Origin of the sequence: Acetobacterium bakii, assembly GCF_001263355.1 — a bacterium.
GTDB lineage: Bacteria > Bacillota > Clostridia > Eubacteriales > Eubacteriaceae > Acetobacterium > Acetobacterium bakii.
The window spans coordinates 1-115,343 of the sequence record NZ_LGYO01000004.1 but is presented as its reverse complement, the minus strand read 5'-3'; the positions used below and the strand labels follow the sequence as shown (position 1 = coordinate 115,343).

The following is a 115,343-nucleotide window of genomic DNA, read 5'->3' as shown; positions in this document are numbered from 1 at the left end:
ATTTTGGACTTTGATGCGGAGCTTACTTCAGCGGAGGATGGGTTATTGACATTGGAACCCAAAGAGAAAGAATGTTTAATCATTTCCATTAACACAAAGGACGCTCTAAAGAACAGCATAGCAAAGATTCAATTAAAAATAGCGGCATCATTCCTAAAAAGTTTGGTTATATCAGACAAACTGAAAATAATAATAAAGCAGCAAGGTTATAAAGAACCTGATATTAAAGCCATCAGAAAACGCAATCTTCTGGATAGCAGAAATAGAACAGGAGACAGAAAAGAATGAATGAAAAAACAAAAAGTATTTGTCCGGTTTGTCACAAAACAATTTCGGCGCTGCGAATACAAAAGGGAAATAAAATTTATTTGCACAAAGAATGTGATTTGCATGGAAAATTTGAAGCCTTGCTATGGGATGCCTCAACGCAAGGCGGCGGAGGTTATCAACAGAATAGTAAAAACGACATCAATTCGGAAGAGTGTTTAGAATGGCAGAATTGGACAACGGAAGCTGTCAATACAATTCCTGCTGTTTTTGATACGAAAAGCAATCATAACTGTCCCCATGACTGCGGTCTCTGTGAAAGTCACCAGCAGCAGGCCTGTTGTGTTCTCATTGAAATTACCCAGAATTGCGATCAGAATTGCAACTATTGTTTTGCATCGGCGCACTCTTCCAAAGGAAAAAGCGAAGATCTTTCCCTTGGGGAAATCAGAGAAATGTATGCGTCCTTATTGGCCAGAAATACCGGCCGGTCGTTTAACATTCAGCTTTCCGGCGGGGAGCCAACCATGCGGGAGGATTTGCCGGAGATCATCAGAATGGGAAAAGAAATGGGATTTCCATATATTCAACTCAATACCAATGGCAGGCGGCTGGCAACAGATCCGGCCTATGCAAGGAAATTACATGAAGCCGGACTTTCATCGGTATTTCTGCAGTTTGATGGCACCGAAGAAGCCATCTATGAGAACATAAGAGGGAAGCCGCTGCTGGAGTTAAAAGAAAAAGCCATAGAAAACTGTGCAGCGGCAGAATTGGGAACGGTATTGGTGGTTACGGTGGTGCCCGGGGTAAATGATCACAATCTGGGAGATATTCTCAGATATGGGATTAAGCGACTTCCTTTTGTCCGGGGGATTCATTTTCAGCCGGTGAGTTATTTTGGGCGATTCCCGCACCAGCCATTGGATACTGACCGGATCACGATTCCGCAGCTCATTGGGAAGCTTGTAATTCAGTCTGAGGATAAACTGAAGACAAATCAGTTTGTTCCCTTACAGACCGGACATCCCGTGTGTTCCTTTCATGGGAATTTCCTCATTATGGAGGATGGCGGTCTGATTTCCCTGGATTCAGATCCTAACAAATGCGGTTGTGGGTATAATGAAGATTCCATCGAGAGAGCCCGGAATTACATTGCCAAGAAATGGACCTATAAATTTCAGCGCATCGCTGAGAAGGTGAGCAAAGACTATGATTATTCATCATGGGATCGCTTGCTGGCAAAAATAAATTCCCATGGCTTCAGTATTACCGCCATGGCCTTTCAGGATGCCTGGAACCTGGATTTGGAACGCCTTCAGAAATGTCGGGTACAGGTTGCGGTCAAAGGCAATAAACTAATCCCGTTTTGTGCTTATAACATTTTGCACCGACCAAACAGCAAATAAAAGACGGTGATGCAGAACGTTATGGTGGATGAGGGCGCAATTTCTACACTGCGGTAAGTTTTGCTGTCTACATCGATGAAAATTTTTGCTTAACCTTGGAAGTTCGATGAACAGTTCGTTTGCATGTTACAAAATTGTTTATTAAAAATGAAGATAAACAATAATTGTTCGATGCTGATGAGTTTCACTAACCTAGCAATATATGAAAGAAGGAGAAACAAGATGAAAGAAATCATTAGAATTGGCAGAGATCTCATCGAAGCAGGAGAAGATTTTGTGGTGGCCAAAGTCATTGATACGGTGGGTTCCGCCCCAAGGAAAAAAGGGGCGTGGTTGATCATGACCCGTGAAGGAAAACCTTATGGCACAGTAGGCGGGGGCAAGCTTGAAGCCATTGTTGAAGATCTTTGTCGGGAAACATTCACAACAAAAAAATCTGGAAGCCATGATTTCAGTCTAACTCCTGCAGACCGACAAGGAATTGATATGCGTTGTGGCGGAGATGCCAAAGTCAGTATCGACTATGTTGATCACTTAAATCCTCAAAATTTTGAAGACGAACTCGAAAGCGAGGCAACGGCCTATATTTTCGGAGCAGGACATGTTGGAAAAGAAGTGGCAAAAATCTTGAATTATATCGATTTTTCAACAGTGATACTGGATGATAGACCGGAATTTGCAAACCGGGATCGATTTCCAGATGTGGATAAAATCGTTATTCTCGACAACTTCCAAACAGCCTTTAGAGATGTTCAAACCGATTCCGACAGTTACATTATTATTGTCACTCGGGGTCACAGTGGAGATTATGATGTGTTAAAACAGGCTCTTAGTCAAAAATCTGCTTACATCGGTATGATTGGAAGTCGAAAGAAAAAGGCAACGATCTATAAACAGCTACTGGCGGATGGCTTTTCGGAAACAGACTTAGAAAAAGTCCATGCTCCGATTGGGTTAAGGATCGCCGCAGAAACACCCGAGGAAATTGCGATCAGCATCGCTGCTGAAATAATTCAAGTTAAAGAAAGTCTATGAAAGAAAAAAAAGTTGCCGCAATTATTCTTGCTGCCGGTTTATCGTCACGAATGGGAGAGTATAAAGCGCTTCTTCCATTTGACGGGATCCCAACAATTTCATTGATCATCCGAACAGCAAAACTTGCGGGTATTGAAAATATTATTGTAGTAACAGGACATAACGCAGATCAATTGCAACTGATTCTAAAAGAAGAACATGTAAGTGAAGCCTATAATAAGCGTTATAAGGATGGCATGTTTACTTCGGTTCAAACTGGGGTTGCAGCACTGGATTTTGACACCGATGCCTTTTTTTTGCTGCCGGTGGATTATCCATTAATAACTTCAAAAGTATTATTGGATTTGATAGAGATTTATCATGAAAATGCGGATTCCTTTTTAGTCCCCTGTTTCAATGGAAAAAAGGGTCATCCACCGCTTTTTCCCATGAGCATGGCTGAATTTATCTTAAAAAGCAATGGTGAGGGAGGGCTGAAAGCAATTACGAGAAGTCATGAAGACCGGATGATTAAAGCAGAAACTGAATGTGAAGCCGTGGTTATGGATATGGACACACCAGAAGATTATAAAGAACTGGTTGCATATTACGATAAAGCACAAATCCCTGAAGCAGCACTTTGTATAAAAACACTGGACAAATACAATACACCCATTGCTGTCCAGAGTCATTGCAGGGCTGTTGCAGGCTTAGCAGTGAAAATTGCAGAAGTGCTTAACCAACATGATTTTAAATTGGATAAAAAACTTATTCAGAGTGCCGGCCTTCTGCATGACATTGTCCGCGATCAGCCAAAACACTGGCTTGCCGGTGCACTGATTGCAAAGCAAAATGGCTGGTATAAAACCGCAGGCTTAATTGAAAATCATATGTTTTACACAAAAGAAGGACCGGTGCTGCCAATCACCGAACTGGATGTCCTGTGTTTGGCTGATAAAATGTTTAAAGGGGATGTTTTTATAGGTTTGGAGGATCGAATGATTCCCATACTCAGGAAATTTGAAGGGGATACCGTTGCATTGGAAAAAATTAACGAAAGATTTCAAAAAGCCAATGAACTTATGGTTTTTATTAATAGCCTTTCCGGTAAAACCATGAAAGAGCTATGGGAATCCCCAGATATAGAGACTCAACCAGGAAAAAAGAGACGATTACTGCTAATTCGGCATGGTCAACCCCAAAGACATCGGGAAAAAATATTTCTGGGACAAACTGATGTTGAATTGAGTAACCAGGGGATTTTTGAGGCGGAAAATGCTGGCAAAAGATTGCTTCAGCTTAAGCCTCAGGCAACAATAATATACGCCAGTGATCTAAAACGGGCGAGACAAACCGCTGAAATTATTGTAAAAGAACTCAATCCAGACATTAAGGCGATAAATGTCGTTCTGATACCTGAATTTAGGGAAATGAATCTTGGCTCTTGGGATGGGCTGTTTATCAGTGAAGTCAAGAAACGGTTTCCAAAGGCGTATGAACAGCGAGGAGAAGATCTCTTGGCGTATAAGATTGACCAGGACTCAGAAAATTATTATGATCTGCGTTATCGGGTAATGAAAAAACTGAACAGGATCCTTGATGAAAATGAAGAAGAAGATATCATCATCGTAGCCCATGCAGGGGTAATAGCAGTGATACGCAACAGTCTGGAAGGGTTGGATTTTGAAAAGTCCGTTTTGACGAAGCTGAACCAGGCCGAGATATATGTTATCGATATTTAAAATAAAATAATATTTATCATAGTAAATATTATTTTATTTTCAGGACTGTTTTCAAAAAAATTGAAAACAGTCCTTTATTTGTACACTTTTACAGACATTGTTTTAAAAACCACATAAAGCGGGGTTCCTTTTTTAATGTTCATCTCATCTAAAGATTTTTTGGTGATCAGTGCTGTTATGGGAATGCCGATGTCCAAAACAACTTTTGCGCTGGAGTCTTCCAGGATTATTTGCGTGACAACCCCTTTGTAATTATTTCTGGCACTGCTGACAAAGGTTTCTGTGCTTAAAATAATATCTTCCGGCCGGATATAAAACTTAACATCACCCTCCAATTCGGTATTGACATGGATTGCAACATCTCCAATCAATGCAATTGTTTCCCCATCTTCATGAGATATGACAGCTTGATAGCTGTTTTCAGAACCTTTGGACGTCAATAAATAGGTTTCAAATTGAGCCTCCGAAATACGGAGATGTTTACCCAGGCGGTGAGCATCAAGATCTCCGCGTTTAATCATTTCATAAACCGTGTTTTTGGTGATCTTAAGTTTTTTACCAATTTCCTCTGGAGTGTATAAAATATCTTCGTTCATTTTATTTACCTTCTTTGCTAATTTACTTAAATATTTAAAAAATAGTAGTTCAGGTCTGAAAGTGTAATGGGTGAATGCTTATAAATTCATAACCTGACAATGTTTTTTTGATAAACAAGGATTAATTAAATTTGACTTTCATTATAGCATTATGTATAATGAAAAACAATAAATCATTTATAAACATGATAAAACAGAACAAAAAGAAATGAAAGAGGAGAAAAAATGAAGCTATTTAAAAAAGGAATTATTCTATTGGTGCTGTTCGCAATTGCTTTTGCTATGACCGGGTGCCAGGCAAAAGAAGAGACAACTGCAAAAGCGGAACCGGTAACATTGACCATTTCGGCGGCAGCAAGTTTAAAAGATGCCATGGCAGAAATTCAGGCGCTATATTTAAAAGAGGAGCCAAATACGACCTTAGCCATTAACTTTGGTTCATCGGGATCGCTTTCCCAGCAAATACAACAAGGTGCCGAGGTTGATGTGTTTGTGTCTGCATCAACAAAAGATATGACGACTTTAAAAGATGCCGAGTTACTGGATAACACTACTCTGAAAAATTTATTGGGTAATGAAGTTGTGCTGATTGTACCAAAGGATTCAACTGCAACAATCACAGATTTTTCCCAGGTGGTTGATCCTACCATAGCAAAAATTGGCATAGGCGAGCCGACAACCGTTCCCGCAGGCCAATATGCTGTGGACGTGTTTACTTTTTATAATGTGATGGATCAAATTACCGATAAAATAGTATATGGTAAAGATGTTAAGGAAGTTTTAACCTGGGTTGAAACGGGAAATGTGGATGTAGGTGTTGTTTATTCAACAGATGCAAAAGTATCTGATGCGGTAAAAGTCGTTGCAACCGCTCCGGCAGATTCTCATAAGCCGATTATTTACCCTACCGCTGTGATTAAGGCAAGCAAAAATTCTGAAGCCGCTAAAAGTTTCAATGATTTTTTAAGCAGTGATGCCGCAAAAGCAGTTTTTGTAAAATATGGTTTTACGGCCCTTTAATTGGAATAGATACAGGAAGTGCTCATGGTAAAACTGATACGATCAAGCAAAAATGCTTCCGATGGGTAATCCATCGGGAGCATTTTTGCTTGATCAATGTTTTACTAAGAATTAGTCAACCATAACCATAACAGAGGAAGATTTAATAACAGCAGTAGCTTCGCCACCGACAACAAGGCCAAGATCTTTAACAGACCCAATAGTAATAATTGAGGTAACTACATTTCCACCGCCAATATCGATTGTAACTACGGCATTTACTGCACCTTCATTAATATTGACAATTTTGCCTTTGAATTGATTTCTTGCGCTTAATTTCATTTTTACCTCCTACTATAATTGTATTTTTTTTAATTCTATACTTTTGAACTTAATTAAAGCTTAACTAAAAATAAATTATCAAAATGCATAAAAAAAGCCCGTATATTAAATACGGGCTTTTTTGAAAAATCTTAAGGAACTATGCAATAAAAACGTTAGTAGCTTGTAAGCCACGATCAGTTTTTTCTGTGTCAAAAGTAACACGTTGTCCTTCTACAAGGTTTTTGCGGCCATCAGCAACAATTGCAGAGAAATGTACAAATACATCTTCGCCACCATCAATCGAAATAAAACCAAAACCTTTTTCCTCGTTAAACCATTTAACTGTACCAGTATTCATTTTTGGTACCTCCTATTTTCTATAAATTAATCTTGATGCAAAAACCAAAACACATATTTTTGAAAATCATCTAGCTGTAAAAATGACTTTCAAAAATATGTGAAATCAATAAATACACTGTAATCTATAAACTATAATACAGCATTAACCGTTGTTTGTCAAATGTTTTAAGAAAGAATTAAAGAACATTAAGAAACAATATTATTAAGTCTGTCGTCAAGTAAAATAAAATGGGTATAATAAGAAAAAGTATTTAAGCTGAAAATAATCGCACAAATAAATACAAAGAGGTGAAAAATGGAAAAAATAACATTGAATGTGGAAGGAATGTCCTGTTCGCACTGTGAGAAGACCATAAAAAAAGCGGTTGGTGAACTGGTAGGGGTTACTGGTGTGAATGTTGATTTGGCTCAAAAAACTGTCACGATAGAGTATGAACCCGTCAAGGCAAATTTAGAGAATTTTAAGCTAGCAATCGAAGAAGAAGGTTATGAAGTAGTCGGTTGACCATAACTTGACTTCATGGAAGCCTTACTGTCTTTTTGCGGAAAATGGCAACCAGGCATTTAAATATTCGAAAGTGAAAATATTTCGCTTATTGTATTGGATATGATGCTTTCAGACATGAATGGAGAAGAAATCTGTATCATGATACGAAAAAATTCAAAGATTCCAAATTTTAGTTGACACTAAGAATCAATTATGAGAGAATTACATTAATTAAATACTTGTATATACAAAGTCATGAAGGCTTGTTGCGGTTTGTAAACCGGTTCGTTTCTTCATGGCTTTTTTTGTATTAATAATAAAGGAAAAGGTACTCAAATGGAAAATATTCTTCATAAAGTAGAAAATTATTGGGATGGTCGCTCAGAAGGTTATTCTGAGGTCAATGTGGAAGAACTTAACAGTTATAAAATGGATGTATGGAAAAATTTGATTAATCAATATAAACCAGCTGTGATTGGAAGAAAGCTGAAGGTTTTAGATATTGGGACGGGTCCAGGATTTTTTGCCATCACCATGGCGACCTGTGGGTATGATGTTACCGCAGTGGATTACACCGATGCCATGCTTCACCAGGCTAAGAAAAATGCCGGATCTTATAAAAATACCATTAAATTCATCCGAATGGATGCACAGTGCCTGGATTTTGAAGATCATACCTTCGATCTTATAATTACCCGGAACCTGACCTGGAATTTGGAAAAACCGGACCAGGCATACAAGGAATGGCACCGGGTACTTGCTCCCGGAGGCAGAATTTTGAATTTTGACGCCAATTGGTATCTGCATCTTTTTGATAAGGAAAAGCGATCAGAATATGAACAGGATCGCATGAATTCTGAAAAAAATGGCGTCAAGGATCACTATGTTCACACGAATACTACAGCGATGGAAGAAATCGCCAAAAACCTTCCTTTAAGCCGAACCATGCGCCCCCAATGGGATGCTGCGGTTCTTATCAATACTGGCTTTAAAAAAGTTATGATCGAACAGGATATTGGTCAGCTTGTCTGGAACAAGGAAGAACAAAGCAACTATGCCTCTACCCCAATGTTTATGATTTTTGGTGAGAAATAATTCGATAAAAGCTATTTAAAAACACAAAGTCATGAGGGTTGATAACGGTTTGCAAACCGTTATTTCGTTCATGACTTTTTTGTTTAATAAAGCTTTCAATATCAAAAATGAAATTACTTAAAAATAACATTTGACCTTTTCAAAAGAAAAAGCAGAGGCATTCTGATTACGACAAAAGGAAAACATGTTTATGAATATGCAAGAGAGGTTATACACACAATATGCGAAAATACATCGGAAAACGCCTGCTGCAACTGATCCCCATTATTTTGGGGATCACTTTATTGTCCTTTGCACTAATGCAATCGGCGGTAGGGGATGCGGTAGATGCACTTTATGACAATGCCGGTGGTGGAGTATCGGAAGAAGTTAAAGCAGAAAAACGGGCGGAGCTGGGTTTGGACCAACCTTTTATCGTTCAATATACAACTTGGTTGGGCGGTGTTGCAACCGGTGATATGGGAACATCCTATATTTCCGGGAAACCCGTATTTGAAACATTCATTTCGAAATTACCGGCAACTATTTATTTAACCCTGACCTCGATATTATTAACGATCATGATTTCCATTCCCTTTGGAATACTGGCAGCGGTCAAACAGAATGGAATCTGGGATTATATCATTCGGGTGATGAGTTTTATGGGGAATTCTCTGCCCGGTTTTTTTGTATCGTTATTGCTGATTTATGTTTTTGCCTTGAATTTAAAGCTATTTCCGGTTATGGGAAACAGCGAAGGGTGGAAAAGTATTGTCTTGCCGACACTGACCCTTGCCATTGCTATGGCCGCAAAATATACCAGGCAGGTCCGGGCAACCATATTGGAAGAATTAAATAAAGATTATGTAATGGGGGCAAAAGCCAGAGGGGTTAAAGAGTCCAGTATTCTGTATGCCAGTGTTTTAAAGTCATCGATGCTGGCCATTGTAACTTTGCTGGCATTATCCATCGGATCGCTGTTGGGCGGTACCGCCATTGTGGAATCCATTTTTATGTGGGATGGTGTGGGTAAGCTGGCAGTCGATGCCATTATGATGAGGGATTATCCCATGATTCAGGCCTATGTTATCTGGATGGCCCTGATTTACGTGATGGTTAATCTAATCACCGATATTCTGTACCATTACCTTGATCCAAGAATCCGTTTGGAACAGGAGGGTTAAAGAATGGAGACAATAAAAGCTATAACCATTCGCAGCCAAAAAATTCGCGTTGATTACACCATGAAAAAATTCTATATTTTTTCAATTCTGGTGGCCATCTTACTATTAATCGCTGCCTTTGCATCCTACCTGGTGCCCTATGATCCCTATCAACAGGACTTATTGAATGCTTTGACAGCACCCAATTCCGAGCATTTACTGGGGACCGACCGTTATGGACGGGATTTGTTGTCCCGGGTGATTATGGGGGCACAATCCACAATTTTTTCGGCACTACTATTAGTTGCCATTGTTTCGATATTGGGAACCGTGGTAGGGGTATTTTGCGGCTATACCGGAGGAAAAATAGATTCATGGATTATGAGAATCTCAGACGTCTTTCTGGCGTTTCCGGGGATGGTATTTGCCATCGCCGTGGCCGGCATTTTAGGCGGTGGCATTATGAATGCAGTAGTGGCACTGGCCTGTATCTCCTGGCCAAAATTTGCCAGGCTGGCCAGAAGCCAGGTATTATCGATTAAAACCATGCCCTATATTTCGGCCGCCCAACTAAGCGGCTCAAAACCCATTAAAATTATTTTCAAACATATTACTCCGAATATTATCGGTCCGATTTTGGTAACCGCAACCCTTGATATTGGCACCATGATGATGGAGCTTGCCGGTTTGTCATTTTTAGGACTGGGAGCCATGCCTCCCATCGCCGAATGGGGTTCGATGATGAGTGATGGGCGAAGTATGCTTCAAACCGCCCCTTGGGTCATTCTAGCACCAGGTTGTGCTATTTTTATATCAGTGATGTTATTTAACTTGCTAGGGGATACCGTACGAGACGTATTGGATCCCAAAACAAAAAAAGATTAAATAAGGAGAAAAGAATGAAAAAGAAAAGTAAAGCATTGGCACTTGTTTTAACAATTGCCATGACCGTTGGGCTTTTATCAGGCTGCGGCAGTTCCACAGCCAGTGAAAGCACTGCTGAAAAAGTATTTAATTACGGTACCGTGGCTTATGGGGTGGCCAATTCGAATGTGGGACTAAATCCCCATGAAGCTTACAGCGGCTGGTCAACGGTTCGTTATGGTGTTGGCGAAACCCTGTTTAAATTTAATGAAGCCATGGAATTAGAACCATGGTTGGCAACGGATTTTGAGCAGGTTGATGAGTACACCGTTAAAATTAACCTGAGAGATGATGTTAATTTTTCTAATGGCAAGAAAATGACCGGGGATGCTGTTAAAGCTTGTTTGGAAAATTTAATTGCCGTTCATGATCGGGCGCCTAAGGATTTACAGATCAAAACCATCACTGCTGATGGACAGAGTATTACCATTACATCGGCAATAAAGTCACCGGTGTTGGTCAATTATTTATGCGATCCTTACGGTGCAATTATTGACATGGAAGCAGGCGTAACTACTGATAAAAATGTGGTTGGAACTGGTCCTTATGTTGCAAAAACCGTAACCGATACTGAAATTAATCTGGAAGCAAATACTGATTACTGGGGCGGAACACCCAAGGTTGCCAAGGTTAACGTTAAGAGTATCACCGACGGAGATACTCTTACTATGGCAATGCAAAGCGGAGAAATCGATGCTACCCAGGGACTACCCTATGCAAGTCTGGAATTATTTCAGGATAATGGGGATTACACCGTTAGTTCCACAAATACCTCCCGGGTTTATCAGGCGGCTCTGAATTACAAATCAGCAGTTATCCAGGATGATGCAGTTCGTAAAGCCATGGCTATGAGTATGAACAAAGAAGGATTTACAACCGTATTGCTCCAGGGCAATGGCGTCCCCGCAGAAGGTCCTTTTCCGGAGAACTTCTCATTCGGGGGAGATGCGGTAAAAGCAGCAGCCTATGATATCGAAGGAGCCAAAGCAGTGCTTGAAGCAGCCGGCTGGGTTGATTCAAATGGAGATGGTATCCGGGAAAAAGATGGCAAAGATTTATCAATTAATTGGTTAACCTATACATCGAGACAGGAGCTGCCATTATTGGCCGAATCAGTTCAGGCATCTTATAAAGAAGCCGGAATGGATGTACGGGTTAATGCCACAGATAGCTATAAGGACTTTCTTAAAGCCGGAGATTATGATGTCTTTGCCAATGCCTTTGTAACAGCCCCAACAGGAGATCCACAGTACTATTTCACTACCCACGTTGTGGATGGTTCTGACTACAATCGGGGTTTTTATCATAATGATAAAGTAGAACAACTGGTTGAACAATTGCGCAATGAATTTGATACCAATAAACGCAGTGATTTAGCAGTGCAGATTGCCCAGCAAGTGGTTGATGATAACGCTTATATTTATGCATCAAATTTAAAAATGTCCTTTGTAATGAAAAAAGGAGTGACCGGATTTACCGCACACCCATCAGATTATTATGAAATCACAGCCAATTTGGATATTACTGAATAAATGACACAATTAAAAAGGAAAAACTAATGCAATACCCATTGTTAGAAATGCAGCATGTTGAAATAAGTTATGATGGAAAACCCACGGTATTTGATTTTAATCTGACAATGCAGCAAGGCGAAATCCTTGGCATTGTCGGAGAATCCGGAAGTGGGAAAAGTACCCTGATCAAAGCGGCAATGGGCCTTCTGGGAACCGCAGGGGCCGTGACCAGGGGTGACATTTATTATAAGGGACAAAATATTTTAGATATTCAGCCTGAAGAATTGCGCCTGCTGAGAGGGCCGGAAATGGGAATGATTTTCCAAAATTGCGGCAGTGCTTTATGTTCAATTCGAACAATCGGGGATCAATTTTATGAAAGCATGAAACAGCACCGGCGAGTCAAAAGAGAAGATGTGAATGAACTGGCGATGAAACTTTTTAACAAGATTAATCTTCCTGATGGGGAGCGGATTTTAAAAAGTTACCCTTTTGAATTATCCGGCGGGATGAATCAAAGGGTTGGCATTGTCATGGCGATGATTCAAAAACCCGATTTGCTGTTTGCCGATGAGCCGACGTCAGCCCTTGATGTCACCGCCCAGGCCCAGGTCATCAACGAAATGATGAGCCTGAGAAATGAATTTGGAATGGGGATTGCCATTGTTACCCATAATATTGGGGTGGTATCCTATATGACAGATAAGGTTGCGGTGATGCATCAAGGTCATCTGGTTGAATATGGTGATACCCAGAAAGTTATGAATAATCCCCAGAAAGCTTACACAAAAAAATTGATTCAAGCTGTTCCTAGAATCAGAAAGAGCCGAGCCCATGAGTCTGTTATTTGAAGTTAAAAATCTGAAAAAATCATATCGCAAAGGGACAACAACCATAAAGGCAGTTGATGGGATTAGTTTCATGATTAATAAAGGGGAATGCATGGGCCTTGTTGGTGAAAGCGGCTGCGGAAAAAGTACCACTGCCAGGATGATCACCCGTTTAGAGCAAGCGGATGAGGGTGAAATATTTTTAAATGGAAAAGAGATTAGCCGGGTAAATAAAAAAGAGCTGAGAGATGTTTACAGCAATATCCAGATGATCTTTCAGATGCCGGGGGATTCCTTTAATCCCAGAATTAAATTGGGAGAAGGCATTATGGAAAGTATGATCAACCAGGGCATGAAAAGACGTCAGGCAAGGGAGAGGGCCCAGGAATATTTGGAAGCCTGCGGGCTAAATCGGGATTTTGCCGACCGTTATCCCCATCAAGTCAGTGGCGGGGAATGTCAACGTGCGTCCATTGCCAGAGCCATTGCCATTGAGCCCCAACTGCTGATTTGTGACGAAGCAACAAGTGCCCTTGATGTCACCATTCAGGCCCAAATTGTAGAACTGTTAGAAAAGTTTCAAAAAGAAATGGACATGTCTTATTTGTTTATTTGTCACGATTTAGCGCTGGTTCAAAAAGTTTGTGACCGGGTGATGGTGATGTATGATGGTAAAATTATTGAAGCGGGTAGCCCCGATGAAATCATTAATCATCCCCAAAAGGAATACACGAAAAAGCTAATCGATTCTGTATTCTAATAAACGATTTAGATAGTAAACAGACCAGTTTTTGCCTATGATTCAAAGGCTGTCAATAAAAAATTGGCAGTCTTTTTAATGCAGATTATTCGCGGGACAACGCCTAGCAGCCGGAGCAGCCATTGCAATTCTTACATCGGGAATGCTCCTCTAGGATTCCTCTTAATGCTGACAAACTGCTGGTATGACAACGTGTCAGTGGCAGGTTGAATTTTTTGGCCTCAGAAACCGCGCAGGTTACCATTTTATGAGAGACCGTATTGGTAAATAATACGACTAAATCCGGGTTGCCAATTTTCTTTTTCATGGCTCCCTGCATTTGAGTAAACACTTTCGCCCGACATCCGTATTCTTTACAGAGACCTTTATATTGATAGATCATGCGATCATTTCCACCGATAATAACAATGCTCATTTTATTCCTCCATGTTAAAGATATTACCAACTAAATATGATTAAGTATTTGTTAGGTAATACTAACATAACCGATGCTTTAATATTTGTCAAGAAAAAGAGTTCTTTATTATTTCTGATGCTATTTCACATCCGGCAATTTAACATATGTCGATAAATTTATTATTGACATATGTTTATAATAGTGTATAATTAAAAACGTAAAGGGTATATGTTAATAACTAAGGTAACTTAACGTTGTTAACCGAGTATTTGGATGTGGTAGATGCCGCAGGCGATCATTTAGAGAAAGGTTTGAAAAGTTAAATTAAGTTAAGTGGACGGTGTTTAAGAAAAATGGTAAATGCTGCAAGTTCCGATTGTTAATGAAGTTCTTTACAATGGTTTTTAGGCGGTGCTAATTATAAAAATTCAAGGTCTTCGTCGCTATCATTAATAAATAGATAATTTTTGATGGTATATGTCACTCATGCGGAGGCCATATAATGCTTTGTCCAAATGAAGCTTTGACCAAAAGGACAGGGTTTTTGGAGAAATAAATGAGGGGATTTCCGAATAGGTCAAAGTAATTTCCAGGATTTTTAATGCTGGAGAAATCTCGGAAATACCCATTGTAAAAATAAGCGGTGAAACGAAAATGAGCGAAAATTACAGGGAAAACTGTAATACATTTGGTGATGAATGTGATAAATATAATCCCCAAAATTAGACAGTTTTAGTTAAGCAACCATAGAGGAGTGAATTCGGTAATGAACCGGGCTCAGTCCTTTTTTGCATTTGATTTTATCGTAATCCATTCAATTGATCAATAACCGAGAATGCATCGAAGATGCCAGATGTTTGAAAAAAATTTTTTGGGGTAGAACATTTTTGTAAAGGAAAGGAGTGAATATTTTGGATAACCAGGTAAAACATAATCACATCAATCATCAGGGACATAAACATGGATATCAAGAAAATTCAAATAATGATCATGAAAACATAAAGCATCAGGGTTATGAGACCGGTAAACACGAGGGACACCATGAAATGATGGTGAAAGATTTTAAAAGAAGATTCTTTATATCACTCATTATTACCATTCCAGTATTGCTTTTATCACCTATGATTCAGATGTTTATGGGTGTGGATTGGCAGGTCCCATGGGATTATTATCTGCTGTTTATCCTTTCCACAATACTCTTTATTTATGGCGGAAAGCCCTTTATTAAAGGTGCCAGGGACGAGCTTAAGAAAAAGTCGCCAGCCATGATGACATTAATAACACTTTCCATAACTGTTGCTTATATCTATAGTACCCTGACGGTATTTGTTATAAGCGGCAATGATTTTTTTTGGGAGTTAGCTACATTAATCGATATTATGCTTTTAGGTCATTGGATTGAAATGAAATCGGTGATGGGAGCATCAAAAGCCTTGGATGAACTCATCAAGCTTATGCCCGAAGAAGCTCACTTGCTTAAGGAAAATCAAGAGATCACTGATATTCCTGTAAAACAATTAAAGGCTGGGGACTCGGTTCTGGTAAAGCCCGGTGAAAAGATTCCCATCGATGGCCTGGTTTATAATGGCAGCTCGGCGGTGAATGAGGCCATGATCACCGGTGAATCTGTTCCCGTTGAGAAAAAAGTTGGGGATGAAATAATCGGTGGTTCCATAAATGGCGATGGTATCTTAAAGTTTAAGGTGAATCGGGTTGGCGACGGGACATTCCTTTCCCAGGTAATTAAGCTGGTGCAGGAAGCCCAGGCTTCAAAATCAAACACACAACGATTGGCGGATACCGCAGCCAAATGGTTATTCTACATTGCCGTGGTGGCAGGAATCATGACCTTTGCTATCTGGATATTGGTTTCAAATGATTTAAACTTTTCAATAGAGCGTGCCGTCACCGTAATTGTAATTTCATGTCCCCATGCATTGGGTTTGGCAATACCCCTGGTTACTGCAGTTTCAACGAGTATCGGCGCAAAACGCGGTTTATTGATCAGAAATCGGGTAGCATTTGAAAATGCCAGAAAAATAAATGCGGTTGTCTTTGATAAAACAGGAACGCTGACTGAAGGTGAATTTGGTATAACCGATATTCAAGAAATTGGATTGTCTAAAGATGAACTGCTTTCACTTGCTTATTCGGTGGAATCAAACTCAGAACATCCCATTGCAAAAGGAATTGTCAAAGAAGCCCAGAAATTAAGTCTTAAGAGCAAAGATGTTAAAGACTATCAAAACTTGCCGGGGAAAGGCTTAAAGGCAACCGTCGACGGGAGAAGCATTATGGTTGTAAGTCCGGGTTATATGCAGTCAGAAAGAATTGACTTTGATAAAGAACATTATGAACAGCTTGCCCAGGAGGGGAAAACGGTGATATTCGTGTTAGAGGGAAAGACCCTGCTTGGTTATCTGGCCTTATCAGATATTGCCAGAGATACCGCCAGAGAAGCCATTGCAACTTTAAAATCCATGCACATTGAAACGATTATGTTAACTGGAGATAATCAGCGAGTCGCCTCCTACCTTGGAAACAGGCTAAAGATTGATACTGTGATTGCAGAAGTCCTGCCCCAGGAAAAAGCATTAAAAATTGAAGAGCTTATTAAAGAAAGCAAGATTGTAGCCATGACCGGCGACGGGATCAACGACGCCCCATCATTGGCAAAAGCTGATTTAGGTATTGCCATCGGCGCCGGCACCGATGTTGCCATTGAAACAGCTGATATTATTCTCGTCAGAAGTAATCCATTGGATGTGGTGACAGTTTTGGAGCTTTCAAAAGCAACCTACAAAAAGATGGTTCAGAACTTGATTTGGGCTACCGGCTATAATATTATTGCAATTCCACTGGCGGCAGGTGTTCTTTACAATCAGGGAATTGTCATCAGTCCGGCATTGGGGGCGATTTTTATGACAGTAAGCACGATTATCGTGGCAATCAATGCCAGACTGCTTAAAATTGATTAGCGAATCATCAACGTTTTTTCTACATTGATTCCAATCAATAGAATATTTGGGATACGGGTTTTATTTATTTAAAAGGGATCTATAATATTCATAAATATGGGTATTATTAATATATAGACAATAATACTTAGGCAAGCAAAATTTAACGATTAAAAGGAGATATTGAAATGAAAGCTATTGTTGATAGAGAAGCCTGTGTCGGTTGTGGACTGTGTGAAACGGTTTGCCCCGAGGTTTTTGAGCTGGATGCAGAAAGCATCGCAATTGTACTGGTGGATGAAATTTCTATGGAATCTGAAAGCTGCGCATTAGAGTCCAGGGATGATTGTCCTGTGGAAGCGATAACAATTGAATAGTATGGTGCTATTTAGTTTGAATAATTTATAAGTTTAAATCAGAATACCGGGAAAGGGTTGTCTATTCGCTCTTTTCTGGTATTGTTATTATTGGATGATCTAAAACGCTCTTTGGTCTTTAATTAAGACTATTATTTCCTATCGGTGATACGTCTGTTTGAATTACCGGTTGGAATGGTTCTGAAAATTGGTATACCTCCAGGACGAGTTAATCGAGAACTATGAGTATCAATTTTATATTGATGCTTTTTTTAATGTTTGAATATATCATAAAAAAAACTAAAAAAGATTTCGAAATATGATTGACAAAAAGTGTTAGGCATAGTAAACTTATCAATAGAGTTAGTGACATCTAACTGCATATGGTTTTAAATTTATATTTCATAGGGGGATACGATTATGCCTTTAATTATGGCAAGGACTGGAGAATGTAACACAATAATACGCATTACCGGCAAGGATGAAACGAAGCGTTTTCTGGAAAATATGGGCTTTATTACCGGTGGCGACATAACAGTTGTTTCGGAAATGGGCGGAAATATGATTGTTAACATTAAAGGAACCCGTGTGGCGATCAGTAAAAGCATGGCGAATCGCATTATGGTTTAGATCCTTGAAAATAATATCGAAATGAATTACAAAGGAGAATTATTTCTATGAACACACTAAAGACGACTCAATGCGGCGAAACCGTTACAGTACTTAAACTCCATGGTGAAGGTCCCATAAAGCGCCGCATAATGGATATGGGGATTACTAAAGGTGCGTCGATTTTTGTTCGCAAGGTTGCACCGCTTGGCGATCCCATTGAGGTAACCGTCAGGGGATACGAGTTATCGCTGCGAAAAAATGATGCAAATATGATTGAAGTTGAATAACACAGAGTAAATCCTGTTTTTTTTGACACTAGAGTTAGCATTGACTAACTATTAACAATGAAGGAGACCTAAATGGAAATTAAAATAGCACTGGCGGGAAACCCGAATTCCGGCAAAACAACTATGTTCAATGCTTTAACCGGAAGCTCTCAGTATGTGGGCAACTGGCCTGGAGTTACAGTTGAGAAAAAAGAAGGCAGACTCAAAGGGCATAAGGAAGTGGTAATTACTGACTTGCCGGGGATATATTCATTGTCACCATATACTCTTGAAGAAGTGGTCACCAGAAATTATTTATTAAATGATCATCCCGATGTTATTATTAATATTGTTGATGCTTCAAATATCGAACGGAATTTATATCTCACTACTCAGCTTGTTGAATTGGGCATTCCTGTTATTGTTGCCCTGAATATGATGGACATCGTCAATAAAAACGGCGATATCATTAATACCGAAAAGTTGGCCAAAGCGTTGGGGTGTCAGGTAATTGAAACTGCGGCAATTAAAGGGACTGGCGTAAAAGAGGCTGCAAACAAGGCCGTAGAATTGGTCAGGCTGAAGCGAATAACCACACCGCAACATGTTTTTGCGACGGACGTTGAGGAAGCTCTTGACATCATCCAGGGACAGCTTTCCAAAACCGTCAAAGCCAGTCAGAAACGTTGGTATGCCATTAAACTCTTTGAGCGTGACGACAAGGTGATGAGTACTCTCGGTCTTGATGCTGAGATCCAAAAGAAGATTGAAAAAATCATTACTGATTGCGAAAAAATAATGAGTGATGATGCTGAAAGCATTATCACCAATGAACGCTATGAATATATCAGCAGAATTGTTAAAAAGTGTACCATCAAAAAAGTGACGGGCATGACAACCTCGGATAAAATTGATCGAATTGTAACCAATCGCTGGCTGGCACTGCCTATTTTTGCGGCGGTTATGTGGCTGGTATACTTTATATCAATTTCATCTCTGGGGGCTATTGTGACCGATTGGACCAACGATGTTCTGTTCGGTGGCTGGGTTACCAATTTTGCCACAGGGGCTCTGGAGTCGGTTGGCGCTGCGGATTGGCTCATTGGTCTTATTGTTGACGGTATCATCGGGGGGGTTGGTGCAGTACTTGGATTTTTGCCTCAAATGCTCATTTTATTCTTTTTCCTGGCAATCTTGGAAGACTGCGGATATATGACCCGTGTTGCCTTTATAATGGATCGGATTTTTCGAAAATTCGGGCTGTCAGGTAAATCGTTCATTCCATTAATGATCTCATCCGGTTGCGGCGTTCCCGGGATTATGGCTTCCCGAACCATTGAAAATGAAAATGATCGAAAAATAACCATCATGGTAACAACCTTTATACCCTGTGGTGCAAAGTTGCCGATTATTGCACTAATTGCCGGTGCGATCTTTTCAGGCGCTACCTGGGTTGCTCCATCCATGTACTTTCTAGGAATAGGTATGGTTCTTATTTCCGGTATTATTTTAAAGAAAACAAAATTATTTTCCGGTGATCCCGCTCCATTTGTAATGGAACTGCCCCAATATCATATCCCCAGTTTAAAGGGTGTGCTTACCCACATGTGGGAGCGTGGAAAATCATTTGTGATTAAAGCCGGAACCGTTATTTTTGTTGCCTGCGGTGTTATCTGGTTTCTTCAATCATTTAGCTGGGGTTTGCAAATGGTCGATCCAAGCGAAAGCATATTAGCTTCAATCGGCACAGTCATCGCCCCAATTTTTGCACCTCTTGGTTTCGGAACATGGCAGGCTACGGTTGCAACGATTACGGGTCTTGTCGCCAAAGAAAATGTAGTGGGGACCTTCGGCGTGCTCTACGGTATTTCCGAGGTGGCCGGCGACGGCGTTGAAATTTGGAGCCGTGTTGCCGCAGATTTTACGGTGGTCAGCGCTTTTGCTTTTCTCGTATTTAACATGCTCTGTGCCCCCTGCTTTGCGGCAATCGGTGCAATCAAACGTGAAATGGGCAGTTGGAAATGGACCTGGATTACCATTGGTTATCAAACCAGTTTGGCCTATGCGGCTGCATTCATTGTCTATCAGATTGGCAGCGTCGTTTTTTTAGGCCAGAACTTCACGATTCTCACAGTGATTGCATTGGCCATCATTGCCTTCGTTATTTGGTTGCTAGTACGCCCCGCGAAGAAACTTATTCCTGTTGTTGCAGCACAGCATTAGAAGGGAGATAAAAAATGGCAACTTTGATAATTGGTGTTATTGTTATCGGCGCGATGATTGCGGCATCCTATAAGATTTTTAAAGATCATAAAAAAGGCGGTTGCAGCGGCTGCTCGGGTTGCTCGGATTCAAACAAATGCCATAAATAGTATCACAACAATACCGACTCCAAATATTTGGTGTCGGTATTGTTGTATGTAAAAACAAGAAGTAAATCTTATATATAAAGTTTTCATATGTTATAATTTGTAAAAAGACAGATATCAGTCAAATCAGGAAGATCATAAAAACTATTGAAAGTAGGTGAGAAAATGAGCTACGAATGGATCGATGAATATTGCCTCTCAAAAAAAGGTGTTGAAAAAGATTATAAGTTGGAATGGGGGGCAATCCGATATATGATCAGAGGAAAAATGTTTGCGATGCAAGGCAGTGACAAAATGGGAGAACCTATTATTACTACGAAACTGGAACCTAGTCAGGGTGAATTTTTAAGAAATAAATATAAGGATATAATCCCTGGTTATTATATGAATAAAGTCCACTGGAACTCTCTTTACTTAGAAGGTAATGTTCCCGATGATATTGTTAAAGATATGCTTGATAATGCATATGCTCTTATTTTCTTATCATTAAGCAAAAAAACACAGAAAGAAATTCTGGAGGGTGTTTCCCTCGTACAACCTGAAAGGGGAATAAAATTTGAAGACTGATTTTAATGAAATAATCCAACGGGATAATACAAACTCTATTAAATACGATTTTGCGAGCCGTCGAGGAAAACCGGAGGGGCTTTTATCCCTATGGGTGGCAGATATGGATTTTAAAACTCCGGCCCCTGTGGTGGATGCCCTCGTGGAAAAGAGCAGGCATGGAATTTTTGGGTACTCCGAAAGCGGGCAAGACTATTTTTTTGTTTTAAAAAAATGGTTTAAGACAAATTTTCAGTGGCATATAAAACCCGAATGGTTGGTGACAACGCCAGGGGTAGTTTATGCCATTGCCACAGCCATTCGTTCTTTGACAAACCAGGGGGATGGAGTGATTATACAGCAGCCGGTTTATTATCCTTTTTCCGAAATGATCACCATTAATAATCGCAACCTCATTGTGAATCAGCTTACGTATGAAAATGGAAAATACGGCATTGATTTTGAAGATTTTGAATACAAAATCATTAAAAACAAGGTGAAGCTTTTTATTTTGTGCAACCCACACAATCCGGTGGGCAGAGTGTGGACGGGGGAAGAATTAATGCGGTTGGGAGACATCTGTCTAAAACATGGGGTAATGGTTGTTTCTGATGAAATCCACCAGGACTTCATCTATACAGGGCATGTACATCAGGTGTTTTCAGATCTAAAGCCTGAGTTTCTTAAAATATCCATTACTTGTACTGCACCGACCAAAACATTTAATCTTGCAGGGTTGCAAATATCCAATATCTTTATTGCGAATCCAGGAATTCGAAAAAAGTTTAAAGAAGAAATGATAAAAGGTGGCTATAATCAGCCGAATATTATGGGTATGGTCGCTTGTACGGCAGCTTATTCAAAAGGTGGAGAATGGCTGGAAGAACTACTGATTTATCTTTCTGAAAACTTGGATTTTATTAGGAGTTTTTTAATTAATCGATTACCACGGGTAAAACTCATTGAACCGGAAGGCACTTATTTAGTGTGGCTGGATTTTAATGCATTGGGCCTAAAAGAAAAGGAATTAGAAAATTTAATTATTCATAAAGCTGGACTCTGGCTTGATAAAGGGACTATGTTTGGCGTTGGAGGGGAAGGTTTTCAACGGATTAATATCGCATCCCCACGAATAATTCTTGAGCAGGCGCTTTCTCAATTAGAAAGAGCAATCAATATAAAAGAATTAAATTAAAAGTTAAAAAGTATTTCAACTTTGTTTTTGGTGATAAAATTATCACTTAGCTGCAAGTCACTAAAAGTTTGGGACCATACAATTTAATTATTTTATCACCGATTTATTTTTTAGTATTTACTGAGAACCATTGAAATTATAAAATAAGTGTTTTGATTTTTATATAAATGGGTACAATAAAATAAAAGATTATAGAAACGGAGATGGAGAGATGGATCAATCATATGGTATTAAAATTGACCAAACAGTATTAGATTACATGAAAGGGAAAGGAAAAGATGTGCTGACATTGGATATTATCTTGACCGGTGGCGGCTGCTGTCCAACCATGGAAATTTCAGAAATCGAATTTAGAAAGCCAGAAAAGCCTGACTTATACGATGTTTATGAACAAAATGATACTACATTGTATATAAGTAAAGAAGCTAAGGTAATAACACCCACACTTCACTTCATACTCAAAAATAATTTTATTGGATCAACAGTTGAGGCTGAAGGGCTTAGCGTGAAGAAACAATACTCAGAGTGGTAATAAAAATGGGGCATCGGTTTAATTAAACCGTTGTCCTGTCTTTATTTTATTTCTGATTTTCGATTATCAAGAAATATTTTAGGATAAACAATTGACATAATTAAATTGTGTGATAATATAATTGTACACAATTTAATAACGAAAAAGGAGATGACATATGAGCTTATATGATTATGTAGTAAAAGATGGGCAAGGGGCAGATGTTTCAATGCAAGAATATGAAGGAAAAATCTTGCTGATTGTAAATACCGCAACAGGCTGTGGTCTTACCCCTCAGTATGAAGGTTTACAGGATATGTATGAAAAATTTCGAAAACAGGGTTTCGAAATATTGGATTTTCCTTCAAATCAGTTTGCTAATCAGGCACCGGGAAGTAATGAAGAAATAAAAAGTTTTTGCGAAACCCGATTTGGAGTAACTTTTAAAATGTTTTCAAAAATAGAAGTTAATGGTGAAAATCAGGAACCACTATATGGCTATCTTAAAAATCAAAAAGGTGGTTTTCTTGGATCCAATATCAAATGGAATTTTACAAAATTCTTAGTCAATCAAAAAGGTGAGGTTGTTAAACGCTATGCACCAACGGATAAGCCTGAAAAAATAGAAAAGGATCTCGAAAAATTACTGAAGAATTAGCTGGAAACCGATAAAAAAATTGCTTGCAATTAGATTGGGTGATACAATGAAATCAAATATCTAAAGGAGTGATTTATTTGGACAGTGAAGTTTTAAAATTAGAAAATCAATTGTGTTTTCCTCTTTATGCGACCGCAAAAGAGGTAGTTAAACGTTACAAACCTTACTTGGATGAGCTTGGTTTAACCTATACTCAGTACATAGCCATGATGGTATTATGGGAGCATAAAACCATTAATGTTAAAAGCCTGGGAGAGTTTTTATACCTTGATTCGGGAACCATTACGCCCTTATTAAAACGGCTTGAAGCAGCGGGATTTATTGTTCGAAAACGGGATTCGAATGACGAACGAAATGTTATTGTTTCGCTAACTCTTAAAGGTGAGGAATTAAAAGAACCGGCCAGCAAGATTCCCGAAAAAATCTCCAAATGCCTGCCTATTTCAGATGAAGAAGCAAGAACACTCTATCAAATACTCTATAAAATATTGGGCGATAATTCATGCGGCATAGAATAGCGATCGCCTGCTGATTCTTTTAGGAAATTGAAAGCTCTGTAAAATTACCGGACTGCGATTAAAAGATAAAGTAATGTGACAAACCTCGCTGCGGATTTTTATTTTATCATGTTGTGTGCATCAAGGCGAACAGGCATAGCCTGTACGATCTTGCAGCACACAATGATAAATAAATGTCTGCAGCGAGGTTTGTCGAAACTCTGAAGTCCGGTAATTTTACAGGGCTTGTTTTTATACATAGATGTTGATTTAAAAATCATACAACAATAAGTCGTTTTTTATACTCTTTCTCTTTTAATGAATGAACGTATTTTCCCGGGGTGGTATTGGTGAGTTCATAAAAATCTTTGATCATGTGAGACTGATCATAGTAACCCAATTCGATGGCAAGCTGGGCTAGATTTGTGTCATAAATGTCTTTATCAAAGTCATTGAGATTACTCAGAAGATGTTGGAAGCGCATTAACTTACAAAATAATTTGGGGGACAATCCGAATTCTTCTGAAAACACCCGGTTAATGTAACGAACCGAATAGCCTGCTTCATCGGCCAGTTCTTTGACTTTAATCTGTCCGCCAGTGTCATTGATTTTTTGCAACATCTGTTTTTTTAAATCCACATATTTATCTGAAGCCTGTGAAGTTGTATAGAATTTCAAATAACCGGTCATAAAGGTTTGGATCTGATAATTAAAGTCTCGACTTGAAGTGATTTTTTCAAATAGGGCATTATCATTAATTACATCCAAAAGAGGAACTTCATGTTCAACAAAATCCTTCATAGCGATATTCTTAAATTTAAATGACTGGCCGGGTAAAAATCGGACACCAAAGAAATAATTTTTTACATTACGCACGATTTTAGGTTGCAGGACGGTGCCGCATATTGTGGCGTAGGGCTCCTTTTCATCACAGCAAAACAAAATATCAATACTTCCATCAGGCACTGCGATTACAGAATTTTCACTGAGGTCATTCTGAAAACAGTAAAAATGGGAAATCCCATAATCCATTACCACCGCTTTATAATACCGGGATGCAGCCATAACAAAGTAAGGCTGTTTGGGAGAAACAATTATATTGTTTTGTTTGGAAATCATGGGTTCTCCTTTGTATATTTACTGTGAATAACAGAGAATACTAATAATATATAATAACACACAGAGTAACAAATGAACTTAATTTTTGTGGATTGAAAAATATATTTGGGCTTCCCCAAAAAGGTATAAAGCTATTAATAAAATATTTTATTAATAGCTTTATACCTTTTAAAATCGAAATAGAACTGCCTCTTGTCAAGTCGACAGGAGGCAGTTCTGAGTTCCGGTTTTTTATCGGCTTTTCTCTAAGTGTTTAAGCCGCCGATGGATCGATGAGCACATTCGGATGTGTATTTTCTGCTTCGCACTTTAGATTCATTTCATTAACATCGGCTGTTGTAAACAAACCCATTTTTTTGATGATTTTTACCCAAATCACGGCATAAACAACTAATGCCGCCATTAAGCCAAAGAATATTTTGTAAATCAGAATTCGGGCATCTCCTTCGGCAATATGCCAGATCATATAGATATTACCTAGAATACATAAGATCTGAGGGATTCCCCAAAGGGTCAGCTTTTTATTTCTTCCCGGCATATCCGGGTATTTTTTTCGCAGTATAAGAACCGAAATATTTACTAAAATATAAGAAACTAACCAGAAACATGTTCCCGCCAAAAGTAGGGTGGCCAAACCTGAGGATTGGGTGAATCCTGTAATTAACAGTACTAAATCCCCACCAAAAATCAGAGCAAGACCGGCAACAGCGACATTGTTTTTGTTCTTTTTGTTAAATACTTTAGGCATCATGTCATCTTGTGCCATGCCAGCCAGTATTTTACTGACACTGCCAAGGACTGTATTAGCGGTACTGATACCAGCCAAAAGAGTAACAATACCCATCCAATAAACACCAAATTGGCCCAATAAATTTTCAGCAAACAGCATATGTGGCATCGGTGAACTTGCCAGGGCTTCCAAGGTTACATAATGGGTCATTCCTACACCAAGCATAGCTTGTACTACAAATAACATAACGATTCCCAGAATCATGGCCAGGGTTACATCTCTTTTAGGGTTCTTTAAATCTTTAGCAATAGGAATGACGAATTCGATCCCGATAAATAACCAAAATGCCAAAGCTGCCAGAGAAACGTAACCGCTGATACCTGTTACGGCCGGAGGTGTTTGCGCAGCGGCGGTGATGACGGTTCCGGTGCCCAGATTAAAGAAACTGATAATACCAAGTAAAATTAATGAACCGATTAATAAAAAAACCACGATATTCTGGACTTTTGCAAAAATATCGACACCCTTATAATTAACGAAAAATAATATGGCTAGTAAAAGAGAACTTAAAATCGGGGCAGGAATCATAGGTAAAAACAATTCGTTGATCACCATTCCACACAGTGCCATCTCAACCGAGGAAGCCAGAATCATTGTAATCACATAGGCTGATAAGTTTGAAACAACCGATGCAACCGGACCCAATCCAGCCAGCGTATATTGCCCAAGCCCACCCTCTACATTTGGCATAATTGCGTGGAGTTCACCAAAGGTTAACGCCAGCATAATGTTTAAAAATAGTACAATTGCTAAAGAAATTACAAAGCCAGAACCCGCCAAACCCATTCCTTGACCTAATAAAAGCAAACAGCTTGTTGCAACAATAAGTCCAACACAAACCGATACAGCACTTCCCAGACCTAATTTTTTTTGATTTTCCATGATAATCTCCTTTTCTTTATATAATATTTACCTATTAATTCGAAAATAACTGACTTAAATGTAATAAAAAAGATGCCCAGCCATCGGTTGCGATAGCTGAGCATCTTTGCTCTTGATTTGTACATTATGGAATTGATAGCGGATTGTCGATAGTCTTACTTACTCCGCTATCGCACCGATCACCGCATCCATTTCAATTTCAACGAGCTGGGTCGGGCGGTTAAGCATTGGAGTTCCAACGACTGTGCAAAGGGGCTTAACTTCTTTGAAAATTTCTGAATAAGCTTTGGCAATATCGGGAACAAATTTCATATCCGTTGCATAGACTTTTACTTTTATCACTTCTTCTTTTTTAGAACCAGCCTTTTCCAGTAGTTCCACATGCTTTTCTAAAACATATTTTGTTTGCTCATAGGCACTGCCTTCGCCATAAATGGACCCATCAGGTTGTACTGATGTTGTTCCACCGATATAAATAAAGGGACCTACTTTAACCATTCGGGAATAACCGACTTTTTCTTCCAGTGGGGCACCTGATGAATAATTTGTTCGCTTAAGTTCCATATAATTCCTCCTTAAATTTTCGCTTTGAATCGGTCATAGCGCAGAGCGCTGAGGTCAAGTGAAGGTTGTCCGTCAATCACCATTTCGGATAAAAGCGTACCTACTGCCGGGGATATTCCAAAACCATGGCCAGAAAAGGCTGAGGCCAGGATGATCCCGGGAACTTCTTCCACAAAACTGAGCACCGGCACATGGTCAACACAGACGTCCATCCAGCCAGCCCAACTCCTGACAATTTTTATATCTTCCAGAATCGGGAAATATTTCATAATTCCCCGGCAGATACAGGATGCGGTAAGACTTGTCGAGGTGGGGGTGCCGTTATCCTTATTCACATCTTCCAGCCCTGATGAACCGCCAAAAACGAATGAACCATGGGTGCTTTGATGTCCGTAAAAGTCAGCGGCGGCAGTCCCCAGCATTTGATAAAACATTGGGGGTTGAGCTTCTGTTACAAGTACTTCCAATAAAGCCTGGGTCATTGGAATATCAATCCCGAAGGTTGAAGCGATTTTGCGACTGTCATAACCTGCGGCGAGAATAATGGTTTCACCTTCATAACTATTATTGGGGGTGAGTACCTGTCTTGCCTTACCTTTTATTTTTCGTATTTCAACAACCTCTTCACCAGTGATAAACCGAACACCCAATTGCCGTGCTTTTCGGTAATAGGCCAGGGTGGTTAGCAGTGGGTTGGCATGCCCATCCGTGGGGCACCAACTGGCACCGGTTACTTCTTCTGAAAGATAGGGACAAATCTGTCTAGCGTCATCGCCTGAGATCATGCTAACATCAAGACCACAATCGGTGGCATTGTTAGTCAGACCGGTTAACGTTTGAATATGGGCAGCGGTTTTTCCCAGTCGCAAATTGCCGTCCTGGTAATATTCTACGTCCATTTCTAATTCTTCGGACAATGTTGGCCAAAGATTTTTGATACCAAACATGGCCAGCGGCAATTCGCGTTTATCCCGGCCGGATTGCCGGACGCCGCCGCCATTTCTGGATGAACCGCCATCACCTATATTATCGCTTTTCTCAAGGACAATAACCGAAGCGCCTCTTTTGGCCAGATAATAGGCGGCAGCATTGCCAATGACGCCACTTCCTACAATAATTACATCAGCACAATTTTTCATGTTATTTTCCTCAACTTATTTCATTTCCCAGAACCTTCATTTCGATGGGTCGCATCGGCGCCCGGGACATTGCAGCTTCGATACTTAGCGGTGAAACTCCTAATTCGCGTGCCACAATGCCCTTAACCAGCTTAGCGCAGGTCTGACCCTGACAGAGGCCCATGCCTGTTCTTAAATACCGTCTAATCTCGGTGATGGTGAACATGCCATCATAAACCGCTTTTCTAATTTCACCTTTTGTGATCTCTTCACAGCGGCAGATAATCAGATCATCATCCGGCTGTGCTATATATTCTCCAATCTCACGGGATCGGTCATTTATCTTACTCATTCTCTTCACTCCTAGGTCTATTTGAAAAATCTGGCATTCATTCCCATTTCCTTGGGAACCTTGATGGTCAATAAATTGCTGTGGTCAAAGGCCGGGGCTGATTTCACGTCCACCACCTCGGCTTCGCAGATCGCCTTGCCACTGCGGTCCAAAGCAAAACCCATCATCCCTTTTTGTGGTAATGGTGAAAACTCATAGGGAAGGGTGACGGAAGCATAACCCTCTTCGTAATCTTCATTCAGCAGGAAGATGGACTGCCCTGAACAGGAGGCCACACACATGCCGCATCCGCTACATTGGGAGGCTTCATCCACCACCGGAAGTGCGGTGATGTTGTCACCGATGGTGATGCATTTCTTTTTACAAGCATCCTGGCAGGGGTTACAGGGAATATTCTGGGAGCATTCAATGATGGGATGTATGCCTTTCATGGTTTTAACTCCCGGATAGTTCATGACTTCTTCATTGGTCAGATAACCTTTAGTTAAGAGATTCGCTGAGATTGCATAACCTTCTTCGGTTTTAGTCAGCTCTTTGCCTTTATTTTCAGGACCAAACATGCCTTGCCTTAAACTGAGTAACGCTTTTTTTAATGCTTCTGATTTTAATTCCAATTCTTCATAATCAATAAACCCCAGTCGATAAGCCGCTGCCACACCAGAAATTCGTCCCCCAATCATGGCTGAGCTGGCTTCTTCAATACCTGAAACATCACCGGAAACAAAGATGCCATCAATGGAGGTTTCGCCGTATTGATCACAGGTTGGAACCAATCCGCCTTTGGCAGGGTTATCTTCCATCTCACAGCCGGCCATTTTCAGAAGCTGAGACATCGGGGAGAGGCCTACTGCCAGACAAATGGTATCTATATCAAAGTGCTTCTCGGTTCCCGGGATGAGTTGCCATTTATTGTCAACCGCACCAATGGTAACCCCGGTTACACAGTCGTCACCCTCGGCTTTAATAATGGTATGGGACAGATAAAAGGGGACGCCACACCGGGCAACCTTTGCGGCATGGACACCATAGCCTCCGATTTTAGGAGCGGCGTCCACCAAGGCCACCACTTCGCAACCAGCCTGCATGAGCTGGAAGCTCACGACTAAGCCAACATTGCCGGTACCGAGCATGAGTATTTTCTTCCCCGGCTTCACCCGATGAAGATTCATCATGGTTTGGGCAGCGCCGGCGCCAATGACTCCGGGAAGAGTCCAGCCATTAAAGGTGATCATATTTTCTGAAGCTCCGGTTGCGACGATAATCGCATCCCCTTTGTAATGGACCACTGCATCATTTATTTGGACCGTGATTTCCTTATCCAGAAATAAGCCAATGACAATAGCATTTAAAACCACTTCGACGCCTGCTGCACTTGCTTCCTTTAAAAGATCCTCGCCGATTTTAAAGCCTCTGATTTTAGCCTTATGTTCTATGGATCCGAAAAACTTATGGATCTGTTTAAATAATTGTCCCCCGGGCTTGGCATTTTCATCAAAAACAATTACCCTGAGTCCTTTTTTTCCGGCTTCGATTGCTGCCGAAAGGCCTGCTGGTCCTGCACCAACAACTATTACATCATATCTTTTCATACAAAACCCTATCCTTCCTAAGAGTACTATTTTGGTTAATCGGTTTTTTTAGCGGATACCCCATACTGGGTTTGAACATTCATACCTGCAGTAAGGGGCGTTACACAGGTTCGGACATTGGGTTTGCCATCCACGACCATAACGCAGTCGGTGCATCTTCCAATGGCACAAAACAGTCCTCTTGGTGAATTCTCTTTCTGTGTATGCCGATGAACCATGACCCCTGCTGCCCTTAGTGCGGCTGCAATGGGTTCTGATTGATAGCCTTCCATGGCTTTTCCATCAAATGTAAATATTACTAAATCTTTCTTTTCACTTTCACCCAATATGGGATGGTGCATAATTCTCATTTATATTCTCCAATCTGAATCCTAATTTATTCATCTTGAACAAAAATAAAGCGCCCTGGTTTCTTGTGAGAAACCAGACCGCTTTGTCTGTGTTAGGTATTACTTTAAACTATTTGAGCAAAGTAATATTGTAAAAATCGGAACAGATTGTATTATTTTTTATTATTACATCTTTTTTTAGCTATAATCTAAAGATAGAATGTTCTAGTTTTTAAAGATTCAATCAGCTTCAGTTTCATAACCTAAAAGTTGCAAAAGTGATTCCAAGGTTTTATAATTGGCAGCATAGGGTTCTTCTTTTATAACTGGACACTCATAAAGCCGGGTGGTTCCTAAAATTAATTTCGATGCGAAGCCCATACAGGAAGCTTGACCACAGGCCTTACAATTGGTTTTAGGCAAAAGCTTGTACAATTGTAGGGCATTAGGGCGATCGCGTGTTTCCTCAAAGGGCGTAATGCTATCCCGTTGTTCCCAGGTATCATTAATTAGATCCTTGATATGATCAATCATTTCATAGCACTGGGCTTCATTGGTTAATTGGGTGCAGGTGAGTCCATCATCTTTAATGTTGATGATGTGACTTGCGATTTTGTAGGTGAAAGTTTTGGCCGAGGGAATATAAAGCCCGGTTTTAATCACCGAATTAAGATAGGGCATGACTTCTTCAACGGTGTTGCTCAACTTCGCCCGAAATTTAATCCGGCCGCCTCCAGTGGTACAGGGTTTGATAAAAATAAGGCTGATGGTTTCAAGATACATTAGTTATTCTCCTTTATAAATGCATGCAGCCCGGCAATCAGGGCATCGATATGAGCGATTTCATTAAAATAGCCAATCCCAATGCGACAGGTTCCGCGCTCAACAGTGCCGATGAGGCGATGGGCACTGGGGGCACAGTGCAGACCGGCCCGGATCATCACTTGACAGTTCTGATCAAGAAAGAAAGCGATTTCTTCCGGAACGTGGCCTTTTAAATTAAAGGGAATCACCCCCACGGTTTTGGCAGAATCCTGAGGACCGTATAGTTCGATACCCGGGATAACCTTTAATGCGTTTAAAGCGTAGTCCATCAGAGCATCTTCTTTATGACGGATGTTTTCCAAACCTTCAGCTTCTAAAAACTCCAGGGCTGCCCCGAGTCCGATAATCCCGCTGACGTTCATGGTGCCGGCTTCTAAATGGTTGGGATAGTAATCGGGTTGGTACTCATAGGCCGAATCTCCGCCAGTGCCACCGGAAATCAGCGGATGAATAACCACATCACAATTAACCACCAGGCCGCCGGTTCCCATTGGGCCCAGAAGGCTTTTATGTCCGGTAAAGGCTAACAGGTCAATGCATTGGGCCTGGACATCAATGGGTAGGACTCCGGCCGTTTGGGCGGCATCCACAAGAAAAAGAATGCCTTTATCCCGGGCCAGCTGACCGATGGCGCCAATGGGTTGAATGGTTCCCAATACATTGGAGGCATGGGTGAAAACAAGCAGCCGTGTTTCCGGCTGGATGGCCGCGGCTACATCGTCAATCATGGTTTCACCCTGGACGTTTGCCGGCACCACAGTAATTCGAATCCCGCGATCCCGTTCCAGGGTTTTAAGACAGCGCCACACCGCATTGTGCTCCAAGGCACTGGTGACCACATGATCCCCGGGTTTTAAAATACCCTGGAGCGTCAGGTTTAAAGATTCGGTTACTGAAGAAGTGAAAATGACGGTTTTGGGATCTTCATGATGAAAAAGTTTGGCCAGACGCTTCCTTGTCTGATAAACCAGTCCATCAGCGAGCATGGCTTTTTCATAGGAACCCCGTCCGGAAGTGCCGCCGTTATTGACGATATAGTCATATATTTTTTCAGGAACAATCAGCGGCTTGGGAAAAGTGGTGGCTGCATTGTCTAAATAAACATCCATGGTTTAACTCCTTCTATAAGTAAATAATGATATTATTAGTTATACTATTTATGATAAATGACCCCAGGATATTCGTCAATAGAAATAACAGGTATAATTTGGATGAATGTCATATAGCATAAAGTGGTTTCTAAAATATTTGTTGACAAAATAACATAAACGAAGTATCATATGATTATATAATCATATGATACTTCGTTTATGTTATTTTCAATTATTGAAATGCAAGAGGTTGGTTGAGATTATCGTTATTGAGGTGACTCCATGAAAATCAATAGAAAATTATAGGGGAGGGGATAGGAAAAAAATGAAAAATAAACCGATTATTGGTGTATTACCACAGTACAATTCAAAGGAAAAGAAAATATGGGTTTCACCCCCTTATATGACTGGAATTATTGAAGCCGGAGGATTGCCTTTGCTTTTGCCTTTTGTGAAAGATATAAAAGATATCAGCATACTGGCGAAAAAATTCGATGGCTTTCTTTTTACCGGAGGGCAGGATGTGAATCCAAGCCTCTATGGTCAAACTTCATCCAACGGCGCAAACGAAATATGCCCCAGACGGGATGAGTTGGAAGAAAATCTTTTTAATGCGGTCATGAAAGAGAAAAAACCCATCCTGGGAATATGCCGGGGAATGCAGTTGATTAATGTTGTTTTGGGAGGTACCCTGCACCAGGATATTTTAGGTTTTAAAGAAATTGGAATGACCCTTCAGCATGATCAGGAAACACCATTTGATATACCCGTGCACGAAATAAATATTGTAAAGAATACATTGCTGCACCAAATCTTAGGTGAAGATAAAATTTTAGTCAACAGCATGCATCATCAGGGAATCGGAAATTTGGCAGAAGGACTTTTACCGATGGGCACAAGTGTGGATAATTTGGTGGAGGCTGTTCAAATAAAGGGTTTGGATTTTGGTATTGCGGTGCAATGGCATCCGGAAATGCTTTGGTTAACAGATACCAATGCCCGTAAACTATTTACTGCCTTTATAAAAGCATCCGTAAAATAACATATTAAAATTAACTTAAAGGATAATTAATGAAAAGAAAACAAGGTACAGGGCTTGACAAAATCATATGATTGTAATATCATATGATTATAGAGTAATGTGTATAGTAAGTAATGAAATTTTTATCCCCGACGAGAAACGAGGATGAAATCGAGGTTGTTAAGGAAATATATTGTAATTAGCCGGAAAAATTAAGTAATACAAATAATAAAACGGCGGTTAAAATGGTTGTTGTTAATATAAAGGTTAATTGTATAGAATGAGAAAAATATTTAAGAAAAAAAGGAGAAAAATAAAATGAGTAAAATAGAAATCTATGATCCGGCAATGTGTTGTTCAACTGGCGTTTGTGGACCAGGAGTGGATAAAGAGTTGATGAGGGTATCCACTTTGATTAATTCCCTGGCTTTAGAAGGAAAAAACATTCGGAGATATGGTTTATCTGAAAACCCCCAGGCGTTTGTCACCAATAAAGAGGTTAACGATATGATTCTAAATGAAGGCGTCGAGACACTTCCGATTACAGTCGTGGACGGCGAAATCAAGAAAAAGGGATCCTATCCTTCGAATCAGGAATTTGCAACCTGGCTGGATATGACCAAAGATGAATTAGTTATGAAGCTTTTAAAAGCACAGAAAAGTGCCGGTTGTAGTGGGGATTGCGGTAGCGGTTGTAGCTGTTAAAAATAGATTAACCTTGATAAGATGTAATATATGAATCAAACTGCTGTGATTGTATCGTTATGTGAATGATCTAAAATTAAATTTTACAAGGCTGATTGTAGGCTGTTATGGAGTTGCTGCGTTGCATCTGTTTAGCAGCTTAATTCAGTTAATTAGTTAAGAAAGAGATGGGATGATATGTCAGTTGTCGAAATAATTAAAATCTTATCGGATACCAACCGTTTGAGGATTTTGAATCTTCTGTATGAACGGGAGCTGTGTGTCTGTGAATTGGAGTATCTGCTTGGTATTTCCCAGTCTAATTTATCTAAGCATTTACGGCTGATGAGTAATGCCGGATTCTTGGATGGTCGGCGGGAAAACAAGTTTGCTTATTATCGAATAAATAATTCTGTTCTGATGGAACATCCCTTTTTAAAAGATATCTTTGAAAATGAATTTAAAAATGAAGATTTTTTAATGGAAGAGTTGAATAAGCTGGGAACCTATCACAACAGTAATTTAACATGTCAAAATATCACAGCACTGCTTTAAGACAAGTGGAGGCGGTTGCTGTTAATTAAAGAATGTCAGGGGAACCCATGGATTTAAATCGAATTTACATAGAACTTACCAATCGTTGTAATCTTAATTGCGAGATTTGTTTCAGGCATTCCTGGGATGCCATTGAAGGGGATATGGATTTAGATTTACTAAAGTCAATCCGGGAACAGGTAAAAGAGTTTCCAACACTTAAAGAAGTGTTTTTTGGTGGGATCGGAGAGCCTACCGTATATCGGCATTTTAAGGAAGCAGTCGATTTATTTGAAGAATATCGTCTGTCGTTGACCAGCAATGGTATTATGAATGAAGAAACCGCTCAGTTGCTATGCGAAAAATTTTATGAGGTGTATTTCTCAGTGGATCAATACCACGAAGATACCCAGGGCGTAAAGGATCAGCTCATTAAAACCTTTGAGCATTTTGCGGATTATCACAAGAAGACAAAGTCTTCCACTCCAAAAACTGGGGTTGCTTATGTTCTTACCAAGAGTAATTCACAAGCCTTGTTTGAAATTCTCGACATGATGCGCCATTATGGTTTTCATCGTCTGTCGCTGTCGCACCTGATGCCTTTGAATGAAAAGGACTGTGATGATGTATTCTATAACCGATATGAGAATCCTGAAGGGAAAGCTTTTTTAGAACGGATTTTTACCTACCGTGATATTAAAATCAATATTCCCGACATGGAGTTGAAGACCGAACGACACTGCGCCTTTATTGATAACGGATATATATACATTGATGTTAATGGAGACGTTATGTCGTGTTATCGCTTGGCAAATACGTATGATGAGTATGTATTCGGTTCAAAGAAAAAGGTTCAGAAATACTCTTTTGGAAATTTAAAAGAGAAAAGCCTTAAAGAAATCATTGAAGGACAAGAATACCAGAATTTTAGGGCTACTGTTTACAATAATCAGTACCCATCGTGTGTTGATTGCGATCTCAAGGGCGGCTGTAGCCTTGTTGAGGATACGAAATACGATTGTTATTTCAATACCCCATCCTGTGCAGAATGTCTGTGGGCTAGAAACTTTATCCGTTGTCCATAGTCAAAATAGTATAATCAAAGACCGCTGATTTCCAGAAAAAGAGGACAGATAAAATAGAAATCTGTAAAAGGAGCTATATTGATCGGTTCTTTTTTTATCGGGATAGATAAAGCTCAAAGTAGTTTCGTATTTACCAAAAGTATTAATGAACAGAGGTGTAGCCTAATGTCTGAAGATAACCACGCGCATAATCATCAGGAAGCCGAACATAAACATGATGGATCGAATCTATCCGGTAAAAAAATATTTTGGGTGACGGTATTAAATGCAACCATTACTCTAGCCGAAATCATTGGAGGTATTCTTTCTGGAAGTCTGGCATTATTATCCGATGCGATTCATAATTTAAGTGATACGGTTGCCATTGCATTATCTTATGTTGCAAATAAAATTGCCCAAAAGCCAAAGAATGCTAAAAAAACATTTGGTTATAAAAGAGCTGAAATATTAGCGGCCTTTATTAATGCATCCGTTTTATTGGCTTTATCAATTGTATTAATTGTTGAAGCTTTTAAACGATGGCAGTCACCGGAGATCATCAACGGGACATTGATGATCATTGTTGCGTCCATTGGGCTAGTTGCTAATTTTATTTCCGTCTTTCTGCTTGAAAAAGACTCTCATGAGAATTTAAATATAAAATCAAGCTATCTCCACCTCATTAGTGACACGGTTTCATCCGTTGGGGTAGTGATTGGAGGTATTGCCATAAAGCTGTGGGGAATTGTATGGATTGATCCGCTCATCACCGTATTAATATCCCTTTATATTATCAGAGAAACCTTTCATGTCATCAAAACAACGGTAAATATTTTGATGCAGTCATCGGCAACATTGGATTATGAGGGTATAAAAATAAGTATTGAAAAAATGGATAAGGTGAAAAACATCCATCATGTCCATTCCTGGATGACCAATGAAAAAACCATATATTTTGAGGCTCATATTGATATTGAAGATATGCAGCTGTCCGAGGCAGAAAAGGTTTGTGAGAAAATAGAACAATTTTTGAAGGAAAATTATGGAATCAATCATGTCACCCTTCAGGCAGAAGTTGATAAATGCTGTGATAAGAGCATGTTTAAAGAATAAAAAATACAAATATAAAGTTGCCGTGGATGTATGAATATGGGGAGTCTTTGATGATGAGCAAGCTGAGAGAAGTTGGTGGTATGATTTGGGTCACGTTAACAGAAATTGAAAAACCATAAGGATTGAGGATAATTGCATAACAAAAAAATCGTGCAAAAATTCAAAATCAAGGGTATGATTAAACAATCAGCTTTTTCCTCGTATTCATAAAGCATCATTACCTAATCGAGGTTGAAATTTTTGTTTTTTTTTGTGTTGTACATTTATCGATAAAAAATAAGGAGTTGTGAAAATGCCAAGTTCCAAGGGAACGAATTTGAACCGTATCAATAGTCAATTTCACTGGGGAATTATATTTTTTTTCATACTTTTAGCCGTTGGGTTGCTTCTATCCACCCATTCACGATTGATTTCAATCTATTGGTTAACCGGTATTGCCCTGGGATATATCCTTCAAAGATCTCGTTTTTGCTTTACTGCAGCTACCAGAGATCCCTTTCTCACTGGCAGTACGACCATTACTCGGGCAGTTTTGATTGGCCTGGGGCTGACGACGATTGGTTTTGCAGGTATCAAATTTTTCTTTGCAACCTGGGGGCTTCCGATTCCGGGACAAGAATATATTCAAGGGATCGGTCTGAGTACCATTGTCGGTGGCGTTTTTTTTGGAATTGGAACGGTCTTAGCCAGTGGATGTGCATCCGGAATGCTGATGCGCATTGGAGAGGGATATCACCTTCAAATCATTACCCTGATCTTTTTCTTCATTGGATCCATTTTAGGGAATATTCATCTGGAATGGTGGAATCAGAATTTTGTTTTAATTCCAGAAGGGATATTTCTGCCTGATGTTTTTGGCTGGTTGGGTGCGCTCGGAATCCAGTTAGCTGTCATTGTCGGGCTTTACGTTTTGGCTGTGAAATGGGAAGAAAAACATGATGACTGATTTTAGCGAATGGCTGTGACAGGATGGTTTAGATGCTTATCATTGATCCTGACTTTGGGTGATCGATAGTCATAACTGCCGGATCATGGAAATGAAAATAATTTGGAGAGAAATGAATATGGAGCAAAAGAAGAAATTTGAAGATTGGTTTAAACATTCATGGACTTATGTCACCGGTGCTATTTTATTATCTTTTATGCAAATAATTACGCTGGCCATAACCGGACATCCATGGGGGATTACCAGTGCCTTTGCCTTTTGGGGTTCAAGACTGATTAACGCCTTAGGTGGTGATTCTTATTTTCCTGTGAGTAGCGAAAATATTCAAACCTATCAAGCCTGGTTCCTTCAGGATCCGGTCACCCTTCGAAATATTGGCATTATTGTGGGCGCAACGCTGGCGGCTCTTCTTGCTTCACAGTTTCGAGTCAAAAAAATTAAATCAAAAAAGCAGATTATTGGGGTTGCCGCTGGTGGGCTGCTGATGGGATATGGATCAAGCATTGCATCGGGTTGCAATATCGGCGCCTTTTACAGTGGGATTGCTTCTATGTCTTTATCCGGCTGGGTATTTGGGGTATTTCTTTTTGTCGGAGCGATCATTGGCGGTAAACTATTGATCCGCTTTTTCATGTGACAATTCACTTCATAAAAGTGGGGATTGTTCTGCAAATATTATTCAACAGGGCATGTTGCAAATGAATAAATTATGGTATAATTATCGGATGAATTTTAAAAGATTAGGAAGTGATAATTTATGCATATCGAATATCTGGAAAACTTTTGTAAAGTAGCGATAGCAAAAAGCATTTCTAAAGTTGCAAATGATACGCATGTCTCACAATCGGCATTAAGTCAGCAGATTTCAAAATTAGAAAATGACCTTAATTGTACGCTGCTTGAAAGAAGTAATAAAGGGGTAGAATTGACTGAAAAGGGTAAAATCGTCTATCAATATGCTGATAATATTGTGAGAACGGTTAGTATGATGCGAAAAAAACTGGACGAAAGTGATAATATAGTCAAAGACATCAAGATAGAAGCGTTTTGGACAATTGCCAACTATTCGCTTCCCTGTGTGATGTACAAAGTGAAAAAGCGGTTTCCGCAGAATAATTTCGAAATTAAATCAAATAAATCCCATGATATTGAAGAAAATATTGTGAATAATATCTGTGATTTAGGAGTGATCTATGGAAAACCTAAAAATCCAAAGCTCTCATCGTATAAAATTGGGGTGGATCGGCTGGTTTTGATCGCTACTGGCGACTATGATATTCCAGATGAAATAAAACTGGAAGAATTGCCTAATTACCCATTGATTATATTAAATGATAATATGGATTTCACACATATGATTTCAAAAAAAATGCAGAAGGCTGGGAATCAGCCGAAGGCCCTCAATATTATGTTTAAGAGCGACTCGGTGGAATCGGTGAAGGCTTCGGTATTGAATGAGTTCGGAATCGGGTTTATTCCCTACATATCGATCAAGAAAGAGCTTTACAGAAAGCAGGTCAAGCTGATTCAGATCACGGATATGGTCATTGAATATGAGATGTATCTCATTTATGATGAAAGTACCAATAACAAAGCATTGAATGATTTTACTCAATACTTTAAAGATATTGCCAGGAAGAGTTTATGTTAGGATTTAGTAATCAGGATTTCCCAAACACCATTCATAACTTCTGATGAAGTGATCTGGTGTTTTTTAAATTTGCCGGATAATGATTCGAGCACACAGCTGTGATCGGTGATGATCTTAAGGGTTTCACCGATTTGAATCGTTTTAAGCTCTTTTTGAGTTTTAAGAACGGGAATGGGGCACATATCTCCAAGACAATCGATTGTTTTCAAAGTAAAATCCACCTTGCTTATTTTGGATAAAATTATAACACAGATCGGACGGTTAGGAAAATAAAAATATCAACGTTAAGATATAGAGTGAATATGTGGTGTGATAAAGATTTTTTTGAGGTGAATATTTTATGCTGGAGATAATAATATGAATATCGATATCAGCGTTGTCGTCCCGGTATACAATAGTTCATTATCCATCACAGAACTTGTGACGCGAATTATAAATACCCTTGAAAAGGACAAGGCAACATTTGAAATTATTTTAGTGGATGATTCTTCAGCGGATGATTCTCTGGCGAAAATCACTGCGCTAAGCGAAGGTGATCCACGGGTTCTTACCATTTCGCTGAAAAATAATAGTGGTCAGCAAGCGACCATAAAAACGGGAATTAAGTCAGCAGTCGGCGACGTGGTAGTCACAATGGACGATGACCTTGAACAACAGCCGGAGGACATACCATTGCTGGTAAGCGAATTAAGAAAAGGTTATGATGTGATTTATGGGGCTCCAAATCGGACCGGATATCCTTTTTATCGACAATTTGGATCCAATGTGGTGGATCTCTTTTTTACCATATGTCTACATAAACCTAAAAACAAGCGAGTGAGTAGCTTTCGCGTAATGAATCGAAAAACAGTCGATACCATTATTGCGGACGACACACCCTTTGTATATATTACCGCGATCACTTTAGGGTTCACAAAAAATATCGGAAATATGACGGTGGATTATCAGAAAAGAAAATATGGAAAGTCAAACTACACCATCAGGAAACTGATCAAGCTTTTTTTAAACTTGTTTTATTACTATGGAAGAACGTATGAATAATGAATAAGAATTCAAATGAGATAGGAAAAAAGATGCGTATACAAATTTTAGGTGGCGGAAGGAATCAATTAAGTGGAATCATCAGGGCCAAGGAAAAAGGCCATGAGGTGGTTTTGACCGATTATTATGAGGTTGCACCAGGTCGTGCGTATGCCACGTATAATGAGGTGGTCAGCACCTTTGATGTAGATACCAACATACAAGTGGCTGAAAAATACAGAGTTGATGGGGTTATGACATTAGGCACGGATCAACCGGTATATACGGTGGCCTGTGTGGCGGCGTCACAAAACCTGCCAGCATTTCTGGATAGGGATGTGGCATTGTCGGTTACGAATAAAGAAATCATGAAAGCTGTTTTTACAGAGAATGATATTCCCACAGTGCCTTATCGGTTAATCACAAAAGACGCAAAGGAATCGGATTTTGTCGGACTGGTATTTCCAGTTGTCTTAAAACCTCTGGATAGTCAGGGGCAACGGGGGGTTTTCAAACTTAATACTCCGTCTGAGGTAATAAAAAATCTAGCCGAGACACTGAGTTATTCGCGGCAGCAGAAAGCTTTGCTGGAAGAATTTTATGAAAGCGATGAAATTACGGTAAGTGCCTGGGTGGAAGACGGGAAGACCTGTATTTTAACGATTACCGACCGGGAAACCTTTCAGTTTGAGAAGCATATCGGCATCTGTTTCGCCCATGATTTTCCGTCCAGACATTTGGGCGCATATGAAACTGTGAAAAAGATAATCGACAGAATAACTGACGCCTTTGGTATCAAGAATGGTCCTCTGTATGTTCAGCTGCTGGTGGGGAAGGATGGCATTCTTGTCAACGAAGTGGCCTGCCGGATTGGTGGAGCTTATGAAGACATTTTTATTCCCTATCTCACGGGGATCGATCTTTTGGATATGGTCATTGATTTTTCTTTGGGACTAGAGCTGACATCGTCGGTTGAAGGATATCATCTTTTGGATAATAAGAAACATTTATCGGTGCAATTGTTTTTTGCCAGGCCGGGAAAAGTATTGGATTTAACAGCGGTAGAACAACTTACGGAATTAACCGGGGTCATGGCTGCCGGTTACACGATCGCACCGGGGATGGTTTTAAAAACCATCGATAATGCAACTGCAAGAGCCGGCTACATGGTTATTACGGGTGAGTCTCAGGAGGCATTAAACAAAAATATTGATCAGGCCTTTCACCACTTGAAGGTGATTAATGAAAACGGTGAAAACTTGATTATTCAGCCCAAAAAATATAGCCGAATCGATGAAATTTTAAATAATGAAAAGAGAAAGGGATGAAAATGAAGAGGTTCGGAATTATTTTAAGTCTGCTTTGTCTGGTCTGGATTACCGGCTGTACAGCGACAAAAAATGACAGTCAGGAGAAAGTGATTCGAATTGCGGAACAGTATGGCATTGCCTATGCGCCGGTTCAAATCATGAAAGATCAGGGCATCCTGGAAAAAAATTACCCGGGAATACAGGTGATCTGGGAACAGATGAGCAATACAACAGCTATTCGCGAAGCTATGGTTTCGAATAAGCTGGATGTGGGGTTTATGGCTATTCCACCGTTTTTGATCGGCTGGGACAACGGCATGGATTGGAAAATTGCCACCGGGTTATCGTCAGTACCCACCGGACTGGTGGCAAAAGACGAGATTCAGTCTTTACAGGACATCGAAAATGATGACCGTATTGCGCTGCCGCAACCGGGAAGTGTACAGCACATTCTGCTGGCCATGGCCTGTAAAAAAGAGTTTAATGACCCTAAAAAGATGGATAATTTGCTGGTCACGCTGTCTCATCCAGATGGCATGACTGCGTTGTTGGCAGGCAATGAAATTACCGCCCATTTTACATCAACCCCTTACCGGGAAGCTGAGTTGGCCACCACAGGTTATCATGAAATTTTAACCGGTGAGGAAGCCTTTGGCGGAGACTTCAGTTTTATTGTGGGGGTAACGACTAAAAAACTTCACGACGAAAATCCAGAGGTTTACAAAGCCTTTAATCAATCGGTAGAAGAAGCAATCCTATTTATCAATGAAAATCCAGAAGAAGCGGCGGAAATCCTGACAAAATACTACGATTTATCAAAAGAGGATATTCTGAAGTATCTCACCGCCGAGGATACAGAATATAGTGCGACGGTGAAAGGAATCAAAAATTTTTCTGATTTTATGAACGAAACAGATTATCTGAAGAAATCCTATACCTCTATTGAAGAGGTTGTTTGGGAGAATACGGACTATGCAGAATATTAAAGCGATCTTTCTAAAGCCCTATTCAAAGTATGTTTGGATCGGCATCATGCTTATTGCCTGGGAAGCCATTGCCAAGCTCACGCCTGTGAGTCCTTTAGCTTTTCCGTCACTGGAGGCGGTTGTGGCAGCATTGATCAACTCCATCCTTACCGGTGACATTCTGCTTCAAATGCTTTTTTCACTGGGTCTTATCTTCGTCGGATTAGTTATCGGCGTGCTGCTGTCGTTTGTAATGTCAGCGCTTTCGGTAGTTAGTCCCGTATTTGAAAGCTTTGTGGATACCTGCGTATCGATTTTTCATCCACTGCCGGGAATTGCCTTGCTACCATTGATTATTTTGTGGATCGGCACCGGGAGCAAAGCCATTTTATTTATTATCGTCCACTCGGTTTTATGGCCAATGATCTTAAATATGACTGCTGGATTTAAATCCATACCAGTTGTTTATAAAAAAATAGGACAGAATTATGAATTCAGCAACGCGAAAATTATCTTCAAAATCTACATACCGGCATCAATGCCTTATCTCATTGCCGGACTGAAAATTGGTTGGGCACGAGCCTGGCGGGCATCAATCAGCGCGGAAATGATCTTCGGGGCTTCGGGTGGAATTGGTGGAATCGGCTGGTATATTTTTAATAAACGGGTTTTTATGGATACCGCGGGTATATTTGCCGGATTGCTGGTGATTATTGTTGTCGGTATGTTAGTTGAGGATTTTATTTTCAGCAAAATTGAAGATAGGACCGTCAAGAAATGGGGATTGTCATGAGCGTGATTATTAAAATTTCAAATCTCTCAAAATTATACAATGATCGATCTATTCTCAAAAATATTGATCTGACCATCGAAACCGGAGAATTTTTGTGTATCATTGGTCCTTCCGGAGGTGGAAAGAGTACCCTGCTTAATTTAATTGGCGGATTTATTAAAAGCGATGGTGGATCTGTTAGCTTTCAGGGTGAGACGGTTAATAAGCCTAATCGTGAGTGTATTATGGTTTTTCAGGAGTTCGATCAGCTTTTTCCCTGGAAAACGGTTCAGGAAAACATTGAGTTTCCCCTAAAAAATGATCCTCACCATTATTCTAAAACGGAAATTGCAGCATTGACGGGAACATATATTGATATGGTCAAATTACATGAGTTTAAGGACTTCTACCCCCATCAGCTCTCGGGTGGGATGAAACAGCGAACCGCGATTGCCCGGGCTCTGGTGACGACACCGAAGGTTCTGTTGATGGATGAACCCTTCGGCAGCCTGGATATTCTGACAAAAACTGAATTGCAGGATACCATGCTCGAGATCTGGAAAAAAACCCAAACCACCATTGTTTTTGTAACCCATGATGTCCGGGAAGCCCTTCATCTTGCTGATCAGATTATCATTCTTGGAGATGGCACGGTTCAACAGCGAATTGAGAATAAAACCAAGGACAGCGAAGAGCGGGTGAAAGAAATCATTGGATTTCTTTCACCTTGAAAATACGCACCTGCCAGGGCCGTTCATCGATAAGAGGGGCAAGATTGGTCCCATAGGTCGCGTCGTTAAAAGAATAAATTTCTTCGCAATGGGAGTATAAAAAATCCTGCATTTCTTCATGGACATCAGTTAAATCTCCGTACATTCCATTGTAGGCCGGGTTGTTATCATAAATATAATCCAATTCCTCATAATAGATAATCATCGTAATGTTTCGCGAAACAATATAGTCTTTAAAACGAATGCCCTGTTCATCAAGGAACTGCAGGTTCCGGTAGTCAAAAAAATGGTTGTTGTCAAAGGCGTATTCACTGTTGAGATTGCCTAAAACCACGTCGTTTTCGCTGACAACCTGGGAGATTCGGTTGAGATAATCATGGTATTGGCTTTCGTTGGGTTTAATATGAACGATTGTATTGAGGGTAATGATTATTACGAATAATGTCAATAAGCGTTTCTTCTTGTCCCAGTGTTCCAGAAGAATTGCGGTCATTAAAATCATAAAGGGAAAGATCAGTACGGCACTGGTTACGTTGAATCGACCGATGATCAGGATGCCCAGATTGATGCCGGCAACCATGATGGCGATTGGTTTTAATTTTGCCAGCAGACCCGCGTTTTTATTCTTTAAAAAATAGACGACGGCAACGGCCAGAATCAGGGCAAACAAGAGCAGCTGGAAGCGGATATCGGGCATATAATAGGTAAGGCTCTCTTGGTTAAATAAAGCCTGATAGAAAAGGCCGAAATCCCGACATTTGTTCCAGAAGCCGCTAAAAACGCCAAAGTTTTTTCCGTGTTCCGAATAATGAGTAAGAAAGCTGGGATCCATATAAAGACTGATGCCAACAAAAATCAGACAAAATAGAATAGTAACGCCAATTAAAAGCAGGAGATTCTTTAAATGAATCTTTTTTTTGTGGGCAAAAAACAGATAGGCCAGTCCGATTGTCAGGGCAATGATAAAGCTGTTGGGGTGGATTCCGATGCTGAGGCCGATAACAGTTCCGATCGCAATATCCTGTGAATATCGGTGGTTCTCAATACGGTTCAAAAGTAGGTATGCAGAAAGAACCAGCGCAAAGACAATAATGATTTCCTGACGTGCAAAATGCGACGCGTAGAGATATTGGAGATCAATTGACAATACCACCATTGTTAATAAAGCAGCCTTTGGGGATTGCAGGACGACAAGGCATAAACGATAAAAAAAGTACAGCGTCCCCAGCGAGAACAACAGGGAGATGAGTCGAAAGGTTAGAATATTATAGCCAAACACTTGCATGAAGCCGCCCTGCAGGAGATGAAACAAAAGTCTGATGGCATGGGGATTGCGTTCATAGGCATCAAAAAAAGGTTCGGTGAGCGAAATATCCTGATTGCTTAATATAGCGCGTGACAATCCGCTCAGCCAGGGTTCATCGGAATGCACATAGGGAAAATCCGTTAGAAAGGCGAGATTTACAAGGAAATACACAATCAGATATAAATAGATTAAATTTGGGGGTTGGAAGATTTTTTTCCAGGGTTTCATGCAGGCACTCCAATTTTTGATGATCATATTATAAGTCGAGTATAACATAATCAGGGATACGGCTGTGTATTAAAATAATAATGTGCCATTAATATTAAGAATACTGCATTACAAAGACGCAGGATTGATTACCTTTACATTGGGTTATAATATTGTTAAATAAATAATTAACGAACATGGAGGAAAAGAGATGTCAAAAAAAAGTCGAATTCTAGTATTGTTGGTCGTGATTTTATCAGTGGTAACCTTAAGTGCATGCAGTACCGGGACAGCACAAACGGATACAAAAGATGAAACGGGTGTTGTGGAACAGGCAGTCAACGATTATTTTGCAAATATGCCGGAAGATATCTATAAGATCGATCAGGTCGCTTTTGTAGACAAGGTTAAAGCGGGCGAAGCAATGACTATTTTGGATATCAGAAGCGCAGACGCTTATGCACAGGGACATATCAAGGGTGCCATCAGCATGCCATGGGGTCCGAATTTTGCTGAAAACCTGACTAAGATTCCGAATGATAAACCCGTTATGATTTACTGCGTGACCGGACAGACCGCCGGACAAACCGTTTTGTTATTAAACGTTGCAGGTTTTGACACAAAATCTGTCAACCTCGGATGGAATCTGGGAATTTCAAAGGTTGAAGGCGTCGATGCGGTCACTGAAACAACTGTCAATGCCTTTGATGCATCGGTTAATACCGAAATTGATGCCGATATTCAAAAAGCCATTGAAGATTACTACACCGGTTTGTCAGATGTGGCAGAAACCACCTATGCAAACTACAAAATTACTGAAGATGCTGCCAAGGCTGCCCTGGATGCAAAAGATGCAAGTGTGACATTCCTGGATGCCAGAAAAGCTGACGATTTTGCAAAGGGACACATCGAAGGTGCCGTTAATATTCCTTTCGGCAAAGGCATGGAAACTCAATTCAGCACCTTGCCAATGGATAAAACCATCATTGTTTATTGCTATACCGGCCAGACAGCAGCTCAAACAGTAGCCGGTCTGAGACTTTTGGGCTATGATGCGGTATCACTTAACTCAGGAACAGGAACAGCAGCAACGGGAACTGCAGGATGGACCAATAAAGGATATCCGCTCGTAACTAATTAACCAATAAATTAATTTGATGGGAAAGTGACAGTTGATTTTAATCAGTCACTTTCCTGTCTGTTTGAAAAAAAACAGTAAGGGGGAAAAAACTATGATTACAGAAAGTAAATTAAAAGTTCAGCCGCTGATCGGTTTAGGGTTATTTTTAATGATTGCTATCTTTGGCATTTTAAAAGGTGGTATTAATCAGCAACTGACATTATTTTTAATGACTGGTTTAGCACTGGGGTATATTCTGACACGTTCACGATTTGGATTCGCCGGTGGAATTAAACGGCAGTATATTACTGGTGAAGGGAGTTTGGGCAAGGCGCTTTTAGTCATGTTCGCATTATCAATGGTATTGGCGGCAGTGATCCAGTTTTCGGCAGCTATGAACGGCACGCCTATTCCGGGACTCAGCTCCGTTAAATTCTTAAATATTTCGATCCTGCTTGGCGGTTTTATTTTCGGTATCGGCATGATGCTTGCCGGAGGATGCGCATCCGGAACTTTAAGTGACGCAGGCGAAGGGGAAGGCCGTGCCATCATTGCATTGGTTGCCTTTGTACTGGGATCAATTCCCGGAGTGATAGCACAAGATAAACTCAATGCATCAGCGATCGGACAGATCGGTATAAAAATGTATTTGCCTGATGTTATTGGCTATCTGGGAGCTATTGCCTTATCGTTTCTGCTTCTGTTTGGTTTATATCTGATTGTTCGGAAATATGAGAATTTTCGAAAAAAAGAAGGGTATTTTCAAGAAACTGTTTATGAAGATCAGGAACTGCCAATGAAACAGGAACATTTTAAACTATTCAGCTATCCAACCTTCCATAAGGTCTTTGTGCAGCGATGGAGTTTTATGATAGGCGGTATTCTGATTGCGATAATGTTTGCCTTTATCCTGATAACCACTGGTCACAGCTGGGGGGTTACCGGGCCGTTTACAACCTGGGGCGTGGCTTTCTTCCAGATGTTTGGCATTGAATTTGCTTCACCTGCCTTCGCAGATAATGTTGCCGCAGCCAACAACGGGATTCTCAATGATCCGGGCTCACTCCGGGATTTCGGGATAATTTTCGGTGCTGCTATTGCGTTTCTATTCGCCAGCCGATTCACATTAAATTTCAAGTTTAAATTAAAAGACGTATTTTACTATCTCGTAGGTGGATTAATGATGGGCTTTGGCGCTCGACTGGCGGGCGGATGTAATATCGGGGCATTGTTCTCGGGAATTTCTAATTTCTCCTTGTCAGGGTGGGGCTTTTTTATCACATTGGCAATGGGCGGAATATTCGCTTTGAAAGTGTTTGCTGGCAGTGTGGATATTATTCCTCCGGATCGTCATCAAAAAGCTTCGGAAACTGGTAAAGAGAAACGCAAGGAAAGCTTTGCTTTTGAAGAAAAATAAACCGGGAAGAACAGCTTAGAAGAGAAATACGAAAAGACACTATAATAAAAAATCGTCGATTGACATAGAAGGAGGAAAATAAATGGGAAAAAAAGTATTGATTGTCGGAGGAGTTGCCGGTGGCGCTTCGGTAGCCGCAAGAGTAAGAAGACTTGATGAATCAGCAGAGGTTATTATTTTTGAAAAAGGACCCAATGTGTCCTTTTCAAATTGCTGTTTGCCAAATCATCTAAGTGGGATGATTGAAAATAGTGAAGACCTGGTGCTGATGTGTCCAACAAACTTTAAAAAGCAGTATAATATCGAAGCGCGGATAAATAATGAAGTGCTTAAAATTAATAAAGATAAAAAAACAATTCTGGTTAAAGATCTGTTGCTTGGCAAAGAATATGAAGAATCCTATGACACCTTATTTCTTTCTCCAGGAGCCAACCCAATTGTTCCGAAGATCGAAGGGTACGACAAAGCAAATGTATTTACCGTTAAAAATGTGGTCGATATCGATAAGTTGAATAAGTTTGTTCAAAATGGGGTGAAAGACATCGTTGTCGTCGGCGGCGGATTTATCGGCGTCGAAGTTGCTGAGAATCTGAAATTGTCACCTGCTGGTTTTAAGGTCACACTGGTGGAACAGGCCGATCAGATTATGGCTCCCTTTGATTATGACATGGTTCAAATTCTTCACAAAGAGCTGCTGGATAATGGTGTCGATCTGATTGTTGGAGATGGAATTGCCAAAGTAACTGATGGTTTTGTGGAATTGGCTTCAGGCAAAAAAATTCAGGCACAGGCAGTGGTAATGGCCATTGGCGTCACACCGGATACTAAATTGGCAGTAGCAGCCGGATTGGAAATCGGAGAAACCCGGGGAATTCTGGTTGATCATAACTATCGAACAAGTGATAAAAATATTTATGCAGTGGGCGATGCCATTGAAGTCTATCATCAACTGACCCATTCAAAAACAAAACTTGCACTTGCCGGTCCGGCACAGAAGCAGGCAAGAGCTGCCGCCGATAATATGTTTGGGATTCCAGTTCACAACATCGGGATAATTGGTTCTTCATGTATTAAGATTTTTGAAATGAACGCAGCTTCCACTGGATTGACTGAAAAAGCCGCTCAAAAGGCGGGCATCCAGTATGACTCTGTATACATTATCCCAGGTGATATCGTTGGGATCATGCCGGGTAACAGTCAATTCTTCTTCAAACTGGTTTACGAAGTGCCCACCGGAAAAGTCCTCGGTGCTCAGGCAATTAGTCGGGGTGATGCTACTAAGCGTGTGGATGTTATTGCGACAATGATTACAATGGGTGGTACCCTTGAAGATTTAAAAGAATTGGAGCTTTGCTATGCACCAGCCTTTAGTACCGCCAAAGATCCGGTGAATTTTGCCGCTCTGGTTGCTTTGAATTTACTCAATGGAGAATTTAAGCAGGTTCCAGTCACTCAGGTCCGGGAATTGGTGGAAAATGACGCATTTATTATTGATGTCCGTGAACCAAACGAATATGAAAAGAGTCATTTGCTCAATGCAGTTAACATTCCCTTAAGTCAATTCCGTCAACGTTTGGACGAGATTCCAAAAGATCAACCGGTCTATGCCCATTGCCGAAGCGGTCAGCGCAGCTACAACATGGTCAGAGCATTGGGCCAGTTGGGTTTTAATAATATCTGGAATATATCCGGTTCCTATCTGGGTATTTGTTTTTATGAATATTTCAACGATAAGGCTCAGGGACGCAAACCAATCGTGACGGACTATAATCTCAACTAGGTAAGAGACACATTTAAATTGGTTGTTTTGAAAAGAAATTTTGGGGTGCAGATAAGCAAACAACGATTCATCTGTTTTATAACTGATGCGATTGTTATTATCTGTATCCTATTTTTTTAACCTGGGATTACTTCATTGCTGTTGGCAATTGGTGCATTCGTATTTTCGCTTTTTAATAATGATTGAATGATTATAAAGCTGATTCGGATGTTTTGAGGATTCTTGAATATATCTGATATCAATTTGATTGAAGACTGGTCTCCCCCGTGATAAGATAGAGTAAAGGAGATTGCATGCAAAATAAGAAGAAAAATAGTTCAACTAATAGATTATTGACTATCGGCACCTGGCTGGCAATTCTCATTGTCTGGTTTACGATAACGAAGCTTGGTCTTGTCTCGCCTTTGGTCGTCCCTTCTCCGGGAGCAGTTTTTCAAACCTTCTTGAGTATTTTAGAAAATGGCTATAACGGCAGAAGTTTATGGGCACATTTAGGGATCAGCTTTTACCGATTGTTTGTGGCTTCTTTATTGGCAATTGTGACAGCCATTCCGCTTGGCCTTTTAAGTGGGTATTTTGAAAAAGTAAGGGCTATTGTGGATTCCATCGTTCAATTTTACCGGCCATTGCCGCCACTTGCTTATTATGTGGTATTGATTCTTTGGCTTGGCATTGATGAATCATCCAAGATTACCCTGCTTTACCTGGCCGCATTTGCGCCTATTTATGTGGCCTGCGTGTCGGCGGTTACCAACATCAATCAGGACTATATTTTGAGCGCAAAATCACTGGGTGCAAATGAACGAGATGTGTTTTTTAATGTCGTTTTTCCTGCCAGCCTTCCCGATATTTTCACCAGCATCCGAACTGCCATCGGTATGGCTTATACCACTCTGGTTTCGGCCGAGATGGTGGCAGCAAGTTCCGGAATCGGTTGGATGGTCATTGATGCGTCACGTTATTTAAAAAGCAGTGTTATTTTTGTGGGTATTATTATTATGGGGATTACAGGGGTACTCATTGATTTAGGTCTGAGAGCTCTGGAAAATAAGATTGTATACTGGAAGGGATATCAATAGGTGAAAAATCATGAAAAAATTGACAGCTAAAATTGTGCTGATCCTGGTCATTGCCGTACTGTCAGTGGCGCTGATGGGGTGTGAAAATGGTGGGACAGAGGGTGAGTTGCCTAAAGAAGTGAATATCGGCTATTTGCGGGTGCCTAATGATGAAATGGTGGCAAAGACCATGGGAATCTACGATCAGTACTTTACGGATCAGGGGATCACCTGTAATTTTATTATATTCGATTCTGGCGTGGATGCCAACAAGGCTTTGGCCTCGGGTAGTATTGATTTCGCAACAATGGGCAATACCAATGGGATTATCGCTTTATCAAGTGGGTTGGATGTGGAGCTTATCTGGATTCATGAGGTATTGGGTAAGATCGAAGGACTGGCGGTGAAAAATGGCTCAAACATTAACAGTGCTGAGAATCTCAAAGGACAGAAAATCGCCACCCCTTTTGCAAGTACTGCTCATTATAGTCTGCTGAATTATTTAAAAGAAGCGGGCATTGAAAATGATGTCGAACTTCTGGACATGCAAACCCAGGATATTGTAGCAGCCTGGGAAAGAGGCGATATTCAAGCTGCCTATTCCTGGCAACCAACCCTGGGAGAACTGTTGAAAAACGGGTCCATGCTTGTCAGCAGTGAGGAAATGGCTGAAAAGGGATATGTAACGGCGAATGTTTGTCTGGTTCGCAAAGAATTTTCAGGCAAGTATCCCGAACTGGTGGCCAATTTTATAAAATGTTTAAGTGAAGGCGGGGATACTTACCGCCGTGATGGACAGCAAAGTGCAGCGGCCGTAGCAAAAGAATTGGAAATTACCCCGGAGGAAGCCTTATTGCAAATGGAAGGTTCCCTCTGGTTAACGCCACAAGAGGCCCTGGGTGCTGACTATATGGGAACAACGGATACACCGGGCCATTTTTCCAAAATCATGAAAGATACTGCAGATTTTCTGCAAACCCAGCACTCCATCGAGATTTCTCCATCTCAGGAAGCTTTCGATGCATTTATTAATCCGATATACATTGAAATGTCGCTGGAGAATTGAGAGAAAACGAATGAAAGATAAAAATTTAGGTGATATCATAATCGAAATCAAAAAGCTGGGAGTCGACTATACCGGCAGCAACGAGCCCGTTAAAGCAATTCATGATATCAATCTGACCATCCACAGAGGCGATTTCATCTGCGTTCTGGGTCCGTCGGGATGTGGAAAAAGCACGTTGCTGAAGGTTATTGCCGGATTTTTAAAACAAACGGAAGGTACCTTCCTGATGAATGGAAAAGAAGTGGTGGGGCCGGATTGGAACCGCGGCGTGGTTTTTCAGTCGGCCTCATTATACCCCTGGATGAGCGTTCGAAAAAATATCGAATTCGGACCAAAAATGAAAAGATTGCCAAAAAAGGACATTACAGAAATTGCCACGCATTATCTGGAACAGGTTAATCTGCTAAAATTTGAAGATCAGGTAATTTTCGAGTTGTCCGGCGGCATGAAACAACGGGTTGCCCTGGCACGTGTTCTGGCCAATGAGCCCGAGGTGATGCTGATGGATGAACCTTTAGGGGCTTTGGATGCACTGACACGGATTCAAATGCAGAAACTCATCCGGGATATCTGGAAAAAGAATCACAATACCATTTTTATGATCACCCACGATGTTGATGAAGCACTTTCTTTGGGTACTCGTGTTTTGGTAATGTCTAGCAGTCCGGGTACGATTATCAAGGAACTGAATTTAGATTTCATCGAAAATGCTGTTGATTCCCGAACCGGTCGTGTGCAGATTAACGAAGAATATCTTAAACTGAAAGAAGCAATTCTGGATTTGATTGATACCTGAATGATACCTGAAAAACAGACCTTTTAGTGGGATACCGGTATTTAGAATCGGTATCTTTCTTTTTATTTGTTAAAAACGGGCAAGGCTGTGACAAAGGCCTTTGTGGTTTCAACGGTAAAGCGATGTCGAAGAAATCTCGCAAAATTGGATAAAATTTTAAAAAGGATGTTAACACCATGATACCATTTAATAAATCCCCTCTTTTGGGAAAAGAACTGGATTATATGCATGAAGCCATTACAGCCAACCACATCAGTGGGGATGGGCCCTTTACAAAGGCCTGTACCGATTGGCTCATTGATCAGACAAAAGCCACAAAAGTTTTGCTGACGACCTCCTGTACGCATGCGTTGGAAATGGCGGCTAACCTATGTAAGATTAAACCGGGAGATGAGGTGATTATGCCATCCTTTACCTATGTCTCAACGGCCAATGCTTTTGTTTTACGGGGGGCTAAAATCGTCTTTGTGGATATTCGGCCGGATACCATGAATATGGATGAGAATTTAATCGAAGCGGCTATTACAGAAAAAACAAAGATCATCGTACCCGTTCATTATGCCGGGGTTAGCTGTGACATGGATAAAATCATGGCCATTGCCCGACAGTATAACTTGTTTGTCGTTGAAGATTCGGCTCAGGGAGTAATGGCAAAATACAAGGGTAAGGCATTGGGGAGTATTGGGGATTTAGGGTGCTACAGCTTTCATGAATCCAAAAATTATTCAATGGGTGAAGGCGGAGCCATTTTAATCAATCATAAAAACTTCGGTGAACGTGCTGAAATTATTCGGAATAATGGAACCAATCGAAATGACTTTTTAAGAGGTAAAGCGGACAAGTACACCTGGGTTGATGAGGGGTCCTCTTATTTACCCAGTGATATTAATGCCGCCTACCTGTTGGCACAGCTTGATGAAGCACAAAAAATCAACCAAAGGCGTCGGAACTTATGGTGTCAATATGGTGAGCTGTTAAAACCTCTGGCCGATGAAAAAATCATTGAGTTGCCATATGTTCCAGATGAATGTGAGCATAATGGACATTTATTTTATATCAAGCTTAAAGATATGATCGAACGGGATCAACTCATTCATTACCTTAAAGAAAATGAGATTTTCTCCGTCTTTCATTATATTCCATTGCATAGTTCCCCGGCGGGATTGCGATTTGGCAGATTTAATGGGAAGGATCGTTATACCACCAGAGAAAGCGAACGTTTATTGCGATTGCCCTTGTTTTATGATCTTTCTGAGGATGAATTGATGGCTGTGGTCGAGAAAATCTATGAATTCTCAGTCAAGTCTCATGGAATTTGAGAATAGTCAGAGAAGCAAAGGTGTTCGGACAATAATAAAAAACCGATTGGATATAAGCAATTATCCAGTCGGTCTTTTCAGGTTTTAAGATAGTTTATGCAATTAAATTTCGGCAATAATCTTACCCATTTCGCTGATATCATATCCTTCGATACCCTCAAATTCAAGTTTGAATTCTTCAGAATTCAGGATGGCTAAAATTGCCTGAACAGCGGGAGAATCAAAATCTTCTCGCTTAATCACCAAATCGTAACGTTCAGTTTGCAGCGGAATAAAGTCCACGCTTTTAACCTGTTTTGCAACCTTTTCCTGGCCCAGAGCAACATCAGCTCCACCTCGGCCAACCGTGCTGGCTACAGCAAAGTGGGACTGGCTCTCCCGATGATAACCATTAATGGTATTTCCGTTAATGCCCAGAAGCCGGAAATGTTCATCCAGCAGGATCCGGGATCCGGAACCTTTTTCCCGGTTAATCATGGTGATATCCGGTCGAATTAAATCACTCCAGGTTTTAATGCTTTTGGGATTCCCTTGTGCCACGTAAAAACCCTGAACGCGACAGGTCAGGTGAATGATTACGGTGGGAATGCCGGGGAGGAGCCGTCGTACAAAGGGAACATTGTATTCGCCGGTATCCCCATCCCATAGATGGGCTGTGGCAACCTGAACAGTACCGTGATACAAGGCGACCAGGCTGTTATAGCTGCCGATATAGGAGCGGAGTGCCCGAACACCCTGGGGGTGTTTTTCAATATGGCTGGATAATACGTCAAGCATTAAATCCTGTCCGCAAATGATGAAATCTTTACCAGTGGATTTGGGGTTTGGATGAAACGGGGGTTCCTCTGATTTGTCAATTTCATCCACGGGAATAGCAGGTTGGATACACTTAGAGCGGGCAATGTAAGCTTCCACATCACTGAGTGTAAAGCGTACCTTTCGGCCGACCTTATATGAATTTAATTCATCTCTCTTTATGAGTTCATAGACGGTGTTTTTAGCAATTTTAAGCATGTCTGCAACATCCTGGGCGGTTAAGGCGATATTATCCATTTGAAAACTCTCCAATACACAAATTATGAATATACAAATTATAACACGTTTCAATACGTTTGACAATTTTATATCCTGGTTTTTCTTGACATATACTGAATAAATAAATATAATAGATTGAAAAATGGCAGTTCATAACGTTTCATAACATTTAAAGCTCTGACAGAGTTATCAAATTAGCGCTGAAAATAATAAATAGGGAGTGATTAGTATCGATTTCGATTTCTCACCGGCATGGATTTCAATCAAGGTTACCTTAACATCCACCACAATCATCTTTTTTCTGGGTCTTGCCACAGCCTGGCTGATGACAAATTACAAGGGAAGATGGAAAGGCTTAATTGATGCCATTTTGACACTGCCCCTGGTTCTGCCGCCCACGGTTGCAGGTTTTGCTATTTTAATAATGATTGGTAAAAATGGACCCATTGGTCAATTTCTTGAAATATTTGGGGTTAACATCATTTTTTCATGGTATGCGGCGGTTATTGCCGGGATTGTGGTTGCCTTTCCACTGATGTATAAAACCACCATGGGGGCATTTGAACAAATTGACACGAATATCTTAAGTGCCGCCAGAACACTGGGGGCATCGGAATGGAAAGTCTTTTGGCGTGTGGCAGTTCCTGTCGCCTGGCCCGGAATCGCATCGGCAACGGCACTAACCTTTGCCAGATGTCTGGGAGAATTCGGAGCGACCTTAATGGTTGCCGGGAGCATTCCCGGAAAAACCGAAACCATTCCAATTGCCATTTATTTTGCCACCCAGGGTGGTAACATGGAGGTTGCCCTGATATGGGTATTGATTATTTTTGCCATTTCATTAACGGTTTTAGTATTTATGAACTATTGGAATAACTATAAAAAGAAAGAGCGATACGGTGCTGGAGAATAATCAAATGAATTTTTCAATCGAAATAAAAAAGAAACTTTATGAGTTTCAGCTTGATGCAAAGCTCCAGTCAAAAGAAGACATTATTGGGATTCTAGGGGCTTCGGGATCAGGAAAAAGCATGCTGCTGCGTTGTATTGCAGGTTTGGTTAAACCCGACGAAGGGACGATTATTATCAATGGAAAAACATTCTTTGATTCTGAAAAAAAAATCAATTTATCCATGCGCGAACGAAAAGTGGGGTTTTTATTCCAAAATTATGCTCTCTTTCCCAATATGACCATTGAAGAAAACATTGCCTTTGGCTTGGATAGTTTTTCTAAATCAGATAAAAAGAAAAAAGTGAATGAATTAATGGAAAAATATCATTTAGGTGACATTGAAAATCGTTATCCTGCTCAGATTTCCGGCGGACAGCAGCAGCGAGTTGCACTAGCCCGGGCAGTGGCGGTTGAACCGGATATCTTATTATTGGATGAGCCGTTTTCTGCTTTGGATGTGCATCTCAGAAACCATATGATCAGAGAAATGTCTGAGTCGTTGAAGCAGTATAAAGGAATCGCTCTTTTTGTAACCCATAACATGGAGGAAGCTTATCAGCTATGTGATCACATAGCAATTTTTAATAAGGGAAAAGTTGAAGCGTTCAATGAAAAGAAAAACGTATTTCAGCATCCGGTGTCAATGGAAGCTGCGAAAATTACCGGGTGTAAAAATCTCTCAAAAGCAGTAAGGCTATCGGAGAATGTTATGGCGATAGCGGATTGGGGTATTCAATTAAAAACAACCGTGGAAATAGAGTACGAAGTGGGTTTTGTTGGCGTAAGGGCCAATAATATCAGAATTGTTGAAAGCTGCACTGAAGAAAATTGTTTTAAAGTATGGCTGGCTGATGAAAATGAAGCCCCATTTCGGACATCATTATTTTTAAAAATAGGATCTGAGCCAGAAAACTCAGATGATTTTCAAATTCAATGTATCATAACCAGGGATCAACGCGTAAAAATCACAGATACAACAAAACCTTTTTTTATATACATAAATCCTGAGTATGTGTTTTTTGTTGAAAAATAAAAAAACACGCGAAATGTTATCAAATGCTTCGGACTGTAAACAAAGCAGAAAAGTGAAAACCGTCCTGGGGACAATGATTTATCATTGTCCCCAGGACGGTTTTTTGGTACCGCTATTTTATTAAATAAACATTCAAGCCACATCTGTGACGGTGATATTAAGAGTTGTATTATCCGCTAAATTTATTTCGTAAGGGGTTATCGTTTTATCCCCATCCTTGAATATCCGTATCTTTGGTCGCATACAATAGCTTTCATAGTTTTCGGTGACGATGCCGGTTAAACCGTTGCTGAGTTTAACACAAGTGCCAATGGGATAAGGTGCTATTTTTCTAATAAAAATGCTGACAAGATCCGGATCAAAAAGAGTGCAGGAAGAACCCATAATGTATTCGATGACTTCGGATGGCTTCACCGCCTTTCGGTAGGGACGATCTGAGGTCATTGCATCATAAACATCGGCAATTGAGATGATCCGCCCAAATAATGAGATATCACTGCCCATGATGTTATTGGGATAGCCACCGCCGCCGTATTTTTCGTGGTGGTCACGAATTCCTATTTTTGAAGATGTGCTGATACTAAAGCCCTTTTTAATATAGTTATAGCCAAGGGAAGAATGGGCTTTTAATTCCTCAAATTCATGATCGCTGAGCATGCCGCTTTTGTTGAGAATTTCTTTCTTTACAAATATTTTTCCAATATCATGAAGGATTGCGCCTAAACCCAAATTGCACAAATCTTCTTTATTAAAGCCAAGCGAAGTACCAAGAACGATGGATAAAACCGCAACATTAACTGAATGGAAATAAGTGTAATCATCAAAAACCTTTAAATCCACCATATTGATCATCATGTGCTGGTTTCCCAGAATTTCATCGACGATTTGTTCAATCTGTTTCTGCATGCTTATGAATTTCTGTTTTGCTCCGGAACTTTTGCTTTCAGAACAAATGAAAACATCTTTAACACTTTTGACGGTTTGAGCTCGAACGCGTTCGTCAATGATGTTTGCTATGATGAGATCTTTTGAAATGTCATCATCGACATAAATACCATTAAAATTCTGTTTTTGAATCCCTCGTATGTAATCCTCTGTTAAAACAGTGTTTTGAACAAGGACAAGTTCTCCGTTTTTCCCGAAAAGATTGTCTCCAAGGAGCATTCCTTCACGCAAGCAAAACGTTGGTACAAATCGCATAAAGTGTGATCCTCCCTTTCTGTTTCTTTCAGTTTGTATATTATTTAAGCCTTGAAAAAGGCAGAATTAGGCTAGAATTAATACAATAATTTCCGCTTAATTGTATAACTTCGACTACGGGATGTCAATAGAATTATTTTGGGAAATAGTGCTTAAAATCAATTGTTTTTATATTGAAATATGGAAAAGATGAACCATTTGACGGGATATACATAGTATGCTAGTATAAAGCAATAAGTAAATATTCAGGGGAGCTTGTGAGCAGGCTGAGAGGAAGTGATTAAGCTTCGACCCTTATAACCTGATTTGGATAATACCAGCGTAGGGACGAAACATTTAAATTGTGATAATTTAGTGGGAAGTGCCGGCTGGTATTTCCCACTATTTTTTTAAGAGAATAGCAAAGCGACTTAAGTAGGTATCGCATGATTAGGCCATTGACACATCTTTGGAAAGTGCTTCTCAGAGATGACCGTTATTAGTATTTTAGTAAATGGAGGAAAGACTTATGCTCAAAAAAACCTTTCAAGAAGTTAAAGAAAAAACACCATTGGTTCACTGCATTACCAACTATGTAACCGTTAATGATTGTGCCAACAGCTTACTGGCCTGCGGCGGTTCGCCAATTATGGCGGATGACATTGGTGAGGTTGAGGAAATTATATCAATTTGTAACAGTCTGTGTATTAACATTGGCACCCTTAATGAACGATCAATCCTGTCGATGCTGGCGGCCGGCAAAAGGGCCAATGAATTGTCCTACCCCGTCGTCCTTGACCCGGTTGGTGCCGGAGCTTCGACCTTACGGACTGCCACCGCCTTTAAGCTCATCAAGCAGGTGAAGTTTTCAGTCATTCGCGGTAATATTTCAGAGATTAAAACGGTTGCCCAGGGTGCTGGAACTACAAAAGGGGTGGATGCCGATGCCAGTGATGCAGTGACTGGAGAGAACCTTGAAGATACCATTGCCTTTGCCAAAAAGCTTAGCGAAAAGACGCAATCAGTCATTGCCATTACCGGAGCCATTGATATTGTGGCAGACAGTCACAAAGCTTATGTGATCAGTAATGGTAATGCCCTTATGTCTAAGGTATCGGGAACCGGATGTATGCTCTCAGCCATCATCGCGGCATTTTGCGGCGCAAATCCCACCGCGATTCTTGATGCCACCGCTGCCGCTGTTTGTTTTATGGGTCTATGTGGTGAACTTGCCTTTGATCGGCTGGCTTTAATGGGCGGGGGAACCTCAACCTATCGGACCCTCCTGATTGACTTTATGAGTCAGGTGAGCCCTGACATTCTGGAAGGAGGTGCGAAAATTGAAACTCGATAATACCTCACTGCTCTTGTATGCTGTGACCGATCGCATGTGGCTGGGCCGCAATTCGCTGACGGAGCAGACTGAGACGGCGATTAAGGCAGGCGTTACCTTTGTACAGCTTCGGGAAAAAAACCTTGATTTTGAAAGTTTTCTAAAACAGGCAAAAGAGATAAAAACCCTGACCGATGCATACCATATTCCTTTTGTCATTAACGACAACGTTGAAATTGCTCTGGCCTGCGGGGCCGATGGGGTTCATGTGGGACAAGAGGATATGGCAGCAGGAGATGTTCGCAAACGCATCGGTGATGATAAAATCATGGGAGTATCGGTTTGTACCCAGGCACAGGCAATTTTAGCAGAAAAAAACGGGGCGGATTATCTTGGGGTAGGCGCCATGTTTACCACCAGTACTAAGGCCGATGCCGATACCGTAACCTATGAAATTCTCAGGGAAATATGTGCTGGAGTCACCATTCCCGTGGTTGCCATTGGCGGCATTGATCAAAAAAATATTTTAACCCTAAGACGAAGTGGTATTGTGGGAGTTGCTGTTGTTTCGGCTATTTTCGCACAACCGGATATTGCAGCTGCAACCGCTGAATTACAACAGCTGGCAGTGATCATGGTGAACGCATGAAATTAAAAGGAGCAATTTTCGACTTTGACGGAACATTGCTTGACTCTATGAAAATCTGGCTCACCCTCGGTGAAAAATATATTGCATGGAAAGGCCTGCCCCCGGCTTCCAACTTATATGAGGAACTCAAGTCGCTGAGTCTTATGGAGGCCGCCCGATATTTTCAAAAGGAGTATGGTATCCAGAACAGTGAGGAAACCATTATCAGCGAGATTAATGCCCTGATTGAAGATGAATATCAAAACACTTTTTTGCTTAAGGATTCAGCCGAAGATTTTCTCAAAAAATTAAAAAATGCCAAGGTTAAGATGTGTATTGCTACCGCCATGGAAAGATCTTTGGTTGAGGCTACTTTAAGTCGATTAAAGATTGCTGATTATTTTTGTGGTGTCATAACCTGTGGGGAAATCGGCTTGGGGAAAGACAGCCCGGAAATTTTCTTTCAGTCATTGGAACTGCTGCATACCTCGAAAAATGATACCGTTGTGTTTGAGGATGCCCGCCATGCTGTTGAAACAGCGAAATCTGCGGGTTTTTTAGTGGCAGCGGTATATGATCAAAGTGCGGAAGAGGATAAAGAGAGAATAAAGGCTGTGGCGGATTGGTATCTTAATTCCTTTGATGAATGGGAGATGGAAGAATTATGAAAAAAATTCTGACAATTGCAGGTTCGGATTGCAGCGGCGGAGCAGGTATCCAGGCGGATATCAAAACCATCACCGCCCATAAAATGTATGCGATGAGCGCAATCACTGCCCTGACCGCTCAAAATACCATCGGGGTTTATGGTGTCCAGGAGGTAACGCCGGAGTTTGTCGCCCTTCAGCTGGATTGTATTTTTACTGATATCCGCCCGGATGCGGTGAAAATCGGGATGGTATCCAATGTGGAGATCATCAAAACCATTGCCAATAAATTACTGGAATATAAGGCGAAAAATATCGTCTTCGACCCGGTGATGGTTGCCACCAGCGGAAGTAAGCTCCTCAGTGACAATGCCGTCAATGCTTTGGTCCAAAGACTGCTACCCGTTGCAGACATCATTACCCCGAATATTTCTGAAGCACAAAGCCTGTGGGGTTACCCGGTTGAGTCACAAAAAGATATGCTGGACGCGGCCATTTATCTTTCGATAATGACCGGCAAAGGTGTACTGATTAAAGGGGGACATCTCACCGAATGTGCAGATGATTTGTTCTTTATTAATGGTCAGGCACACTGGTTTACCGCGCCTAGAATTGATAATCCCAATACCCACGGAACCGGATGCACCCTTTCCTCAGCCATTGCCTGCAACCTTGCTTTGGGATGTACCATGGAAGAAAGTATTAAAAATGCCAAGGCCTACATCACCGGAGCCCTCATGGACGGACTTGACTTGGGAAAAGGCAGCGGGCCTCTTAACCACATCTATAAAATTATATAATCAAATTATTTGACCTTTTTATGAGGTGCTTTCGGTTGCAGGCGCATAAATAATGAGGTACAATGACGTTAATTTAAGAAATTTCGAGATTGAATTTTTGCCATAATATCAAATATTCTTCTTTGGGAATTGCGTAAATAAGCAATGTAGAGTTATTTTAACAAAAATGAAGGAGATCGCTTATGAGTACAGATAGAGGTCGAACGTTAACACAAATGGTTCGTAATGGTGGTTGTGCGGCAAAACTTGGACCAGGTGTTCTTTCGGATGTGCTTAAGAATCTCGCGCCAATTAAAGATGAAAAACTGCTCATCGGACTTGAAAATTCGGATGATGCAGCAGCATATGCCATTAATGATGATCAAATTCTGCTTCAAACCCTTGATTTTTTTACGCCGGTGGTGGATGATCCGTATACTTTTGGGCAAATTGCAGCAGCCAACTCATTAAGTGATATTTATGCAATGGGAGGAAAACCTTTAATTGCATTGAATATTGTTTGTTTTCCAGTTTGTGAAGATTCGAAAATTTTAGGGGAAATTCTCAAAGGTGGAATGGATAAAATTGCTGAAGCAGAAGCCTTGTTGGTAGGGGGACACACCATTGATGATATGGAGCCCAAATATGGCCTTTCTGTAACAGGAACAGTGGAACCGGGAAAACTTCGGGGTAATTGCCATGCAAAACAAGGTGACATACTGATTTTAACTAAGCCGATAGGACTTGGTATTATTAACTTAACAGTTCGGGCTGGGATGGCATCTGAGGATTCAAGTAAAGCAGCAATTGAAACTATGAGAACTCTTAATAAAAAAGCTTGTGAAATCATGGGGAATTATGATGTTCATGGATGCACGGATATTACTGGCTTTGGTCTCGGCGGCCATGCAATGGAAATGGCAAAAGCAAGTAATGTTTCCATCCATTTGGATTACCATAATCTACCGATATTGGATGAAGCGGAAAGCTTTGCAGATATGGGATTTGTTCCAACAGGAACATATCACAATCGAGCCCATTGTAACGGAAATTATTTTTCAGAATTATCGGCATTAAGCGAAGACATTATTTTTGATCCGCAAACTTCAGGAGGTTTATTGATTTCGGTAAGTAAGAAGACCGGAGAAAATTTGTTTAAAGAATTAAGCGAGAATCTTGGAATTCATGTGAAAATTATTGGAAGAATAGAACAAAAAGAAGAATTCTTTTTGTATTTAGATGAATAAACAGGATAAAGTTAAGTTTCTTGCCATTGGAGTTCTGAAAAATTATTTCTAAAAAAGGAAAATAAAAAGCTGTATAATAAATAAACAATGCGAATTGAATAGTGTTGACACGATAGAATACTGTTGATATAATCGGTTACAATATTTAGAACAAACTCCGAGCAAAAGTATCTAAGGAATTTTTATGATATTGCGCTAAAGCATTTATGCTTTCGGGTTATACGGGAAACGGTATAGCCTTCTGTTTTTGAAAAGGAGCATTAATTTCACAAGCGTGTGAACTTGCGTGTTAAGTATGGTTTTTTTGCTATGCCTTGCCTTCTTTTCTATTGAAATGTTGGCGAGGTATATTTTTTGTTTATTTTTCAATGAGTTTCTACTAAATGATAATAAAGACGAAGAGAGAGTGTGAACATGTTAAAAGGGATTGAATTAACTCAAGCGATAGACATATTGCTTGAAAATGTACAACAGGTAGAAACTACTGAAATAAAAGGTATCTTAGAAGCATTGTCAAGAATTGCAGCCCAGGATGTAGTTGCCCCCCTCGATAATCCACCATTTGATCGATCGCCAGTGGATGGGTATGCGCTCATTGCCGAGGATTCAACAGGAGCAAGCCTGGAAAAACCGGTTAAATTGAAGGTTGTCGGCAAGCTTTTTGCCGGGGACTATTCGGATATTCGCTTGAAATCAAACCAGGCAATTCGGATTATGACCGGGGCCATGATTCCTCAGGGAGCAAACTGTGTGATCCGGCAGGAATCTACCAATTACGGGGAAGATATCGTTGAAATTTATGAGCCATTAAAAACGTTTCAAAACTATTGTTATACTGGTGAAGATTTCAAAAGAGGCAATCGGTTAATCTCAAAAGGAGAAAAATTAAACTTTGTTCACCTTGCACTTTTAGCAAGTATGGGTTACACCACCATCAATGTGTATACTCAGCCAAAAGTAGCCCTGCTTGTCACTGGAGATGAATTGGCTATTCCTGGCAGTGATTTAGGCCCTGGAAAGATTTATAACAGCAATCTGTTTTTAATTGCGGCACGTCTCAAGGAACTTTCAATCATGCCGGTATATTTACAGCAAAGTGGCGATGATGTTGATATTGTTATTCAGAAGCTTAAGCAGGCAGTATCGGTGGCGGATTTGGTGATAACAACCGGGGGAGTATCGGTTGGGGAAAAAGATATTTTTCATCAAGTATTACCAAAGATGGGTGCAGATCAAAAATTTTGGAAGGTTAAACTAAAACCGGGGACTCCGGCTATTTTTTCAACCTATAAAAATATACCCATACTCAGTTTATCCGGCAATCCGTTTGCGGCACTGGCTACCTTTGAACTTTTGGCACGTCCCGTTCTAGGAAAAATGGCAAGGGATGCATCACTGCTTACAACAACGACTACAGCAACTATGGAAACAGATTTTTCGAAAAGAAGTAAAGGGAAACGATTTGTCCGGGCAGTATATCAAAACGGTAAAGTGAAATTGCCGGAGAGCGGCCATGCGTCAGGAATGGTTGCATCCATGAAAGACTGCAATTGTTTAGTCGAAATTGAAGCGGGAAACAATGGAACTAAAAAAGGCGAAATGGTTAAGGTCATTGTTTTATAAATGCTCTTAAGTTTATGCCAACCAAAGCGGTGGAATGGAGAACATGATGAATACTCCTAAATTACTTGCCATTAGCGGCGTTAAAAATTCAGGTAAAACGACACTGATTACAAAACTCATCCCTGAGCTGGTCAAACTTGATTTAAAAATTGCAACCATCAAGCATGATGGGCATGGTTTCAGCGCTGATCATGAAGATACCGATACCTATCGCCATAAGGCATCCGGTGCCTATGGCACGGCAGTGTTTTCAAATACCAAGTATATGCTTGTTAAAGACATGCCTCAGTGTAATGAAGCGATGCTGATACAATCTTTTCCAGAAGCGGATCTTATTTTGCTGGAGGGATTTAAACTGTCAGGCTATCCAAAGATTGAAATAATACGGTCAGGAAATTCACAAACGAGTGTCTGTGATGCAGATACGCTGATTGCTATGGTGACGGATCTCCCACTCATGGCCAAAAGTGAAGTACCGGTTTTCGGATTAAATGATATCGATTTAATTGCACAATTCGTATATGAATGGACTTGTGAAAAATAACAAATTTTGGAGGAATATATGGGAAGAAGAGGCAAAATAACTGCAATTTGCACAAGTGTGGATAAAGGCACTCCTAAAAGAAATATACATCAGGCAATGATTATTAAAAAATATGGTGTTGAAGCAGACGCACATGCAAGCTTCAAGTCACACAGACAAGTGAGTTTGCTGTCATATGAAAAGATTGAGGAATTCAAAGCAAAAGGTGCTGAGATAAAAGATGGCGCTTTTGGCGAAAATATGATTGTTCAGGAAATCGATTTTACAAGCTATCCGATCGGTACACAGTTTCGGTCTGGGGATGTTATTTTAGAGCTGACACAAATTGGGAAAGAATGTCATGATCACTGTCAGATTTATGAAACCATGGGAGAATGTATTATGCCAAAAGATGGCGTTTTTTGTAAAGTCATCATGGGTGGGATAATCACTGAAGGTGATTATCTCCACGTTGAGGACTAGTGAAGAAAGCAGCTATTCAACCAGAATATTTGGAGTGTTAAAGAGAGGGTGATTAGAAATGACCGTGGATATGAATATTCTAAAATCCATACCAAAAATAGACGAGCTCTTAAAAAGCCCCCAAATGACTCGCGCGATAACCAACTACGGGAAAACAGTTGTTGTTAACTGTGCAAGAATGATCACAGAAGAAAAAAGAAATGCTATGGTAACCGGTGATCGGACAGAGTTGATCGATCCCGAAAAATTGGTCGACCAAATTGAAGAGCGAATTTACCGGGAAAGCAGAATGAGTTTGCGACCGGTTATTAATGCGACCGGTATTATTTTGCATACGAATTTAGGACGTGCGATTCTCAGTGAAACTGCAGCCCAGGCGGTTTACGATATTGCAAGAAATTATAGTACATTGGAATACAACTGCGCCACCGGGGAACGGGGAAGCCGATATAGTCATATTGACGATCTGTTAGGAAAGCTATGCAGTTGTGAAAGCGCTCTGGTTGTGAACAATAATGCAGCAGCTGTTTTATTGATATTAAACACCTTGGCTAAGGATCAGGAAGTTATTGTTTCAAGGGGCGAGCTTGTGGAGATTGGTGGAGCTTTTCGAGTACCTGAAGTAATGGAACAAAGCAATTCAATATTAGTAGAGGTTGGCACTACCAATAAAACGCGTATAAGAGATTATGAAGCGGCCATTCATTTTGAAAAAACTGCGGTACTCTTAAAGGTCCATACCAGTAATTATAAAATAATGGGATTCACCGAAGATGTATCACTTCACGAATTGGCCGAGCTTGGCAGAAAAAATGATATTCCGGTGGTTTATGATTTAGGCAGCGGGGCGTTTTTTAAAGCAGGGGAATATCATTTAAGTGATGAGCCAAATATAACAGATAGTCTGAATTCCGGGATTGATGTCATTAGCTTCAGTGGAGACAAACTTTTAGGAGGACCGCAGGCTGGGATTATCGTGGGTAAGAAAAAATATATTGACATGATGAAAAAAAACCCATTAACTCGAGCCATACGGGTAGATAAAATGACCCTGGCTGCCCTTGAAGCGACACTCAGACTTTACTTCGATATGAACCTTGCAGAAAAAGAAATCCCAATCCTTTCAAAGCTCTTAATCAGTCAGGATGAATTATTAAAAAAAGCAGAACAGCTATTGGCGTTGCTCGAGAATATACCAACGCTCACAGCCACCATTATTGAAGATTTCGGACAAGTTGGAGGTGGTTCAATGCCTAACCAGATGATACCCAGTGTTTGTGTAGCAGTGGAAACAACCCTATTTTCAGTGAATGCCATAGACAAGCAGCTGCATCAGTCTGAAATACCCATCATCGGAAGAATAAACAAGAACCGCTACTTGTTAGATCTGCGAACCATTGAAAGCAAAGACCTTGGATATATTGCGAAAGAGCTTAAAAAAATAGTTGAATGAATCTGGAGACATGAATGAATATCATTTTAGGGACAGCAGGACATATTGATCATGGAAAAACAAGCTTAGTAAAGGCATTGACAGGGATTGATACCGACCGATTAAAAGAAGAAAAAAAACGTGGCATTACTATTGAATTAGGTTTTGCCCATCTTGAACTCCCCTGCGGTAATCGTGTTGGCATTGTTGATGTTCCCGGACATGAAAAGTTTATTCATAATATGCTGGCAGGTGCCGGCGGTATTGATATGGTAATGCTGATCATTGCAGCGGATGAGGGAATAATGCCCCAAACCATTGAGCATTTCGGAATTCTGTCTCTTTTAGAAATAAAACATGGATTGATTGTTATCACAAAGAAAGACCTGGTTGATGATGATTGGATTGAAATGGTCGAAGGTGAAATTCTAGAAAAATTTCAGGGAAGTTTTCTAGAAAATGCACCAATCATCTCCGTATCGGCACATACCGGAGAAGGACTGGAGCTTTTAAAAAATACGCTTTCACAGATGGTTGGAAAGGTGGAAAATAAAAAATTGACAACGCCTTTCAGACTGCCCATTGACCGTGTTTTTTCAGTTGATGGTTTTGGTACGGTGGTAACTGGAACATTGATTGAAGGACGTGTTAAAGTTGGCGAAAATGTTATGCTCTATCCCACATTGGAAATGCCTAAAGTACGAAGCTTACAGGTTCATGGGAGTCCTGTGGAAGTGGCAGTTGCGGGACAGCGGGTGGCTGTGAATATATCCGGAATAAAAAAACACCAGGTGTCCCGGGGACACACCATCGCTCCAATTGGCAGTATGGAAAATACAATGATGGTTGATGTAAAACTCAATATCCTTGAAAGTACTAAACGGACTATAAAAAATGCCAGCAGGGTTCATTTTTATCATGGGACAAAAGAACTCTTAGCTAAAGTTATTCTTCTTGATAAAAATCAACTGGAAGCCGGGGAATCGGCCTATGTACAGTTACGGTTTGAGGAAGAGCTTTCATTAAAAGTTGGCGATCACTTTGTTATTCGTTTTTTCTCGCCCCTTGAAACCATTGGCGGGGGTGTTGTTCTGGATGCGAATCCGGTAAAACACAGACGAAATCAACCAACAGTAATTGATAGCATGACGATTAAAGAAAATGGGACAAAGAAAGAAAAGGTTTACCTGGCAATTTGCGAACAAAGTAAAAACCTGAGAACAATTGACTATATTAGAGATCATATTGGAAAAGAACCCATTACAAAAGAGCTGAATAAGCTGGTTGAAGAGAAGGCAATTATTCAACTGAATGATTCGCTCTATCTTTCAAAGGAATATTTAGCAGTCTTGAAAGTCAAACTGCTTAAATTGCTACGGGAATTTCATAAAGCTTACCCTTTAAAAGAAGGAATGAATAGAGCCGAAGTAAGAGGAAAGCTCATACGAAAAGCGCAGGTTAATGCCATTGACAGTATTATTAATTATTTTATCGATAGAAAAATAATTCGCTGGGAATCTGAATTCATCAGTCTCCCGGACTTTACGGTTGTTTATAAAGAAGCGGACACTGCGTTATTAAATGAGGTTGGAGATCTTTATAAAAGCAATGGGTTTTCACCGCCGTCACTGGATGATCTCGCTAAACATTATGGAAAAAATAAACAATATACCGGGGCAATTACGATGCTGAAGAAATCTGGAACCATCGTGTCTTTGGATTTAAAATACTTTATCCACAAAGAATATTATGAAAAGGCATTAGCATTGTTAAATGCGCATTTTGAGAAAAATGATGAAATTGCATTGGGAGATTATCGGGATATGCTGGGGGTTTCTAGAAAATATGCGGTCGCTTTGCTTGAGGAGTTTGATAAAAAGAAGATTACCAGGAAAGTCGGAGAAGGAAGAAGACGTTATAAATAAAGTAGCCTTTAAGGCTTATATACAATAATTTGATTATAGGTTGGAGGTAGGAAGATGGAAAATAGTAATATAAGGGAAATCATTGAGAAATATTGTGAAATAAAAGATGACAGAAAATATATCAAATGCGCAAATGCATTTAAAGCGGCAGAAGAATTAAATATTGGTGTTGCAGAAGTTGGGAAATTTTGTCATGGAAAAAATATAAAAATTATGGGTTGTCAACTTGGCTGCTTTAAATAATAACGGATAAGAGGTGAGGAAAATAGTAAACAAAATTCATCATGTTCCGAATATGATTTTAATCGGTTCAACCGCCAGAAACAGCGGAAAAACAACCATGGCAGTTGCAATTATTCAAAGATACAAAGAAAAATATCCGGTGATTGGGGTAAAAGTAACAACCATCGCTAAAAAAAACGGTGGCTGTATCCGTGGTGGAGATGGCTGTGGTGTTTGTTCCAGCCTGAGCGGCGATTTTGAAATTTCAGAAGAGCTAAACAAGTCCGGCAATAAAGATACATCTATGCTGTTGGCCAGTGGCGCTGACAAGGTGTATTGGTTAAAGGTATTACACAGTCATACTTACGAAGGATTCGAAGCCCTGCTGAAAAAAATACCAAAAGATGCACTGATTGTTTGTGAATCAAACAGCCTGAGAAAAGTGGTAAAACCCGGTTTGTTTGTCATGGTTAAAAATACGGAAGACAACCAGCTGAAGAAAACAGCAAAAGAAGTCATTGATCAAGCGGATATTGTTTTTGAAAACTATTTTCAGGATGATTTCGATGAGCTGATTAACGAAATAGATATTCGTATGAATTTGTCAAAAGATGTGAGTCGATGAACAGATCATTTTCGCCCAAGTGTTATTTATCGGCTGGTGCTATTCTTGGGTTTTGCAGATCGGCGGGTCTTTTTACCATTTATGCTCAAATAGGTGACGTAGTAACCAAATGAAATCCTACTAATCGATTAGTGCCCATTTAGATGACAATTTAAAATTGCCACCTAAATGGGCACTGATCTTTGAGGAAGTGCTTGCATAAAAAAATGAGGTGTGATATCATCTTTCAGATGTATTGATAAGGGAGTAGATGGGTGCTGGTGTGTCCTCTGGTCTTCAAAACCAGTAAGAGTAGTGAAGAGCTGCTTAGGTGGGTTCGATTCCCACATATTCCCGCCAATTGAGTAGTTGAATAACCAAAATTAAGCCATTCATAGATTGAATGGCTTTGTCGTTCGGTTATTAAATTTTAACAAACATAAAAAAGAGAGTAAAATTCATTTTTTACTCTCTTTTTTTATGATTTTTTGATAATCTTCAGGGGTGTTGATGTTATCCATTGCAATGCTTTTGTCATCAACATGAAAAAGCTTGTAGTCATATTGATCGATCAGACGAAATACCGGGGCCGAATTTTCTTTGATTATTGGATAGATTTTTTTATAGCTGCTGGTTGGATAAATACCAATTAAAGGTTCTACTTTACCATTTTGACACAGTAAGGTGATTTCATTCCCCTCTTTTTCATGAAAGTTCATCATCGAAAGAACCGTGCTTTCTACAATCTGGGGAACATCGACACAGATAATAAAACAAAATTCGTTTTTGGCAGCTTTAAAGCAGGAATACATCCCGCCCAAAGGTCCTCGATCTGTGAATTCATCCATTACCGGTGTGATGGATGAGACGTCATGGGGGTAGCCGGAAACGATGATATCAGTAAAGCCCATGGACCGCGCCGTTGCAATTTGGGTTTCAAGAAATGTCTGACCATCGAGTTCAAGTTCCGCTTTGTTAACGCCCATGCGTCTGCTTTTGCCTCCAGCCAGGATAATAAAGGAAATTTCATTTGGTTTCATAAAACAGCCTCTTTCTAAATTAGGTATAATTTCGGTTATTGGCATTACTCTTCAGAATTCATTATAAGGAGTATGAAGTGTTGAAGTCAAGCGCAAGATGAAAATATTACATAAACAAAAAGGAATTTGCGAAATCAGATTATTCGGTTCGAACAATGACCGGAAACTGCCGGACACTGGCAAACCTGGAAGATGAGCCAGGCTGGATTCAGATGAGTCCTGAAGATTGTGAAAAACTTAAGGTTAAAGAGGGTGAATTGATTCGGGTATCCTCGAAACGGGGAACCACGATCACCCGAGTAAAGCCAACAGAGCGGGTTAAAAAGGGAGCTACTTACATGACCTATCAATGGTGGGTTGGTGCGTGCAACGAATTAACCGTGCCATATCTCGACCCAGTGAGCAACACCCCTGAATCAAAGTATTGTGCTATTAATCTTGAGAAAATAGACGATCAGGCCTGGGCCGAGACGTCTATTAAGGAATCCTACGAGAGCATTCGAACAAGTATGGGCATTGATACAGCCAAAAGGGAGTGGAGAATATGAATTATTTTGTAAAAGGCAATCCAGACTTGTGCATTGGATGCAGAACCTGTATGATCGGATGCGTTGTCGCGCACGAAGGCGAAAAAATATTCCAAATGAAACCCGGCGACTATGTATTTAATCCCAAACTGGATATTGTAAAAACAGCAACTATTACAGTGCCGGTACAATGTAAACACTGTGAAAATCCATCGTGTATGAATGTCTGTCCGGTGGGAGCCATTGAAATGATCGATAATACAGTGGTAATATATCAGGATAAATGCATCGGTTGTAAAACCTGTATGATTGCATGTCCATACGGGGCAATTGATCTGGTGTTAGCCAGTGATGGTAAAAAACAATTGGATAACAGTTACCGAATGGTTGCCAATAAATGCGACCTCTGTGTCGGAAGAGAGGAGGGACCTGCCTGTATTCAAGTCTGTCCCACCGCTTCATTAAAACTCGTCACCGAGGAAGCTGTGGTAACTTCTGTTTCGAACAAACGGACGGCTTCAGCAATTTCATTGTCTCAGGTAAAAGGGTAACACAGTTTTGAGAGGCTGATATGACTGTATTGGAGTAATGTATTGATAAATAATGGTGACTTATACTTTGAGTTAGTCAATATTTTACTGAAAACCTTAAAAGACCAATAAATTACGAATTTATTGGCGGTAGAATTCTAAAATAATAGCAAAAAAAGATAAGAATTACACAAATGATTAAAAATGCAACGGTTCACAAGGATTGAAAGTGGCGAGAAATTGTCGCTAAAGAGATAAAAAACGGATATTCTTAATTTTCCAGTAAAAAATACGCATAAACAACATGAAAAATCAGAATGATTTCGGATAATTCATTTCAAGAAATTCTTATTTGATGGGGTTGAAATTATAGGGTAAATATTTGTTGTGAACGGAGATCTGTTTGACAATACACACAACCATATGACATAATTAGGACAAACTTGATTACTAAGAAGAAGGAGGATGTATTATGGGAAAACAGATACTAACTACTTGCCCTTATTGTGGCGCGGGTTGTCAATTATACCTTAATGTAAACGATGGTAAAATTGTTAGCGCGACCCCAGCAGCAGGTAGAACCAATGAAGAAACCTTATGCCTAAAAGGCCGTTATGGCTGGGATTTTTTAAATGATCCGCAGATTCTGACGAAACGGCTTACCAAGCCATTGATCAGAAAAAACGGAATATTAGAAGAGGTGGAGTGGGATGAAGCCATCAGCTATACTGCTGGTCGACTTTCAGAGATCAAAGCCAAATACGGTCCGGATTCAATTATGGGAACAGGCTCTGCCCGTGGCCCAGGAAATGAAGCAAACTATGTGATGCAGAAATTTATGCGTGCTGCTGTTGGTACGAATAATGTGGATCACTGCGCCCGAGTCTGACATGCTCCATCTGTAGCGGGTCTACAGTACTCATTAGGAAGCGGCGCCATGTCAATGGGCGTACCAGAAATTGAAGATGCGAAGTTATTATTTATATTTGGTTATAATGGAGCGGATGCACATCCAATCGTAGCCAGAAGAATTGTAAAAGCTAAACAAAAGGGTGCAAAGTTGATCGTTACCGATCCTCGTATTACAGAATCAGCACGAATTGCAGATATGCATCTCCAACTAAAAGGCGGATCCAACATGGCATTAATTAATGCGATTGGAAACGTCATTATTGCTGAAGGTTTAGCAGATAAGAAGTTTGTTGAAGATCATACCTCAGGGTATGAGGAATATAAAGCTATTGTTGAAAAATATACACCGGAATATGCTGAGCCGATTTGTCATGTGTCGCCTGATCTTATTCGGGAAGCAGCGAGAGCTTATGCCAAAGCCGAAACATCAATGATCCTTTATGGAATGGGTGTATGCCAGTTTGCCCAGGCGGTTGATGTTGTAAAAGGACTTGCCAGTCTGGCACTCTTAACTGGAAACTTTGGCGGGCCAAACATGGGTATCGGTCCAGTTCGAGGACAGAACAATGTTCAGGGTGCTTGTGATATGGGTGCTCTACCTAATTGTTATTCAGGATATCAATCGGTTACTGATGATGCAGTCCGGGAAAAGTTTGAAAAGGCCTGGGGCGTGCCATTATCAAATAAGGTTGGAATACCGCTGACACATGTTCCTCATCGTGTTCTTGAAGAAAAAGACGAAGCGAAGAAAATTCATGCCTACTACATTTTCGGAGAAGATCCGGCACAATCAGATCCTGATCTTGCAGAAATTCGAGAAACACTGGACAAAATTGATTTTGTCATTATGCAGGATATTTTTATGAATAAAACCGGTCTTCATGCAGATGTTATTTTACCTTCGACTTCCTGGGGTGAGCATGATGGGATTTATTCCTGTTGTGATCGTGGATTCCAAAGAATTAGAAAAGCAATCGAACCAAAAGGTGATGTTAAAACCGACTGGGAAATCATTTCTTTGATTTCAACTGCCATGGGTTACCCCATGAATTACAAAAACACCCAGGAAATCTGGGACGAAATGAGAAGTTTAACTCCAAGTTTCTATGGTGCGACCTATGAAAAAATAGAAGCATTAGGAAGTATTCAATGGCCATGTCGGGATGAATCCATGGAAGACAAGGGCACACCATACCTTCATAAAGGAGGGAAATTTGCGCATCCAGACGGAAGAGGAAAGTTCTTCGCTTCTGAATGGCGGCCGCCTTGTGAAGTTGAAAGTTCAGAATATCCTTACTCACTGTCAACGGTTCGAGAAGTAGGACACTATTCGGTTCGAACAATGACCGGAAATTGCCGTGCATTAGCAAACTTGGAAGACGAACCGGGTTGGATTCAGATGAGTCCGGCGGATTGTGAAAAGCTTAATGTTAAAGAGGGTGACCTTATTCGGGTATACTCCAGACGGGGAAGTCTTATTACCCGGGTTATGCCAACGGAACGGGTTAAAGCAGGTGCGACCTACATGACTTATCAATGGTGGATCGGCGCATGTAATGAGCTGACAACTCCATATCTGGATCCCATCAGTAACACTCCTGAATCGAAGTATTGTGCCATTAATTTGGAAAAGATCGACGATCAGGCAAGTGCAGAGCAGTTTGTCAAGGATTCATATGAGAGTATTCGAACAAATATGGGCATCGATACTGCCAAAAAAGGAGTGTAGGATATGAATTATTTTGTAAAAGGTAATCCTGACTTGTGTATTGGCTGTAGAACCTGTATGATCGGGTGTGTTGTTGCTCACGAAGGTGAAAAAATATTTCAAATGAATCCATGGGAATATGTATTCAATCCAAAACTGGATATTGTAAAAACAGCAACCATCACTATACCCGTGCAATGCAAGCATTGTGAAAATCCTGCTTGTATGAATGTCTGTCCGGTGGGCGCTATTGAAATGATTGACAATACGGTAGTGGTATTACATGATAAGTGTATTGGCTGTAAAACCTGTATGATTGCTTGCCCTTACGGGGCCATTGATATGGTAGTAGCCAGTGATGGAAAAAAACAATTGGATAACAGTGATCGCATCGTTGCGAATAAATGTGATCTTTGTATCGGAAGAGAAGAAGGGCCAGCCTGTATTCAAGTCTGTCCTACCGCCGCATTAAAACTTGTCACCGAAGAAGATGTTGCAGTTTCTGTTTCAAACAAACGGACGGCCGCGGCTATTTCCCTGTCTCAGGTAAAAGGATCATAAAATATTCTCAGAATACATGATGATGACTGTATCGGAGCAATGCAGAGTCTTATAAAGTATACTCATGCCGACCTTTGATACAGTCTATTTTTTGAGAGGTTAATTTTACCCCGGGCAGTCGCCAAATGAGTGCTCGTATTCACTTGACGACTGCCCAGGAATCAAAGAGAAACTTGTAAAGCCCGTTTCTTGCGGTTCTTTGGGATAATGAATGTGAAATGATTAAGAGAGAGGAGGCGCTGCAAACTTGAATACCTTTTTAAAGCTAGCCGTGGTAAAAGTTAAAGGTGAGCAATCGGATATTGTTGATGAATCGATTATTACAGAATATCCATTAAAGCTTTATGTAAATGACAAAGAGTTTAACACGTTCTACTGCACACCGAAAGATTTAAAAGAACTGGCAGTAGGATACCTCATGAGTTGTGGTGTGCTAAGCGGAAAGCAAGACATACTGAGTATAGAAGTCCTAGAAAAAAAGAATCTTGTAAAAATGCAGGTCGCTGAACAGGTTACCAGTCCTCTAAAGGAACCATTAGAGAAACCGATAGTAATTAAAATTCAAACCATCTATCAAATAATGGGAAAAAACCTTAAGCCAACAGAACTTTTTTTGGAAACCGGTGGATTTCACAGCGTTGCAATCTATAATGGGGATCAGGAAGTCATTACCATTATGGACGTAGCACGTCATAACGCAGTGGATAAGGTAATTGGATATTGTGTTATGAATGATATTGATTGCAGGGATAAAATCCTTGTGGTCAGCGGAAGAATGTCTTCGGACATGATTTTAAAGGCCGAGAAAGGCAACATTCCGGTTGTATTATCAAAGTCAGCACCGACGAGTTTAAGCATTTCACGAGCTGATGAAGCAGGGATTACTTTAGTTGGATTTGTTCGGGGCGAACAAATGAATGTTTACACCCATCCAAATCGAATTGATCTGGGTGAGGAAACATTTCGAGCCATTGTAAAAAAAAAAAGAACAAATTATTTGAGAAATTCTTTTCTATATTTAAGATCTTAAAAGAAAAATGGAGGGTAAAATGAATAAAAAATTAGGTTCATTTGTTGTAGCTTGCAGTGATCAATGTACAGGCTGCAAAGCTTGCGAAATCGCATGTTTTGCTTCACACAACCAAAAGGGTAACAAAGTTGCGCACACAGTAGGAACCGTGGAAATACCTGTCACACCGAGATTGTTTTTAATTAAACTTGAGAGTAATTGTTTGCCGATTCAGTGTAAACAATGTGAAGATGCACCTTGCCTGAATTCATGTTCAGCGAAAGCAATCACTAAAGTTGATGGAGTCCTGTTTGTTAATGAGGATCTTTGTATTGGCTGCAAAAATTGCATGATGGCTTGTCCTTTCGGGGCAGTTGAAATGCTTCCAATTGCAAAAAAAGGCAAAGCAGTTTCCCAGATTGGTACAGATGAAGTGAGAAAATCAGCTTTCAAGTGTGATCTTTGCTCAGGGCTTGAAAATGGACCTGCTTGTATAGCCGCTTGCCCACATGATGTTCTCAAACTGATAGACCTTGAAGATGATCGAAAAGAAAAGAGCATCAGAGCTGCCATTGCATTAACACTGACGGGTAACTTATAATATTAAGTTGGAAAGAGGGATAAACAAGTGATTATTAATATTGATAAAGATATATGTACCGGTTGCAGAGAATGTGCAGAAGTATGTCCAGTGTCTGCCATCGAAGGCGAACAGGGGAAACCTCAGGAAATAAATTATGACAAATGTGTCATGTGCGGCCAATGCGTCCAGAAATGCAAAGCATATGTTTCGATTGTTGATCATGGTGCAGAAGCATATGATAACAAAAGAGCTGAAAGAAATCTGCCAAACTCGGTTTTAGAACCGCTTTTTGCAGCCTATAACAATTGTAACCTGGATAAGGTAAAGGCTGCATTAGCAGATAAAGATACCATCACCATGGTGCAGTGTGCACCGGCTGTACGTGTTGGGATTGCTGAAGACTTTGGGGGCGAGCTGGGAACACTGGCTGCCAGAAAAATGGCCGCCGCTCTTCGAAGAATTGGATTTAATAAAATTTATGATACCAATTTCAACGCCGATCTTACCATTATGGAAGAAGGAACTGAGCTGATTAAGAGAGTGACAGAAGGCGGAATACTGCCGATGTTTACATCCTGTTGCCCAGCATGGGTTACCTTCCTTGAGAGAAATTATCCGGAAATGAAAGATCATCTGTCAAGCTGTAAATCACCGCAGCAGATGGGCGCAATTTTCAAAACCTATGGCGCAGAACTTGATAATTATGATCCAGCTAAAATCTTTACAGTTTCAGTGATGCCTTGTACCTGTAAAGAATTTGAGTGCAATCGTGAAGAGATGAACAGCAGCGGTTATCAGGATGTTGATGTTGCCATTACAACAAGAGAGCTTGCATATCTCATTAAAGATATGGGTATTGACTTTAATAGCCTGCCGGAAGAAGACTATGACCAACCACTGGGTATGTATACCGGCGCAGGAACCATCTTTGGTGTTACTGGCGGTGTTATGGAAGCAGCAATCAGAACAGGTTATGAACTCATTACAGGTCAGCCTATTCCTGCAGTTGATGTTAGTGCTGTTCGCGGCAGTGATGCTTTTCGTACTGCAACCTTAAAGGTTGGCGATATTGATTTAAAGGTGGGGATTGTAGCAGGCCTTAAAAATGTTATACCAGTTATGGAAGATCTCAAAGCGGGCAAGCTTGACCTGCATTTTATTGAGGTCATGACCTGTCCGGCAGGCTGTGTCAGCGGTGGTGGGCAACCTAAACTTCTTTTAGACAGTGAAAAAGAAGCTGCCTATGAAGCAAGAACAAAAGGAACCTACGCACACGATGCCGAGCTGACCATTCGAAAATCCCATGAGAATCCAGCAATTGCAAAAATCTATGAAGATTATTTACTGACACCAAATGGCAAGGAATCTCATCATATGCTGCATACTCACTATTGTACAGGCGAAAATAATTTTAAAAAATAAGTTAGAAAGCAGTACCGACCAATTGTCGGCACTGCTTTTTGTTTAATTACAGTCTCTGGCCATGAAAATGGCCTTTTTTTAACACCAAGGTTGTTAAATATATATCAATCGAATCATGAATCAGAGAAAATTTCAGGTTGTAAGTTCTGATACGTATAACAAGATGGAATATTGAAAATATTAGTATTCTATTATTTCATTCAATATTCTTTGCCTTATGTGATAATATTCAAAAGAAAGATCAAAAGAATTGAAATTATTCATAAAACTTAAATGAAAGAGAGTATTTTAATGAAATTACAAACAGAATTACCGGCTATATTCGAAGAATTCGCAGAAGCGAGACGAAATGGTTTTTTGGCTGCTAAGGAAATTAAAGACAAGAATATTCCACTGATTGGGGTATTCTGCACCTATTTCCCCCAGGAAGTGGCACTGGCAATGGGAGCGGCTACTGTCAGTCTTTGCGCATCCTCGGATGAAACCATTCCGGAAGCTGAAAAAGACTTGCCCCGCAACCTGTGTCCCCTAATTAAATCCAGTTACGGATTTGGTAAAACGGATAAATGTCCGTATTTTTATTTCTCGGATTTAATTGTTGGGGAAACCACCTGCGATGGAAAGAAAAAAATGTATGAGTATCTCCAAGAGTTCAAACCTGTTCATGTGATGGAGCTTCCTAATGTACAAAGCGAAGATGGCTTAATATTGTGGAAAAATGAAATCATCCGTTTAAAAGAAACATTGGAAAAACAATTTAATGTTGAGATTTCCGAAGACGATATTCGAAAAGCAATTATTGTGAAAAATCAGGAACGAAAAGCCATGAAGGATTTTTACGAATTATCAAAACTTGATCCGGTGCCTATGCTGGGACAGGATTTGTTCAAGGTTCTCATTGGAACGACTTTCGAATTTAATCGCAGGAGCATTCCGGAAAAACTGGAAGCCCTCAGAGAAAAGGTTCTGGCAGAATATAAAGTTGAAAAAAAATATTCAAAGAAACCGAGGATTTTAATTACCGGGTGTCCAATCGGCGGAGCAACTGAAAAAGTTATAAAAGCAATTGAAGATAATGGCGCGGTAGTTGTTGCTTTTGAAAATTGCAGCGGCGCAAAGGCTATTGAGGACATGGTTGATGAAACAAACCCGGATGTTTATGCAGCACTGGCTGAAAAATATTTATCCATCGGCTGTTCATGTATGACTCCAAATCCAAATCGTATCACAACCCTTAATCGCATGATTGATGACTATCAGGTTGATGGTGTTGTGGATGTCATCTTAACGGCATGTCACACCTATAACGTGGAAACATTAAGTATTAAACGATTTGTTAATGATAAAAAAGAAAAATCCTATATGAGTGTGGAAACAGATTTTTCAACAGCAGATATTGGTCAGTTAAATACCAGAATGGCTGCTTTTGTAGAAATGCTATAGGCGCAATAATGATTACATTGGGAATTGATTCCGGTTCAAAAACCACAAAGGCAGTTTTGTACAGTGGAAAAAACATCTTAAAAACCATGATTGTTCCAACTTCGGCCAACCCTAAAAAAAGCCTGTATGAGGTGTATAATAAACTGTATAGTCAAGAGGTGAATTACACAGTTGTTACCGGATATGGCCGTGAATTATTGAAGGAAGCGGATAAACAGGTAACAGAAATCACCTGTCACGCTAGAGGAAGCATTTTTCTGAATCAAGATATTCAAGGGGTTATTGATATTGGCGGTCAGGATAGCAAGGTGATTTTATTAAACAAAGAAGGCCGGGTAATTGATTTTCTGATGAATGATAAATGTGCTGCGGGAACCGGACGTTTTATTGAAAATATTATGCGGATTTTAGAAATAAAAATCGATATGCTGGATGATTTTGTTAAATCACATACACCGGTTAAAATTTCAAGCATGTGTACAGTGTTTGCGGAAAGCGAGGTCATCAGTTTACTGGCAAAAGATGTTCCCCCAGGCGATATTGCCTTGGGGGTTGTCCATTCAATTGCCCAACGAACCGCACATTTTGCACAACGGTTACCGCTGGGAGAAAAATTGTTTTTTAGTGGGGGATTGGCTAATTCGAAAGCCATAGGAAATATCTTAGAAAGCTACCTGGGGAAATCCATAATAACTGATCCATTGGGTCAATATGCGGGAGCAATTGGCGCATCTATTATTGGATGGGAGAAGCAGAGGGAGAAATCATGAAAAGAACAGAAAAGACCGTCTATTTTGATAATGCCAGTACAACTTTTCCAAAGGCTCCTGGAATTGGGTTGGCCATGGCTGATTATCTGGACAACAAAGGGTGTAATGTTGGTAGAGGAAACTATAAATGGGGATATGAGGTAGCAGAAGCGGTTTATAAAACCAGAAAGAAGCTGTGTGATCTTTTTCAATTTAAAGAAGGGTCAGATCCGTCAAAAAATGTTATTTTCACGGCTAGCGTAACCGAAGGTTTGAATTTGGTGATCAAAGGAATGCTTCAACCGGGAGATCACGTTTTGGTCAGCGGCATGGAGCATAACGCCGTGATGCGGCCGCTTATTTTTCTTGAGAGCCAGGGAATTTCATTTAGCGTCATGCCGTGTGATGAACTGGGAAACCTTGAATTGGAAAAAATTGAGCCCCTCATTCAAACAACAACAAAGGCCATTATTATGACGCATAGCTCCAATGTTTGCGGAACAGTATTACCAATTCATGAAGTTTCGGAGATCTGTAAAAAAAATCATCTGAATTTTGTTGTGGATGCCGCCCAGACAGCGGGTGCTTTTTCAATAAATATGTCACAAACAGCCATTGATGCCCTTTGTTTTACAGGGCATAAAGGTTTGCTTGGGCCACAGGGAATCGGTGGTGTCATAATAAAGGATGCATTGGCTGAAGAGATGACAGGTATTATTCAGGGGGGGACTGGAAGTCGGTCAGAAAGCTTTGAAATGCCGGATTTTTTACCCGATAAATTTGAATCCGGAACTTTGAATCTTCCGGGGATTTATGGGCTTTCAAAAGCTTTAGATTATCTAAAAGAAAAAGGACCGGAAAATATTTTGAAAAAAGAATTAGAGCTAACGCAACAAATAATATCAGGAGTCCAGGATATTAATAATATAAAACTAATTGGAATTCCTAACATTACCGGACGTAGTGCGGTCATATCTCTGATGAGTAGTGAGAAAGACAACGCTCAAGTGGCATTTGAGTTGGATAAAGATTATGGGATTATGACAAGAGTCGGTCTTCATTGTGCGCCCTTAGCTCACAAGACATTGGGAACCTATCCAAAGGGAACCATACGGCTGTCTTTGGGACACTTTAACACACCCGAAGAAGTTGAATATTGTTTACATGCATTAAAAAGTATTTTAAAATGATTATGACAGTGGTGTTGGTGAGATTTTCCCATCATCTTCAGATATTTTATAAAGCGTATACATTTTAGCATCCAATCCATGGGTATTTAAACCGGTCATAACATTATGGTATTCGTCAGGTAAAAAATGAATAGAAATGCCACATCCGGCAGAAATTTCCCGTAAAGTAGGCATGATGCAAATGTTGGCGTAGGTCTCTAAATGGGATTGGGTCATAATGGCTGAGTGGGTATTGGCGAAAGTAATAACATAATAAATCATAGCGTCACAAACTTTGAAGCCTTATTGATTTCTTCAGTAATGGCATACATGTTACTAATTGATCCCACTTGAAGTTGGTCGGTGAGTCCGTAAAAATCCAAACAGGCACCACAAACAAAAATTTCACAGCCTCTGTTGTTAAGGACTTTAAGGTGGTCAATAACCTGGATGTTTGAAGTGGGAAGTTTGACACCACCGTTCATAAATAGAATGGCCTTCGGGAGATCGTTTCCTTGAGAAAGAGTGTAAAAATACATTTTAATAAGGGAATCTCCTAAAATAGGATCGCCTTCGCCGAGAACATCTTTACCAATAAATAATACCCAGTCATTGAGTATAAGAGAAGTTTTTATGGTTGAGCCTGCTTGTGAATTATCAGGGTTATTTTCCGGGATGTTATTTTTATCGTTGATGAAATTCACAGAGTAATCGGATGCTGATCCGTTAAATTCAATTCTGTAACCCTTGTTTTTAGCCAGCTTTTTTAAATTTTCCACGGCAATGGCATTATCTACTAATACGGTAAATGATAAATTATTATTTTCAATTTCCTTATTTGCCATAATAACAGGAATCGGGCAGTTTTTGCCTCGGACATCAATGGTCATAATAAGCCTCCTAAGATATATTCTGTTGTATTTTATTATAACAAGAGTGTGAATTTAAATCAAGCGAGAAAAAATATAGACTTTTGAAGATGAAAAGTATATAATGAAATGGAAATGAAAGTATTGAATTTAATAAAAGTTTACTCTAAGTCTCTTTTCCTAAAGCAATTGTTATGGAACAAGTCAGATAGGGTGTTGATGAAAACGTTTGCGACTCCAAGCTGTGAAGGAGTTGATACACATTAAATCATGATAAGATACTTCTGGTTTTAATGATGCATTAATGAAGGCCGGTCGGTCTTCTTTTTGTTTGTCAAGAAATAAATTGTAAAATGAATGAGTTATAGACTTGTGAGAATAAGGATGTAAACATATTACTCGAGGAGAAATCGATATGAAACTTATACCTGTTGAAGAATCCAAAGGAATGCTTTTGGCCCATGATATGACAGAAATCATTCCGGGGAAATCAAAATGTGCGGCATTTAAAAAAGGTCATATTATAAAAGAAGAAGATATCGCAAGACTTTTAACCATGGGTAAAGAGCACATTGGCATTATTGAATATAAGGAAGGGGACATACATGAAAACGATGCGGCGATTCGAATGGCACAAGCGGTTGCTGGTCCTGGAATCAGCCTTTCTGAGCCAGCCGAGGGAAAGGTTAATCTGATTGCAGAACATGCGGGACTTTTAAAAGTGAATTATAAGGCTTTATTTGAAATTAATTGCATAAATGATCTGATGGTGGCAACCCTGCATACAGATCGACTGATTGATGGGGGTACCACCGTTGGCGGTACGCGGATTATACCTTTAATTACTGATAGTCAGAAAATTATTGAGATGGAACGCATTTGTCAAAATAATTATCCTATGGTTCAAATTCTCCCGCTAAGAAAATTGAAAGTTGGTATTGTGACCACTGGCAGCGAAGTTTACCATAAGAGAATTGAAGATAAGTTTGGCCCGGTTATTCGGGATAAGTTTGAAGAACTGGGGTGTGAGGTAATTGGCCAGTTATTTGCAACTGATGATGAAAATATGATCACCGCTGCGATTCATCAATTGATTGATGAAGGCGCCCAGATTATTACCTGTACCGGTGGTATGTCAGTGGATCCCGATGATGTAACACCTTTGGGAATTCGCAATACAGGCGCAACCGTTATAACATATGGTGCTCCAACGCTTCCCGGAGCCATGTTTATGCTTGCATATAAAAATGATATTCCAATTGTTGGATTACCAGGTTGCGTGATGTATGCCAAAAGAACGATTTTCGACTTGGTTGTTCCAAGAATAGTTGCTGGAGAGCGATTAAAAAAGGAAGACATCATCAGACTCGGGCACGGCGGTTTATGTATGGGGTGTGATCCCTGTACCTATCCAAATTGCGGGTTTGGAAAAGGTGGGCTATATTAAAATTAACACAGCAAAAAAATGATAGGTTTCCAAACAACTTTTGTCGTTAAGTTAATATGGATGATTTAAAAAGAATAGCATACGATTTTTAAATGTTCCTGATGGGTATCCATCAGGAACATTTTTATGAGCTGAATATTCCAATCAGTTATATAAAATAAAAATTAGTTGATGGTTAAGTGTCTATTGATGAAAATCGGGTATAATGTAAATATGAAAGAGATCGAAAATGAGCCTTGAATAATAAACGATGGAAAACTAATCCGCCAGTGATTAGTTTTTATTAAATGCCATTGATTATGAACTTTTTATTGCAAACGTTAACATATTTTTGCGGATGCTTTTGATTGTAAATTTGGAGGGGAAGAAATGATCGCAAATACACTTATGGAAAGATTTAAAAGCGGTGAGAATATTTCAACAGAGGTTCGAACTGAAATTGTTGATTCGTGGAACAGATGTGAAAAAATGAAGGTAGATATCGGAGCAGGCAGAGGTAGTGTCATTTCAGCGGATGACCTAAAAAAATGTCTTGAAGGAAAGAAAGAGCTTTTAAGCATTGCTCGTCCTGTGATGGAAGATATATTCGAGATCATTATGAAAACAAGCTATAGTGTTGTATTAACAGATGAAAACAGTGTTTTAATTGATATCATTATTAATAAAGACATCGAAGAGATTCATGAAAATTTAAATTTCATGAAAGGTACTTTGTGGGATGAAAAAAATGTGGGGACAAACGCAATCGGGACCTGTTTGGCGATGGACAAGCCGATTCAGATTATTGGGGAAGAACACTACTGCATAAGCCATCATCAGTGGACCTGTTCGGCAGCACCCATTCACGATACAAAAGGACGGATCATCGGCTGCCTTGATCTGTCAGGAAGAGCAGAAGATGTTCATACCCATACCTATGGCATCGTTGTTACTGCCGCAAAAAATATCGAAAAACAACTGGCAATTCTGGAATCATACCGTTTAATGGACGTCGCACTCGATTCAATTCTCAATGGTTTGATGATCATTGATACGGATCTTAAAATTCAAAGAATCAACAGTAAGATTTCAGAGTTGTTCCAAATGGATGAGAAGGATATTTTAGAATTGGATATGGATCAGGTTATGAAGGATGTTGATATTGTCAATAACATATTCATTAACAAACATAAATTCAGATTTACGGATATCACACTTGAGATTGGACATAAAAAGATTGAGTGCTTTTTGGACATTACACCGATTATTTTTAATGATAAGGTGATGGGGGCCGTTTTAGTCATAAGGGAAACTAAACAGGTAAGAAAAGAAATTAATAAAGTGGCTGGATTCAGAGCAAATTATACCTTTGACAAGATCATTACAAAAAACAGTAAAATGATAGAACTCATTAATACTGCAAAAAAAATATCGAAAACAAACTGTTCAGTGTTGATTGAAGGTGAAAGCGGAACCGGAAAGGAACTCTTTGCCCAGTCCATACACAACGAAAGCCACCGGAAAAATGGACCATTTATAGCTATTAATTGTGCTGCTATACCCAAAGAACTTGTTGAAAGCGAATTATTTGGCTATGAGAATGGATCATTTACAGGAGCGCTTAAAGGTGGTATGCCCGGAAAATTTGAATTAGCAAATGGCGGCACCTTATTTCTGGATGAAATAGGTGAGATACCCCTGGAATTTCAACCAAAACTGCTACGAGTTTTGGATGATAATAAAGTTTTGCGGATTGGCGGAAGTTATGAACGTGAATTGGATGTTAGAATTATTGCTGCCACAAATCGGAATCTTCTGGATGAAATGTCTAAAATAGCTTTTAGACAGGACCTGTATTTTAGACTGAATGTCATTAACTTGAGACTTCTGCCTTTGAAAAGAAGAAAAGAAGATATTATAGAGCTTGGAAGATATTTTCTAATGTTTCTTAATCAGGAAAATAGTGGCACAAATAAGGAATTCAGTCATTTATTTGAGGAAAAACTTCTGGATTATGATTGGAAAGGAAATGTGCGTGAACTTAAAAATATTGTTCAGAGAGCATATTATCTGTCTGTTGGAGTAATCATTGACAATATTGAATTACTGAGTAAAAATCACTACCAAACAGCATTAAATGAAGAAACTGAGGCTGAAAGTTTTAAAGAGATTGAAAAAAACAGTATTGAGCATGCACTTTTAGCAAACAAAGGAAATGCTGTTAAAGCAGCCGAAGATCTCAGCATCAGCAAAGCAACAATATATAGGAAAATAAAGGCATACGCCATAAATGTTCATGGAATATAAACAGCTAAAATTATGAAAAAATCTGCCCTAAGTAGGGCGGATTTTTTTATTGATTTTTCTCAATATAAGACTGCCATTCTCATTTTGAGAAAGAATAGTCAAGTTACAATGAGAATATAAAGCTTTAATGGTCTGAAAACATTCATACATAGTGTTTTTTAGATATATTTTATAAAAATAACAATAGGTATGAAATTTGCATTACTACAAATTTAAATAAATATAAGGAGGGATTTAAGAAAATACTGAAAATTGATATTGGAACTAGGGCGAAGTTAAATACAAGGAGAGAAATAATGAAAGCAGCAGTATGGTATGGAAAAAAAGATGTTAGAGTTATGGACGTTCCTGAGCCAAAGCTTCCAGGTGAAGATTTTGTAAAAATTAAAGTTGAATGGTGTGGGATTTGCGGTTCGGATTTGCATGAGTACCTGGCAGGGCCAATTTTTATACCCACAACAACACCTCATCCTTTAACAGGGGGGACGGCTCCGATTACCCTTGGACATGAGTTTGCCGGAACCATTGTTGAAGTAGGGTCTGAGGTTAAAGGGTTTAAGGTTGGTGATCGCGTTGCTCCGGATGCTTGTTGGGTATGTCATGAATGCAATCCCTGTAAATTGGGGATGTACAATGTTTGTGAAAAACTGGCATTTACAGGCCTAATGACCGATGGTGCTTTTGCAGAATACGTTGTTGTTCCAGACTATACCTTGTATAAAATGCCAGATGACATGTCCTTTGAAGCAGGCGCCTTAATCGAACCGCTTTCGGTAGGTATTCATGCGGTGCGCTCGGGACCCCTTATTGAGGGTGAAAGTGTCGTGATCTTTGGAGCGGGAACCATTGGACTGTGTACCCTTCTCGCAGCCAGAGCGGCAGGCGCCGGAAAAATCTATGTGGTGGAAGTGGCAAAAGCAAGAAAAGATTTTGCAGCTAAAATGGGAGCTCACGAAGTTTTAGATCCCAAGGAAATCGATGTTAAAGCACGGATTCTGGAGCTTACTGACGGCATCGGACCTGATGTGGTATTTGAATGTATCGGCAGTGACAAGGTAACGCCCATAGCAATTGAAGCTGCTAGAACAGGCGGTAAAATTATTCTCAGTGGAATTTACGAAAAAGAAACCAGCATTCAGATGAACACGGTAGTATTTACCGACAAAACCATTATTGGTTCATTAGCCTATGCAGGCGATTTTAAAACGGCCATTGATTTAGTGTCCGATGGACGTATTGATATTTCGCCGTTGGTTACTGGAAGAATCGGCATTGATGATATTATCGAAAAAGGTTTTGAGGAGCTGGTTAATCGAAAAGACGAGAACGTTAAAATCATTGTAAAACCATATTGATAACAAGGTGATAAAAAGAAGAAAGAATGTTGAGACTACTTTCTCATTTTGAGACTATTTTTCTCAATTCGAGAATGAGTTTTGAGACTAACGGTGTGTGTATGAGTAAACGCTGCAAAAGAGAGTAATAAAACCCTTGATTTAAAATATTTTTGACAATAACGATTTTTGGCATGAAATATGCATGTACAATACGCAACGAATAAAATAAAAGGAGGTTTATTGTGGCATTAAAAGCAGCGTTTATTTTTATTGCACCGAATGCAGATCCAGCCAAGCACAGGTCTGTTATTGAAACAGAACAGGTGACCCTGATAACCGTTGGGGTCCAGAACTATGATAGCGCCGTGAAAGAGGCGGTGAAACTTACAGCGGAGGGAGTTGTTGCCATTGAACTGTGCGGCGGATTTGGACACAGTGGCACAGCAATGATAAGCAATGCTGTAAAAGAAAAAGCAGTGGTGGGCGTTGTCAGGTTTGATCATCATCCGGGTCTGGATAACAAGAGCGGTGATGAGCTTTTTTGATACTGATGTAGGGAAATGATTGTAGGCATTACTGTGAACATATAAAAAAGGAGGAAATATTTTGAAACTATCAAACGAAAACATCATTGAGATGTATACCAAGATGATTCGGATTCGGAAGTTTGAAAACAGAGCCATGAATCTTTTTGCGGAAGGTCAGATCGGCGGATTCGTACACCTGTATATTGGGGAAGAAGCAGTGGCAACCGGCGTCTGCTCGAGCCTGCGGCCGGATGACTACATTACCAGCACCCATCGCGGCCACGGTCACATTATCGCCAAAGGCGGGGATCTGAAGTATATGATGGCAGAACTGTTCGGAAAAGAAACCGGCTATTGTAAGGGCAAAGGCGGGTCGATGCACATTGCCGATGCCACCAAAGGCATCCTCGGTGCCAACGGCATCGTCGGCGCCGGCCATAACATTGCCTGCGGTGCCGGATTGGCATTCCAGTACAAGGGAACAGACCAGGTCTGTGCCTGTTTCTTCGGCGACGCTTCCACCAACCAGAGTACCTTCCATGAAGGCCTGAATCTGGCCAGCACCTGGAAGCTGCCGGTAGTGTTTGTGTGCGAAAATAATGGCTACGGGATTTCCGTCAGCCAGGCACGCCATCAGAATATCACAGACATCTCCCAGCGGGCGGTAGCCTATAATATACCTGGGATCACCGTGGATGGCAATGACGTGTTTGCCGTATACGAAGCTGTGAATGAAGCGGTTGCCCGGGCCCGAAAAGGCCAGGGGCCAACTCTGATTGAGTGCAAAACCTACCGCTGGCGGGGTCACTTCGAAGGCGATCCCACAGTGTACCGACCCGTTGAAGAGTTGGAACAGTGGAAGAAAAAAGATCCTATTCCCAGAGTGGAAAAATACATCCTGGAAAACAACGTAATGACCCAGGCAGAACTGGATCAACTGAATACGGACATTGATGTACTGGTGGAAGAAGCCGTCGATTTTGCCCTTGACAGCAAAATGCCGGATGTGGCGTCCGCAGTGGAAGATGTCTACACCGATATCGTAGAGGAGGGACGAACAAGATGAGAGAACTTACTTATGGTCAGGGAATCAAAGAAGGTATGCGGATAAAAATGCTAGAGAATCCGGATGTCTGCATATTCGGAGAAGATGTTGGACTTTTTGGCGGATGCTTTGGCGTTACCGCAGGATTGTTTGAAGAATTTGGCGAAAAACGCGTACGTGACACGCCGATTTCAGAAGGTGCGATCATCGGTGCTGCCGTCGGCTCTGCTGCCGTGGGATTGCGGCCCATTCCGGAACTCATGTTTGTGGACTTTGCAACCGTTGGCATGGATCAACTGGTGAACCAGGCAGCTAAAATGCGGTACATGTTTGGCGGAAAACTTAACCTGCCAATGGTGGTGCGTCTGCCCTCAGGCGGCGGTGTTGCAGCGGCAGCCCAGCATTCCCAGTCCCTGGAAGCCTGGTTTACCCATGTACCGGGGCTGAAAGTGGTCTATCCGTCCAACGCCCAGGATGCCATTGGGCTGATGCTCACCGCCATTGATGATGATAACCCGGTGATCTATCTGGAAAACAAAACTCTGTACGCCATGCCTGGAGAAGTGGAAGATGAAGTTAAACCGATTCCTTTTGGAAAGGCGAATATTAAAAAAGAAGGCAGTGATGTAACTATCATCAGCTATGGCAAACAGGTGTACGATGCTCTCAAAGCCGCCGAACTGCTGGCAAAAGACGGCATCGATGCAGAAGTCATCGACTTGCGGTCTCTGTATCCTTTGGATAAAGAAGCCATTGTCGAATCCGTCAAGAAAACCCACAAGGTGGTACTCGTGTCGGAAGAAGCCAAACGCGGCGCCTATACCGGAGATGTGGCCGCCATGATTGCCGAAGAATGTTTTTATGAATGTGACGCTCCCATTAAACGGGTCGGCGCATTGAATTGTCCAATTCCGTTTTCCAGTGTCCTGGAAAGCTATGTGCTGCCCAGCGCAGAGGATGTTGTTCAGGCCGTTAAATCCCTTTTTTGACAGTAATGACTTGTTTTAACAAGTAAAATAGTCCCTTTGTAGTTTTGGAGATAATACAAAATCATATGATTGGCTATTATTTCCAAAACTTTTTTAAAGTGGAAAGGTGGTGGATTTATGAATTCAATCGGAATAATTGCCAATCCTGCTTCAGGAAAGGATATCAGAAGGCTGGTTTCCCATGCAACGGTCATCGACAATAATGAAAAAATCAACATTGTTGAAAGGGTTATTCTTGGAGCTCAGCAGAATGGCGTAAAAAAAGTATATATGATGCCGGACGCCTATAACATGGGCTACCGAGTCATGGATAAACTTCAGACATCAGGTGAACTCAGGTGCGATATTGAAGTCTTCGATTTTTATAAAGTTGATGGCGTCGAGGACACCTATAACGCTGTGCGCGGGATGAATGAAAAAAATGTTGGCTGTATCGTGACTCTGGGCGGGGATGGTACTAATCGCGCGGTGGCAAAAGACATCAATGAAATTCCTCTTATTGCCATATCCACGGGTACAAATAATGTATATCCCGACATGATTGAAGGAACACTAGCCGGAATTGCCGCTAGTGTGGTGGCTTCTGGGAAATTTGAAAAAGATCTATATGCTAAAAAAGATAAAATTATTGAGATATTTTATGAAAATGCATCCAAGGATATTGCACTTATTGATGCGGTGATTTCCAGAGACCTATTTCTCGGTTCCAGGGCTATTTGGCTGATTGAAAACATCGAAAAGATAATTGTTGCCCGAAGTCATCCGGCATCAATCGGTTTTTCGTCGGTTGTCGGCAGCAAGATCATCATAACCGAAGAAGATGATTTTGGTGCCTATGTGACTGTGGATAAAAACCAGCCCCGTGTACTGACAGCAATGGCGGCCGGAATTGTTTTACCAATTGGCACAGAAGAGCCGGTGATCCTGGGATTCAATGACGAATATCAGTTTACTGCTTTTGGCAGAGGTACCATTGCCCTTGATGGTGAGCGGGAAATAGAATTCCATAAGGATCAGACCTTTACTTTTAAAGTAAGCAGAAATGGTCCCATTCATGTTGACATTAAAAAGGCAATTGAAGTTGGACAAATGAATGGCTTTTTCAAGGTAAACAAATAAAGGAGGATTGAATTATATGGCAAAATTTATGGTAATGCCTAAACTCGGATTAACAATGACCGAGGGAAATATTTCCGATTGGCGTAAGTCCGAAGGCGACAGCATTTCTATGGGCGAAATCGTATTTGAGGTGGAAACCGATAAAATAACCAAGGAAGTTGAATCGACCGTGACCGGGGTACTGAGAAAGATATTAGTTACTGAAGGTACGGTTGGGGTTTTGGAACCCATAGCCATTGTAGGTACTGCGGATGAAGATATTTCTGCACTGTTGGCCAAGGCAGAAGAAGGGCCGGCAAAAGAAATTAAAGCCGAAGCAAAGGCTGAAGCCAAAGCCGAAGCTGCTCCCGTTACCAAAAGCGAAGGAGGAAGAGTTCGGGCTTCTGCCAGAGCAAAGAAAATTGCTATGGATATGAATCTTGACATATCAGAAATTCCGGGGACCGGGCCTCAAGGAGCGATCACAGAAAAAGATGTGACCGATTTCGGAGAAAAATCAAAGGCTGGTAAGCAAAAAATATCGCCGACAGCAGCTGTGGTGGCAGAAGGTCTGGGAGTCGATGCGGACAAAATTCATAAAGAAAGCCGTATCATGAAAGAGGATGTTTATAAATTTAAATTTAATGAAGATTTATTTAAATATGCAGATCCGCAAGACTATCGTAAACATATGAGTTTAATGAGACAGATCATTGCAAAACGCATGTCCGAAAGTCAGCACATAGCATCCACGGTAAACTACAATCAGAGGGTGGATACCACCGCCCTGAAACGCTTAAGAGAAGAATTGAAAGGTGCCGGAAAAATTTCCTATACCGATATTCTTGTTAAGATTTTATCAAAAGTCCTTTTGGAATTCCCGCTTCTAAACAGTTCTCTTGTTGAGGATGAAATAATCCTCAGAAATTATGTCAATATTGGAGTCGCAGTGGCACTTCCAGATGGTTTGATTGTACCGGTCGTTAAATACGCAAATGTAAAAAGTCTTGTAGATATTTCAAATGAGATAAAAGACCTGGCTACAAAAGCAAAAAACAATCAGCTTGATAGTGATGAAGTCACCGGCGGAACTTTCACAATAACCAATATTGGAATGTTAGGCATGGAGTCTTTCACACCCATAATTAATCAACCAGAAGTCGCGATTTTAGGAATAAATACGATTCAGGATACCCCAATGGTAGTAGATGGCCAGATAGTCATAAGACCTATGATGAATTTAAGCCTTACTGCTGATCACCGTGTTGTTGACGGGGCAGTTGCTGCTCAATTTGTGGCGAAGCTCAAGGAGTATATTGAAAAACCTGGATTGCTATTATTGTAATGGAGGTTGAATGATGAGAATAGTGATTATAGGGGGAGGACCCGGTGGATATGTGGCTGCAATCAGGGCTGCCCAGTTAGGTGCAGAGGTTACCTTGATTGAAGATAAATATTTAGGAGGAACTTGCCTGAATATTGGATGTATACCCACGAAAGTGCTTTTGTATACGACGGATCTTATTGACGTTCTGGAAAATGATGCAAAAGAGATGGGCATTATTGTATCAGGATACGAGGCAGACTGGAGCAAACTTCAGAAAAGAAAAAAGAAGATTGTGAAAAAGCTAGTTAGTGGAGTCAGTGGATTATTTGAAAATAATAATGTGACCACGGTCACGGGTAAGGGCTCCTTCTTAAATGACCATCAAATTTTGGTGAAAAGCAAAAATGGTGATGGGAGTCTTGCGAAAGAAAGCATTATTGACTTTGACTTTGCAATCATAGCAACAGGATCAAAGCCAATAATGATACCCATTCCAGGGATAGACCTTCCGGGAGTCATTACCAGTGAAGAAGCTCTGTCATTGGACAGTGTACCTGAAAGCTTATGCATTATTGGGGGAGGTGTCATAGGGTGTGAATTTGCAAGTGTATACCATGCCTTCGGATGCAAGGTAACAATCATCGAAATGTTACCGGATATTGTTGCGGTTATGGATCATGATATTGCAAAACCCCTTAAGGACAAGTTTGCAAAAGAAGGTATCGAAATTTTCACCAGCACCAAAGTAGGATCGATCCAAAAAACAAATGAAGGTCTTTCTGTAAAGACAAGCTCAACGGATGGGGAGAAATCTTTTCTGTCAGAGAAAGTGTTGGTTTCAGTAGGGAGAAAACCAGTTATTGATGCCCTCAGTTTAACTAAAGTCGCAATTGAAACAGAGGCAGGAGCAATAAAAGTTAATAAAAACATGAGAACAAATATTGAAAACATCTATGCAGTCGGAGATTGCAATGGTGGCGTCATGCTTGCTCATGTGGCATCATCGGAAGGCATTGTGGCAGCAGAGTCAATCATGGGAAAAAAATCAAACATTGATTTCAGAACCATTCCTTACTGTGTCTATACAAAACCTGAGATGGCAGGTGTGGGAATGACTGAAGCTCAGGCAAAAGCCAAAGGATATGACGTTAAAACTGTGATTACCCCAATGTACATCAATAGCAAAGCCATGATTATGGGAGAAACCACCGGTATAATCAAATACATTGCGGATGCAACCACAGGGGAAATTCTGGGCCTGCACATGGCAGGTCCCAGAGCCACGGACCTGATTGTAGAGGGAGCTCTGGCAATAAGACTTGAGGCTACTATTGATGAAATCATCTCAACCATCCATGCGCATCCAACGGTTGGCGAAGCACTCCTAGAGGCGGCACATGCAGTACACGGAGATGCAATACATTTAATGAAATGAACAAGTGTTTAACCGGAAGTAAAAAAATATGGAGGCTTTTACATGGCAAAAAGATTTGTGATTGAGTTCGGAATGGGTATGGATTTTCATGGTCAGGACGTAAATGTGGCTGCCGGCAGGGCGGTAAAAGATGCCATCACGCGAAGCTGTCTGATCGGATTAAATGAGATCTGCGGTTTTACCGAAGAAAATATCAACGAAAAAATGTTGGTTGAGGCGATTATCGGTGTTACCAGGCCGGAAGAATTAAACATCGCCGAAATAAAAAAAATGTTTCCGGTTGGTACGGTCACCGTGAAAGCTGTAAAAGGAGGATTAATGATACCCGGTCTTTATTTCCCGGGCTTTGGTGACAAAGACGATTCCATCGAAGCAGCGATTGCAAGCGTTACTGTGAGCATATAATAGGTAATTACGAATCTGTCGTGAGTTTTGCTGCCAGTTTACATGAAACAATTTTTATTCTACACCGTTAACTTATAAAGGCCTGAAAAGCCAGGGAGTAACCCTGATTACATTATGTTGTGTGCCTCTAAACAAACAGACCCAGATTGAATGCATTCGTTAGGCACACAACGATAACTAAATGTCCGAAAAAAGTTTTGCCGATACTCAGATCGGTATAAAATAACTCGATTTATTGACATTTAGGAAAGATTAGTATAGAATCTTTACTTAAGGGGAGTTAGTGTTAACTGGCTGAGAGGAAACTTGGATGTTTCGACCCAAAACCTGATTTGGATAATGCCAACGGAGGGAAATATAAAATAATCCGTCTTTATCCTTTTTGGGATAGAGATTTTTTTTGTAAAAAAATTGGAGGTGATTTAATGGCAAATGTTAATTTAAGTCTTCAGGTACTACCGGTTGTTCCGGATTGTGAGATCTATTATGTGGTTGATCAGGTAATTGAAATGATTAAAGCGACAGGGTTAAAATATGTTGTTGGTCCATTTGAAACATCCATCGAAGGTGAACTGGACGAACTGTTGGAGATTGTAAAAAAAGCTCAGACTATTTGTACAGAGCTTGGGGCTGAACGTGTTGTTTCTATTGTGAAAATTGATTATAAGGAAGAAGGCGTCACAATCGATGAGAAAGTTTCAAAATATAAGTGACCGACTCATTCCAATAATTTTCATGCTATTCATTCTCTTTGCATGGCAATTCGTTGTTTCAATGGGATGGGTAGAGCGGTTTATATTGCCCGCACCAACGGATATTGTGAATGCCCTTATCTTGAATTGGTCCGATATTTTGATGCACACCGGGGTAACATTTTTTGAAGGCATTACGGGTCTGCTTGTGGCGGTTGTTTTTTCATTTGCTATGGCGATTATTATGGATCAATTCGTACTTGTTAAAAAAGCCATTTATCCAAGTCTGGTGATTTCGCAAACCGTTCCCATTATCATTATTGCGCCCTTATTGGCGATGTGGTTTGGTTTTGGTATTGCACCAAAAATTTTTGTTGTGGTGTTGGTCTGCTTTTTTCCAATTACTATCAATCTGATCGAAGGCTTGCAAAGTGTTGACCAGGAACTCATTGATTTGGTGCGCTCAATGGGCGCACGAAAGATTCAGATTTTTTCAAAAATTAAATTTCCCTATGCATTGCCCTATTTTTTTTCAGGATTAAAAATTGCGGCGACCTATAGCATTATGGGTGCGGTTATTGGTGAATGGCTTGGTGGGAAAGCAGGTTTAGGTGTTTACATGCTTAGAGCAAGACATGCATTCGCCCTGGATCTGGTTTTTGCTTCAATCCTTGTCATTGTTATTTTATCCATAGGGGTCTTTTATGGGATTGCAATGATTCAAAAGGCCATCATGCCTTGGGAAAAATTAAAGGAGGAATAAAATGAAAAAACGATGGATAGTCATACTCACAGGAATATTAATCATTGGATTAACAGGCTGTGCACAAAAGGAAAATGAAGATATTACAGTGGTTCTGGACTGGGTGCCAAATACCAATCACACAGGTCTGTATGTGGCTCAGCAAATGGGCTATTTTGAAGAAGAAGGCCTAAATGTTGAGATTATTCAGCCCTCGGAAGGCGGGAGTGCGGATTTGATCGCGGCAGGTCAGGGAGAATTCGGCATCAGTTATCAGGAACAGGTGACGTATGCAAGAACTGCAGCGAATCCCTTGCCAATAAAGGCAATAGCCGCTATTATCCAGCACAATACCTCGGGGTTTGCATCACCGGTTGATCGTAATATCACCACTCCGAAAAATTTCGAAGGAAAAAAATACGGAGGCTGGGGTTCGCCCATGGAAGTGGCCACATTAAAGGGACTTATGGCCATTGACAATGCCGATTTCAGTCAAGTTGAAATCGTTGATGTTGGTGCTCTGGATTTTTTTACCGCAGTAAATGGTTACGTTGATTTCACCTGGATATATTATGGTTGGGACGGGATTTCAGCTGAACTGAAGGATTATCCGATTAATTTCATCCGATTGCAGGATGTTGATCCTAACCTGGATTTTTACACACCGGTTATTATTGCCAGTGAAGACTACCTGGAAAAAAATCCTGAAACCGCCAGAAGATTTTTAAGGGCAGTGGCCAAAGGCTATGAATATGCTATTGCAAATCCTGAAGAAGCCGCCGATATGCTGCTGGCTGACAACCCGGAAATTGATCGAGACTTGGCAGTGGCTTCCCAGGAATACCTGGCCGGAGAATACCAGGGCGATGCCAGTCAATGGGGCGTTATGAATCAAACCATTTGGACAAATTACAGCAAATGGATGTATGATCAGGGTTTGCTGGAAAAAGAATTGAGTGTGGATGAGGCATTTACGAATGAATTTTTACCAGAACAATAGTGTGCTCAAAGTCGAACAGGTAACCAAAGAATATAATCATAAAAACATTATCGAAGGAATTGATATCCATCTCAATCAGGGAGAATTCGTCTCGATCTTAGGGCCTAGTGGTTGTGGGAAAAGCACGCTTTTTAACGTCATCGCCGGTCTTTTATTGCCGGAACAGGGAAAAGTCTTTGTGAATGATGTCGACGTCACCGGAAAGACAGGGATTGTGAGCTATATGTACCAGAAAGATCTGTTGCTACCCTGGCGAAATGTCGTTGACAATGGTATTCTGCCACTTGAGATTCGTGGTATGAAGAAAGATGAAGCCCGAGAAAAGGTGATTGAAATGCTTCCGGTTTTTGGACTTCAAGACCATATGGAGAAGTATCCAAATCAGCTTTCAGGAGGGATGAAGCAGCGGGTTTCTCTTATGAGAACTTATATGTTTTCAAAAGAGATCATGCTTCTGGATGAACCCTTTGGCGGACTCGATGCAATTACCAGGTTGAAAATGCAAAAATATTTGCTGGAAATTTTAAAAAAAATTCATGGTTCGGTGTTATTTATTACCCATGATATCGATGAAGCGATATTTTTATCCGATCGAATTTATATTATTAAAGGTTTTCCAGCACATATTGTGGAAGAGATCAAGGTACCAGCCAAAGGCTCAGATACACAAGAAGCAATGAATACAAATGAATTCAGGGACCTGAGAGCGAAGGTATTAAAATTATTGTAAGGAGTAAATGATGGCTGTTTTTGATTCTTTTGCAAAAGGATATGATGAGTGGTACTTGACACCATTGGGTAAACATGTCGATGAAGTTGAAGCCCAATGTTCGCTCAATTTGTTTGATGTGTCTAAAGGTTTAAAAGTGTTAGATGTTGGGTGCGGATCAGGAATATATTCAATGCGCCTTGCTGAATTGGGCTATGAAGTTGTGGGCATCGACATTTCACAAGAGATGTTAAAAAAAGCAGAGATCAATGCAAAAAAAAGAGGCTTGAGAATCACTTTTTTAATGATGGATGTCTTCAAACTGAATTTTGAAAAAGATACCTTTGATGGTATTTTTTCGATGGCTGCTTTTGAATTCATTCAAGATGAAAAAAAAGCCATGGCTGAAATGTTTCGAGTGTTGAAAAAAGGCGGTCAAATAGTGATTGGTACAATCAATGCTAACAGTGAATGGGGAGATCTCTATACAAGCCAGGAATCTAAAAAAAATAGCGTTTTTAAATATGCAAATTTAAAGACGTTGGATGAAATGAAATCCCTTGATCCGGATCATTTAGTGGATTATAACCACTGTCTTTTTATTTCACCTAAAGTTGAGGAAACTCAGATATCAATGGCAAGTGAAAACAAATTAAAAGATAAGGGCAGTGAAGGAGGATTTATATGTCTCAAATGGATCAAATAATGAGTTGCCAAATTAGTTTTATACCCCTTAAAAACAGCAATGTGAATGCATCTGTGGATCAAATAATTGAGCTGATAAAAAAATCAAATCTCGATTATAGGATTGGAATGATGTCTACTGAGTTAAGAGGAAACCGTGAGCTGATTTTGGAATTGATTAACACTTTGCTCGATTATGCAACAGAAAATACACAGTTTATTCTTGATGTTCGTTTTTCCAACCAATGTGGATTGGCGAAAAATGTTTAGTGACCACAGAAAATTTGAATGAACAAAAAAACATTTTGATGTTGTTCATTGGCGGGAATAAGAAGAATCTTTGATAAAAAGAGGACGCTTTGATTAATTTTGTATTGAAATGTTTATCGGTTTCTAAAAGGGTATATATTCAACATGCTGGATATAGCAAATATTTTAAAAATGAAGGAGACTGTTTATGAAAACTAAAGCAATTCTGGTATCGATTATTGTGCTTACTACATTATTGGTGGGTTGTACACAAGCACCTACAACCGACACAACCGATTCGTCGGATACATCCACAGATGTGGTTACCACAGCCTCAATCGTTGATACCGCAGCGGCATTTGAAAATGCGATCAGTGCTGAAGGCACATGGATTATTGCAACAACAAAGGATATAACAATTGACACGCCACTTACACTGAATGGGACATTTGTAACTGACGACAATGAAGTTAAGAGAAAAATTGGACTTTATACCCAGGATGAAGATCGTAATGTAACGGCAAGATTTGTTCTGACTGCGCCATCTTTAACCATTAACAGTCCAAACGCAAGTATTGAACATGGAACGTTTGTCGGTGATGTTTATGTTTCAGCAGATAACTTTCAGTTGAAAGATGCAACTATTAAAGGAAACCTATACTTTACTACGCCAACAGCACAATCCACATTCTTAATGGATGGAACAAGTTCAGTTACCGGAGTCCAGGAATTAGTACAGCAATAAAATAGTTTAAAAATTTCGCAACCAAATTCTCGAAAACCTCTAAATTGAAGTTTTAAACTACATCAATTTAGAGGTTTTGTTTATAAAAGTAAAAAAACAGTCGAACACCGGAGGTTTAATATGGAAAAGAACATTGTTGTTTTAGGTGCCGGATATTCTGGGATTTTAATTGCAAAGAAATTAGCAAAACGCTTAAAAAAACAGGTGGATGTTAAAATAACCTTGATCGATAAAAAAAGTTATCACACCATGCTTACCGAATTACATGAGGTTGCAGGAAATCGTGTGGAAGAGGATAGTATCAGAATTAGTTTAAAGCGTATTTTTGAAGGCCGAAAAGTTGATCTGAAAATTGATACAATTACAGAAATAGATTATGACAAAAAAACATTAACCGGAAAATGCGCCAGCTATACATACGATTATCTTGTCATGGCTTCGGGATCGCAGCCGACCTTTTTTGGCATTCCCGGTGCCAAGGAGTATTCCTATACGCTATGGTCCTATGAAGATGCGGTAAAGATCAGAGAGCATGTCTTTGAAATGTTCACCAAAGCAATACAGGAAACGGACCCCAAAGAAAAACAGAAACTGCTTAGTTTTTATGTCCTGGGCGCTGGATTTACCGGGGTTGAAATGGTCGGGGAATTGGCTGAATGGATTCCAACGCTTTGCGAGCAGTACGAAATTGATCCAGATATGGTTAAAATAGCCATTGTTGATATGATGGATAGAGTGGTGCCCTCGTTATCTGAAAAGCTTTCTGAAAAAGCTAAGCGACGTTTGGAAAAAATGGGCGTTACCGTTATGTTAAAAACTGGATTTGAGGCAATTGGCGAGGGATCCATTAGTCTAAAACAAGGCGAACAGATTTTTGAGGATCAGACAAAAACAGTCATATGGGCGGCAGGTATCGAAAGTTCGGAAATTGCCAAGAAATCAGGTGAGCTTAATCAGGTTGGACGAGCCCGGATTAAGACTGATGAATTCTTGCGCGCTGAAGGGCGAGACGACGTTTATATTGCCGGGGATAACATGTATTATATTCCTGAAGGTCAGACCCTTCCTGTGCCGCAAATGGTTGAAAACTGCGAACAGTCTTCAGCCATCGTCGCTCATAATCTGACCAGCGCCGTTAGTGGTACCGGAGAAATGAAAAAATATGAGCCGGCCTTCCATGGGGTTATGGTCAGTATAGGGGGACGTTACGGTATTTCTTATGTTGGGACCCAGAACAAAAAATTTGCATTGCCCTCATTTCTCTCGCAATTTGTAAAACATTTTATAAATATTATCTATTTTATCCAGATTCTTGGATGGAATAAGGTTTTCAGCTACGTTCGTCATGAGTTTTTTACAATCAGGCATTGCCGGAGCTTTGTGGGTGGGCATTTTTCAAATCGAACCCCAAGCTTTTTACTGGTGCCGCTGCGAGTGTTTTTAGGTGCTTTCTGGATATATGAGGGCGTAAAAAAAGTCAATGATGGCTGGCTTCAAGAACCAAATCTGACAAATTTTTTCCAGGGCGCAAACGATTTGTTCTACCAAATTGTAAACGCCGGTCCTGGCGGGGATGCCGTAACAAGTGCCACTGCAGCAGCCGGCACGCCGGTAATTACCGGTAATTTACTGTTGAATTGGAATATATTAGGGCTCTTTAAAGTATTTCTTATCGAAACCACGGATATTGCAATTAAATTCCAGGTGGGGATTATGGATTGGTTTAGTAATACGGTTATTTTAAGTAGTAACAGCTCCGAAGTATTTTTTCAATCAGTGATCGTCTATTCTGAAATAATTATTGGAATACTATTGGTTTTAGGGCTTTTTACGACAATATCGTCCCTGTATTCACTGTTGCTCCAAGTCATGTTTGTCACAACAACCGGACTGTATTTGAGTACATGGTGGATGGTTTTTGCGGCAATAGCTGTTATCATCGGTGGAGGGAGAGTATTCGGACTTGATTATTATGTGATGCCTTGGTTAAAAAATCATTACAAAAATATAAAAATTGTTCGGAAACTATACATATACAATGATTAATAATGACATATCCGAAAAAATGGAATATGCGGTTTCGCTTGAAGCCGTAAAAAGTTTAATGAATCAGACCTTACTGCGGACTGACGAAATGCTTTCAGATATGATGGAGCATTTAACTCTGGGAAGCGGTAAGAACTTACGCGCCATGCTTTTACTTGTGGCATCAATCGATTCAGACGGCTTAGTTTCTACCGATGCCGTGGTGGCAGCAGCATCGGTGGAAATACTCCATCTTGCCACACTCGTTCATGATGATATCATTGATGATGCTAAAACAAGACGGGGTCAACACAGTATCCAAAGCAGATTTGGAAAAAAGGAGGCAGTCATATGCGGCGATTACCTTTTTTGCATAGCGTTGTCAATGATCGCCGAAATTTCAGCCCAATACCCTGAAAAATTAAAAGAATTCACAAAAGCAATGACAAAAATCTGCCTGGGTGAGTTACGTCAGTTCAAGCACAACGCAGATGTTGACCTCAGTATTCACAATTATCTTAAAATTATAGCCGGAAAAACATCGGCACTCTTTTCACTGGCCATGTATTCCGGTGCGATCATAAATGGCGGCAGTGATAAGGACGCCCGTTTTATGGGACGAATAGGATTTAACATGGGTATGGCCTTTCAGATTTTGGATGATTGCGCAGATTATCAATCAGATATGGAAGTCACCCAAAAATGTGTAAAACATGACCTGGCTGATGAGGTTATCACACTGCCCCTTATTCTTGTCTTACTGAAAAAACCGGAACTTAAAGACCGGATGCGGGAGCAGAAATTATCAGCGGAGGAGATTAATGATATAATAACGGAGGTTATAAAAATTGGCGGTGTGACCATGGCCGTTGATGTAGCCAAAAGATATTATCTAAAAGCGAAGAAGATGATCGATACCATTCCCGATCAAAACAAGCAGTTTTTAATCACGGAGATCCTTGAAAAAATATGGAAAGGTGCACATTAAAGGTGATGGTTATTAATCGTTTTTTTAAATACGTGGAAATCCGAACAAAGATTGCAAGTCTGTTACCCTTCTTACTTGGCCTGGCTTACATTTTTTATGTTTATGAACAGATTAATCTTAGAAATACCTTGCTTTTCTTTGTCTCAATGCTGTGCTTTGATATGGCAACCACAGCCCTTAATAATTATATAGATATTAAAACAAACGGAAAACAGTTGGAGTTTTCAAAAAAAACAGCGAAGCTTATCTTTTTCTTATTGTTAATACTGGCAACCCTAATGGGTTTAATCCTTGTATTTTATACCGGACTTATTGTTTTGTTTTGCGGAGGACTGTGTTTTGCTGTTGGGATATTCTACACCTTTGGTCCTGCGCCCATTTCACGAATGCCCCTGGGTGAAATCTTCTCAGGATTGTTTATGGGTTTTTTTATTCCCTTTCTGGTTGTTTTCATTAATGCGCCGGCAGACAGCCTCGTATATTTCGCCATTGATAATTGGGTATTGCAGCTTTCTTTCAATATTCTCGGATTATTTAAACTTGCTGTTGTTACAGTACCCGCAATCTGTGGCATTGCCAACATAATGCTTGCCAATAATATCTGCGATGTGGAGGATGACATTAAAGTAAATCGTTTCACCTTGCCCTATTATATCGGTAAAGAAAATGCCCTAAATCTGTTTGCCGGCCTCTATTATCTGTCATTTGTAGCAATCATAGGAATCGCTATACTGGGAATTCTTCCGGTTTATGTGCTTTTGGCATTGGTTCCCATAATAGTCGTGCAAAAAAATATTTTAGCTTTCAGAAAGCTTCAGTTAAAAGAAAAGACTTTTCCACTCAGTGTGCAGAATCTAATAATTATATTAATGCCACTCATAATCGTCATGATTATTGGAGCACTATTGAATTAATATGAAATTTCAAGCAAATCAACCATTATTTACAGTATGGATCTGTTGTCGGAAATAGTGACACAGCGCCATACTATTTTTATACGAAATTATTTGTTTTAGAAAAAATATTTAAATTTATGAATGTAAGATTTGCTAAGGAAAACTTTACATTAAAGCAATTTTAGAGTAAAATAAATGAATTAACAGAAAATTTTAGAAAAAACTTTCTGATAAATTAATCAATGAAATTTCAGAATAGATATAAGGAGAAAAGCTATGAGTTATGAAATTGTAACAGATTCATCTGCAAATTTGATCGATGAAATGATTGATCAATACAATATTCATATCATTTCATTAATATTTAGAGTTGGAGAAAAAGAATTCCATAGTTATTCTAAAGATGAAAGAACGGATAACAAAAAGTTCTATGAAATGATGAGAAATGGTGAAACCATCAGTACTGCCAGTATCGATTTAGAATTATGTAGAAAAATATTTGAGGACATATTAAAACAGGGGAAAGATGTTTTGTATATTGGATTTTCTTCAGCTTTAAGCGGTTCATACAATGCCGGAGCTTTAGTTGCAAGAGAACTTCAGGAGATCTATCCGGACAGAAAAATACTTGCTGTTGACTCTTTGGCAGCTTCTATGGGACAGGGTCTTCTGGTCTATTATGCCGGAGAACAAAAAAGTCAGGGAAAATCCATTGATGAAGTCACAGATTGGCTTTTAAACAATCGATTGAACCTTTGTCATTGGTTTACTGTAGACGATTTAGTTTACCTGAGAAGAGGTGGGAGGATCTCTCCAACAACCGCATTTGTCGGCACTGCATTGGGAATAAAGCCCATTATGCACGTGGATAATGAAGGTAGACTGGTTCCTGTCGGCAAGGTAAGAGGCCGACACAAATCCCTTGATGCACTTGTGAAAGAAATGGAGGCGACCTGCATTAATCCAACCGAGCAAATTATCTTCATATCGCATGGGGATTGCATCGAAGATGCCCAATATTTAGAAAAACTTGTGAGAGATAAACTCAAAGTTAAAGATGTGATTATAAATTATGTGGATCCGGTTATTGGGGCACATTCCGGTCCGGGGACTATCGCTCTGTTTTTTCTGGGAACTAAACGATAATTGATTGATAGAAATAAGAAATTATCATAAAACTGAGTAAGAGCTGCTTGCTTTGTTAGCAGTTGTTATGTTAAAATTCAATTATAAGTTAATATAAGACAGTTCGTAACCATCCTGTCTATAAACAAAACTAGGACCAGCTATTTTTTAGCTTTTTTAAAGGTGCCTATGTACCTTTTTTTGTTGTTGAAAATTGTTTTATTTTGGGATGGGTGAACTCTGCTTATTAAAAAAAGGAGTAGATTTATGGAAAATCAAAAACAAGCAGTTTTGAAGAAAGACGTATTTTCAAATGTCAGGAAACTGACGGTTTCGGGAATTGTCATCGGCGTGTACATTGTCGTCATGTATCTTACCCAAAGTTTCGCTTTTGGGCAATATCAGGTGAGAGTCGCCACAAGTATTTATTCATTGGCTGCTATTTATCCATTTTTAATCGTGCCAATGGGCATTGCCAACCTATTAAGTAACACGCTCATGGGCGGCCTTGGACCACTGGATATGATTGGTGGATTTATCGTCGGCCTTTTGACAGCCTCCAGCTGTTATTTTTTAAGGAAGATTAATGTTGTATTGGTCGCAATTCCAATTTTGCTGTTTCCAACGCTTTTAGTTCCCATATGGCTGTCATATTTACTTCATGTTCCCTATGGAGTGCTCGCCCTCAGCATCGGAATCGGTCAGATCATACCAAGTATTCTTGGCGTTTTAATGGTTAAGTACTTAGAAAAACCATTATTAAAGATATAAGGAGCAATGATGAAAAATAGAGATAGAGAAATTGAAGGCTTATCACTGTTGGGAAATCAGGAAGTGAAATATAATTATGATTATAATCCAAAAGTTCTTGAGACGTTTGAGAACAAAAACCAGGAAAATGAGTATTTTGTGAAGTTTAACTGCCCGGAGTTTACAAGTTTGTGCCCGATCACCGGACAGCCGGATTTTGCCACCATTTATATTTCATATGTGCCAAGTGTTTATATGGTGGAAAGCAAATCCCTGAAACTCTATTTATTCAGTTATCGCAATCATGGGGGTTTTCATGAAGATTGTGTGAATACTATTATGAAAGATCTGATTAAATTAATGGATCCCAAATACATCGAAGTATGGGGAAAGTTCACACCAAGAGGCGGTATATCCATTGATCCCTATTGCAACTATGGAAAAGAAGGAACGGATTGGCAAGATACAGCGAAGCAGCGGCTTCACATGCATGATTTGAATCCTGAAAAAGTAGATAACAGATAAATCATCTTGGTAATAACTGATGTTACAATTGTCCCCAGGGCTTACTTTTTTGTTTTTTCTGAGTTTGGGGGTAAAACCGTCCCGGGGACAATGGTAAATCGTTGTCGGCTGCATGATCGGACAAGCTAAAGCCTGTCCGCCATGATGCCGACAACTGATGTTACGATTGTCCCCAGGACTTACTTTTCTATTTTGTCTGCATTTGATTCAAGCCAAAGTAATGTGACAACCCTCATTGCGGATTTTTATTTCATCGTGTTGTGTGCATCAAGGCGAACAGTCGATAGACTGTACGAATTGATGCACACAACTGATAAATAAATGTCCGCAATGAGGGTTGTCTTTTTATGTATATTTTTAATGTTAATAGAAGAAAAAATAGGGTATCGAAATTATAAACAAAGAGTTTTGAAATTAAATGTATGAGATAATGAAATTTAAATAAGTGAGCCAGGAAGGAAAGACGACATGTCAGATAATATTGTTAGGGTATTAAAATTCAGACTCAACGATCCATCCCAATTGGATCAAATAATGGAGGAATTGATTCAGTTTGAAATCTCCGAAGTAACTCAGCCGAGCACTCAAAATTTTGAAGTCACGTATTTTGATACAAAAAACAGAGGATTGCATCATGCCGGCTATGTATACGGTATTTCCAGAAGCGACGATCATTGGCGGGCAACGGTAAAATATTCCGGAGTTTCCGAAAATTCGAATTTTGTGAAAAAAGCACAGGAATGGAACATTGAAATTAAATCTCCAATCCCGGATATCAATTATTTTAGAGATACCCCTATTTTTTATGACTTAAAAAAAGCTCAAAAAAACAAAGAATTAAACCCAATATTCAAAACTAGCTTTAAACGAAAGAAGATAAATCTCCTCTATGCAAATAATAGCTGGATCGAGATAGCCGGGGATATTGGAGAAATATCTGCAAATGGCTTAAGCGAGCCATTGTCAGAAATAAAATTGGAATTGAAAATAGGGAGCATGCTGGAAATGTTGAGATTGGGTACGGCAATAGTTAAAAAAAATATCCTTTTCATGGAAAATAGGACCAAACACTATCGGGGCTTCGTGCTTTTAGGATTGAACGAAAAAAATGATAAAAAAAATACGCTAAATCTTAATCCTAAAGAAAAAATTACGTGGGCCATCGTAAAAATAATGGTATTTGACATTCATGAAATAATGAATGCCCAGGAAAATCTTTTAGCACAACCGGAGGATCCTGAATGTGTACATCAATTGAGGGTTAAGGTGAGAAGGCTTCGAGCAATTTTTACGTTTTTCAGCCCTCTTTTTAATCAAGACGACTATTCGGGGAAGAAAGAAGTACTGGGTAAAATCGGATTAGCGTTTTCAGGAGTACGGGAATATGATGTTTTGCTGGAACAAATAGAAACAATAACGCAGAATAGCATCATACCAACGAATGAGTTCTTAAACTTGAAAAAAGAATTGGAAGCTAAAAGAAAAGAAGAATTAAATAAAATGACTGATTACCTCAAGACTAATCAGTTATTAGCGGTATTGCTGGATCTTTGGGTTTGGCTATTGGAAGATCCGTGGATGGATACAGAACTATTGGATCTATCCATTAAGAAATACGCAAAAATACAGCTTGGGGAATGGTCAAACGATATAAACAAAAAATTAAAAAAAATGGATATGAAAGACCAGAAAAGTATCCACAAGGTGAGAATAAAGAGTAAAAGATTGCGATATGTTTTGGAGCAATTGAAATCCGTTTTGGGCGATGAATCGAAAAATTCAATCATAAAATTCGAAAAACTCCAGGATGACTTAGGGTTTTTCCATGATGTATATATTAACAGACTGTTATTGGAAAAAATAATTGAAGAATCTGATTCGGCTAATCTGTGTTACGAAGCTGGTATGATTTCCGGCTGGCAGACAAATCAGGGAAATACGAGGATGAATAAATACTTATAGAAAAGTCGTATTAACAGATTAATAGAAGCATGAATCCTGTTAGTCCTGAGTCTATTGGTAAAACTATTCTGTCAGAAATGGATACTTTAGACTGTGAAAAATGCAAAGTAAGTCCAGGGGACAATCGTAACATCAGTTGTCTGCATCATGGCGAACAGGCCTCAGCCTGTCCGATCATGCAGCAGACAACGATTTACCATTGTCCCCTGGACGGGGTTACCGCCAAAATTTAAGCATACATTTCTTTGATGATTTTCTTTTGTCCATCTTTAAATAAAATGTTTTTTAATAAAACTAACTATATATTTGGATTGGGTAGTATAATAAAGGGGCAGCATTGAATTAGTAAAGTGAAAAGGGCAAATTAATTTTAATTGTAGAAAGGAAATGCCTAGATTGTAAACGTTTTAATATAGTAGAAGAAATTGATGGAAAAATTGCTTAAAGGAGAATGAGATAATGGTTAATGACGACAGCTCCAAAATGCGGGTAATCCCCTTAGTCAATGGAATCAAGGAAGATAATAATCGGCTGATGTATCTACTTAATATGATGCGGGATGGCTATCAAAATAATCGCTGGAAAAATCAAGAGACTGGAACCATTCAGGAAATTTATTGTGACGGATGCGATTTAAAGCTAAAAAGTCTTTCGCCAACCACCGAACGTCTCGTATGGCTGGTGGAGAATCTAAAAAAAGCCATGGGAAACCGGGAACTTGACCCGGAAAATAAAGCAACAAAGCATCGCAATGAACTGATTGACCATGAAAGCAGAACTTTGTTGGAAGCTAAAACCAATATCCTCAACTACGATGCCAGTAAAAATTTCCCTCATAAATGGTGGGTTCTGGAAAGCAATTCTCAGCCAGATATTTTTATTCTTACCGACAAATATATTTTTGTAGGGGATGTAAAAGGTCCGGAAGAAGCCTTAACAAAAAGCACCAATATGGATATGGACCGCTTACAGCTTGTTCGAGAAATTGAAGGGGCCATGAAATATGAAAAATATAATTATGTTGGCGGAAAACAACGACAGATTATCAGTTTTTATATTGTCAGTGAAGATTTCCTGGGGAGAAATGGTAATAAGGAAGATCTGCAAAAAACCATGAATGGCGACCCATCCATGTGGGATAATTCTCTAAAACATTTATCCCACCAGAGCATTGAAGAAATCAAAGAAACCTACATCGGCTTTACCACCTGGGAAGACATCACCGAAACCCTGGGCTTTATCTTCACCGATGTCCAATAGACAAGGTTTGTTGTGAAAATCGTCCTGGGGACAATGGCAAATCGTTGTCGGCTGCATGATCGGACAAGCTAACGCCTGTCCGAATTGTAAGCACACAACTGATAAATAAATGTCCGCGGCGAGGTTTGTTAATATAAAAGGTTTTAAAATTAACACGTTTGTTTACACAAGACTTGTCAGGTGTAAACAAACGTGTTATAATTTTGTAAAGAATTCTCTTGATTAAAACTAGGAGGCACAACGAAAGTGGAAGATAGTTCAAATAAAATTAAGCGGCTTAAAAAGGAAAAAGGTGCGGTGATTCTAGCGCATTATTATGTAAACGACGAAGTTCAGGCAATTGCGGATTATGTGGGTGATTCCTACTATCTGAGTAAACTGGCGGTTACTGTTCCCGAAAAGGTTATTGTTTTTTGCGGTGTTAGCTTCATGGGTGAGAGCGCTAAAATGCTTAGCCCGGAAAAAACCATTATTATGCCGGATTTATTGGCGGATTGTCCCATGGCTCATATGGCTTCAGCTGAGAAAATAGCAGAAGTTCGGGCAAAATATGATGATCTGGCAGTGGTTTGCTATATTAATTCAACCGCTGAGATCAAAAAATATGTAGATGTCTGTGTGACGTCCTCAAATGCAATTAAAATTGTAAAGGCTTTGCCTCAAAAGAATATTTACTTTGTTCCGGATGAAAATCTAGGACGGTACATTGCCAGACAGGTTCCGGAAAAGAATTTCATCTTTAATGATGGATTTTGTCATGTTCATGATGAAATCATGTCGGATGAGGTTGAAGCTGTAAAAGCGGCGCATCCGAATGCAAAAGTTCTGGTGCATCCGGAATGCACATTGGATGTGATTGATTTGGCCGATTATGTGGGGAGTACTTCGGGAATCATTGAGTATGCAACCAACAGCAAAGATGAAGAATTTATTATCGGCACCGAAATAGGTATATTGTATCAGTTGAAGCAAAAGAATCCGAATAAAAAATTCTATACCGTGAATGCTATGCAGGTCTGTCCGAATATGAAAAGAATAACCCTTGAAAAAGTGGCATTTTCATTGGAAAACATGATCAATCAGATAGAAGTAGACGAACCAACGCGAGTTCAGGCGGTTAAATCACTTGAAAAAATGCTTGAGCTGTCAAAGTAAATGGAGATGATGAGATGAACAGAAAAGCAGACATTATAGTTGTAGGAACCGGTGTGGCAGGTCTGTTCAACGCTTTAAATTTACCACCTGATAAATCGATTCTGATGCTCACAAAAACTGGAGCGGATGCCAGTGATTCCTTTTTAGCCCAGGGTGGTATCTGCGTGCTGAGGGATGAGAATGATTATGACAGTTTTTTTGAAGACACCATGAAGGCCGGTCATTATGAAAATGATCCGGCTTCGGTTGATGTGATGATTCGTACCTCACCTGAAATCATAAACGATCTGATTTCCTTAGGGGTTGAATTTGAAAAGAAAGACGGAGAGTTTGCCTATACCAGAGAGGGTGCTCACTCCAAACCCAGAATTTTATACCACCAGGATTTGACAGGCAAAGAAATTACCAGTAAATTACTGGCGGAAGTGAAAAGAAGGAAAAATATAACGATTATGGAACATATGACTATGGTGGATCTGATTTGTGATGGCAACACCTGTTTTGGAGTTGTTGCCAGTAACGATGACAATGAAATCAGTGTTTTTGAAGCCGACTATGTGGTTTTAGCCACCGGCGGATTGGGCGGTTTATTTGACAATTCAACCAATTTGCAGCATTTAACAGGAGATGCCATTGCTATTGCCCTGAAGCATAAAATCGAACTGGAAAATATCAGTTACATCCAAATTCACCCCACAACCCTTTATTCCAAGAAAAAAGGCAGGCGCTTTCTTATTTCCGAGTCCGTTCGTGGAGAAGGGGCAATTCTTTATAATCAAAAAATGGAACGATTTGTGGATGAGTTATTGCCAAGGGATGTTCTGACCAAGGCGATCCATGAACAGATGAAGGCTGATGGCAGTGATTTCGTGTGGCTGTGCATGATGGGGATTGGCAGCGAGGTCATTAAAAAAAGATTTCCCAATATTTATCTGCGTTGTTTGGAGGAAGGCTATGACGTCACAAAAGAATGCATACCGGTTACCCCGGCTCAACACTATTTCATGGGTGGCATCAAGGTGGATTTAGACAGCAAAACGTCCATGGAGCACTTGTATGCAATCGGTGAAATTAGCTGTAATCGGGTTCATGGTGCTAATCGTCTGGCAAGCAATTCGCTTTTGGAAAGTCTCGTCTTTGCCAAGCGCGCTGCAACCCATATCGTCAGGCATTATGAGCATCTGTCCGATAAAAATACGGTGGTGGATATAAATGATTTCAGAGATTTGGAACAATTACAATCCCGATATAAAAAAATAATATTAGATGAAATAGAAAGGAGCAGTGCTTCTATTGAACGATCTTATAACATTAAAGCTTAATATGGACAGCCTGATATTACAGGCACTGAAAGAGGATATTACCAGCGAAGATATTACCACAAACGCTGTGATTCGTGAACCAAGAAAAGCGAAAGTGGAGTTAATCTGCAAGGAAGATGGGGCCATCGCCGGTTTGGGAGTCTACAAACGGGTATTTGAAATACTCGATCCTGCCATTATAATGAATGCCTTTTTCAAAGATGGGGATGAAGTGAAGAACAATGATTTACTGGCAGTGGTTACAGGTGATGCTCGGGTTTTGCTTTCAGGCGAGCGAACAGCCTTAAATTATCTTCAGCGCATGAGTGGCATCGCCACCCATACCCAAAGGCTTGTGAAAATACTCGCAGGATCAAAAACAAGGTTATTGGATACACGAAAGACAACTCCAAATATGCGGATTTTTGAAAAGTATGCGGTTAAAGTCGGAGGAGGATCCAATCACCGTTTTAATCTCTCCGATGGTATTCTGATTAAAGACAACCATATCAACGCTGCGGGAGGGGTCAAGCAGGCCATTACATCCGCACGGGAATATGCTCCTTTTGTGAGGAAAATAGAAGTTGAAGTTGAGAATCTTGAAATGCTGCTGGAAGCTTTGGAGGCAGGTGCTGACATCATCATGCTTGACAACATGGATGATGATACGATGAGACGGGCGTTAGAGATTATTAATGGCAGAGCTCAGACCGAATGCTCAGGAAATATAACAGAAAAACGCCTGGCAGAAATTGCGGAAATGGGTATTGATTTTGTCTCCTGCGGCGCTTTGACGCACTCATCGCCAATTCTTGATCTATCCATGAAAAATCTGGAAATGTTATAAACAGCAATTTAGGGTGGTGGGAGAAATGAAACGAGAAAACAGATTAGAAGCTATTATCAATGAGCTGAGGGCTTCAAAAGAACCCCTATCCGGGGCAACCCTGGCAAATCTATATCAGGTCAGCCGACAGATCATTGTCCAGGACATCGCCTTGCTAAGGGCATCCAATTATGATATCATTTCTACAAATAAGGGCTATCTTCTGATAGATCCTCCCGGGAAGTATAAAATTTTCAAAGTTTATCATAATATAGAAGAGATTGCCGACGAACTATATACCATTGTTGAAGCCGGTGGACGAGTGAACGACGTTTTTGTCATTCATGAAATTTATGGCGAAATTAGGGCGCAATTATGGCTTACCTCAAAAAGCGATGTGGATAATTTTGTGACGAGTTTGGCTGAAGGTAAAATTAGCCCTTTAATGAAGCTTACCGGTGAATATCATTTTCACACCGTGGAAGCATCATCAGACAGGGTTTTGGATTTAATCGAACGAAAACTTCGAGAAAAAAACTATTTGGTGGAAGTTTAATCCTCTTAACTAAGCTGGTCGATCAGAGTAACTTTATAAGTTGCAGCTGACAGATCAGCTTTTTATGTTCAAAAAATAAATTGGTTGATTTTTTTGCGATTACGGTTTAATTTCTTAAAAAAAAGGTATACAACTATGATATAGACGTAAAAAAAAATTTTTTGAATAGTAATCAGTTTGTTTAGAATGCTTAAGTAAATAAAAAGAAAAGAGGACAGGAATATGTCATTAATTGGTGCTTTTATTGTTCCACACCCGCCGCTGATCGTACCAGAAGTTGGAAGAGGACAGGAAAAAGAGATTCAAAAAACGATTGATGCTTATAAAGAAGTTGCTCGCAGAATAGAGAAATTGAAACCGGATACTATTATTGTGGTAACCCCACATTCAGTGATGTATTCTGATTATTTGCACATTTCTCCCGGGGAACATGCAGTTGGCAATTTTAAGGAATTTGGTGCTCCCGGGGTACAGATAAAAGTGGATTACGATAGCGAATTTGCAAAAAGACTTGCTGATCTTGCCGAAAACGAAGGCATCAATGCTGGAGTCCTGGGAGAAAGACACAAGGAACTTGACCATGCAACCATGGTACCACTTTATTTTATAAATCAATACTATCAGGATTATAAGGTCGTACGTATTTCACTTTCCGGTCTTTTACCCATTACCCATTATCGTTTTGGAAAGTGTATTTTAGCAGCAGCCCAGGAAACCGAAAAAAAAATACTGATTGTTGCCAGCGGAGATCTCTCCCATAAACTCATAGCTACGGGGCCCTATGGCCTGTCTAAAGAAGGTCCGATTTTTGACCATGAGGTCACTGAGGCAATGGCAAATGCTGATTTTTTGCGATTCTTGACCTTTAATGCGGATTTTAGTGAAGCAGCCGCGGAATGCGGTTTGCGTTCATTTATTATTATGGCGGGAGCATTGGATGGAAAAGCAGTCTCATCGGAGCTGCTTTCCTATGAAGGTCCCTTTGGTGTGGGTTATGCAGTAGCTGCTTTTCTTATTACCGGTGAGGATGAAAACAGGCATTTTGATGAAATTCTTGAAAAAAAAAACAAAGCTGATCTTGAGGTTCTGAAAGAAGATGAAGACAGCTATGTTAAACTCGCCAGACAGTCATTGGAGCATTATGTAAAAACCCACCATCCCATAAAGCGGCCTGAAGGAATTAGGGATGAACTTATCAATCGAAAGGCCGGAGTCTTTGTTTCTTTAAAAGCAAACGGTAAACTGCGGGGCTGTATCGGCACGATTTCGCCTACCAAGGCAACAGTTGCGGATGAAATAGTTTATAATGCTGTGAGTGCCGGAGCAAGAGATCCCCGATTTCATCCGGTGACAGAAGACGAATTACCCTGGCTTACCTATAGTGTGGATGTGCTGGGAGAGCCCCAGCCGATTACATCGATGGAAGAACTTGATGTGGTGCGTTATGGTGTTATTGTTAGTACCGAAGAAAAACATGGATTGCTTTTGCCTAATTTAGAAGGGGTCAGTACCCCAGAGCAACAGGTCAGCATTGCCCTCCAAAAGGCCGGGATTTCAGAAAAGGAGAAATATACAATGGAACGCTTTGAAGTGGTGAGACACAAATGAGTAAGCTAATGTGTAAGCTTTGCCCGCATAAATGCAAACTTGATATCGGTCAGATTGGCTTTTGCCGTGCCCGAAGCAACAAAGAAGGGATAATCACGGCCATTAATTATGGACTTGTTACGTCCATGGCTCTTGATCCCATTGAAAAGAAACCATTGTATCGGTTTTTACCCGGAACCCAAATTCTTTCGGTGGGAAGCTTTGGCTGCAATCTTCGCTGCCCATTTTGTCAGAACTATGAGATTTCAATGGCTTGCAAAGAGGATATACCTACCCGGTACGTTAGTCCTGATGAACTTGTGAGTGAGGCTCTGTTACTGAAGCCTCAGGGGAATATCGGCATCGCCTATACTTATAACGAACCATTGGTCGGTTATGAATATGTAAGAGACTGTTCAATGAAAGCCAGAGAAAAGGGCTTGAAAAATGTGCTGGTCACCAATGGCTGCTTCTATGAAGAACCGCTAAAGGCATTGTTGCCATTAATTGATGCATGGAATATTGATCTTAAAGCCTTCACCGAGAAGTTTTATCGAAATGTCGGCGGCGATTTAGAAACCGTCAAGCAGTCGATTATGCTTGCTTCAGAAAACAATCACGTAGAAGTCACGACCCTGATCATTCCAGATGAAAATGACAGTGAGGAAGAAATCAGAAGCATGGCTCAGTGGCTGGCATCCATTCGCCCCGATATTCCACTGCATTTATCCCGATTTTTCCCATGCTACCATATGACCGATAAAAACCCAACGGAAGTTGCCACGGTTTATGCTCTAGCCGAAATCGCCCGGGAGTCATTGGAATATGTGTATGTCGGAAATTGTTAGCAGTAACGCCATCGTTAAAATGGCTCTTTGAAAAATACAATACAGCTGTAACACAGAGATCTATTTTCAATTCATATAAAAAGCTGGTTTATTGAGTAACTTTATAAGTTGCAAAATTATGCCGGCTTATTTAATTACAGCTATTGAGTTAAAGTAAATTAGATGATTACGAAATTAAAAAGAGACGAACAATCGTTGCTTTGATGCTAGTTTTCACAAACAATTTTGTAACGTCGAGGCGGACATCTCGAAGAGTGTCCGACGTAGAGTGGAAAAATTGTTTCGTGC

Annotated in this window: 118 protein-coding genes, 1 tRNA gene, 1 pseudogene and 3 riboswitches (1 of these 123 running past the window's edge); of the genes and pseudogenes, 100 read left to right on the top strand and 20 right to left on the bottom strand. The window is 40.1% G+C overall.

Features of this window, described 5'->3' with window-relative positions; genetic code table 11:
• The 4 genes from AKG39_RS01650 to AKG39_RS01635 form a co-directional block, all read left to right on the top strand.
• Positions 1-288, top strand: the 3' portion of a protein-coding gene (locus AKG39_RS01650) for a DVU_1553 family AMP-dependent CoA ligase (protein ID WP_050738618.1). It extends 1,092 nt beyond the left edge of the window; only the last 288 of its 1,380 coding nucleotides appear in the window; its start codon lies beyond the left edge, outside the window; the stop codon is at positions 286-288.
• Complete coding sequence (gene trsS, locus AKG39_RS01645) at positions 285-1,676, top strand: radical SAM (seleno)protein TrsS (protein WP_050738617.1); 1,392 nt, start codon at positions 285-287, stop codon at positions 1,674-1,676. Before AKG39_RS01650 ends, trsS begins: the two co-directional genes overlap by 4 nt.
• 222 nt (positions 1,677-1,898) lie before the next feature.
• Positions 1,899-2,711 carry an XdhC family protein gene (locus tag AKG39_RS01640; protein WP_050738616.1) on the top strand — a complete coding sequence of 271 codons (813 nt, stop codon included), beginning with the start codon at positions 1,899-1,901 and terminating at the stop codon, positions 2,709-2,711.
• Positions 2,708-4,432 (top strand): DVU_1551 family NTP transferase, encoded by a 1,725-nt coding sequence (locus tag AKG39_RS01635; RefSeq protein ID WP_050738615.1) that lies wholly within the window; start codon positions 2,708-2,710, stop codon positions 4,430-4,432. The genes AKG39_RS01640 and AKG39_RS01635 overlap by 4 nt, the downstream gene beginning before the upstream one ends.
• Before the next feature lie 74 nt (positions 4,433-4,506).
• Here AKG39_RS01635 and AKG39_RS01630 read toward each other — a convergent pair whose 3' ends face one another.
• Entirely contained in the window at positions 4,507-5,028 is a 522-nt protein-coding gene (locus AKG39_RS01630) for a helix-turn-helix domain-containing protein (RefSeq protein ID WP_050738614.1), read from the bottom strand.
• 225 nt (positions 5,029-5,253) lie between these two features.
• Between AKG39_RS01630 and modA the strand changes: the two genes are divergently transcribed.
• Positions 5,254-6,048 (top strand): molybdate ABC transporter substrate-binding protein, encoded by a 795-nt coding sequence (gene modA / locus AKG39_RS01625; RefSeq protein WP_050738613.1) that lies wholly within the window; start codon positions 5,254-5,256, stop codon positions 6,046-6,048.
• A gap of 111 nt (positions 6,049-6,159) precedes the next feature.
• On the opposite strand, the gene AKG39_RS01620 is transcribed toward modA, so the two are convergent.
• Together AKG39_RS01620 and AKG39_RS01615 are read right to left on the bottom strand one after the other, a co-directional pair.
• Positions 6,160-6,369, bottom strand: coding sequence for a TOBE domain-containing protein (locus AKG39_RS01620; RefSeq protein ID WP_050738612.1), 210 nt, complete (start codon positions 6,367-6,369; stop codon positions 6,160-6,162).
• Positions 6,370-6,508: 139 nt separating this feature from the next.
• Positions 6,509-6,709, bottom strand: coding sequence for a cold-shock protein (locus AKG39_RS01615; RefSeq protein WP_050738611.1), 201 nt, complete (start codon positions 6,707-6,709; stop codon positions 6,509-6,511).
• Between the two features lie 297 nt (positions 6,710-7,006).
• Between AKG39_RS01615 and AKG39_RS01610 the strand changes: the two genes are divergently transcribed.
• The 7 genes from AKG39_RS01610 to AKG39_RS01580 all read left to right on the top strand — a co-directional run bounded on the left by AKG39_RS01610 (position 7,007) and on the right by AKG39_RS01580 (position 13,463).
• Positions 7,007-7,216: a copper ion binding protein gene (locus AKG39_RS01610; RefSeq protein ID WP_050738610.1), complete on the top strand. Its 210-nt coding sequence runs from the start codon at positions 7,007-7,009 to the stop codon at positions 7,214-7,216.
• A gap of 318 nt (positions 7,217-7,534) precedes the next feature.
• A complete protein-coding gene (locus tag AKG39_RS01605; protein WP_050738609.1) occupies positions 7,535-8,293 on the top strand; it encodes a class I SAM-dependent methyltransferase in 759 nt (252 codons plus the stop codon).
• Positions 8,294-8,514: 221 nt separating this feature from the next.
• Positions 8,515-9,456: a nickel ABC transporter permease gene (nikB, locus tag AKG39_RS01600; protein ID WP_050738608.1), complete on the top strand. Its 942-nt coding sequence runs from the start codon at positions 8,515-8,517 to the stop codon at positions 9,454-9,456.
• 3 nt (positions 9,457-9,459) lie between these two features.
• Positions 9,460-10,320: a nickel transporter permease gene (gene nikC, locus AKG39_RS01595; RefSeq protein ID WP_050738607.1), complete on the top strand. Its 861-nt coding sequence runs from the start codon at positions 9,460-9,462 to the stop codon at positions 10,318-10,320.
• A 14-nt stretch (positions 10,321-10,334) separates the two neighbouring features.
• Positions 10,335-11,891: an ABC transporter substrate-binding protein gene (locus AKG39_RS01590; RefSeq protein ID WP_050738606.1), complete on the top strand. Its 1,557-nt coding sequence runs from the start codon at positions 10,335-10,337 to the stop codon at positions 11,889-11,891.
• Between the two features lie 26 nt (positions 11,892-11,917).
• A complete protein-coding gene (locus AKG39_RS01585) occupies positions 11,918-12,724 on the top strand; it encodes an ABC transporter ATP-binding protein (protein ID WP_050738605.1) in 807 nt (268 codons plus the stop codon).
• Positions 12,708-13,463 (top strand): ABC transporter ATP-binding protein, encoded by a 756-nt coding sequence (locus AKG39_RS01580; protein WP_050738604.1) that lies wholly within the window; start codon positions 12,708-12,710, stop codon positions 13,461-13,463. The genes AKG39_RS01585 and AKG39_RS01580 overlap by 17 nt, the downstream gene beginning before the upstream one ends.
• Before the next feature lie 103 nt (positions 13,464-13,566).
• Here the strand turns inward: AKG39_RS01580 and AKG39_RS01575 are convergent, their stop codons facing one another.
• On the bottom strand, positions 13,567-13,878 hold the full coding sequence (locus AKG39_RS01575) for a DUF2325 domain-containing protein (RefSeq protein ID WP_050738603.1): 312 nt from the start codon (positions 13,876-13,878) through the stop codon (positions 13,567-13,569).
• Positions 13,879-14,762: 884 nt separating this feature from the next.
• On the opposite strand from AKG39_RS01575, the gene AKG39_RS01570 reads away from it, so the two are divergent.
• From AKG39_RS01570 to AKG39_RS01525, 11 genes are all read left to right on the top strand, one after another.
• Positions 14,763-16,838, top strand: coding sequence for a copper-translocating P-type ATPase (locus AKG39_RS01570; protein ID WP_423230032.1), 2,076 nt, complete (start codon positions 14,763-14,765; stop codon positions 16,836-16,838).
• 167 nt (positions 16,839-17,005) lie between these two features.
• Positions 17,006-17,194 carry a ferredoxin gene (locus AKG39_RS01565; RefSeq protein WP_050738602.1) on the top strand — a complete coding sequence of 63 codons (189 nt, stop codon included), beginning with the start codon at positions 17,006-17,008 and terminating at the stop codon, positions 17,192-17,194.
• Positions 17,195-17,593: 399 nt separating this feature from the next.
• Entirely contained in the window at positions 17,594-17,803 is a 210-nt protein-coding gene (locus tag AKG39_RS01560) for a FeoA family protein (protein ID WP_050738601.1), read from the top strand.
• A 47-nt stretch (positions 17,804-17,850) separates the two neighbouring features.
• Positions 17,851-18,072, top strand: a complete 222-nt coding sequence (locus AKG39_RS01555) for a FeoA family protein (protein ID WP_050738600.1) — start codon at positions 17,851-17,853, stop codon at positions 18,070-18,072.
• A gap of 72 nt (positions 18,073-18,144) precedes the next feature.
• A complete protein-coding gene (gene feoB, locus AKG39_RS01550; RefSeq protein ID WP_050738599.1) occupies positions 18,145-20,274 on the top strand; it encodes a ferrous iron transport protein B in 2,130 nt (709 codons plus the stop codon).
• 14 nt (positions 20,275-20,288) lie between these two features.
• Positions 20,289-20,423, top strand: a complete 135-nt coding sequence (locus tag AKG39_RS19255; protein ID WP_083439361.1) for a FeoB-associated Cys-rich membrane protein — start codon at positions 20,289-20,291, stop codon at positions 20,421-20,423.
• A 162-nt stretch (positions 20,424-20,585) separates the two neighbouring features.
• Positions 20,586-20,987 (top strand): MmcQ/YjbR family DNA-binding protein, encoded by a 402-nt coding sequence (locus AKG39_RS01545; protein ID WP_050738598.1) that lies wholly within the window; start codon positions 20,586-20,588, stop codon positions 20,985-20,987.
• Positions 20,977-22,161 carry a MalY/PatB family protein gene (locus AKG39_RS01540; protein ID WP_050738597.1) on the top strand — a complete coding sequence of 395 codons (1,185 nt, stop codon included), beginning with the start codon at positions 20,977-20,979 and terminating at the stop codon, positions 22,159-22,161. Before AKG39_RS01545 ends, AKG39_RS01540 begins: the two co-directional genes overlap by 11 nt.
• Positions 22,162-22,372: 211 nt before the next feature.
• On the top strand, positions 22,373-22,693 hold the full coding sequence (locus AKG39_RS01535) for a hypothetical protein (protein WP_050738596.1): 321 nt from the start codon (positions 22,373-22,375) through the stop codon (positions 22,691-22,693).
• A gap of 157 nt (positions 22,694-22,850) precedes the next feature.
• A complete protein-coding gene (locus AKG39_RS01530) occupies positions 22,851-23,330 on the top strand; it encodes a glutathione peroxidase (protein ID WP_050738595.1) in 480 nt (159 codons plus the stop codon).
• A 77-nt stretch (positions 23,331-23,407) separates the two neighbouring features.
• Complete coding sequence (locus AKG39_RS01525) at positions 23,408-23,848, top strand: MarR family winged helix-turn-helix transcriptional regulator (RefSeq protein WP_050738594.1); 441 nt, start codon at positions 23,408-23,410, stop codon at positions 23,846-23,848.
• A 256-nt stretch (positions 23,849-24,104) separates the two neighbouring features.
• Here AKG39_RS01525 and AKG39_RS01520 read toward each other — a convergent pair whose 3' ends face one another.
• The 9 genes from AKG39_RS01520 to AKG39_RS01480 all read right to left on the bottom strand — a co-directional run bounded on the left by AKG39_RS01520 (position 24,105) and on the right by AKG39_RS01480 (position 32,505).
• A complete protein-coding gene (locus tag AKG39_RS01520; RefSeq protein WP_050738593.1) occupies positions 24,105-24,947 on the bottom strand; it encodes a helix-turn-helix domain-containing protein in 843 nt (280 codons plus the stop codon).
• A gap of 253 nt (positions 24,948-25,200) precedes the next feature.
• A complete protein-coding gene (locus AKG39_RS01515) occupies positions 25,201-26,619 on the bottom strand; it encodes an APC family permease (RefSeq protein ID WP_050738592.1) in 1,419 nt (472 codons plus the stop codon).
• A gap of 159 nt (positions 26,620-26,778) precedes the next feature.
• Positions 26,779-27,183 (bottom strand): Rid family hydrolase, encoded by a 405-nt coding sequence (locus AKG39_RS01510; protein WP_050738591.1) that lies wholly within the window; start codon positions 27,181-27,183, stop codon positions 26,779-26,781.
• 11 nt (positions 27,184-27,194) lie between these two features.
• Complete coding sequence (locus AKG39_RS01505) at positions 27,195-28,322, bottom strand: NAD(P)/FAD-dependent oxidoreductase (protein WP_050738590.1); 1,128 nt, start codon at positions 28,320-28,322, stop codon at positions 27,195-27,197.
• Positions 28,323-28,332: 10 nt separating this feature from the next.
• Positions 28,333-28,653, bottom strand: a complete 321-nt coding sequence (locus AKG39_RS01500) for a (2Fe-2S)-binding protein (RefSeq protein ID WP_050738589.1) — start codon at positions 28,651-28,653, stop codon at positions 28,333-28,335.
• Positions 28,654-28,670: 17 nt separating this feature from the next.
• Positions 28,671-30,242 (bottom strand): FAD-dependent oxidoreductase, encoded by a 1,572-nt coding sequence (locus AKG39_RS01495; RefSeq protein WP_050738588.1) that lies wholly within the window; start codon positions 30,240-30,242, stop codon positions 28,671-28,673.
• 35 nt (positions 30,243-30,277) lie between these two features.
• Entirely contained in the window at positions 30,278-30,592 is a 315-nt protein-coding gene (locus tag AKG39_RS01490) for a (2Fe-2S)-binding protein (RefSeq protein WP_050738587.1), read from the bottom strand.
• 219 nt (positions 30,593-30,811) lie between these two features.
• The gene (locus tag AKG39_RS20395) at positions 30,812-31,354 is read right to left on the bottom strand and encodes a (Fe-S)-binding protein (protein ID WP_050738586.1); all 543 of its coding nucleotides are present in this window, start codon (positions 31,352-31,354) and stop codon (positions 30,812-30,814) included.
• On the bottom strand, positions 31,354-32,505 hold the full coding sequence (locus tag AKG39_RS01480) for an aminotransferase class V-fold PLP-dependent enzyme (RefSeq protein ID WP_050738585.1): 1,152 nt from the start codon (positions 32,503-32,505) through the stop codon (positions 31,354-31,356). Before AKG39_RS01480 ends, AKG39_RS20395 begins: the two co-directional genes overlap by 1 nt.
• 307 nt (positions 32,506-32,812) lie before the next feature.
• On the opposite strand from AKG39_RS01480, the gene AKG39_RS01475 reads away from it, so the two are divergent.
• From AKG39_RS01475 to AKG39_RS01440, 8 genes are all read left to right on the top strand, one after another.
• A complete protein-coding gene (locus AKG39_RS01475; RefSeq protein WP_050738584.1) occupies positions 32,813-33,529 on the top strand; it encodes a gamma-glutamyl-gamma-aminobutyrate hydrolase family protein in 717 nt (238 codons plus the stop codon).
• Positions 33,530-33,826: 297 nt separating this feature from the next.
• Entirely contained in the window at positions 33,827-34,213 is a 387-nt protein-coding gene (gene arsD / locus AKG39_RS01470) for an arsenite efflux transporter metallochaperone ArsD (RefSeq protein WP_050738583.1), read from the top strand.
• 177 nt (positions 34,214-34,390) lie between these two features.
• The gene (locus AKG39_RS01465) at positions 34,391-34,747 is read left to right on the top strand and encodes an ArsR/SmtB family transcription factor (protein WP_050738582.1); all 357 of its coding nucleotides are present in this window, start codon (positions 34,391-34,393) and stop codon (positions 34,745-34,747) included.
• A gap of 47 nt (positions 34,748-34,794) precedes the next feature.
• Positions 34,795-35,811, top strand: a complete 1,017-nt coding sequence (locus AKG39_RS01460) for an SPASM domain-containing protein (protein WP_050738581.1) — start codon at positions 34,795-34,797, stop codon at positions 35,809-35,811.
• A 165-nt stretch (positions 35,812-35,976) separates the two neighbouring features.
• Positions 35,977-36,903 carry a cation diffusion facilitator family transporter gene (locus AKG39_RS01455; RefSeq protein ID WP_050738580.1) on the top strand — a complete coding sequence of 309 codons (927 nt, stop codon included), beginning with the start codon at positions 35,977-35,979 and terminating at the stop codon, positions 36,901-36,903.
• A gap of 292 nt (positions 36,904-37,195) precedes the next feature.
• Entirely contained in the window at positions 37,196-37,849 is a 654-nt protein-coding gene (locus AKG39_RS20635; protein WP_050738579.1) for a YeeE/YedE thiosulfate transporter family protein, read from the top strand.
• A 91-nt stretch (positions 37,850-37,940) separates the two neighbouring features.
• Complete coding sequence (locus AKG39_RS20630; protein ID WP_278277897.1) at positions 37,941-38,486, top strand: YeeE/YedE thiosulfate transporter family protein; 546 nt, start codon at positions 37,941-37,943, stop codon at positions 38,484-38,486.
• Positions 38,487-38,606: 120 nt separating this feature from the next.
• The gene (locus AKG39_RS01440; RefSeq protein ID WP_050738577.1) at positions 38,607-39,500 is read left to right on the top strand and encodes a LysR family transcriptional regulator; all 894 of its coding nucleotides are present in this window, start codon (positions 38,607-38,609) and stop codon (positions 39,498-39,500) included.
• Here AKG39_RS01440 and AKG39_RS01435 read toward each other — a convergent pair.
• Positions 39,497-39,709, bottom strand: a complete 213-nt coding sequence (locus tag AKG39_RS01435) for a sulfurtransferase TusA family protein (protein ID WP_050738576.1) — start codon at positions 39,707-39,709, stop codon at positions 39,497-39,499. The two genes, AKG39_RS01440 and AKG39_RS01435, sit on opposite strands and share 4 nt — an antisense overlap.
• Before the next feature lie 148 nt (positions 39,710-39,857).
• Between AKG39_RS01435 and AKG39_RS01430 the strand changes: the two genes are divergently transcribed.
• Genes AKG39_RS01430 through AKG39_RS01410 form a run of 5 tightly spaced genes read left to right on the top strand, consistent with a single transcriptional unit; the run spans position 39,858 to position 44,298 of the window.
• Positions 39,858-40,541, top strand: coding sequence for a glycosyltransferase family 2 protein (locus AKG39_RS01430; protein ID WP_050738575.1), 684 nt, complete (start codon positions 39,858-39,860; stop codon positions 40,539-40,541).
• A gap of 32 nt (positions 40,542-40,573) precedes the next feature.
• The gene (locus AKG39_RS01425) at positions 40,574-41,848 is read left to right on the top strand and encodes an ATP-grasp domain-containing protein (protein WP_050738629.1); all 1,275 of its coding nucleotides are present in this window, start codon (positions 40,574-40,576) and stop codon (positions 41,846-41,848) included.
• Positions 41,845-42,816 (top strand): ABC transporter substrate-binding protein, encoded by a 972-nt coding sequence (locus tag AKG39_RS01420; RefSeq protein ID WP_341406801.1) that lies wholly within the window; start codon positions 41,845-41,847, stop codon positions 42,814-42,816. Before AKG39_RS01425 ends, AKG39_RS01420 begins: the two co-directional genes overlap by 4 nt.
• Positions 42,803-43,588, top strand: a complete 786-nt coding sequence (locus tag AKG39_RS01415) for an ABC transporter permease (RefSeq protein WP_050738574.1) — start codon at positions 42,803-42,805, stop codon at positions 43,586-43,588. The genes AKG39_RS01420 and AKG39_RS01415 overlap by 14 nt, the downstream gene beginning before the upstream one ends.
• Positions 43,585-44,298, top strand: coding sequence for an ABC transporter ATP-binding protein (locus AKG39_RS01410; RefSeq protein WP_242852532.1), 714 nt, complete (start codon positions 43,585-43,587; stop codon positions 44,296-44,298). The genes AKG39_RS01415 and AKG39_RS01410 overlap by 4 nt, the downstream gene beginning before the upstream one ends.
• Here AKG39_RS01410 and AKG39_RS01405 read toward each other — a convergent pair.
• Positions 44,276-45,832: an ArnT family glycosyltransferase gene (locus AKG39_RS01405; protein ID WP_050738572.1), complete on the bottom strand. Its 1,557-nt coding sequence runs from the start codon at positions 45,830-45,832 to the stop codon at positions 44,276-44,278. The genes AKG39_RS01410 and AKG39_RS01405 overlap by 23 nt on opposite strands.
• A gap of 190 nt (positions 45,833-46,022) precedes the next feature.
• Here AKG39_RS01405 and AKG39_RS01400 point away from each other — a divergent pair, with 190 nt between their 5' ends.
• The 7 genes from AKG39_RS01400 to rffA all read left to right on the top strand — a co-directional run bounded on the left by AKG39_RS01400 (position 46,023) and on the right by rffA (position 54,367).
• A complete protein-coding gene (locus AKG39_RS01400) occupies positions 46,023-46,952 on the top strand; it encodes a rhodanese-like domain-containing protein (RefSeq protein ID WP_050738571.1) in 930 nt (309 codons plus the stop codon).
• Between the two features lie 91 nt (positions 46,953-47,043).
• Positions 47,044-48,348, top strand: coding sequence for a YeeE/YedE family protein (locus AKG39_RS01395; RefSeq protein ID WP_050738570.1), 1,305 nt, complete (start codon positions 47,044-47,046; stop codon positions 48,346-48,348).
• A gap of 82 nt (positions 48,349-48,430) precedes the next feature.
• The gene (locus AKG39_RS01390) at positions 48,431-50,128 is read left to right on the top strand and encodes an FAD-dependent oxidoreductase (RefSeq protein WP_050738569.1); all 1,698 of its coding nucleotides are present in this window, start codon (positions 48,431-48,433) and stop codon (positions 50,126-50,128) included.
• 293 nt (positions 50,129-50,421) lie between these two features.
• Entirely contained in the window at positions 50,422-51,207 is a 786-nt protein-coding gene (locus tag AKG39_RS01385; RefSeq protein ID WP_050738568.1) for an ABC transporter permease, read from the top strand.
• Positions 51,208-51,217: 10 nt separating this feature from the next.
• Complete coding sequence (locus tag AKG39_RS01380; RefSeq protein ID WP_050738567.1) at positions 51,218-52,252, top strand: taurine ABC transporter substrate-binding protein; 1,035 nt, start codon at positions 51,218-51,220, stop codon at positions 52,250-52,252.
• A 10-nt stretch (positions 52,253-52,262) separates the two neighbouring features.
• Complete coding sequence (locus AKG39_RS01375; protein WP_050738566.1) at positions 52,263-53,048, top strand: ABC transporter ATP-binding protein; 786 nt, start codon at positions 52,263-52,265, stop codon at positions 53,046-53,048.
• A gap of 176 nt (positions 53,049-53,224) precedes the next feature.
• Positions 53,225-54,367: a dTDP-4-amino-4,6-dideoxygalactose transaminase gene (rffA, locus tag AKG39_RS01370; RefSeq protein WP_050738565.1), complete on the top strand. Its 1,143-nt coding sequence runs from the start codon at positions 53,225-53,227 to the stop codon at positions 54,365-54,367.
• Positions 54,368-54,469: 102 nt separating this feature from the next.
• On the opposite strand, the gene AKG39_RS01365 is transcribed toward rffA, so the two are convergent.
• Positions 54,470-55,420, bottom strand: coding sequence for a helix-turn-helix transcriptional regulator (locus AKG39_RS01365; RefSeq protein WP_050738564.1), 951 nt, complete (start codon positions 55,418-55,420; stop codon positions 54,470-54,472).
• Between the two features lie 211 nt (positions 55,421-55,631).
• On the opposite strand from AKG39_RS01365, the gene modB reads away from it, so the two are divergent.
• Both modB and AKG39_RS01355 read left to right on the top strand, forming a co-directional pair.
• Positions 55,632-56,315, top strand: a complete 684-nt coding sequence (gene modB, locus AKG39_RS01360; RefSeq protein ID WP_050738627.1) for a molybdate ABC transporter permease subunit — start codon at positions 55,632-55,634, stop codon at positions 56,313-56,315.
• Between the two features lie 4 nt (positions 56,316-56,319).
• Positions 56,320-57,387, top strand: coding sequence for a sulfate/molybdate ABC transporter ATP-binding protein (locus tag AKG39_RS01355; RefSeq protein WP_050738563.1), 1,068 nt, complete (start codon positions 56,320-56,322; stop codon positions 57,385-57,387).
• A 132-nt stretch (positions 57,388-57,519) separates the two neighbouring features.
• On the opposite strand, the gene AKG39_RS01350 is transcribed toward AKG39_RS01355, so the two are convergent.
• Positions 57,520-58,587 carry an HD-GYP domain-containing protein gene (locus AKG39_RS01350; protein ID WP_050738562.1) on the bottom strand — a complete coding sequence of 356 codons (1,068 nt, stop codon included), beginning with the start codon at positions 58,585-58,587 and terminating at the stop codon, positions 57,520-57,522.
• 237 nt (positions 58,588-58,824) lie between these two features.
• A riboswitch (TPP riboswitch) is annotated at positions 58,825-58,933 on the top strand.
• 162 nt (positions 58,934-59,095) lie between these two features.
• On the opposite strand from AKG39_RS01350, the gene thiM reads away from it, so the two are divergent.
• The 13 genes from thiM to AKG39_RS19645 all read left to right on the top strand — a co-directional run bounded on the left by thiM (position 59,096) and on the right by AKG39_RS19645 (position 70,372).
• Positions 59,096-59,920 (top strand): hydroxyethylthiazole kinase, encoded by an 825-nt coding sequence (gene thiM / locus AKG39_RS01345; RefSeq protein WP_050738561.1) that lies wholly within the window; start codon positions 59,096-59,098, stop codon positions 59,918-59,920.
• Positions 59,898-60,548, top strand: a complete 651-nt coding sequence (gene thiE, locus AKG39_RS01340; protein WP_341406785.1) for a thiamine phosphate synthase — start codon at positions 59,898-59,900, stop codon at positions 60,546-60,548. The genes thiM and thiE overlap by 23 nt, the downstream gene beginning before the upstream one ends.
• The gene (locus tag AKG39_RS01335) at positions 60,545-61,195 is read left to right on the top strand and encodes an HAD family hydrolase (protein ID WP_050738559.1); all 651 of its coding nucleotides are present in this window, start codon (positions 60,545-60,547) and stop codon (positions 61,193-61,195) included. The genes thiE and AKG39_RS01335 overlap by 4 nt, the downstream gene beginning before the upstream one ends.
• Positions 61,192-61,974 carry a bifunctional hydroxymethylpyrimidine kinase/phosphomethylpyrimidine kinase gene (gene thiD / locus AKG39_RS01330; protein ID WP_050738558.1) on the top strand — a complete coding sequence of 261 codons (783 nt, stop codon included), beginning with the start codon at positions 61,192-61,194 and terminating at the stop codon, positions 61,972-61,974. Before AKG39_RS01335 ends, thiD begins: the two co-directional genes overlap by 4 nt.
• Before the next feature lie 182 nt (positions 61,975-62,156).
• The gene (selD, locus tag AKG39_RS01325; protein ID WP_083439358.1) at positions 62,157-63,200 is read left to right on the top strand and encodes a selenide, water dikinase SelD; all 1,044 of its coding nucleotides are present in this window, start codon (positions 62,157-62,159) and stop codon (positions 63,198-63,200) included.
• A gap of 143 nt (positions 63,201-63,343) precedes the next feature.
• Positions 63,344-63,474: riboswitch (molybdenum cofactor riboswitch) on the top strand.
• A 140-nt stretch (positions 63,475-63,614) separates the two neighbouring features.
• Positions 63,615-64,823 carry a molybdopterin molybdotransferase MoeA gene (locus AKG39_RS01320; RefSeq protein WP_050738557.1) on the top strand — a complete coding sequence of 403 codons (1,209 nt, stop codon included), beginning with the start codon at positions 63,615-63,617 and terminating at the stop codon, positions 64,821-64,823.
• A gap of 46 nt (positions 64,824-64,869) precedes the next feature.
• Positions 64,870-65,367: a molybdopterin-guanine dinucleotide biosynthesis protein B gene (gene mobB, locus AKG39_RS01315; RefSeq protein WP_115028125.1), complete on the top strand. Its 498-nt coding sequence runs from the start codon at positions 64,870-64,872 to the stop codon at positions 65,365-65,367.
• A gap of 18 nt (positions 65,368-65,385) precedes the next feature.
• On the top strand, positions 65,386-65,829 hold the full coding sequence (locus tag AKG39_RS01310) for an MOSC domain-containing protein (RefSeq protein ID WP_050738555.1): 444 nt from the start codon (positions 65,386-65,388) through the stop codon (positions 65,827-65,829).
• Between the two features lie 58 nt (positions 65,830-65,887).
• On the top strand, positions 65,888-67,282 hold the full coding sequence (gene selA / locus AKG39_RS01305; protein WP_083439356.1) for an L-seryl-tRNA(Sec) selenium transferase: 1,395 nt from the start codon (positions 65,888-65,890) through the stop codon (positions 67,280-67,282).
• A gap of 14 nt (positions 67,283-67,296) precedes the next feature.
• On the top strand, positions 67,297-69,186 hold the full coding sequence (selB, locus tag AKG39_RS01300) for a selenocysteine-specific translation elongation factor (protein WP_050738554.1): 1,890 nt from the start codon (positions 67,297-67,299) through the stop codon (positions 69,184-69,186).
• 54 nt (positions 69,187-69,240) lie between these two features.
• Positions 69,241-69,429: a hypothetical protein gene (locus AKG39_RS01295; protein WP_050738553.1), complete on the top strand. Its 189-nt coding sequence runs from the start codon at positions 69,241-69,243 to the stop codon at positions 69,427-69,429.
• Between the two features lie 52 nt (positions 69,430-69,481).
• Positions 69,482-70,033 (top strand): hypothetical protein, encoded by a 552-nt coding sequence (locus AKG39_RS01290; RefSeq protein ID WP_162800395.1) that lies wholly within the window; start codon positions 69,482-69,484, stop codon positions 70,031-70,033.
• A gap of 242 nt (positions 70,034-70,275) precedes the next feature.
• A tRNA-Sec gene (locus tag AKG39_RS19645) sits at positions 70,276-70,372 on the top strand.
• A 98-nt stretch (positions 70,373-70,470) separates the two neighbouring features.
• Here the strand turns inward: AKG39_RS19645 and mobA are convergent.
• Entirely contained in the window at positions 70,471-71,052 is a 582-nt protein-coding gene (mobA, locus tag AKG39_RS01285) for a molybdenum cofactor guanylyltransferase (protein WP_050738552.1), read from the bottom strand.
• A gap of 140 nt (positions 71,053-71,192) precedes the next feature.
• Between mobA and AKG39_RS01280 the strand changes: the two are divergent.
• The 10 genes and pseudogenes from AKG39_RS01280 to AKG39_RS01230 form a co-directional block, all read left to right on the top strand.
• A pseudogene (locus tag AKG39_RS01280) lies at positions 71,193-71,600 on the top strand (molybdopterin dinucleotide binding domain-containing protein); the annotation flags it as partial.
• The gene (locus tag AKG39_RS01275; RefSeq protein ID WP_050738550.1) at positions 71,597-72,130 is read left to right on the top strand and encodes a 4Fe-4S dicluster domain-containing protein; all 534 of its coding nucleotides are present in this window, start codon (positions 71,597-71,599) and stop codon (positions 72,128-72,130) included. The pseudogene AKG39_RS01280 and the gene AKG39_RS01275, both read left to right, overlap by 4 nt.
• A 451-nt stretch (positions 72,131-72,581) precedes the next feature.
• Positions 72,582-74,750, top strand: a complete 2,169-nt coding sequence (gene fdhF / locus AKG39_RS01265) for a formate dehydrogenase subunit alpha (protein WP_083439354.1) — start codon at positions 72,582-72,584, stop codon at positions 74,748-74,750.
• Positions 74,751-74,753: 3 nt separating this feature from the next.
• Positions 74,754-75,290, top strand: coding sequence for a 4Fe-4S dicluster domain-containing protein (locus AKG39_RS01260; protein ID WP_050738547.1), 537 nt, complete (start codon positions 74,754-74,756; stop codon positions 75,288-75,290).
• 247 nt (positions 75,291-75,537) lie between these two features.
• Positions 75,538-76,320 (top strand): formate dehydrogenase accessory sulfurtransferase FdhD, encoded by a 783-nt coding sequence (fdhD, locus tag AKG39_RS01255; RefSeq protein WP_050738546.1) that lies wholly within the window; start codon positions 75,538-75,540, stop codon positions 76,318-76,320.
• Positions 76,321-76,339: 19 nt separating this feature from the next.
• Positions 76,340-76,900: a 4Fe-4S dicluster domain-containing protein gene (locus AKG39_RS01250; protein ID WP_050738545.1), complete on the top strand. Its 561-nt coding sequence runs from the start codon at positions 76,340-76,342 to the stop codon at positions 76,898-76,900.
• 27 nt (positions 76,901-76,927) lie between these two features.
• The gene (locus AKG39_RS01245) at positions 76,928-78,304 is read left to right on the top strand and encodes a [FeFe] hydrogenase, group A (RefSeq protein WP_050738544.1); all 1,377 of its coding nucleotides are present in this window, start codon (positions 76,928-76,930) and stop codon (positions 78,302-78,304) included.
• A gap of 291 nt (positions 78,305-78,595) precedes the next feature.
• Complete coding sequence (locus tag AKG39_RS01240; protein ID WP_050738543.1) at positions 78,596-79,747, top strand: double-cubane-cluster-containing anaerobic reductase; 1,152 nt, start codon at positions 78,596-78,598, stop codon at positions 79,745-79,747.
• An 8-nt stretch (positions 79,748-79,755) separates the two neighbouring features.
• Entirely contained in the window at positions 79,756-80,517 is a 762-nt protein-coding gene (locus AKG39_RS01235) for an acyl-CoA dehydratase activase (protein WP_050738542.1), read from the top strand.
• Positions 80,514-81,686, top strand: a complete 1,173-nt coding sequence (locus AKG39_RS01230) for an aminotransferase class V-fold PLP-dependent enzyme (protein WP_050738541.1) — start codon at positions 80,514-80,516, stop codon at positions 81,684-81,686. Before AKG39_RS01235 ends, AKG39_RS01230 begins: the two co-directional genes overlap by 4 nt.
• Here AKG39_RS01230 and AKG39_RS01225 read toward each other — a convergent pair whose 3' ends face one another.
• Together AKG39_RS01225 and yedF are read right to left on the bottom strand one after the other, a co-directional pair.
• On the bottom strand, positions 81,687-81,947 hold the full coding sequence (locus AKG39_RS01225) for a putative Se/S carrier protein (RefSeq protein WP_050738540.1): 261 nt from the start codon (positions 81,945-81,947) through the stop codon (positions 81,687-81,689).
• Positions 81,944-82,555, bottom strand: a complete 612-nt coding sequence (yedF, locus tag AKG39_RS01220) for a sulfurtransferase-like selenium metabolism protein YedF (RefSeq protein ID WP_050738539.1) — start codon at positions 82,553-82,555, stop codon at positions 81,944-81,946. The genes AKG39_RS01225 and yedF overlap by 4 nt, the downstream gene beginning before the upstream one ends.
• Positions 82,556-82,949: 394 nt before the next feature.
• On the opposite strand from yedF, the gene AKG39_RS01215 reads away from it, so the two are divergent.
• The 32 genes from AKG39_RS01215 (at position 82,950) to amrS (ending at position 115,055) form a co-directional block, all read left to right on the top strand.
• Positions 82,950-83,981 (top strand): molybdopterin-binding protein, encoded by a 1,032-nt coding sequence (locus AKG39_RS01215; protein WP_050738538.1) that lies wholly within the window; start codon positions 82,950-82,952, stop codon positions 83,979-83,981.
• A 369-nt stretch (positions 83,982-84,350) separates the two neighbouring features.
• Positions 84,351-86,267: a sigma-54-dependent Fis family transcriptional regulator gene (locus tag AKG39_RS01210; protein ID WP_050738537.1), complete on the top strand. Its 1,917-nt coding sequence runs from the start codon at positions 84,351-84,353 to the stop codon at positions 86,265-86,267.
• 296 nt (positions 86,268-86,563) lie between these two features.
• Positions 86,564-87,622: a 2,3-butanediol dehydrogenase gene (locus tag AKG39_RS01205; protein WP_050738536.1), complete on the top strand. Its 1,059-nt coding sequence runs from the start codon at positions 86,564-86,566 to the stop codon at positions 87,620-87,622.
• Positions 87,623-87,846: 224 nt separating this feature from the next.
• Positions 87,847-88,149 carry a DUF6506 family protein gene (locus tag AKG39_RS01200; protein WP_050738535.1) on the top strand — a complete coding sequence of 101 codons (303 nt, stop codon included), beginning with the start codon at positions 87,847-87,849 and terminating at the stop codon, positions 88,147-88,149.
• 58 nt (positions 88,150-88,207) lie between these two features.
• Positions 88,208-89,197, top strand: coding sequence for a thiamine pyrophosphate-dependent dehydrogenase E1 component subunit alpha (locus AKG39_RS01195; RefSeq protein WP_083439353.1), 990 nt, complete (start codon positions 88,208-88,210; stop codon positions 89,195-89,197).
• Complete coding sequence (locus AKG39_RS01190; RefSeq protein ID WP_050738534.1) at positions 89,194-90,165, top strand: alpha-ketoacid dehydrogenase subunit beta; 972 nt, start codon at positions 89,194-89,196, stop codon at positions 90,163-90,165. Before AKG39_RS01195 ends, AKG39_RS01190 begins: the two co-directional genes overlap by 4 nt.
• A gap of 117 nt (positions 90,166-90,282) precedes the next feature.
• Entirely contained in the window at positions 90,283-91,284 is a 1,002-nt protein-coding gene (locus AKG39_RS01185) for an ATP-NAD kinase family protein (RefSeq protein WP_050738533.1), read from the top strand.
• 16 nt (positions 91,285-91,300) lie between these two features.
• Entirely contained in the window at positions 91,301-92,608 is a 1,308-nt protein-coding gene (locus AKG39_RS01180) for a dihydrolipoamide acetyltransferase family protein (protein ID WP_050738532.1), read from the top strand.
• A gap of 10 nt (positions 92,609-92,618) precedes the next feature.
• Positions 92,619-94,025 (top strand): dihydrolipoyl dehydrogenase, encoded by a 1,407-nt coding sequence (lpdA, locus tag AKG39_RS01175; RefSeq protein WP_242852531.1) that lies wholly within the window; start codon positions 92,619-92,621, stop codon positions 94,023-94,025.
• 42 nt (positions 94,026-94,067) lie between these two features.
• On the top strand, positions 94,068-94,430 hold the full coding sequence (locus AKG39_RS01170) for a Lin0512 family protein (protein WP_050738530.1): 363 nt from the start codon (positions 94,068-94,070) through the stop codon (positions 94,428-94,430).
• Between the two features lie 263 nt (positions 94,431-94,693).
• Positions 94,694-94,801, top strand: a riboswitch (TPP riboswitch).
• Between the two features lie 54 nt (positions 94,802-94,855).
• Entirely contained in the window at positions 94,856-95,143 is a 288-nt protein-coding gene (locus tag AKG39_RS01165; protein ID WP_050738529.1) for a thiamine-binding protein, read from the top strand.
• Between the two features lie 61 nt (positions 95,144-95,204).
• Positions 95,205-95,885: an ABC transporter permease gene (locus AKG39_RS01160; protein WP_278277894.1), complete on the top strand. Its 681-nt coding sequence runs from the start codon at positions 95,205-95,207 to the stop codon at positions 95,883-95,885.
• 1 nt (position 95,886) lies between these two features.
• Positions 95,887-96,864 carry an ABC transporter substrate-binding protein gene (locus AKG39_RS01155; RefSeq protein ID WP_050738527.1) on the top strand — a complete coding sequence of 326 codons (978 nt, stop codon included), beginning with the start codon at positions 95,887-95,889 and terminating at the stop codon, positions 96,862-96,864.
• Positions 96,842-97,594, top strand: a complete 753-nt coding sequence (locus AKG39_RS01150; protein WP_050738526.1) for an ABC transporter ATP-binding protein — start codon at positions 96,842-96,844, stop codon at positions 97,592-97,594. Before AKG39_RS01155 ends, AKG39_RS01150 begins: the two co-directional genes overlap by 23 nt.
• Positions 97,595-97,604: 10 nt before the next feature.
• Positions 97,605-98,279: a class I SAM-dependent methyltransferase gene (locus AKG39_RS01145; RefSeq protein ID WP_050738525.1), complete on the top strand. Its 675-nt coding sequence runs from the start codon at positions 97,605-97,607 to the stop codon at positions 98,277-98,279.
• Complete coding sequence (locus tag AKG39_RS01140; RefSeq protein ID WP_050738524.1) at positions 98,258-98,527, top strand: thiamine-binding protein; 270 nt, start codon at positions 98,258-98,260, stop codon at positions 98,525-98,527. Before AKG39_RS01145 ends, AKG39_RS01140 begins: the two co-directional genes overlap by 22 nt.
• A gap of 187 nt (positions 98,528-98,714) precedes the next feature.
• Complete coding sequence (locus AKG39_RS01135) at positions 98,715-99,251, top strand: hypothetical protein (RefSeq protein ID WP_050738523.1); 537 nt, start codon at positions 98,715-98,717, stop codon at positions 99,249-99,251.
• A 120-nt stretch (positions 99,252-99,371) separates the two neighbouring features.
• Positions 99,372-101,297 carry an FAD-dependent oxidoreductase gene (locus AKG39_RS01130; protein ID WP_050738522.1) on the top strand — a complete coding sequence of 642 codons (1,926 nt, stop codon included), beginning with the start codon at positions 99,372-99,374 and terminating at the stop codon, positions 101,295-101,297.
• Complete coding sequence (locus AKG39_RS01125) at positions 101,290-102,264, top strand: polyprenyl synthetase family protein (RefSeq protein WP_050738521.1); 975 nt, start codon at positions 101,290-101,292, stop codon at positions 102,262-102,264. The genes AKG39_RS01130 and AKG39_RS01125 overlap by 8 nt, the downstream gene beginning before the upstream one ends.
• Positions 102,246-103,178 (top strand): 1,4-dihydroxy-2-naphthoate polyprenyltransferase, encoded by a 933-nt coding sequence (locus tag AKG39_RS01120; protein WP_083439352.1) that lies wholly within the window; start codon positions 102,246-102,248, stop codon positions 103,176-103,178. Before AKG39_RS01125 ends, AKG39_RS01120 begins: the two co-directional genes overlap by 19 nt.
• Before the next feature lie 258 nt (positions 103,179-103,436).
• The gene (locus AKG39_RS01115; protein WP_050738520.1) at positions 103,437-104,306 is read left to right on the top strand and encodes a DegV family protein; all 870 of its coding nucleotides are present in this window, start codon (positions 103,437-103,439) and stop codon (positions 104,304-104,306) included.
• Between the two features lie 246 nt (positions 104,307-104,552).
• Positions 104,553-105,056: a QueT transporter family protein gene (locus AKG39_RS01110; protein ID WP_050738519.1), complete on the top strand. Its 504-nt coding sequence runs from the start codon at positions 104,553-104,555 to the stop codon at positions 105,054-105,056.
• A 9-nt stretch (positions 105,057-105,065) separates the two neighbouring features.
• On the top strand, positions 105,066-105,560 hold the full coding sequence (gene queF, locus AKG39_RS01105; protein WP_423230031.1) for a preQ(1) synthase: 495 nt from the start codon (positions 105,066-105,068) through the stop codon (positions 105,558-105,560).
• Between the two features lie 468 nt (positions 105,561-106,028).
• Positions 106,029-107,522 carry a CYTH and CHAD domain-containing protein gene (locus tag AKG39_RS01100; protein WP_050738517.1) on the top strand — a complete coding sequence of 498 codons (1,494 nt, stop codon included), beginning with the start codon at positions 106,029-106,031 and terminating at the stop codon, positions 107,520-107,522.
• Positions 107,523-107,599: 77 nt separating this feature from the next.
• The gene (locus AKG39_RS01095; RefSeq protein ID WP_160316131.1) at positions 107,600-107,755 is read left to right on the top strand and encodes a hypothetical protein; all 156 of its coding nucleotides are present in this window, start codon (positions 107,600-107,602) and stop codon (positions 107,753-107,755) included.
• A 226-nt stretch (positions 107,756-107,981) separates the two neighbouring features.
• Positions 107,982-108,782 carry a hypothetical protein gene (locus tag AKG39_RS01090; protein WP_050738515.1) on the top strand — a complete coding sequence of 267 codons (801 nt, stop codon included), beginning with the start codon at positions 107,982-107,984 and terminating at the stop codon, positions 108,780-108,782.
• 246 nt (positions 108,783-109,028) lie between these two features.
• Complete coding sequence (gene nadA, locus AKG39_RS01085) at positions 109,029-109,937, top strand: quinolinate synthase NadA (RefSeq protein ID WP_050738514.1); 909 nt, start codon at positions 109,029-109,031, stop codon at positions 109,935-109,937.
• Between the two features lie 14 nt (positions 109,938-109,951).
• Entirely contained in the window at positions 109,952-111,259 is a 1,308-nt protein-coding gene (locus AKG39_RS01080; RefSeq protein WP_050738513.1) for an L-aspartate oxidase, read from the top strand.
• On the top strand, positions 111,231-112,085 hold the full coding sequence (gene nadC, locus AKG39_RS01075) for a carboxylating nicotinate-nucleotide diphosphorylase (protein ID WP_050738512.1): 855 nt from the start codon (positions 111,231-111,233) through the stop codon (positions 112,083-112,085). The genes AKG39_RS01080 and nadC overlap by 29 nt, the downstream gene beginning before the upstream one ends.
• 25 nt (positions 112,086-112,110) lie before the next feature.
• Positions 112,111-112,620 carry a transcription repressor NadR gene (locus AKG39_RS01070; protein ID WP_050738511.1) on the top strand — a complete coding sequence of 170 codons (510 nt, stop codon included), beginning with the start codon at positions 112,111-112,113 and terminating at the stop codon, positions 112,618-112,620.
• Positions 112,621-112,842: 222 nt separating this feature from the next.
• Positions 112,843-114,228, top strand: a complete 1,386-nt coding sequence (gene amrA / locus AKG39_RS01065) for an AmmeMemoRadiSam system protein A (protein ID WP_050738510.1) — start codon at positions 112,843-112,845, stop codon at positions 114,226-114,228.
• A complete protein-coding gene (amrS, locus tag AKG39_RS01060; RefSeq protein WP_050738509.1) occupies positions 114,225-115,055 on the top strand; it encodes an AmmeMemoRadiSam system radical SAM enzyme in 831 nt (276 codons plus the stop codon). Before amrA ends, amrS begins: the two co-directional genes overlap by 4 nt.
• Positions 115,056-115,343 lie beyond the last annotated feature (288 nt).

Bases quoted from the DNA above. Each gene is read 5' to 3' on its own strand.
- trsS (WP_050738617.1), top strand. From the start codon at position 285: ATGAATGAAAAAACAAAAAGTATTTGTCCGGTTTGTCACAAAACAATT.
- AKG39_RS01640 (WP_050738616.1), top strand. From the start codon at position 1,899: ATGAAAGAAATCATTAGAATTGGCAGAGATCTCATCGAAGCAGGAGAA.
- AKG39_RS01635 (WP_050738615.1), top strand. From the start codon at position 2,708: ATGAAAGAAAAAAAAGTTGCCGCAATTATTCTTGCTGCCGGTTTATCG.
- AKG39_RS01630 (WP_050738614.1), bottom strand. From the start codon at position 5,028: ATGAACGAAGATATTTTATACACTCCAGAGGAAATTGGTAAAAAACTT.
- modA (WP_050738613.1), top strand. From the start codon at position 5,254: ATGAAGCTATTTAAAAAAGGAATTATTCTATTGGTGCTGTTCGCAATT.
- AKG39_RS01620 (WP_050738612.1), bottom strand. From the start codon at position 6,369: ATGAAATTAAGCGCAAGAAATCAATTCAAAGGCAAAATTGTCAATATT.
- AKG39_RS01615 (WP_050738611.1), bottom strand. From the start codon at position 6,709: ATGAATACTGGTACAGTTAAATGGTTTAACGAGGAAAAAGGTTTTGGT.
- AKG39_RS01610 (WP_050738610.1), top strand. From the start codon at position 7,007: ATGGAAAAAATAACATTGAATGTGGAAGGAATGTCCTGTTCGCACTGT.
- AKG39_RS01605 (WP_050738609.1), top strand. From the start codon at position 7,535: ATGGAAAATATTCTTCATAAAGTAGAAAATTATTGGGATGGTCGCTCA.
- nikB (WP_050738608.1), top strand. From the start codon at position 8,515: ATGCGAAAATACATCGGAAAACGCCTGCTGCAACTGATCCCCATTATT.
- nikC (WP_050738607.1), top strand. From the start codon at position 9,460: ATGGAGACAATAAAAGCTATAACCATTCGCAGCCAAAAAATTCGCGTT.
- AKG39_RS01590 (WP_050738606.1), top strand. From the start codon at position 10,335: ATGAAAAAGAAAAGTAAAGCATTGGCACTTGTTTTAACAATTGCCATG.
- AKG39_RS01585 (WP_050738605.1), top strand. From the start codon at position 11,918: ATGCAATACCCATTGTTAGAAATGCAGCATGTTGAAATAAGTTATGAT.
- AKG39_RS01580 (WP_050738604.1), top strand. From the start codon at position 12,708: ATGAGTCTGTTATTTGAAGTTAAAAATCTGAAAAAATCATATCGCAAA.
- AKG39_RS01575 (WP_050738603.1), bottom strand. From the start codon at position 13,878: ATGAGCATTGTTATTATCGGTGGAAATGATCGCATGATCTATCAATAT.
- AKG39_RS01565 (WP_050738602.1), top strand. From the start codon at position 17,006: ATGAAAGCTATTGTTGATAGAGAAGCCTGTGTCGGTTGTGGACTGTGT.
- AKG39_RS01560 (WP_050738601.1), top strand. From the start codon at position 17,594: ATGCCTTTAATTATGGCAAGGACTGGAGAATGTAACACAATAATACGC.
- AKG39_RS01555 (WP_050738600.1), top strand. From the start codon at position 17,851: ATGAACACACTAAAGACGACTCAATGCGGCGAAACCGTTACAGTACTT.
- feoB (WP_050738599.1), top strand. From the start codon at position 18,145: ATGGAAATTAAAATAGCACTGGCGGGAAACCCGAATTCCGGCAAAACA.
- AKG39_RS19255 (WP_083439361.1), top strand. From the start codon at position 20,289: ATGGCAACTTTGATAATTGGTGTTATTGTTATCGGCGCGATGATTGCG.
- AKG39_RS01545 (WP_050738598.1), top strand. From the start codon at position 20,586: ATGAGCTACGAATGGATCGATGAATATTGCCTCTCAAAAAAAGGTGTT.
- AKG39_RS01535 (WP_050738596.1), top strand. From the start codon at position 22,373: ATGGATCAATCATATGGTATTAAAATTGACCAAACAGTATTAGATTAC.
- AKG39_RS01530 (WP_050738595.1), top strand. From the start codon at position 22,851: ATGAGCTTATATGATTATGTAGTAAAAGATGGGCAAGGGGCAGATGTT.
- AKG39_RS01520 (WP_050738593.1), bottom strand. From the start codon at position 24,947: ATGATTTCCAAACAAAACAATATAATTGTTTCTCCCAAACAGCCTTAC.
- AKG39_RS01515 (WP_050738592.1), bottom strand. From the start codon at position 26,619: ATGGAAAATCAAAAAAAATTAGGTCTGGGAAGTGCTGTATCGGTTTGT.
- AKG39_RS01510 (WP_050738591.1), bottom strand. From the start codon at position 27,183: ATGGAACTTAAGCGAACAAATTATTCATCAGGTGCCCCACTGGAAGAA.
- AKG39_RS01505 (WP_050738590.1), bottom strand. From the start codon at position 28,322: ATGAAAAATTGTGCTGATGTAATTATTGTAGGAAGTGGCGTCATTGGC.
- AKG39_RS01500 (WP_050738589.1), bottom strand. From the start codon at position 28,653: ATGAGTAAGATAAATGACCGATCCCGTGAGATTGGAGAATATATAGCA.
- AKG39_RS01495 (WP_050738588.1), bottom strand. From the start codon at position 30,242: ATGAAAAGATATGATGTAATAGTTGTTGGTGCAGGACCAGCAGGCCTT.
- AKG39_RS01490 (WP_050738587.1), bottom strand. From the start codon at position 30,592: ATGAGAATTATGCACCATCCCATATTGGGTGAAAGTGAAAAGAAAGAT.
- AKG39_RS20395 (WP_050738586.1), bottom strand. From the start codon at position 31,354: ATGTATCTTGAAACCATCAGCCTTATTTTTATCAAACCCTGTACCACT.
- AKG39_RS01480 (WP_050738585.1), bottom strand. From the start codon at position 32,505: ATGGATGTTTATTTAGACAATGCAGCCACCACTTTTCCCAAGCCGCTG.
- AKG39_RS01475 (WP_050738584.1), top strand. From the start codon at position 32,813: ATGAAAAATAAACCGATTATTGGTGTATTACCACAGTACAATTCAAAG.
- arsD (WP_050738583.1), top strand. From the start codon at position 33,827: ATGAGTAAAATAGAAATCTATGATCCGGCAATGTGTTGTTCAACTGGC.
- AKG39_RS01465 (WP_050738582.1), top strand. From the start codon at position 34,391: ATGTCAGTTGTCGAAATAATTAAAATCTTATCGGATACCAACCGTTTG.
- AKG39_RS01460 (WP_050738581.1), top strand. From the start codon at position 34,795: ATGGATTTAAATCGAATTTACATAGAACTTACCAATCGTTGTAATCTT.
- AKG39_RS01455 (WP_050738580.1), top strand. From the start codon at position 35,977: ATGTCTGAAGATAACCACGCGCATAATCATCAGGAAGCCGAACATAAA.
- AKG39_RS20635 (WP_050738579.1), top strand. From the start codon at position 37,196: ATGCCAAGTTCCAAGGGAACGAATTTGAACCGTATCAATAGTCAATTT.
- AKG39_RS20630 (WP_278277897.1), top strand. From the start codon at position 37,941: ATGAAAATAATTTGGAGAGAAATGAATATGGAGCAAAAGAAGAAATTT.
- AKG39_RS01440 (WP_050738577.1), top strand. From the start codon at position 38,607: ATGCATATCGAATATCTGGAAAACTTTTGTAAAGTAGCGATAGCAAAA.
- AKG39_RS01430 (WP_050738575.1), top strand. From the start codon at position 39,858: ATGAATATCGATATCAGCGTTGTCGTCCCGGTATACAATAGTTCATTA.
- AKG39_RS01425 (WP_050738629.1), top strand. From the start codon at position 40,574: ATGCGTATACAAATTTTAGGTGGCGGAAGGAATCAATTAAGTGGAATC.
- AKG39_RS01420 (WP_341406801.1), top strand. From the start codon at position 41,845: ATGAAAATGAAGAGGTTCGGAATTATTTTAAGTCTGCTTTGTCTGGTC.
- AKG39_RS01415 (WP_050738574.1), top strand. From the start codon at position 42,803: ATGCAGAATATTAAAGCGATCTTTCTAAAGCCCTATTCAAAGTATGTT.
- AKG39_RS01410 (WP_242852532.1), top strand. From the start codon at position 43,585: ATGAGCGTGATTATTAAAATTTCAAATCTCTCAAAATTATACAATGAT.
- AKG39_RS01405 (WP_050738572.1), bottom strand. From the start codon at position 45,832: ATGAAACCCTGGAAAAAAATCTTCCAACCCCCAAATTTAATCTATTTA.
- AKG39_RS01400 (WP_050738571.1), top strand. From the start codon at position 46,023: ATGTCAAAAAAAAGTCGAATTCTAGTATTGTTGGTCGTGATTTTATCA.
- AKG39_RS01395 (WP_050738570.1), top strand. From the start codon at position 47,044: ATGATTACAGAAAGTAAATTAAAAGTTCAGCCGCTGATCGGTTTAGGG.
- AKG39_RS01390 (WP_050738569.1), top strand. From the start codon at position 48,431: ATGGGAAAAAAAGTATTGATTGTCGGAGGAGTTGCCGGTGGCGCTTCG.
- AKG39_RS01385 (WP_050738568.1), top strand. From the start codon at position 50,422: ATGCAAAATAAGAAGAAAAATAGTTCAACTAATAGATTATTGACTATC.
- AKG39_RS01380 (WP_050738567.1), top strand. From the start codon at position 51,218: ATGAAAAAATTGACAGCTAAAATTGTGCTGATCCTGGTCATTGCCGTA.
- AKG39_RS01375 (WP_050738566.1), top strand. From the start codon at position 52,263: ATGAAAGATAAAAATTTAGGTGATATCATAATCGAAATCAAAAAGCTG.
- rffA (WP_050738565.1), top strand. From the start codon at position 53,225: ATGATACCATTTAATAAATCCCCTCTTTTGGGAAAAGAACTGGATTAT.
- AKG39_RS01365 (WP_050738564.1), bottom strand. From the start codon at position 55,420: ATGGATAATATCGCCTTAACCGCCCAGGATGTTGCAGACATGCTTAAA.
- AKG39_RS01355 (WP_050738563.1), top strand. From the start codon at position 56,320: ATGAATTTTTCAATCGAAATAAAAAAGAAACTTTATGAGTTTCAGCTT.
- AKG39_RS01350 (WP_050738562.1), bottom strand. From the start codon at position 58,587: ATGCGATTTGTACCAACGTTTTGCTTGCGTGAAGGAATGCTCCTTGGA.
- thiM (WP_050738561.1), top strand. From the start codon at position 59,096: ATGCTCAAAAAAACCTTTCAAGAAGTTAAAGAAAAAACACCATTGGTT.
- AKG39_RS01335 (WP_050738559.1), top strand. From the start codon at position 60,545: ATGAAATTAAAAGGAGCAATTTTCGACTTTGACGGAACATTGCTTGAC.
- thiD (WP_050738558.1), top strand. From the start codon at position 61,192: ATGAAAAAAATTCTGACAATTGCAGGTTCGGATTGCAGCGGCGGAGCA.
- selD (WP_083439358.1), top strand. From the start codon at position 62,157: ATGAGTACAGATAGAGGTCGAACGTTAACACAAATGGTTCGTAATGGT.
- AKG39_RS01320 (WP_050738557.1), top strand. From the start codon at position 63,615: ATGTTAAAAGGGATTGAATTAACTCAAGCGATAGACATATTGCTTGAA.
- mobB (WP_115028125.1), top strand. From the start codon at position 64,870: ATGAATACTCCTAAATTACTTGCCATTAGCGGCGTTAAAAATTCAGGT.
- AKG39_RS01310 (WP_050738555.1), top strand. From the start codon at position 65,386: ATGGGAAGAAGAGGCAAAATAACTGCAATTTGCACAAGTGTGGATAAA.
- selA (WP_083439356.1), top strand. From the start codon at position 65,888: ATGACCGTGGATATGAATATTCTAAAATCCATACCAAAAATAGACGAG.
- selB (WP_050738554.1), top strand. From the start codon at position 67,297: ATGAATATCATTTTAGGGACAGCAGGACATATTGATCATGGAAAAACA.
- AKG39_RS01295 (WP_050738553.1), top strand. From the start codon at position 69,241: ATGGAAAATAGTAATATAAGGGAAATCATTGAGAAATATTGTGAAATA.
- AKG39_RS01290 (WP_162800395.1), top strand. From the start codon at position 69,482: ATGATTTTAATCGGTTCAACCGCCAGAAACAGCGGAAAAACAACCATG.
- mobA (WP_050738552.1), bottom strand. From the start codon at position 71,052: ATGAAACCAAATGAAATTTCCTTTATTATCCTGGCTGGAGGCAAAAGC.
- AKG39_RS01275 (WP_050738550.1), top strand. From the start codon at position 71,597: ATGAATTATTTTGTAAAAGGCAATCCAGACTTGTGCATTGGATGCAGA.
- AKG39_RS01260 (WP_050738547.1), top strand. From the start codon at position 74,754: ATGAATTATTTTGTAAAAGGTAATCCTGACTTGTGTATTGGCTGTAGA.
- AKG39_RS01250 (WP_050738545.1), top strand. From the start codon at position 76,340: ATGAATAAAAAATTAGGTTCATTTGTTGTAGCTTGCAGTGATCAATGT.
- AKG39_RS01240 (WP_050738543.1), top strand. From the start codon at position 78,596: ATGAAATTACAAACAGAATTACCGGCTATATTCGAAGAATTCGCAGAA.
- AKG39_RS01235 (WP_050738542.1), top strand. From the start codon at position 79,756: ATGATTACATTGGGAATTGATTCCGGTTCAAAAACCACAAAGGCAGTT.
- AKG39_RS01230 (WP_050738541.1), top strand. From the start codon at position 80,514: ATGAAAAGAACAGAAAAGACCGTCTATTTTGATAATGCCAGTACAACT.
- AKG39_RS01225 (WP_050738540.1), bottom strand. From the start codon at position 81,947: ATGATTTATTATGTTATTACTTTCGCCAATACCCACTCAGCCATTATG.
- yedF (WP_050738539.1), bottom strand. From the start codon at position 82,555: ATGACCATTGATGTCCGAGGCAAAAACTGCCCGATTCCTGTTATTATG.
- AKG39_RS01215 (WP_050738538.1), top strand. From the start codon at position 82,950: ATGAAACTTATACCTGTTGAAGAATCCAAAGGAATGCTTTTGGCCCAT.
- AKG39_RS01210 (WP_050738537.1), top strand. From the start codon at position 84,351: ATGATCGCAAATACACTTATGGAAAGATTTAAAAGCGGTGAGAATATT.
- AKG39_RS01205 (WP_050738536.1), top strand. From the start codon at position 86,564: ATGAAAGCAGCAGTATGGTATGGAAAAAAAGATGTTAGAGTTATGGAC.
- AKG39_RS01190 (WP_050738534.1), top strand. From the start codon at position 89,194: ATGAGAGAACTTACTTATGGTCAGGGAATCAAAGAAGGTATGCGGATA.
- AKG39_RS01185 (WP_050738533.1), top strand. From the start codon at position 90,283: ATGAATTCAATCGGAATAATTGCCAATCCTGCTTCAGGAAAGGATATC.
- AKG39_RS01180 (WP_050738532.1), top strand. From the start codon at position 91,301: ATGGCAAAATTTATGGTAATGCCTAAACTCGGATTAACAATGACCGAG.
- lpdA (WP_242852531.1), top strand. From the start codon at position 92,619: ATGATGAGAATAGTGATTATAGGGGGAGGACCCGGTGGATATGTGGCT.
- AKG39_RS01170 (WP_050738530.1), top strand. From the start codon at position 94,068: ATGGCAAAAAGATTTGTGATTGAGTTCGGAATGGGTATGGATTTTCAT.
- AKG39_RS01165 (WP_050738529.1), top strand. From the start codon at position 94,856: ATGGCAAATGTTAATTTAAGTCTTCAGGTACTACCGGTTGTTCCGGAT.
- AKG39_RS01160 (WP_278277894.1), top strand. From the start codon at position 95,205: ATGGGATGGGTAGAGCGGTTTATATTGCCCGCACCAACGGATATTGTG.
- AKG39_RS01155 (WP_050738527.1), top strand. From the start codon at position 95,887: ATGAAAAAACGATGGATAGTCATACTCACAGGAATATTAATCATTGGA.
- AKG39_RS01150 (WP_050738526.1), top strand. From the start codon at position 96,842: ATGAATTTTTACCAGAACAATAGTGTGCTCAAAGTCGAACAGGTAACC.
- AKG39_RS01145 (WP_050738525.1), top strand. From the start codon at position 97,605: ATGGCTGTTTTTGATTCTTTTGCAAAAGGATATGATGAGTGGTACTTG.
- AKG39_RS01140 (WP_050738524.1), top strand. From the start codon at position 98,258: ATGTCTCAAATGGATCAAATAATGAGTTGCCAAATTAGTTTTATACCC.
- AKG39_RS01135 (WP_050738523.1), top strand. From the start codon at position 98,715: ATGAAAACTAAAGCAATTCTGGTATCGATTATTGTGCTTACTACATTA.
- AKG39_RS01130 (WP_050738522.1), top strand. From the start codon at position 99,372: ATGGAAAAGAACATTGTTGTTTTAGGTGCCGGATATTCTGGGATTTTA.
- AKG39_RS01125 (WP_050738521.1), top strand. From the start codon at position 101,290: ATGATTAATAATGACATATCCGAAAAAATGGAATATGCGGTTTCGCTT.
- AKG39_RS01120 (WP_083439352.1), top strand. From the start codon at position 102,246: ATGGAAAGGTGCACATTAAAGGTGATGGTTATTAATCGTTTTTTTAAA.
- AKG39_RS01115 (WP_050738520.1), top strand. From the start codon at position 103,437: ATGAGTTATGAAATTGTAACAGATTCATCTGCAAATTTGATCGATGAA.
- AKG39_RS01110 (WP_050738519.1), top strand. From the start codon at position 104,553: ATGGAAAATCAAAAACAAGCAGTTTTGAAGAAAGACGTATTTTCAAAT.
- queF (WP_423230031.1), top strand. From the start codon at position 105,066: ATGAAAAATAGAGATAGAGAAATTGAAGGCTTATCACTGTTGGGAAAT.
- AKG39_RS01100 (WP_050738517.1), top strand. From the start codon at position 106,029: ATGTCAGATAATATTGTTAGGGTATTAAAATTCAGACTCAACGATCCA.
- AKG39_RS01095 (WP_160316131.1), top strand. From the start codon at position 107,600: ATGGATACTTTAGACTGTGAAAAATGCAAAGTAAGTCCAGGGGACAAT.
- AKG39_RS01090 (WP_050738515.1), top strand. From the start codon at position 107,982: ATGGTTAATGACGACAGCTCCAAAATGCGGGTAATCCCCTTAGTCAAT.
- AKG39_RS01080 (WP_050738513.1), top strand. From the start codon at position 109,952: ATGAACAGAAAAGCAGACATTATAGTTGTAGGAACCGGTGTGGCAGGT.
- AKG39_RS01070 (WP_050738511.1), top strand. From the start codon at position 112,111: ATGAAACGAGAAAACAGATTAGAAGCTATTATCAATGAGCTGAGGGCT.
- amrA (WP_050738510.1), top strand. From the start codon at position 112,843: ATGTCATTAATTGGTGCTTTTATTGTTCCACACCCGCCGCTGATCGTA.
- amrS (WP_050738509.1), top strand. From the start codon at position 114,225: ATGAGTAAGCTAATGTGTAAGCTTTGCCCGCATAAATGCAAACTTGAT.